Raw genomic sequence first — 113,730 nt, forward strand, 5'->3', positions numbered from 1 at the left:
CGCAGGCCGCCGTGCAGGCGGGCAAGCTCGTCGTGCTGCTGCCGGACTGGCGGCCGGTCGGCGCGTTCGCCGATCAGCTTTTCGTCGTGCGGCCTTATGCGCCGCATGTGCCGCGCGCGGTCGCGCTTTTCATCGGATATTTGCGCGAGACCTTCGCGGGCGGGTTTCCGCTTTAAATCGATACGTTCAAAAACAAAAAAAGCGCACCCGCTTCCGCGCGGGCGCGCTTCGTTGAACGCCGTGTTGCTTAGTGATGCGCGAAGGTCGGGAACACGTCGGCTTGAATTGCATTGACGCGAGCGCCGGATTGCGCCGAACCTTCGGACGCGCCGCCGAAATCGCTTTGCGCCCGGCCGTTTTGCGCTGCCACGCGCGCTTCGGCGGCTTGAATGTCGGCGGGGTATTTCGAGTCGCTGATCACGCCCGGGTTATAACCGGCCTTTTCCAGTTGCACGATTTGCTGACGGACTTCGGCGCGCGTCAACGGCTGATTCGATTGCGCGAACGATGCGACCGGAGCGGCAAAAGCAAGAGCGACCGCTGCAATACCGATGAACTTGTTCATGATGCTTTCCTCCGTACAGAAGTTTTCGAGTTGCCGCTCACGTTGCTGTGTTTGCTCGTTTGCGACCGTTGGAGAGAGTTTAGGTATCGCCCTCTCTAGGGTAAATACTTAAACGGCGAAATCACTTTTGGCGAAAACCTGACTAATCCGTCCGCGCGCGATCTGAACTAACGCCGCATGGATCGCCTATAACCAAGAACGAGAGAGGCCGCTGCGGGCGCCTCATCGCACGAACGATCGTTTATTCAGGGGACTGACCTTGAAACGGATCCTTGTGATCGGCGCGGGCTTCGCCGGTCTGTGGAGCGCGCTGTCGGCGGCGCGCAAGCTGGACGAACTCAATCGCACCGGAGAAGCCGAAGTCGCGATCGTCAATCCGGTGCCCTTTCACAGCGTGCGGGTGCGCAACTACGAGCAACCGCTCGACCCCACGCTCGTGCAACTCGACACCGTGCTCGGGCCTGCGGGCGTGCGCCTCATTCAGGCGAAGGCGACCGGTATCGACAGCGCGAATCGCCACGTGACGATCGAACACGAAGGCGCGTCCGAAACGCTCGATTACGACCGCCTGATTCTCGCGGCGGGCAGCGTGCTCGTGCGCCCGCCGATTCCGGGTCTCGCGCGCTTCTCATTCGATGTCGATACCTACGCGGGCGCGTGCAAACTGCAGGCGCATCTGTTGACCTTGCCCGCGTTGCCCGACACGCCGGGGCGCTATACCGCGGTCGTGGTCGGCGCGGGCTTGACGGGCATCGAGCTCGCGGCGGAACTGCCCGCGCGCTTGCGCGAGATCGTCGCGGAAGGCGACCGGGGCAAGGTGCGGGTCGTGCTGGCGGATCGCTCGCCGAAGATCGCGCAATCGATGGGCGGCGCGCAGCATGTGATCGAAGGCGCATTGCAGACGCTCGAAGTCGAAATGCGGCCGGGCGTATCGCTCGAATCGCTCGACGGCCAGAGCGTCACGCTGAACGACGGTCGCGCGAGCGAGCGCATCGAGGCGGCGACGGTCGTCTGGTGCGGCGGCATGCATGCGAACGCGCTCGCGGCGCAGTTGCCGGTGACGCTCGATCCGCTCGGGCGCGTGCCCGTGGATGCGTTCCTGCGCGCGGAAGGCGTGCCGGGCGTGTTCGCGGCGGGCGATTGCGCGCGCATTCTGATCGACGGCACGCGGCCATCGGTGATGTCCTGCCAGCATGGCCGGCCGATGGGACGTTACGCGGGCAACAACGCCGCCTGCGATCTGTTCGGACTGGAGATGCTGCCGCTATCGATCGACTGGTACACGACCATCTGCGATCTCGGGCCGTGGGGCGCGGTATATACGGAAGGATGGGACAGGAAGCTCGTCTCGGAAGGCGAGACGGCGAAGGCGACGAAGCGCACGATCAACGGCGAACGCATCTATCCGCCGAAAAGCGGCGCGCGCGAGGATATCTTTCGGGCGGCGGCGCCCGTCGTGCAAACGCCGCCGCCTACCGAACGCGCGGACAAGCAATGATCAATCAGGCCTTCTTCACCGAGGCTTCGTAGATCTCGTCGATCGACTGTTCGAGGGTCTTGTCGAACTCGCTGTCGCTCATGTCCTTCTTCAGCTCGTTGATGAGCGCGCGCGAGAAGCTCGCGATCATGCCGTGGTTGAGCGCGAGCTTCTTGCACGCGTCGCTGCGCGTATAGCCGCCCGAGAGCGCGACGACACGCACGACACGCGGATGCTCGATCAGCGGACGATAGAAATCCGCTTCGTCGGGAATGGTCAGCTTGATCATCACCTGGCTCGATTCCGGCAGCGCATCGAGGCCTTTCAGCAATTCGTCGCGCAGAATCTTTTCCGCGCCTTTCTTGTCCGGGCTCTTGATCGAGACTTCGGGTTCGAGAATCGGCACGAGACCGTGCCCGATGATCTGCGCGCCCACTTCGAACTGCTGCTTCGCGACGGCTGCGATGCCCTTCTCGTCGGCCTGATGGATCACCGAGCGCATCTTCGTGCCGAAGATGCCGAGCTTCGCCGCGCGCGCGAGCAGATCGTCGAGGCCGGGATTCGGCTTCATGATCTGGACGCCGTCGGCTTCGGCTTCGAGGCCCTTGTCGACCTTCAGGAACGGCACGACGCCGCGATCTTCCCACAGGAAGGTCGGGACCGGCTTGCCTTCCGCTTCGCCGTCCATCGTGCGCTCGAACAGAATCGCGCCGATGACCTTCTTGCCCGTGAACGAAGGCGCCGTGATGATGCGCACGCGCATCTCATGCATCAGCTTGAACATTTCGGCGTCGCCGTTATAGGCGTCGTCCGGAATTCCGTATTGGCGCAGCGCGCCCGGCGTCGATCCGCCGCTCTGATCCAGAGCAGCGATGAAACCATCCTTCTCAGCCATTTGCGCGAGCATCTTTTCGTTAGCCACGAACATTTCCTCCTCGAAGTTCAAACACCGGACTTGTGCGTGCACAGTCCGGGCTTATGGTTCAGCTTCTGCAAGTGTAATGGTTTTGACGGGCGCTCAAGTCGTGCAAATCCGCCATTTGCGCGCAAATGGGCTTATGTCGTGCGCTGACGCACGGCCCGCTACAGGAAATCTTCAGGAAGCGGCGGAATTGAGATCGCCCGCGCTGCCGGACCGCCAGACTATGGAGATCGCGCGGCGCAACAGGGACGGCGCGCGTTCGAAGTCGCCGGCTTGGGGCATTTGCGCATGATCGTTCGATGTTTCCGCGACGGCTTCGCCGATGGGCGAAACGCCGGTATTGCTTGCTTCAGGCTCGGAAACGGTAAGGCGCTTTTCGCGCGCATCGGCGCAACGCTGATTGAGCACGCGGCGCATGTCGGGGTCGTCGATCAGCGCCTGCGCGGTCGTCATGCCGCGCTCGAATTGCAGCGCATAGGCGATGTCGGTGAAATCTTCGTAGCGGCCGCTATCGGCCAGCTCGAACGCCAGCTCGAGGGTGCGCTGGCGTTTCCATGCAGCGAGATCGTCGTGGCCCGTGCTCACAAATGTCCTCTTCTTCGCGATGAGGTGCTGAAGATGTTAGCCCGCGCCAAACGTTTTTCCGTTGTCGCGTCACAACAAGCAGACGAAAAGCATTCGCGAAATCGAGCAAAAAGCGCTTGCCTAAAGCATCGGATTCGCGATAGCCCTCGCTTGACAAGCCCCGTGTAAGGTATTTAATTCACTCACCCGCTCGCCCCGGCCATGCGGCGGCGGCCGCCGACATCGCCTGTCTGCGCAGTGAAGCTGTCCCGACGTATTGGATGTTCGCTCCATGCGGAGCGCGATGTGCCTTTATCGGAGCCAGTCATGAACCCGCTTTCAGGAAGTCCGGCACGCGTTGCCGCTCTGGCGCTCTCGTGCGCGCTCGCCGCCTCCGTCGCCGCGTGCGGCGGCTCGGATTCCAGCGATACGTCCGTCCCCGACGCCATTACCCAGATCATGAAGAAGCCCATGTATCAGGGCTCGACGTGGGCGTTGCGCGTCGTCGATCTGAATTCGGGCGATCTGATCTACGACATGAATTCGAATGCGCAGGTCTATGTCGCATCGGTGCGCAAGGTGTTTTCGCTCGGCGCAACGCTCGATCAATACGGCGCGCAGCATCAGTTCCAGACGCCGGTCTATCGCATGGGCACGGTGGACGCGGGCGGCACGCTCAACGGCAATCTCGTGCTCGTCGCGAGCGGCGATCTCTCGATGGGCGGCCGCACGAATGCCGACGGCACGCTCGCCTGGACCAACTTCGACCACAACGAGGCGAACAGTCTCGGCAATGCGCAGCTCACCGCGCCCGATCCGCTCGCGGGCTACGATTCGCTCGCGGCGCAAGTGGCGGCATCCGGCATCAAGAAGATCAACGGCGAAGTCGTGATCGACGACCGTCTCTTCGATCCTTTCGACTTCCGCGGCGAATTCACCTTGCGGTCGATCTTCGTGAACGACGATGTCGTCGACACGATCATCGCGCAAGGCAGCACAGGCTCCGCGACGCCGGTGGATTACCGCCCGAAGTCGGCGGCGTTCACCGTGCAGTCCAGTCTGATGACGGCCGCGGCGGGCACGGCGGCGAACATCACGGTGACGCCCGCGGACCCGACCTGCTTCGGCACGCTGCCGTGCATCGGCGCGCTGGGCGGATCGATTCCGGCCGATTACGTGCCGCCGATCGTGCCCAGCTTCCCGGTGATCCGCACGTTTCGCATCACGCAGCCGCAGAACTATGCGCGCACCGTGCTCATCGAGGCGCTCGCGCGCGCGGGCGTGACCGTCACGGCATCGGCGGTCGAGAGCAATCCGGTCCAACTGCTGCCCGCGAAAAACGCCTACTCCGCCGACACGCGCGTCGCGCAGCTCACGTCGCAGACGCTCAGCGAATATTCGAAGTGGATCCTGAAGGTCAGCTACAACATCGGCGCGGACACGAGCCTCATGCTCTTCGGCGTCGCGAACAACGGATCGACCACGCTCGACGCGGCGCTCGCCGCCGAGAACGCGAAGCTCTCGAGCGCGCCCTTCAACGTGCCGATGGGCCAGACGCATTTCATCGACGGCAGCGGCGGCGGCGAAACGACGGCGACGCCGGTCGCGGTCATCGCGATGTTGCGCGCGATGAACGGACGCCCCGCGTTCCCCGCATATCTGGATTCGATGCCCTTCCTCGGCGTCGACGGCTCCCTCGCGAGCACGACCGCCTTCGAAAGCGACCCGACGCTCGCGGGCGCGAAAGGCAAGGTCTACGCGAAAACGGGCACGTACGCGACCGGCACCGAGCTGGCGAACGGCCAAGTGCAGACGACGCTCAAGGGACAGGCGCTCGCGGGCTATATCGACGCGAAGAGCGGGCGCAGGCTCGCGTTCGCGCTGATCGTCAACAACGTGCCGATCACCGACGTGCCCGACATCCTCAACGTCTTCAACGACGAGGGCACGATCGCGGCGAACATCTGGAAGCTGCAGTAAGCCGCTGTCGTCGATTCACCATGCGCCGGCGAACGCCAGCACCGCGCGATTGAACGCGCCGGGACTGGCGACGTTCATGCCGTGCGATGCCCGCGCGATCGTCTGACGCTCGGCGAAGCCGATCCACTCTTCGAGCTTCTCGACGTTGTTGCGGAACATGCGCGGGCTTTTCTCGCCATCGATCAGCAGCGTGCGGCACTTGATGTCGCGCGCCGCTTCGTGCGTGTACGCGGGCAAAGGATCGCGGAACTGCTTGGGCAGCGTGAGCGCGTTGTCGAGCGCCATGCGCCGGAAGCTCTCCGTGCTCTTTTTCCAGAAGCCCGGCATGCTCACCGAATCGACGAACATTTCGAGGCCGCGATCGAATTCGCCCTGCTCGATCAGTTCGGCCACGCGCGCGCGCAGCGCGTTGGTCGCCGGGGGCAGCGTGGCGTGCACGGCCTGCGACGTGGTTTGCAGCGGGCCGCCCGGATCGGCGAGCGTGAGCGTCTTCACGAGCCGCGGATACTCGCGCGCCAGATGAAACGCGACGCAGCCGCCGCGCGAATGCCCGACCAGATGCACCGGCGCGAGATCGAGCGATGCGATGAACTCGGCCATCTCGGCCACGTGCGCTTCCCAGCCGAACTCGCCCTGCACGAAGGCATCGACGGCGGGCCAGTAATGCGAGAGGCTCGGCGCGATCACCCGGAAGTGCTTCGCGAGCGGGAGAATCTGCGCGTCCCAGTAGCGGTAATCGCACAGCGAGCCATGCACGAGAACGAGCGGCTCGCCCTCGCCGCACTCGATATACGGCACGGAAATGCCCGAGGCCGTCGTCGCGAACGACGGTTCCGGCAGGCCCTGCACAGCGGTGAGAACGGAGAGATCGGTTCGCGCGTTCATGAGTAAGCTCCTTGGATGCGACTATGCGCCGCGCCGAAGCAAAAGAAAAACGCATAATTTTGATAGAATCGTTCAGATTTTCTGATAGCAAACGGTCGTTCACCATGAAAGCGCTGGATCTGGACGTTCTCTCGATGATCATCGCCGTCGCGGACACCGGCAACATCAGCCGCGCGGCGGAGCTCGTGCATCGCTCGCAATCGGCGGTCAGCATGCAGATCAAGACGCTGGAAACCGCGCTCGGCAAGGCGCTGTTCGTGCGCAAGCCGCGCAGCGTCGTGCCGACGCAGGACGGCGAGGTGCTGCTCACCTACGCGCGCCGCATGATCGCGCTGCGTGACGAGGCGTGGGCGGCGGTCGTGCGGCCCGACGTGACCGGGCGCGTGGTGATCGGCGTGCCGGACGATTACGCGTCGTCGCTTTTCCCGCCGATCCTCAAGAAGTTCTCGGCGACGTATCCGAAGGTCGAGATTCAGGTGGTCGGCCTGCCGAGTCTCGCGCTCGCGCCGATGGTGAAGGACGGCACGGTCGATCTCGTGTGCGCGACGCGCGTGAAGGGGCTGTCAGGCGAATTCCTGCGCCACGAGCCGATGGTCTGGGCGGCCGCGCCCGGCGACACCGAAATCTGGAAGGAGCGGCCCTTGCCGATCGCCGTGTTCCTGCCGGGCAGCGTGGCGCGCGAGAACGCGATCCGCAGCCTGGAGCGCGCGCGCATCGGCTATCGCACGTCGTATGAGAGCCCGAGCCTGCTCGGACTTTTGACGATGGCCGAAGCCGGCCTCGCCGTGACGCCGCTCGCGAAGTGCGCGGTGCCGTCGCATTTCACGCTGCTCGGTCCGGCACAAGGCCTGCCCGATATCGGCACGCTCGAAGTCGTGCTGGCGCGCAGCGCGGCATCGAAACGGCCGCCATGCGACTTTCTGGCCGAACGCATCATGGCCGAGTTGCGGCGCTGATGCCGGCTTCGATCGCCCGCATGCGGCGTGCGGTCCACGCGCGCAGCAGGCCGTTCGATGCGACCATCGGCAACGATGCCGCCATGATGCGATACACGTCGTTGCGGCGGACCTTCGAGATGTTGTGCGGATCGAGCCACGCGTCGTTGCGTGCGAGCAGCACGAGCGTATCCAGCCCGATCATGATCGGCCACAGACAGGCGAGACGCAGACGGATCGCGCTTGGCGGAATCGCGAGCGTGTAATCGACCGCGTCCTGGAACAGCCCGAGCGAGGTGCGCAGCAATTCGCACAGCACGGGCCGCGCGCGCGCCGACGTTTCGGGCCGCAGCAGATCCCTCGGCGTGAGGCCATCACGCGCGAGCAGCGTGTCGGGCAGATAGCATCGGCCGATGCGCAGATCCTTCGCGCAGTCGCGCAGCACGTTCGTCATTTGCAGCGCCTTGCCGAAGCGCACGCCGAGCGCGAGCATCGTATCCGGCGCGGCCTTCAGCGTGCCGGGCATGTGCGCGTAGGTCATCTTCGTCCAGAATTCGCCGACGCAGCCCGCGACGAGATACGTGTAGCGATCCAGCTCGCTGAACGCCCGCAACGCGACGATCTCGCCCGATGTCTCGTCGGGAAACGTGCGCAGATCGAACTCCATGCCGGTGCTGAGCGTCGTGACGATGTCGCGGACGGCGGCCTGATCCTGCGCGCCCAATTGCGGCAGGATGGCGAGCGCCGCACCCAGCGATTCGAGCAACGAGCGTTCGTCCGGCTGCGCCTGCTGACCCGCGACCTCGCCCGCGATGCGCGCGAGCGCGCCGTCATCGGGCGCGCCATTGACTTGCGCGCGCAGCGCAAGCAGCAGGTCGAGACGACGCTGCGGCGAGATCAGCGACGTATCGGCGATCGTATCGGCGGCGCGCGCGAGCAGATACGCGAGCCCGATGGGATCGCGCATGCCCGTCGGCAAAATGCGCAGCGTGAGATAAAACGACCGCGACACGCTCTTGAGAAGCGGACCCAACAGAAAGGCCCGGGGCGAATTGTTCATGACTTGGATCGGATAGCTTCGGCCGGAAGCGCGATGATCGCGCGCCGCCGCATTGTATCCGTCCGCGTCAGATTACATTCGACAACGGCTCCGCCCGCGCCTTGTCCGCGCCGATCAAGTCCGGCATGAGCGCCCGGACTTCCGCGCGCAGGTATTCCTCGAAGTCCTCGCGCACTTCCGGATGCTGCAGCGCGAACTGCACCGTCGCCTTGAGATAGCCCAGCTTGCTGCCGCAGTCGAAACGCGTGCCGTAATAGCGATAGGCGAGCACCTGTTCGACCGCGAGCAGCGAGCCGATCGCATCGGTCAACTGGATCTCGCCGCCGACGTTCGCCCTTGTATTGCGCAAGTGCTCGAAGATGCTCGGCATCAGCACATAGCGCCCGACGACGCCGAGATTCGAGGGCGCGAGCGCGGGCTGCGGCTTCTCGACGATGCCCGACATCTTGATGACATCCTCCTCCCACTCGCGCCCTTCGATCACGCCATACGATGCGCTCGCCTCACGCGCGATGCGCTCCACGCCGATCACCGAGCTGTGGTAATGATCGAATACTTCGACGAGTTGCTTCATCACCGGTTGCTCGCCGTGCAGCAGGTCGTCGGCGAGAATCACGGCGAACGGCTCGCCATTCACGAGACGTTCCGCGCACAGCACCGCGTGACCGAGCCCGAGCGCTTCGGGCTGACGCACATAAAAGCAATCGACGTTCGCCGGCTTGATGCTGCGCACGGCATCGAGCAGCGCTGCCTTGTTGCGCGCTTCGAGTTCCGCTTCGAGCTCGTACGATTTGTCGAAGTGATCTTCGATCGCGCGCTTGCCGCGGCCCGTGACGAAGATCATCTCCGTCATGCCCGCCGCGATGGCCTCCTCCACCGCATATTGAATGAGCGGCTTGTCGACCACCGGCAGCATTTCCTTCGGGCTCGCCTTGGTCGCCGGTAAAAAGCGTGTGCCGAGACCCGCGACTGGAAACACCGCCTTGGTCACCTTGAGCATGACTGCTTCCTCCAGATCGAAACTGGTAATTGAAATGTCCCCGCAAACCGGTCTTATCGCTTATCGTTATTCCGCCTCTTCCATCTGAGGCGCGGCCATGCGATTCGAACCGCGCCTGCGCAACGGGCTCAACGGGTCGTTGCGCAAGGCATCGCGATATGCCGAGGCGGCCACGAGAACCAGCAGCACGGCCACGCCGGCGATTGCATGCATATCCATGATCGATCTCCATTCGGCGTTTGGATGGGAATCAAACGTATCAGAAAAAAATCGATAAATAATCGGCGATAAGGAAGCGAATTTTTTAGTTAGGCGCATGAAAATGCGTGCTCTAAGATGGCCTCATCCTTTCTTGCGGGCCTGAGCCTCCGATGAGCGATTCTTCCGTTTTCGCGGCATCCGCCGCGCGTGAATCCAGTGCCGTTTCCGATGACAAAGATGTCGCGATCAACGCCTGGCGAGGCATCGCCGCGTTGCTCGTTGCGTACTTTCATTGCCGTCAGGTGACGTGGATCGGCATGCAGCAGTTTCATCGCATGTCGCCTGCAATCGACGCGAATACCGTCATCAGCTATCTGACGTTTCCTGTCGCGTGGGGATCGGCGGGCGTGCCGATATTCTTCATCATCAGCGGCTATTGCATTCACCGTGCGATGGCGCGCAAGCTCGTCGCCGATCCTTGCGCGCCGCTCGATAGCCTGAATTTTCTGTTGCGTCGATTTGCGCGCATCTATCCGGTGCTTCTGGCGGCCTTGCTGTTGACCCTCGCGCTCGACTCGTGGAGCGAGACATTCGTACCCGTCAGCCGCAAGATCAACCCGTTCGATCTGCACGCGTTCATCGTCAATCTGCTTTCACTTCAGGGCGTTGCCGGAAAGACGTTCGGCTCCAATGGCGCGCTCTGGACGCTTTCCATCGAAGTGCAGTTCTATCTCGTGTATCCGCTCTTGATCGCGTTGCGGCGGCGTATCGGAATGCGTGGCGTACTGATCTTCGTGGCGCTCGCGAACATCGCGTCCGCACTGATTTTCGAGCGGCATCAGATCGTCGTGTTCACGTCATACTGGTTCGCCTGGACGTTGGGCGCATGGATCGCCGAAGCGAAAGTGCTCGGCGTTCGCGCGCCCGCGCGCATGGGTCTCGTCGCGGCGGCGGTCGCGCTCGCCGGATGCGCCGCGTTCAGCCTCGCGCAATATGCCGCATTCCAGCTTTGGGCGATCGCGTTCGCGATCTATCTCTTCGCGGCACTCGACAAGCCCATGCACACCAACTTCGCCGTGCGCGGCGTGTCATGGATCGGCGAATTCAGCTTCTCGCTCTATGTCGTGCATCTGCCGATCTTCGTGCTGCTCGGCTCGTTCTTCTTTCGCTCCGTGTTGCAGACGGATATCTGGGTTTCCTTCGCCTTTACCGCGTTCGCCGTCGCGGCCGCCTTCGCTTTCTACTGGCTGGTCGAACGGCCGGCAATGAACTGGTCCACGTCGCTCAAGCGCTCGCGACGCTGAGCGCCCGAGTGTTCATTTGCGTCGGCGTGCCTTCTTCGCCACATCGTTGAGGATCTTCTCCACGCTCTGCACATACTGCTGTGTCCCGAAGCGGCTCGTCGCGTTGACATAGCCCTGCTCGACGAGCCGCTCACGCAGCGGCGCGTTGCTCTTCAGACGCTCCAGAATGCGCGCGAGTTCGGCGGCATCGCCCGGCGCGCAGAGCAATCCGTTCTCGCCGTCGTCGACGATATCCATCACGCCGCCCGCGCGTGTCGCGACGACGGGCCGCCTGGACAGCATGCCTTCGATGATCACGCGGCCGAACGGCTCCGGCATGATCGACGTATGGGTGACGATATCGACGGCCTTCATGCAAGCAGCGATATCGTCCTGAAAGCCGAGGAAATGCACGCGATCCGCAAGCCCGTGCTCCAGCACGCATGCGCGCAACTCGGCTTCGTATTCGTGCTCGCCGAAAAGCGCCGCGCCGACGAATACCGCGTGCATGTCCGGGCACTCGCGCAGCGCTTCGAGCAGCACATGTTGTCCCTTCCAACGCGCGAGCCGGCTGAAGCATCCGACGAGAAACGCGTCCTGGGGCAAGCCGAAGCGCGCGCGCAATTCATGCTGCCCGGCCGATTCCAGCTTCATGAACGGCTCCGCCGAAATGCCGTTGAACACCACATCGAGCCGTTCTTCGCGCAAGCGCGTGAGCGCGGTCACCGCCGCCGCCGATGCCGTCGAATTGGCGATCACATGTTCCAGCATCAGCTTCGTGCACCACTTGATGATCGCAAGCTGCGCGCGGCCGAAATGATCTTCGCTGACGATATCGCGCAAATGCCATACGACGGGCCTGCGCGAAATGAGACCCGCGATGGCGCCGATCACCATCGCGCGTTGCGTGTTCACGTAGATGACATCGGCATCGCGCGATTTTTGCAGCGTGCCGCGCAAGAGCCTCAGCGCGCCGCGTATCATGCCCGCGCCGGGCCGCGCCTTGCCGTCCTTGCGCAGATCGCCGAGCGACTTGCCGTCGAGCACATCGACCTTTACGCCGACCGCTTCGAGCGCGATGCGAAACGGGCCATCGTCGAAGAGCACGGTCTGCACGTCGCCGCGCATGTTCTTCACCACTTCGAGCATCGACAGTTCCGCGCCGCCGAGCGCGCCGCTCTGATCGACCGCCAGCACGCGCAGATCGTCTCGCGATTCGTCGTGGATGATCGCAGGCGCTTGTTCCTCGTTCGACGATGCCGGCAACACGAACTGCGGCGCGATGCGCGCGACATGTTCCAGCAGTTCCTCCCGAAAGCGCACGTTGGAGAAGCGCTCGGCGTTGCTGCGGCAATCGAACGGATCGAATGCGAACGCGCCGCTTTCGAATGCATCGACCGCTTCGATGATCGCTTCGGGCGTTTGCGTCGGAAAGAACATGCCAGTCGGTTGCGGACTCGATACGTCGCGCACCGTTTCCAGCGCGCCGCCCTTTCCGAACGCGATCACGGGCGTGCCGCACGCCTGCGCTTCGACCACCGATATGCCGAAGTCTTCCTCCGCCGCGAACACGAACGCCTTCGCCCGCCGCATTCTGTCATGCAGCACGGAAAATGGCTGATAACCCATGATCTCGACATTCGGCGTCGCGCGCGCGCCGATCTTCTCCATATCCGGACCATCGCCAATGACGACGAGCTTGCGCTCGGGCATGCGCGCGAATGCGTCGACGATCAGATCGATCTTCTTGTACGGCACCATGCGCGACGCGGTCAGATAAAAATCTTCCTTCACCGCGCACAGCGCAAACGATGCAACATCGACCGGCGGACAGATCACCTTCGAGGAACGCCGATAGACCTTGTGAATGCGCCGCGAAATGAACTCCGAATTGGCGATGAAATGATTCACCGAATTCGACGTGCGGATATCCCAGTTGCGCATGTAGTGCAGAATCAGCCGCGCGAAGAGCGACTTCATGCCCGCCGTGAGATTCGATTGCTGAAGATATTGATGCTGCAGGTCCCATGCATAGCGTATCGGCGAATGCACGTAGCTCACGTGAATCTGATCCGGACCGGTGAGCACGCCTTTCGCGACCGCATGGCTGCTGGAGATCACGAGATCGTAGCCGGACAGATCGAGTTGCTCGATCGCGAGCGGCATCAACGGCAGATACGCGCGATAGCGCTTCTTCGCGAATGGCAGCTTCTGAATGAACGATGTCGTTGCGCGCTTGCCATGCAGGAACGAGCGATCTTCCAGGAAATCGACGACGCTGAAGATATCCGCATCCGGAAAGCACGCGATGATTTGCTCCAGCACGCGCTCCGCGCCCGCATAGGTGACGAGCCAATCATGCACGATCGCAACGCGCGGCACACCGCCATGTATCGTGATATCGCGCTCGCGGTTCGATTCGGGCACGCTCGCCGGCGCATCGTCGTGCAGGAAGTGACGGGTTTTGGGGCGTCCGATGAACGCGTCTTCGAATTCCATTTTCATGCGTCACTCCGCGTCTTCAGAGGTGAATGGATGCGTCCGATGAGCTTGCGCATCAAGGCCGAAGCCAGCGCGCGCAAGGCGGGCCGCGTCGACACGGACCATGCCGCGTTGCCGAGCGCGAGCAAGAGCGCCGCACCGAATGCCTGGATCGGATGATTCATGCCGTCGATCGCGTAGCCGAGTGCGAGACCCGCGATCAGAAACGTGAGATGCGCGAGCATGTCGAGCGCGATCGGCCGCGCGCGCACACGAGACATCCACAGCAGCACCGCATAGTCGACGAGCGCGCGCAGCGCGACCACGCCCGCCGCGCCCACGAGCCCGAAGCGCTCGATGCCGACCCACAGCAACGCGACGAAGAACGGCAACTGGAAAAGCCCCGCACGCGCCGCCGTCGCCGGATCGATCTGCGACTGGATCAAAATGCGCGTGACGCTAGCCTGTCCGACGAGCCACACCGCGATCACGAGAATGCGCCCGACGGGCGCGCTCGCAACCGCAAGGTCCGACCCGATCCACACATGCAGGAACGGTTCGAGCACGAGCATCGCGAAGAGCGCGAGCGGCGTGAAGACGCCGTTCAGAAATTCGAGCGAAGTCGCGGCCATGCCGTTCGCATCGCTGCGATCGATAGCGGAGAGACGTGGAAACAGCGTGCGCACCATCGCGTTGGGCAGCATGTTCAAGCGCGTCACGAGGTTCTGCGGCACCGTGTAATACGTGACGAAGCGTGCGCCGAGATGCGCGCCGAGCAGCACGCGATCGAGCGAATCGGTGAGCATCGTCGTGATCGATGAGACGAGCATCCATCCGCCGAAGCGAAACAGCCCGCCCGCTACGTCGCGCTTCGGCCAGTCGATGCGGCGAACGCCGAGCAGCCTGAAGCTCGCTCGCGCGAGCAGCAGCGCCGCGATCAGACGCGCGATGACCGCGGCCGCGATGACCGTTTGCAGATTCGGCGCGATGAGCCATGCCGCGCCCAGCGGCAGCAATTGAAAGAGAAACGTGCCGAAGGTCTGATTCGCGTTGTAGACGCCGAAGCGCTCCATTGCGTTGATCGCCCCGGCGAAGACCCATGAGACGTTCGCGACGGGAATCGCGAGCGCGAGCCACGGCAACGCGCGATAGACCTCACGCTGCAACGCGGGCGCGGAGTCCGCCACATAGGCCGTGTAGAGAATTGCGCCGAAGTAAATGGCAAGTCCACCGATCACGCCGGTCGCGAAGTTGAGCCACACGGCGCTCCAGAACACGCGTATGCGCTGATCGGCGTCGCCCGCCGCGTGTGCTTTCGCGATCCGGTGCTGCGCGGCCATGCTCATGCCGAGATCGAGAATGCTGAAATAGCCGATAAGCGTCCACACGAGACTGATCACGCCGTAACGCTCCACACCCACGAGCCGGATATACGCGGGCACCGTCGCGAGCGATACGAACGTCGGCAGGATCAAACCGGTGAAGTTGATCGCCACGTTCCTGACCATGCTCTTTTCCATCGTCGTTCCTCGCGCGTTCAGCGCTGCGGTGTCCATCGGTACATCATCACCTTGCCGCGCGCATCTTCTTCGACGAACACGAGGTATTCGCCATTGCCGCGCCGATGCGCGCTCACGCCGTTGGGCACGTCCACCCATCCCGACGCGCGGCCCACTTCCGGCCCCGGCCGGATCACACCGACTTCCTTGCCGGAGTCCTTGTCGTACACGTGCACGTCGCCGACGGGTTCGACCGCGAACACGTATTGCCCTTCGACCGTCACGCCGATCACCGTGGAAAGCGGCCTGGCTTGCGTGTCCCACGGAAGCGCGATCGAATAGCGCGCGCGCGGATCGTTCGACCAATGGTCGTAGCGCACCAGTCGACGCCCGACCTCTTTCCAGTAGCGCCGGTCGAAAGGCTCGTCCGGCGTATAGCCCGTCACGTACATCGTGTCCGATGCCGCGTCGTAGATCGCGCGACGCAACTCGGCGAAGGGCGCGGGCATCGCATAGGTCTGCATGTTCGAGAAGTCGTAGACAGGATTGCCCTGCTTGTCGAGGCCGCCGTAGCGCAGGCGATAAATGCCCTTGGCGTCGCTCGTGCGCCAGATGTCGCCCGTCGAATCGACCCACCATCCCCAGCCGCCCGTGATACGCGCCGTGCCCGGATTGCGCCGAAACTCCTTTGCATCGAACCGGCCGTCGCCGTCGAGATCGCGCCAGATCCATTCGCCGCCTTCGGGCCGGTTCGGGACGTTCTGCACCGGACGCGGCCGCCCCGCGATGAAGCCCGATGGAATCGCCAGCTCGCCGTCGCGCTTTTCGTCGAAGCGATAGATCTTCAGGTGATCGGCGTACATGTCCGTCAGATACAGAAACGTGCGGCCTTCGAGCCTGCGCGCGATAGGCAGACCCGGCCATTGATCGACGTGAAAGACCGGGTCGTCCGGATACCTGAAGCGGCCCGACAGAAAGCCCGCATATGTCCATTCCTGTCCCGAAGGCTTCGAAAAATCCAGTTCGAAACGCTTGTTGCCGGTGTAGACGCTATCGGGTCTGCCCGGATCGATCCAGGCGCCATCGACGAAAAGCAGCCCTTGCATTTGCCAGCGCAGCGCGCCGCCGGGTGCATAACTTTCGAGCGTCGCGCCGAGGCCCGCGCCGATCGGTCCGTCACGCACGCCGATGCCGTTGGTCGATACATACACGTTGCCCGCCGCGTCGACGCCGACGCCCGTCAATCCGTTGAAGCGCCCGGGTCCGGGCTTGCCCGCGATGCCGGCGAAGATGCCGCCGCGCTCGCCCAATGCGCCCGACTCGCGATAGGCGCTGCCTTGCTTCGTGAAGAAGAGCACTTGTTGTCGCGGTCCGTTATCCGCGACCAGCAAGCGCCCCTGCCGGTCCAGCGCGATATCGGCGGCGATGCTGTCCGCCTGCAAACGCGGTGCATCGCTCAAGGGCTCTCCAAACGCGCTGAAATGCGCGATGCGCGGATGATCGCCGATGCTATCGACGATCGCCCACAACGAGCCATCCGGCGCGAGCGCGATGCGCCCCGGCCGCGGCGCGCTCCATTGCGCCTTCTTCTCCATCGATCGCGCGTCGTAGCGCTCGATGCGATCCTGCGCGGTGTTGGCGACATATAACGATGCATCGTTCGCGGCCAGTCCGCCGATATCCTGCTTCTCGTCGCCGGCCGTGTCGTTGACGGTTAGAAAGCTGCGCGCGAACGTGGCGCGCGGGTCCTTGTCGCTTGCGAGCACTTTGCTCGCAATGCCGCCGTCGAACGGCATCGGCTGCTTCACATCGCCGATATCACGCCGCGATACCCCGATCCAGTGCCGTCCCGAAGGCGGCCAGATGCCTTCCTTGACGAGCCGCCCTTTCTCGTTGCCCACACCGACCGCGACGAACACATAACGCGAATTCACCGCGACCGCGTTGCCGCCGGATGCGCCCCAGCCATGCGTGCCGCCCGCGAAGCCGAGCATCTTGCCGTCGCGATAGACGCTCGCTTCCGCGCCGCTTTCGTCCCACGGCGAGTTCGTGAACACGCGCCCATCGGGTGCGACGGCGATCGCGGTGATGTTGATCTGCGTCCAGGCGCCATCGCCGAAGCCGGAGGTATTGCCGATCCACGACGACTTCGCATCGAGCACGCGCGCCGGCGTCGCTCGCGCATTCGCCGCGACCAGCGATAGCGCGATGCATAAGCCCGTGCAAGCCGATCTCAAAGACACGATGCGCCGCAAGTATTCCTCCGAAGCCACGTTCCGACGCTATCGAGGTTAGGGGCCAAATAAAGCTAAAAAAACGGAAATTAATGACGGCGTTTCGAGGCGCGTTCCCGCTAAAAACGAGCGTCGTCTGAACATCGCTCGCGCGGATATTTTTCCGTTTTCTTTTCCCTAGAATCGGCTCACGACATCACGGACGAGGTACAGGACATGGCCACGCAGCTCAAAGCGATCATCACAGGCGTATCGGGGCAGGACGGCGCATATCTCGCCAAGCTGCTGCTCGACAAAGGTTATGAAGTGATCGGCACTTATCGGCGCACGAGTTCGGTGAACTTCTGGCGCATCGAAGAACTGGGCATCGATCGTCATCCGAAACTCAGGCTCGTCGAGCACGATCTGACCGATCTCGGCTCCAATCTTCGCCTGCTCGAAACCGCCGAAGCGGGCGAGCTGTATAACCTCGCGGCGCAAAGTTTCGTCGGCGTATCGTTCGATCAGCCTTCGACGACGGCGGGCGTCACCGGTCTGGGCGCGCTCAATCTTCTGGAAGCGATTCGCGTGATCGATCCGACGATCCGCTATTACCAGGCATCGACGTCTGAAATGTTCGGCAAGGTGCAGGCGATTCCGCAAAGCGAGGAAACGCCGTTTTATCCGCGCAGTCCTTATGGCGTCGCCAAGCTCTTCGCGCACTGGACGACGATCAACTACCGCGAGTCGTACAACATCTTCGGATGCAGCGGCATTCTGTTCAATCACGAATCGCCGTTGCGCGGACGCGAGTTCGTCACGCGCAAGATCACCGACACCGTCGCGAAGATCCGCCTCGGCAAGGAAGAACTGCTCGAGCTCGGCAATCTCGATGCGAAGCGTGACTGGGGCTTTGCGGCGGAATATGTCGAAGGCATGTGGCGCATGTTGCAGGCGAGCGAACCGGACACCTACGTGCTCGCGACGAACCGCACCGAGACCGTGCGCGATTTCGTGCGCATGGCGTTCAGTGCGGCGGGCTATCAGCTCGAATGGGCCGGCAAGGGCGAGCGCGAACGCGGCATCGACGTGGCGACGGGGCGCACGCTGGTGCGCGTGAACCCGAAGTTCTATCGGCCGGCGGAGGTCGACCTGCTGATCGGCAGTGCGCAGAAAGCGCGCGAGAAACTCGGCTGGACGCCGACGACCACGCTCGAAGCGCTTTGCCAGATGATGGTCGAAGCCGATCTGAAGCGCAACGAACTGCAGCCGACGTTCTAAGCCCATGGCACGACGCGCACTCATCACCGGCCTTTCGGGCTTCACGGGCCGTCACATGGCGGCGGAACTGACCAACGCGGGCTATGACGTGTGGGGCACGACGACCCCTTCTCCCGACGACGATGTCGCCAACGCCGTCGGCGTTCCGGTCGATCTGCTCGACGCCGATGCGCTCAAATCGTTCGTGACCGATGCGCGTCCGGAGGTCGTCGTGCATCTCGCCGGCGCGGCGCATGTCACCGGCAACGCGCCGGGCAAGACGTATCTCGTGAATATCGTCGGGACGCGAAATCTTCTTTCGGCGCTCGCGGCGCTCGAAAAGAAGCCGCGCGCGGTGCTGCTCGCCAGCACCGCCAACGTATATGGCAATGCGTCGGTCGAGAGCATCGACGAGAGCGTGTCGATTCAGCCTGCGAACGACTATGCGGTGAGCAAGCTCGCGATGGAGCACGCATCGCGCTTATGGCTCGACCGCTTGCCGCTGATTTTCGTGCGGCCGTTCAACTACACCGGCGTCGGTCAAAGCGAGGAGTATGTCTTGCCGAAGATCGTCGGGCATCATGCGCGTCGCGAAGCGCGCATATCGCTCGGCAATCTCAACGTGAGCCGCGATTTCTCGGATGTTCGGGACGTCGTCGCTGTTTATGCCCGATTGCTCGAAGCAGCCCCGGCCGGCGAAACGTTCAACATCTGCTCCGGGCATAGCCATTCGCTCGGGCAGATGTTGCAGATGCTCGCGGAAATCGCGGGCTATGAGATCGATGTATTCGTCGATCCGAAGTTCATGCGGCGCAATGAGATCGCGCGGCTCGTCGGGTCGAATCGCAAGTTGCGGCAGGTTATCGGGACCGTGCCGTACACGCCGATCGTCGAGACGCTGGCGTGGATGTACGAGGACATGAGCGCTCGCGTCGCGGCCTGAAAAACTCACGGTGCGCTCCATCTGCGAACGCACCGTGACATCGACTCAATGCGCCGGCCCGGCCGCGATCGCCTCCTCATAGACCGCAGCCACGCGCCGCGCGATCACCGAACGATCGAAGTTATCCCATGCATAGCGCTTGCAGGCCGCCTCATCGGGCAACGCGAGCGTCCCGTCGAACGTGGCGATCAGACCATCGGCGATTGCATCGGCGCCGGTCGACTCCAGCACCAGATCTTTCGAAAGCCCTCGCACCGCCTCGGGCAATCCCCCCACGGGCGTCACCAGCACCGGCGTTCCGGACGCCAGCGATTCCACCGTGATCAGGCCGAAGCCTTCCAGCGCGACGGTCGGGACGATACTCACATCCGCCGCGCGATAGAGCGACGCAAGCTGCTCGTCCGGCACGAAGCCGAGCAGACGGACATGGCCGTCGAGTCCCGCCGCATCGATACGGGCCTGCAATTCATCGGCGAGACGCCCCTTGCCCGCGATGAGCAGCAACACATCCGGCACCTTCTGCCTGACCACCTCGATTGCATCGATGAGCGATTCCAGCCCCATGCGTCGCACGAGCCGGCGCACCGCGAGCACGATCGGCCTGCCCAGAGGCAATTGCAGCCGCCTGCGCGCATCGGAGCGCGTCATCTTCAAATCGAACTGCGCGACATCGACGCAGCCCGGCACGACGCGAATGCGCTCTTGCGGCACGCCGTAGCGCGCGTTCAGAATCTGCCCGAATGCTTCCGACAGCACGATCAGGCGTGAAGAGCGCGCATAAACGCGCCGCTCGAGCATCAGCTTCGCGCGCTGCCCGAGCGAATCCGTTCCTTCGACATGACTCTCGTCCGCCCAGGGCCCCTGAAAATGCGATACCTGCGCGATGCCGCGCGTGACATCGAGTCCCGGAAACGTGTAGAGCGCGAAATGCGACGACACGACATCGGGCCGCTCGTCGCGCAAGGTGTCGCGCAAAGCGCTGCGCGCATTCATCAATCGACGCGGCAACGATTGCGCCGCGGGCCCGAAGCCGCGTATCGCGCCGCCGGTATCGAGCGCCACGCGCGGCGATCCCGCGACCACCCCGCGCACTTCGACGCCGGCCTCCGGCAGCGCGCCGACGAGCGTGTAATACATGCGATCGAGTCCGCCCGCCCGCTCGGGAAACCAATGCATTCCGATTTGCAGCGATTTGATGGATTGCGTGCTCATAAGCGTAGGCCCTGTTCGATGTTGATCATATAGACGGTCATGCCCGCGATTGCGCCGAGGCCGCGCTCAGCGGCGCGGGCGCGCTGTTGCGCCCGCGTCGCGCGAAATGGCGATAAAGATCGAGATAGCGCCGCGCCATGCGCGCCCAGTTGAAGCCCGCCGCGAGTTCGCGCGCCGCCTCGCCCATGCGCGCGCGCCGCTCGGGCGATGCGGCCAGTTCGCCGATCGCGTGGGCGAGCGCGTTCGCATCGTCGGGATCGTCGAGCACGATGCCGCAGTCGTCGCCGATGATTTCCGCCCCGCCCGCCGTGCGCGCGGTGATCACCGGCAAACCCGCCGCGAGCGCTTCGAGCAAGGAAAGACTCATCGCTTCATAGCGCGACGGGAAGACGAAGCTATCGACGGAATGCATCAGCGTCGGCATATCCTTCACGAGCCCGAGAAAATGCACGCGATCCGCGATGCCCAGTGCGCGCGCCTGATCCGGATAGGGACTGCCCGGCAGATAACCCGCCACGACGAGCTGAACGCGATCAGGAAGCGCCACGAGTGCATGCAGCACTGTCTGAAGATTCTTGCGCGGCGTGCGCAGGTCGCCGACGAAGAGCAAGAGGAATGCATCGTCCTTCAGATTGAACGCGGCGCGATCGACACGGGCCGAGCTGAAGGCTTTCGTATCGACGCCGTTGTACACGACTTCCACGCGATCCCTGTCGATGCCGCCTGCGCGAATCTCTTCCGCGACCTTCTCCGATACCGCCGCGACCACGCGCGAGCGCCGATAGGCCCATCCTTCGAGCCACGCATTCAGCCGGCTATAGATCACCTGATACGCGGACCATGCGCCACCGCTCAATCGAAACGGATAGTAAGGGCTTTTCATCCAGCCGCCGTGCACGAAATGCGCGGTGTTCACATCGGCCCGCGCCCAGGTGATGAAGCCGTTCACATGCAGCACGTCGTATTCGTCGCGATGCGCGCGCAGCCAAAGCGCGCTCTTGATCGCGAACACTTGTTGCTTGACGAGGCGCGTCGGCCATGCGCGGCCCGCGATAACGGGCACCCAGCGCAGGCGCGCGTGCTCCAGCAGTTCCGGCGCGACGTGCGATGCAACGAGCGTCACCTCGTGTCCCTCGGCGAGCGCCGCGCGCGCGATTTCGTAATTGACGCGCCCTTGTCCGTCGTTATGTCGCACGACGTGCGTGACGATCGCGATTCTCATTGGCTGGCCCTCGGGTGTGGAAGAAGAAAGCGTTGCGGCGATGCACGAGCTTCGCGTGATGACGTGCGGCGATGATCGAAAACAGTGACGTGAACAACAGCGATCCGCCCGTGCTCACGAATGTGTTCGCGAAGAGCAGAATGCCGATCATCGAAAAAGAAAGGCTCAGGGCGGCCTGGGCGAACTTGTCGTCGCGCAACGAGAAGGAGGCGCGCAGTGCGCGCACGAGCAATAGCGCGACGCCCGCCGTGTACAGCAATCCGCCGGGCCAGCCGAGCACGAAGGGCACGTTCATCACGCCGCTGTCGAAGCTGCCGTATTTGCCGAGATCGCCGTTCGCGCTCGCGAGCTTCGTCGATGTGCCGGTCGCGCCGAAGCCCTCGCCGGTCACATCGGTGAAGGCGGTCACCATGAAGGTCGTGTAGAACTCGTTGCGCGCGGCGTAGCTACTGTCGTCGCTCAGGTTGGTCATCGTCTGCAGGCGCGTGCCGAGGCGGTCGGCAATCGGGCCGACGGTCATCAGCGGCACCGACAGCGCGACCAGCACGATCGCGCCGAGCAGAATGCGCAGACGCACGCGATTGCTCGCCTTGATGAGCTGCAGCACCATCGAGATGATCCAGCCGCCCCAGGCCGAGCGCACGAGCGACAGCCCGAACGACACGAATCCGAGGCCGCCCGCGATCCATCGCATGCGCTGCGTGCCGGCCATCACGAACGTGAGCGCGGCCATCGCGACGAGCGCGAACGGGCCCGATGAATTCATCGTGCTGAATACGCGCACGCCGAGCGGCACCGGCTCGCCTTGCGAGGCCATCTGCGAGCCGATCATCCACATCGAGTCCCATGGCGGCATGACGAAGAACTGCACGATGCCGTAAGCGCCCATCACGAGCAGGCCGTGGATGAAGGTATCGAGCAGCACCTTGCGATACTTCGGATACTCGTGCGCGTTCACCATGATGTGAAAGCCGATCAGCACCGGATAGAGCCAGTTCGCGAGATCGTAGGTCGCGGCCATCGGTCCGCTCGACGCGACGCCGATCAGGTACGCATACGCGATGCCGAGCAGCATCAGCAGCATCGGCAGTCCGCGCCGCTGCCCGAGCACGCGAAACTGGCGCAGCAAGGTGATGCCGCAGATCATCGTGACGACGAGCGGCGCGATCTGGATCAGGCTCGTCGGCGTGAACGCGCCTTTGCCCCAATCGGCGAGACGCCGCACTTCCGGGCTCAGGAACCAGATCCACCACATGAAGCCGACATAGCGCGCCGGGCTTCTGAAATAAAGCCACAGCGCGGCGAGCGTCGACATCAACGGGAATGCGAGCGTCAGCACCGTGCCCTGGCGCGCGAGCACGAGCAGCGCGGTCAAGCCCCACACGAGAGCCTGCGCCGTCCACTCCGGCGGACCCTTGCGCGTTGCGCGCATCGTGCCGATACGTTGAGCCAGATCGCGCGGCGCACGCGGAAGGGACGATACGTTCATCGCGTCAACTCGTGCGAGGCGAACACCGCCTGAGCCGCCGATGTCGCTTCCTTCGCGCGTTGCGCGTGCTCCAGCGCATCGCGTGTCAGCCGCGCATGTTGAAGCGCGAACTCGCGCGTCGTGTAGTCGCGCGCCTTGAAATGACGCAGCGCCGCCTGCGCCCGCGCGAGCGCGAGCGATGGATTCGCACGCAACTCATCGAGCGTGCGTCTCAGCGCGGCCGGATCGTGCGCGGGCACATACGACACGTGCCCCGTGCCGAAGTAATCGCGCAATCCGCCCACATCGGTGACGATCACGGGCTTGCCGAGCGCCACCGATTCGAGCAGCACGGTCAGTCCCGATGCATGCGTGTTCGCGCGCAAAGGCACGACCATCACGTCGGCCCAGTCATAGAGTTCGCGCGCCGCGTTCAGTCCGATCGCCGGCGCGACATCCACGTTCGGCGCACGCAACGAAGCGGACACACGCCGGCGCGTCGCGATGCGCACTTCATAGCGCTCATCGTTGCGAAACGCGGTGGCGAGGGTCGTCCAGTCGCGATCGCGATCATTGCCGATCGCCCCGATGCGCAGCGGCGCGTGCGGATTCCACGCCTGCGGTTCGTTGAGCGCGAAGTCCCGCGTGTTGAGGCCGTAGAAAACCTGCGTCGCATCGCGGCCGAAATACTCGCGCACGAGCGCGGCATTCACGCTCGAATGCGTTGTGAGGATATCGGCCCGCGCGATCAGCTTGCGATACAGCCAGCGCCGCAGCGCGCCGTATTCGCTCCATTTGTCGAGCAGCCAGATCGACTGCGCGAGCAACAGCGGCTGACCGTCGCGCTTGCCTTTGAACAGAAGCAGCAGCGCCGCCGCCAGATACTCCTGCTCCGTATGCGTCCACACGGCGTCGCAAGACAGAATCGCATCGCGATTGCGCCACGTGTGAATGAAGTCGAAGCCGGCGACCGCTTTCAATGCGCGCCGCATGAAGCGCGCGGGCTTGCTTTCGGCGCTATCGCGCGAATAGGACAGCGCGAACTCCGGCGACTCCGCATGATGATAGCCATACAGACAGCCGATGCCATCGCCCTTGCGATAATGCCGCGGGTCGGCGCCATGAAAGAGATGCACGTGGACATGCGTCGTCATAGCGTCCTCGCGGCGGGAATCGTCGGTGTCGAAGGATCGCTCGTGCGCCGCGCCTGCAACGCGCCCTTGCGCACCGCGCGCCAGCGATCCCATGCGCGCTGCCAGCCGCCGCGCACCGCGATCAGCGTGTGAAGCACGCCCGGATACACGCGCGTGCCGATCAGTGCATACCAGAGCCACGCGATCTCGCGATCGAACGGCTCCAGCGCTTCGTTGAGAATCAGATGGAAGTTATAGGCGGCATCGGTCAATGCGCCGGGCGTTTGCGCGTCGCGCCGGTCGTCGTCGAAACGTTCGGCGGGAAAGTGATCCACCGCGACGAGCGGATCGTAGAGCACGCGCCAGCCCGCGCGCCGCACGCTCATGCTGAACGCCATGTCGTTGTGGACTTGCGCGCCCGCGCCCCGCAAGCGCGTGTCGAAGCGCAATGTCGATATGGCCGCCCGCCGATAGCTCATGTTCGCGCCTTTGAGCATCCGCACGTCGCGCGCGGGACCGACACCGAGATGATGATTGCCGACCACGCGCCCGCTGCGCCGAACCACCCCGACTTCGAGACGCGACCCGTCCAGCACGCGACCCTTCTCGTGGACCCAGTCGCGCCCGCCGATCGCGCCGAGCCGCTCGTCTTCGTCGAATGCGCGCGCAATGCGTTCGATCCAGTCGGGGTGCGGCGCGGCATCGTCATCCGTGATCGCGATAATGTCGCCCTCTGCCGCATCGAGTCCGCGATTGAGCGCCACCACCTGGCCGCCCGCGCCGGTATCGATCACGCGCAACGCGAACCGGTTCGCGCTCTTCAATTCGATGGCCAGCCGGCGCGCGGTCGCGTCGTCCTCGGGGCGCGCGATCACCAGTACTTCGTCGGGCATGCGCGTCTGCGCGCGCAGCGCGGCGAGGCAGCGTTTCAGGTCCGCGGGCCGACGGTAAGTCGGCACCACTACGGAGAGTGTCATCGTCATCGCTCGTTCTCCTGTGATGCGCGTCATGTGCCGGCGTACTCTTCGACCGCCGCGTAATGCGCGCGTCCATAGCCGCGCGCGCGTTGCGGGGTGCCGTTGAGAATCGCGCCCTGCACCGCGATGCCCGCCGTGCGCAAACGGCGCGATGCCTCGCTGATTTCCGCTTCGTTATGCGCGCCCGAGCGCAGCACGAGAAAGTTCGTGCCCGCGAGCTTGCCGACGATCAGCGCGTCGGTGACGGCGAGCACGGGCGGCGTATCGATGAAAATCGCGTCGTAGTTGCGGCCGAGCGCGTCGAGATAGTGCTGAAGCCGCGGCGACATCAGAAGCTCCGACGGATTCTCCGGACGCTTGCCCGCCGCGATGAAATCGAGCGATGGAATGCGCGTCGCGCGGATCGCTTCTTCGAGTCCGATCGAGCCCGCGAGCAATTCCGCGAGACCGGGCGCACGCTCGCCGTCGAACGAGCGTTCGAGCTTGCCGCGCCGCATGTCACCGTCGATGAGCAAGATCTTCTTGCCCGTCGCCGCGAGCAGCACCGCGAGGTTCATCGTGAGAAAGCTCTTGCCCACGCCCGAAGCGGGGCCCGTCACCATGACGATGCGGTTGCGCGCTTCCATCAGCGAGAACTGGATCGACGTGCGCAGGCTGCGCATGATTTCCACGCAGATATCGTTGGGGCGCATCGTCGCGAGAATCGGCGTTTCGTGGTCGCGTTCGCGGCGGCGTTTCGCGTCGGTGTCGAACTTCGTCTGCTCGACGCTTTGCGGAACGAGACCGAAGATCGGCAAGGCGGACACGCGCTCCAGCCGCTCGGGATCGTCGATGCCCTTGAAGATCGCGCGGCGCGCGAACACGAAGCCGGTGCCGAGAATCAGGCCGAGAATCACCGCCGCGGACATGATGAGCACTTTCTTCGGCTTGACCGGGTCGCCCGGACGCAGCGCCGCGTCGACGATATGCACGTTGCCGCCCGTGCCCGCGCGCTGCACCGAGAGCTCCTGCACGCGATTGAGCAACAGCACATAGATGTCTTCGGCCACTTTGGCATCGCGCTGCAACGCGACGGCCTTCACTTCCGATTGCGGCAGGTCACGGAAACGCGATGCATAGCGCTCGCGCTGCGCTTCGAGCTGCGCGAGCTGCTCGCGCGCCGTGGTCAGCGACGGATGCAGATTGCCGTAGCGCTGTTCCAGCGTCGCGATCTGAAGACGCATCGCCGAGATCTGCGCCTCGTAGTTGATGCTGCCTTCGAGATAGACCTTCGCTTCATCGCTTGCATTGATCACGCCCGCCTGCCGCTGATACTCCGTCAGCGCCGCTTCCGCATGCTGCAGATCGGACTTCAGGCGCGGCTCTTCCGTTCTCAGGAATTCGAGCATCTTGCTCGCGTCGGCCTGCTTGCTCTCGACATGCTGACGCAGATAAGACTGCGCGAGCGCGTTCGCGATTTCGGCCGCTTTCTCGGGATTCTGATTTTCGAGCGAGATCTGGATGACGCCCGTCTGCTTGCCTTGCTCCGTCACGGTGATGCCCGACTGAAAGCTCGCGATGGCCGTGAGATCGTTCGCCCGCATCGCCTTGAAGCGCGTGCCGGCGCGCGCGACGAGCTTCGTCACGAGCAAGGACACGCCGTTGCCGTGCGCGCTCTCGCCCGCCCTGCCTTGCAGCAGCACACGCCCCTGGGAATCCGCGAGCGAATAGCGCGCGTCGCCGAGCGCGGTCAGGATGAGTTCCTTGCCTTCCCATTGCGGCTCGACATCGATCGAATCGATCTCGGCGATCTCGCCGCCCCACGCATACGACGACAGCCCGAACCACGGCTTCGCGGGCTGGCCCGGCGTCGCGAAGCGCGCGGCGAGGCTGCCGAGCACCGGCAGCGTCAGCGGTGCAATGGAGAAGTTGAGCCGGCATTGCGCGACCACGGGCGCGACCACGCCGCGGCTCTTGATGATCTCGATCTCCGCATCGGTCGGCAGCGCGCTCGATCCGGAGTTGATCGCCTGGCCCGTTTGCGTCTGGGTGAGCGCCTGAGACGTGTTGTCGTTGGTTTCGACGCGAACGTGCGCATCGGCGGAATACACCGGCTTCGCGATGTAGCAGTACACGGCCGCGGCCAGCACCACGAACGCGAAGACGCCGATGAGCCACCAGATATCGTCGATCACGGCCTGAATCAGGTTGCCGAGAACGACGTCCTCTTCATCCGGCTTCGGCAAATAGGGATGATCCTGCATGTTCACGATTCGATTCCCCTTAGCGCGTCAATTGCTTCATGTAGAAGAGCGTCTGCAAGGTCGGCAGCACCTGATTGATCAGGCGGTTGAACTGCACCGCGCCCGCCGTGCCCACGTAGACCACATCGAGCGGACGAAGCTGAAATTGCGTCGACAGCAACAGCGAATCCGGCTGCGACATGTCGAGGCGATAGATATCGGGGCGCTGCGGATTGCTGCGCACGCCGCGCACGACGTAGATCTGGCGCACGTTCGCGTCGGTGTCGAGCACGCCGCCGGCCTGCGTGAGCGCATCGGCGATCGACGCGCGGCCGCGCACCATGTTCACCGGCATCGGCGTCTTCACTTCGCCCATCACGAAGATGCGGCTGTCGTACCGGTCCGGGACGTTGAGGATGTCGCCCGCCTGCAGCATCACGTTCTGGCCGATCTCGCCGCGATCGAGGATGCCGTTCGCATCGAGCAAGTAGAGCTTGCCGTTGCGCGTGAGGCGCACGCGCTGCAGATCGGCTTCGGCGGTCGTGCCGCCCGAGCGCGTGATCGCATCGACGAGCGTGAGCGGCACGTCGCTCACCGCGAGCGGTCCGGGCTGCTTCACTTCGCCTGTCACCGCGATCTTCTGGCTGCGGTACGCGAGCACGCGCACGTCGAGCTGCGGATTCTTGATGTACGGCGCGAGCGCCGCCGCCATTTCATCGCGGATCTCGCTCGTCGTCTTGCCCGCGACGCGCATCCTGCCGATGAACGGAAAGAAGATCGTGCCGTTCGCGGACACGGTCTGCCCGTATGGATCGGCCTGGCCGGGCAGCGCCTGCGTATACGGCTGAGCAAGCGCGCCCGCGACGGTCTGCGTCGTGTTGCCGCCCGCCGAGAGCGTGCTGCCTTGCGGCGTCGTCAGCTCCGGGTGATCCCACAGCGTGACGCCGAGAATATCCTGCGGCGCGACGCGATAGACGTACTGCGCCTCGTCGGCGAAACGCGCGGGCGGCAACGGCTGCGCGGCCTCGGGCGTCGCCAGTTCCTGCGCGATGACATCGGCGGTGATGAGATGAACGGGGTATGTCGTCGCCGGCGTCGGGTCCTTGTCTTCGAGTCGCGAGGTGTCGAGAAAATTGCCGGGCGCAGTGCTGCACGCGGACAAGAGCGCCGACATAAAGAACGTCAGCAAAAGAACACGGGAAATCAGCATATTTTTTCGAGCCATCCGAGCACTAACCGTTCGATAAGTCCAAAGCTCTCGCGATACGCGGCCTCATGACCGCCATACGGGTCCGCCACTTCCGAGTCTTCCCATTTGCCCAGCAGATGCACCTTGCCGTGCGTCGTCGGCGCGAGGCGCGCGATGGCGTCGATCTGCTTGCGCTCGGGCACGAGGATCAGATCGGCCTCGCGCGCCATGCGCCGGTCGAGCCGCCGCGATCGATGCCCCGACGATTCGAGCCCTTGCTCCGCGAGCAGACGTTGCATCGTCGGGTCGATGTCGTCGCCCTCCTGCGCATAGAGGCCGGCCGAACGGAACTCGATCGGCCTCGCCCCGCGCCGCGCGAGATGCGCGCGAAACAGCAACTCCGCAGCCGGGCTCCGGCAGATGTTCGCGTGACAGACGATCAGAACGCTTCCGAACATGAGCGCCCTACGCGACGACGCCCGGCGCGACGTTCGCTGCGATCCGCCGCACGCCGCGCCCGATCGCGTGATATTCGATGCCCATTTCGTGCATCGTTTCCGGCTCGTAGAGATTGCGGCCATCGAAGATCACGGGCGTCTTCAGGCGACGCCTGATCGTGTCGAAGTCGGGGCTCTTGAAGAGCTTCCATTCGGTGACGATGACAAGCGCATCGGCGCCGTCGAGCGCCTCCTTGTGACTGGCCGCATACGAGAGCCGCGCGCGCGCTTCCGGCTGGCCTTGAAGATCGATGGCGAAGACGCGGCGCGCTTCGTCGACGGCGACCGGGTCATAGGCGACGACCTTCGCGCCGCGAGACAGCAAGGCGGCGGCGAGCACGCGGCTCGGCGCGTCGCGCATGTCGTCCGTGTTCGGCTTGAACGCGAGTCCCCACATCGCGAAGGTGCGGCCGGTGAGGTCGTCGCCGAAACGCTCGACGATCTTGCGCGTGAGCGTGTCCTTCTGCGCTTCGTTCACGTTCGACACGGCTTTGAGGATGCTCATGTCGTGGCCGAACGCCGAAGCGGTCTGGATCAGCGAGCGCACGTCCTTCGGAAAGCACGAGCCGCCATAACCGCAGCCCGCATAGAGAAAGTCATAGCCGATGCGCGGATCGGAACCGATGCCGCGCCGCACTGCTTCGATATCCGCGCCCACGCGATCGGCGAAATTCGCGAGCTCGTTCATGAACGAGATGCGCGTCGCGAGCATTGCGTTCGCGGCGTACTTCGTGAACTCGGCGGATTGCACGTCCATGTACAGCGTGCGCTCGTGATTGCGGTTGAACGGCGCATAGAGACGCTTCATGCGATCGCGCGCGCGCTCGCCGGGCACATCGTCGTCGCAGCCGATCACGATGCGGTCGGGGCGCGTGAAGTCCTCGATCGCCGCGCCTTCCTTCAGGAACTCGGGATTCGACACGACCGAGAACATGTGACTCACGCCGCGCGCGTCCAGCTCGCGCTGGATCGTTTCCTTGACGCGGCGCGCCGTGCCCACCGGCACCGTCGATTTATCGACGATCGTCCTGAAGCCGTTCATATAGCGGCCGATATCGCGCGCGGCGGCGAGCACGTATTGCAGATCGGCCGAGCCGTCTTCGTCCGACGGGGTGCCGACCGCGATGAACAGCATCTCGCCGTGCTCGACCGCGTCCCGCACGTTCGACGTGAACCCGAGCCGGCCGGCGTCGCGATTGCGGTCGATCACATCCTGCAAGCCCGGCTCGTGAATCGGAATGCCGCCGCTATCGAGTATGGCGATCTTGCGTTCGTCGACATCGAGGCACAGCACGTCGTTGCCGATATCCGCGAGGCATGCGCCCGTCACGAGTCCCACATAGCCGCTGCCGATGATCGTCAGTTTCATGATCCCACTCCCGGTGTTGTTTGCCTGTTCGTTTCAGTAAGCGTTCGCGCCGGCGAAGCCTTTCCACAGCGTCATCGCGACGATCTTCATGTCGAGACCGAAGGTCCAGTGCTGCATGTAGTAGAGATCGAGCTTCACGCGGCCGGACATCTTTTCGATGCGATCCGTCTCGCCGCGAAAGCCGTTGACTTGCGCCCAGCCGGTAATGCCCGGCTTGATGCGATAGCGATGCATGTAACCCTTGACGAGATCCTTGTAGATATCGTCGTGTTCGAGCGCATGCGGGCGCGGGCCGACCACCGACATCTCGCCCTTGAGCACGTTGATGAATTGCGGCAGCTCGTCGAGACTCGTGCGCCGCAGGAATGCGCCGACTTTCGTGACGCGCTTGTCGCCGCGGCGCGCCTGCGTGATGTGCCCCGCGACTTCCTGATGCACCTTCATCGAGCGGAATTTGTAGATCTCGAACTCGCGGCCATCGATGCCTTTTCTTTTTTGCCTGAAGAACACCGGCCCCGGCGATGAAAGCTTCACGCTCGCGGCGATCACCGCGAGCACCGGCGACATGCCGATGAGCACGCACGCGGCGAACACGCAATCGAACACGCGCTTGGGCAGCACCTTGATATCCGTGATCGGCGACGCGGCCAGATTGATGGCCGGCACGCCGAGCAGGTCGACTACCGCATGGCCGAAGAACGACAGGCTGCGCACATCGGGGATGAAGCGCACGTTGACGAAGTCGTCGCGAAACGCGTTGACGATGCGGTGAATCGTTTGCTCTTGCGAGATGGGCAACGCGAGCCACAGTTCGCGGATCCTGCGCCCGCGCACCTGCTCCGCGAGCCGGTCGAAGTCGCGTTCGATCGGCACGCCGGCGAGCGAATCGCCGTCCATCGCGCCCCGCTTCGCATCGAGATCGAATACGCACACGGGACTGAAGCCCGCATCGGACCGTCCGCGCATCTGTTCGATGAGAAAGTGCGCATAGGGCGCCGAGCCGATGATCGCAACCGTCTTCTGATTGAAGCCCTCGCGCCGCAGCAGCTTGAGCGTCGTATGAATCAGCGCCTTCGACACGATCAGCAATCCCACCGTGCATGCGGCCCAGTACATGAGCCACAGGCGCGACAGCGACTCCGAGCGGTGAATGCTGAAGGTGAGCAGTACGCCCGCGCTTTCGGCGAGCAGCCACGCGACGGTCACGCGCAGCAGCAGATCGTAGACCGGCTTGCCGCGCCACGATTGATAGATGCCGAACGACGGGAACGTCATGATCATCAGCACGCACGAGAAGGCGAGCATCGTCCCTTCGACATCGTCGAGCCATGCGAACGTATCCGCGTAAAGCGATGCGCCGAGCGATGCGCCCAACACCGCCATGGCTATGTCGATCACTCTCGATATCACGCTCAACATCGCATTCACCCCGTGAAGAAGAAAGCAAGACGATTCCTTTCGCTCACTGCATGGTGGTATGGAACTTGAATAAATATGTCGTTGCAACCGCGAAAATATGTCGCCTCGATCGGCCCGATTTATTTCTTATTTTTTTATCGATGGAGGGCTTTGCAGGCGCCATTGGACGAAGCATTTTTTAGCGCTTATTTCTTTTATCGATGCATTTGCGCCGTGCTAAAAATTGGCGAGTCCGCTTATGCGTTTCTTGCGCCAGGAGGCACTTCATGAATGCGTCAGACATCGCGCTTTCGAGCGCATCCGCAATCGCAGCCGAACCCGGCGTGCGGCTCGCCATTCAACCGGTCATTCTCGCGGGCGGCTCGGGCACCCGTCTTTGGCCGATGTCGCGCGAGCACTTTCCGAAGCAACTGATCGGCTTGATCGGCGAACAATCGTTGCTGCAGGCGACCGTCAACCGGCTCGATGGCTTATCCGCTTCGTCGCAGAGCGATCCGCGCATGCGCGACGCGATCGTCGTATGCAATGAAGAGCATCGCTTCACGACCGCCGAGCAGTTGCGGCAGCATGGACGGCGCGGGCGTCTCGTGCTCGAGCCGGTGCCGCGCAACACCGCGCCCGCGCTGACCGCCGCCGCGATGCATGCGTTGCGCGAAGGCGAGGACTGCGTGCTCGTGGTGATGCCCGCGGATCATGTCGTCACGGACAAGGACGCGTTTCATCGCGCGATTCGCGCCGGCGCACGATGCGCGGAAGAAGGCGCGATCGTCACGTTGAGCGTCGTGCCGTCGCATGCGGAAACGGGCTACGGCTACATCAAAACAGGCGCGCCGATGTTCGGACGCGGGACGTTCGAGCTCGAACGCTTCGTCGAGAAGCCGCATCTCGAACTGGCGCAGCAGTATCTCGGCTCGGGCGAATACGGATGGAACGCGGGCATCTTCATCGTGCGCGCATCGACGTGGATCGCGGCCATCGAACACTATCAGCCGGCGATTCATGCGGCATGTCTCGCGGCGTTCGAGCGCGGCATCGACGACGGCGAGTTCTTCCGTCTCGATCACGAAGCGTTCGCGTCGTCGCCGTCCGATTCGATCGATTATGCGGTGATGGAGCACCTCGCGGGCGAGCGCGCCGACGACCGGTTCGCGGGCGCGGTCGTGCCGCTCGATGCGGGCTGGTCCGATGTCGGCTCCTGGGATGCGATCTGGAACATCATGCCGAAGGACGATGCGTCGAACGTCGCGCGCGGGCGGGTGATGTTCGAGGGCGCATCGTCGACGTATGCGCATTCCGAAGGCCGGCTCATCGCGTGCGTGGGCACGGAGAATCTCATCGTCGTCGAAACGGTGGACGCGATTCTCGTCGCCGACAAATCGCGCGCGCAGGACGTGAAGGCGATCGTCGGGCGCATCAAGTCAGAGCGCGGCAGCGAAGCGGCGGATCATCGCAAGGTGCATCGGCCTTGGGGACACTACGATTCGGTCGATCAGGGCGATCGGTTCCAGGTGAAGCGCATCGTCGTGAAGCCGGGCGCGCGCCTGTCCTTGCAGATGCATCATCATCGCGCGGAGCACTGGATCGTCGTGCGCGGCACCGCGCTCGTCACGCGCGGCTCGGAGACGTTCATCCTCGCCGAGAACGAATCGACCTATATTCCGATCGGCGTGCAGCATCGCCTGGAAAATCCGGGCAAGATGCCGCTCGAGATCATCGAGGTGCAGTCGGGCACGTATCTCGGGGAAGACGATATCGTGAGGTTCGAGGATACCTACGGGCGCAGTTGATGATGCCGCGCTGAGCGCATCGCCTCCGCGGAGGCGATGCGCGTATGTCAGGTTCCCAGTTCCACCGCCACGGACGCTTCCGTGCATGCGTCGATGGCCGTCAAAACGACTTCGCCGCGGGTCGCCTGTGCGGCGATCCAGCGCTTCGCCCATTCGAGCGCATACGTGCGCGCTTCTTCCGCCGCCGCGAAGCGCGGCCCGATGAGTCCCGAGCGCTCGACGCGCTGCCCGTCCTTCACGATCTCCGCCCAGCCGCGAAACATGCTGCCCGACACCGGGCGCGCAATCGGATAGATGCTGTAGCCGCGCGCATCGCTGACGGGCGCGCAGGCGGGCTCGAACGGCAGCGGCGCTTCACAGGCGCGCACGGGACGCGGCAGGCGTACGCGCTCGGGCGCCGATGCACTGGCCTGCGCGACGTCGCGTGCTTCGGGCAGACGGCGCGGCGCGCTCGCGGCGCGATTGAACGGCGACGCATCCGGCGATTGCCACGATTCGGGGTTCTGCCAGAACACGCCCCTGAGCCGGTCGCAATCGTAGACCGGCGGCTGCGGGCGCGGCGGCGCTTCCGCCACGGGCTGACGCGGCACATAGGCGAACGAACGCCCGGCGGCCGCGAGCAGCTTGACCATTTCGATGAGCGTGCCGTTCATTTGCCATTCGACGAAGCGACGGCGGCAGGTCGGCACGGTCGGATAGTGACTCGGCAATCTCGACCATGTATCGCCCGTCGTGAGAATCCATAACACCGCATTGACGATGGTGCGCGGATGGGCTCTCGGACGGCCGCGGCGATGCTCGCGCACCTCGCTCTCGCCGATCAACGCTGAGACCATTACCCACTCTTCATTGCTGAGTTCGCTGAAAAACATTGCTTTGCTCCAGGCAGTCGACTTCGCTGCGGATATTGGACGGCGCGCTAACGAACATCAAACGGCAAGCCCGAACCCAAGGCTTTCTCGCACCCGACCCAGGGATCTCGAGGTACTCGCAAACGTTTGCTCAAACAACAAAATGGTGCATCAGGCTGTTTTGGAATCACCCGTGGTGCAGCAATCGACCCAAATCAGCGCACGATGCGCTGGTCTCGCTCTTGTATGAAGATATGTGCACGAAGCATACCATCACTATGGTTTGCCCGAATATGACAGGAACATAGATTTCGAGCGACACTTAGCAGTTTTCCCGCTAAGCGCCGCCGCTAGCGGGACAGCGCGCTCCGCCCCGCCTCGGCATTGCGCGCGAAGCGACGGTTCTTGAGCCGCAGGATCGGCTCTTCGATGAATCGCCACGATAACTTCGCGAGCGTCAAGGTCAGCAGAAACGATGCAATCACGCTCAATCCATGCGCCCACCATGGAATGCCGGACGCGCCGAACATCGCGATAACTTTTCCGCTTTTGGCGAGGTCCGGAATAAAGCCGTGGTAAAGATAAAAGCCATAACTGATTTTGCCGAGCGCGGCGAGCGGCGGCCATTCCAGCACCCGCATCAGCGGCCGGCTATCGCTGCATGCGATCGAGCACACGAGCGCCGCGATGCATACGCCATAGATCGTGTAGAGAATCGTGAAGCGCATCGGGTCCGCGATGTTCTCCCAGCCGGGCTCCCGGCTGCATAGCATCGCGATGCCTGCGGCAAGCGCGAGCGCGACGGGCAGCGGCTTCATGCAGCGCTTGAACGCTCCGCCCCGACGCAGCAGCGCGCCGCCGATTCCGCCCAGCGCCAGCAGCCAGAAGTTCGTGAGCGGATGCGTGTAAATGGCGATCGCGGACTCGTCCACCGCCTTCATCCACGCGAGCGCGACGATGCCGGTCACGAACAACGCGCCGCAAATACGCATATGCCATTTCGCGTTCACGGCGAGCAAAAGCGGCGCGAACACGAGATAGAACTGCTCTTCGATCGACAGACTCCACAGGTGCGAATAGCGTCCGGGCCAGTAATGCAGGACGTCGGCGATCCAGAAGTTCGACAGATACGCGAAATGAAACGGCATGCCGCCCGCGAGTTCCGGCCCGGCGAAACCGGCCGTCATTATCAGCGCGAGCGTAATCAGCAACAGGTAATAGATCGGGAAAATGCGCAGCGTGCGCCGGTAGAGAAAGCGCTTGAGTTCGGCGGAGAACGTACTTGCATCGGCGTCTATAGCACGCCGTTGTGTCGTCAGTATGTTCGTGATGAGAAAGCCGCTCAGCGCAAAGAATATCCATACGCCGAGATGTCCCAGGCCGCCGCTTTGCGCGAATGCCTTGTGATGGATAAAGACCAGCAGGACGGCGAGCGCGCGCAGGCCGTCGAATCCGCGAATTCTTTCGTTCATGATGCGCGTCGTCGATGCGGTGAGCGCCTTAGCGTAAAGCACAAGAAATTGAAAAAAACGCCGGGCGGATTTCTTTGATCCTTTCGGGCGTGGCTTTAGCGTGTCCGCTTGTGCGCCCGAAATATTTTCTAACAGGCCTGCTCTTTTTTTGCCGAATTTTTTAGCCGATGCTGAATGCCCGCTCTCCATCGAGACGACGTTCATGAAGCATCATGTGCAGGAATTGACCGGCTTGCGGTGCGTCGCCGTGACGATGGTCGTCATCGGGCACGCGCAACACATGATCGACGGCGGCTACACCGGATGGCTCGCGCCCTTGCGATGGATATCGGACGGGCGACTCGGCGTGCTCATTTTCTTCGTGCTGAGCGGCTATCTGATCACGAGCATTCTGAACGCCGAATGGAAAACGAGCGGCGCCATTCGCCTGCTGCCGTTCTATATCAAGCGCGCGCTGAGAATCTGGCCCGCGTTCCATACCTATCTCGCGATCGTCGCGATGTTATCGCTGGCCGGTCTCGTCGATATCGATTTTCGGCAGATCGCAATTGCCGCGCTGCATCTCTGGAACTACTCGGCGGTCGCCGGCATGGCCGCGCTCAACACGACGCATGCGGACGGCGCGTGGTATCTCGGTCATTTCTGGACGCTCGCGCTCGAAGAGCAGTTCTACTGGTTCTGGCCGCCCTTGCTGTTTCATATCGTCAGAACGGGCAGTCAACGCGCGCTCGTCGCGTTGATCGTGCTCGTGCCGCTCGTGAGAATCGCGACGTATTTCGCCGCGCCCAGCCTGCGCGGGCAATTGAGCATGATGCTGCACACCGGTATCGATCCGATTCTCGTCGGCTGCTACGTCGCGTTGAACAAGGATGCGCTCGCGGCCCGCATCGCCGCGCTGCCGTGGGGCGCGTTCATACCGTCGACGATCGTCCTGCTGCTGCTCTTCGCGATGCCGCCGTTGCAAGCCAGACTCGGCGGACTCTGGCTCGCCACCTACGGCACGACGATCGAAGCGGCGATGGTCGGCTTCGTCATCGTGCTGCTGGTGTCGCGAAAGGACTTCTGGTTCTCGCGACTCTTGCGCACCGCGCCGTTCGTATACGTCGGCACGATATCGTTCAGCCTCTATCTCTGGCAGCAGTTGTTCAGCAACGTGCATTCGCCGGTGGCGTTTCGCTTTCCGCTTTGCGTGATGGGCGCGCTGCTGGCCGCGACGGCAAGCTATTGCCTGATCGAAACGCCGTTCCTGCGCATCAAGGATCGCTTCGGCATGCGCCGCCGCCCGGCCATCAACGCGTCGACGGACGCAACGCCGACGCCCTATTCCCGCGGCCCGTAATCCAGCTTCGGATACCAGTCCGTGCCGCGTCCTTCCGGCGTCATGTCGAGCACGGTCCATAGCGGCATGAGATCCGGCGCGCCGCGCGGGTCTTCGCCCGGATCGGCGGTGGCGAAATCCATCTCGCCGCTCCAGAAATGGCGAATCACGCCATCGCGCCGTGTGAACACGTTCAGCGCGGGTTCGTCGCCGCCCTCCTTCGATATCGCGTGATAGTCGCGGCTGAAATCGCCGTTGGTATCGGAGAAGAGTCTGAGGTCGCGCCAGCCGCGCTCTTTCCTGAACGCGACGAGTTTCGCGAGCGGCGAACGCGCGATCACCGCGAGCGCCACACGCTGGTCGATGTCGCGCGCCTCGCCTTCCCATGCGGACAACAGCGACGTGCACATCGGACACGGCCGCTCGCGCTGCGGCCCGAACATGTAGCTATAGGTGACGAGCGTGTCCTTGTCGCCGAAAAGCCCCGCGAAATCGACCGCGCCGCGTTCGCCTTCGAATCGATAGTCGCCTTTCGCTTCTCCGCCCGGCGGCAACGCCCGACGCATTTGCGCGACGCGCTCGATATGCCGGCGCAATTCGATTTCTTCGGCCAGCAACGCGGTGCGGGCCCGACGGTACTCGGCGCTCTCGTTGGGAAACCTCATCGTCGCGCGCCGCGCGAGTTCATCGGCGGGAACGTAGCTCGTGGTCGTGCTCATATCCGATCTCCTTTGGCTGTGGGCATTTCAATCGCGATCCGGCGCGCCGAGCGGAAAGAGCCGCCGATGCGGCCGCGCCTCGTCGACCGCGCGTGCGAACGACGGCCGCGCGAGCAGACGCTTGCGATACGCGATCACGTTCGGATACGCGTCGCCGATGCGATGACACCAGTCGGCGTAAAACAGGAACGGGGCGGCGCCGCAATCGGCGAGGCTGAAGGCGTCGCCCGCCGCCCATCTGCGCGTCGCCATCTTGCGATCGAGAAACGCGTAGGACGTGTCGAGCATCGCGCGGGCATCGGCGACGCCGCGCGCATCGCGCTCCGTCGGATCTCGCATTGCGTCGAAGACGATCTTCTGCTGCGGCGTGGACACGTAGTTGTCGAAGAAACGATCCATCCAGCGCGTTTCAAGCGCGGCACGCGGATCGTCGGGAATCAGGCGCACCGGGCCGGGATGATAGAGCCCCAGATGTTCGATGATCACCGTCGATTCGATCACCGGCCGGCCGTCGTCGACGAGTACGGGAAAGCGCCTCATCGGCCAGATTTCGGTGAGTTCAGCCATCGATTGCGGCGTTTCGGGCGTGAGCGCGCGCCATTCGAAGGGCGTGCCGTTCTCATACAGCGCGATCAGAACCTTCTGACAATAAGAGGAAAACGGGTGTGCGTAGAGTTGCAAGCTCATCTGACAGCCTCCGGGTCGTCCAGCGAATTCGGAACGCGGCGCGATCGTCGTGCGATGTTTGCAGCGCCGCTTATTTGCACGACGATCGAAGAGCCTGCCGATCGACAATCAATCGATAAATTTTGTATTGCGGCGCAGCGTGAAGGCTGCCGATTTGCTACCTTGCGCGCTCGAGGGTGTGCCGCGGGTACGGCCGCCATACACATTGTCCGCCGAGGCCGGCCGAATAGAATGAAGCGCGAAGACCAAATCAGGATGATCGTCGCAGACGATCGCCCCGTCGTTCTGTATGGAGTGCAAGGCTGGTTCGAAGCGCACGAGCGGTTTCGGGTGACGGCGTGTGTCAAAAGCGCCGATCAATTGCTCGCGAGGCTGAAGGCCGCACGCTACGACGTGATCGTACTGGGCGGCAGCATGCAAGGTTCGCGTACCGATGACTTCGCGCTTCTGCGCGAATTGCGCGGGGCGCTTCCGGATACGCCTGTCGTCGTCTTCACCAATGCAACCGATGCCCGCACGTTCGCCGACCTGCAACGCGCGGGCGCGGCGGGCCTCGTGAGCACGCGCGAAGAAGCGCGTACGTTCGAGCGCGTGTGCGAGCGGGTGATCTCCGGCGCGACGCAGATCGTCTCCCCGCGCATCGCGGCTTATTGCGACGCCGCCGCGGCCTCGTTCGACGCCGCCCCGGTGTATTACGGCGTGCACATGAGCGTCAGGCGGTTCACCGCACGGGTTTGACCACGGTGGAATCGACGACCGATCCTTTGGCGAACTCGATATGATTCTTCGTCTTCGGAAATGCGACGTCGCGCCCATCCTCGAATCCCTTCTCGTAGGCGCGCTGATCGAGCGATTTGAAAAGTGGCTCGAGTTCATCGACGTGAGTGCGGATCAGTTCCATGAGCGGCGTTACGACTGCGGCGCTCTCCTCCATGCTCTTTGCACCGCTGACGACCTGCACCATGGCGCGCAGTATTCTTGCGCGCTGCGTGCAGTAGTCGCTCAACGGCATCGAATAGGTGACGACTGCATGACCTTTCTCATTGAATGAAACGTTCATCTTGGATTCCATTGCCTGCCTCCGTCCGAAAGTGTGGGAATCCAACTCTAGGAGCGCCGGCCCGGTGCGGGCCACTAGATAATTCCGATTCAGGTTTCGTTACGCACTTTCATGCTGGCGACATCTGCCTGTGAAATGCTTATCGGTTTATTTCCGGAAATGGCATTTCCCTTGAACCGATGAGCGTCGATTTCGCCTTGCGTCTGTTCGCCGCCTTCGCCTGCGGCGTCGCCATTGGTCTCGAGCGGCAGTTGCGCCAGCGCACGGCGGGTCTGCGCACGATCACGCTCGTCGCGAGCGGCGCGTGCCTCTTCGTCACGCTCGGCATGCTGACGGGCAACGGCGCCGCGGGCGTCACGCAGATCGCCGCGTATGTCGTGTCGGGCGTGGGCTTTCTCGGCGGCGGCGTGATCATGCGCGACAAGGGTTCGATCCAGGGCATCAACACGGCGGCGACGCTATGGTGCTCGGCGGCCGTCGGCGTGCTGTGCGGCACCGGCCATTACGGCCCGGCGATCGCGGGCACGGGTGTCGTGCTCGCGACCAACACGCTCCTGCGCGAGGTAAGCCGACTGATCAACGCGACGCCGGTATCGAGCGCGGACATCGTGCGCGAGTACGTGCTGACCGTGATCGGCAGGCAGGAGGACGAGATTCACATCCGCACGCTGCTTTCAAACGCGATGGACGCGCAGCCGCTGTCGTTCCAGAGCCTAACGAGCGAGGACGTCGACGGCGAACCGCCACGCATCAAGGTGACGGCGACCGTGCGCATGCATCCGAAAGACCAGGCGAAGCTCGAACGCATGGCGAGCCGCATGAGCATGGAGCGCGGCGTGTCGAGCATCAGCTGGGCGGGCAAGGATGTGGAAACGGCGCCGGAGTAAGACTCATGGCGCGGCGCGCTGGCCCATGCGCTCGCGCAGCGCCCCGCAGTGCCCGATCAGATTGCTTCGCGTGGCCACGAAACCCTTCAACGGCGTATCGATGTCATAGAACCAGATGTTCGCGACGAACCCGTACAACGCGGCATCGGTGCTAACAGGCGCGTCGCCGAACATGAACGGGCCGTCGCCTAGCAGGTTCGCGATCGCCTGAAGGCTCGCGATGCCGCGCGCGTAGGCGGCGTCCGGTTCGTATCGGCCGATGCCCTGATAGCGATAGCGCTCGAAGTTGTACTTGCGCGCGCCTTCCAGCGCCTCGGCGCCGATATCCGGATGCTGCGCGAGCAGCGCGTCGCGGAATTGCGGCCAGTACCGGTCGTCGCGCCAGCGCGAGTAGGACATCACCCAGTAGAGATCGTCGAGCGTGCGGCGGATCAGCAGATCGAGATCGCGCTGCGGCGCGCTCAGCGCGTCGTCAAGCGTGAGCGCGTGCCGGGCCTTCAGATGCGCGATGATCGCATCGCTGTCGCCGATGGTTTCATCGCCGTCGACGAGATACGGAAGCTGGCCGCGCGGCGCGGCGCTCGTATCGAGCACATGACGATGCTCGAACGGCAGACCCGAGAGCTTCAGAAACGCGAAGACCTTCAGTCCGAACGGATTGTTGTCTTCGAGGCCGAACAACTGAGGATACGAGTAGAGCGTGATCATCGATGTCTCCGGGCGTCGCCCTGCAAGGACGCGCCAAGTTCGCTACGATTCCCGATTGGCCTTGCATCTTCCCATCACGCGGCGCCCTCGTTCCGGCGCGCGCCGCCACACACGAAAAATACTATGCCCACGCCGCCTCATGCCATCGGTTTCACACTCGATCCGCTCGATCGCGTATCGGAAAAGCGCGACGATGACGGCTTCGTTGCCGGCCTGCGCGACGATCCGTCCACGCGCTTTCTGCTGTTCGTGAACAACGTGCCGCTGTTCAAGCGCGCCAGCGGACACGATCCGCTGTTCGGCGCGCAGGAAGCCGCGGCGCTCGGCGCGCCCTTGCAGGCTGTTTTTCTCGGCCGCGATGCGGACCGGCGCGCGCTCTTCGCCGCCTCGTTCGACGACGGCGCGCAAAGCCTTCCCGAAGTCGAGGCCGTCGAGTTGCGCCCGATCGCGATGCAGGGTCTCGTGACGCCGCCGCTCGTCAGCGCGCTGGGCGAAGCGCGTTCGATGCTCGACTGGCATCGCCGTCATCGCTTCTGCGCGAACTGCGGCCAGCCGACCGATTCCGCGGGCGCGGGCTGGCGGCGCATCTGTCCGAATTGCAAGGCGCAGCATTTTCCGCGCGTGGATCCGGTCGTCATCATGCTCGTCACCGACGGCGAGCGCTGTCTGCTCGGCCGTCAGCCGCAATTCCTGCCGGGCATGTATTCGGCGCTCGCGGGCTTTGTCGAGCCGGGAGAGACGTTCGAGCACGCAGTGTATCGCGAGGTGCTGGAGGAAGCCGGCATCCGCTGCACGGACGTGCGCTATTACGCTTCGCAGCCGTGGCCGTTTCCGTCGTCGCTGATGATCGGCTGCTTCGCGCGCGCGGCTTCTACCGACCTCACCGTCGACGAGAACGAGCTCGAAGACGCGCGGTGGTTCACGCGCAAGGACGTCGGCGCGATGCTCGACGGCACGCACGAACAGGGGCTCTCCGCGCCGAAGCCGTTCGCGATCGCGCATCATCTGCTGAAGGCGTTCGCGACGGGCGAACTGGACTGAACGGCAGTTTCGCGGCGCGGGTCCGGCAATCGGTGGAGAATCCGAAGCTGTACCGCGCTGACGCGCGACTGATGCATTCCTCAGACACGGGGTGAACCACATGAACACGAAAGGCGGCGTCCATATCTGGTTGATCCGTCATGGCGAAACCGAATGGAGCAAGTCCGGCCAGCACACCGGCACGACGGACATTGCGCTCACCGACGAAGGACGCAGGCAAGCGGCGGCGCTCGCGCCGGTACTCGCGTCTCAGTCGTTCGATCTCGTGTTGACGAGTCCCATGGGCCGCGCGATCGAAACGTGCCGGCTGGCGGGTCTGGGCAATCGCGCGGAGGTCGAGCCCGAACTGCATGAGTGGAATTACGGCATTTACGAAGGGCGCAAGACGGCGGATATCCGCGTGGACGTGCCGGACTGGTCGGTGTGGACATCGCCGATTCCGGAAGGCGAGAGTGTCGTCGATGTCGGCAGGCGGGCGCAGAGGCTCATCGACAAGCTGCTTGCCACGAATGCGATGAACATCGCGCTCTTTTCGCATGCGCATTTTTCGCGCGTGTTCGGGGCGCAATGGGCGACGGGGTCGCCGGCGTTCGGTGCGCATCTCGCGATGGATACCGCGGCGATGAGTGTGCTCGGGTTCGAGCGCGATACGCGCGCGATCGTAAAGTGGAATCTATTGCCTTGATCAGGGGGGTTCTATGGGTTGTTTTTCGCCGGATCCCGTATTCGTGTCGGTCTATTGGCACTGCCCCTGTGCGGGGCGGCAGTCACTTTCTTTGCTGCTGCAAAGAAAGTAACCAAAGAAAGCAGCTTCTCCCATCCAAAGTACTTCACACCGGCCCCGGCACAGGCGATTGGCCTAATGGTCCGCCTGTAGCGAGTGCCCCCAAAACCGAACCGGGCTTGGCTCGCGCACGATCCGACAAGCTAGTAATTCGAGGGCACCGGTTCAGCACAAAACTGCACCGGCACAGCGCTACGCGCTGTCGCCGGGTCCACAAGGGAAACCAGCGGGCTGCGCATGCAGTGAGATGGAAGCGTTAGCAAAGAAGCACACGCAGACCCGATGGACCCATCGGCCGCGAAGCGGGCCGGAGCAGTCTTGTGCTGTACCGATTGGTCGTGTGGTGCGATGAGACGGACCGTGCGCGATCCAAGCGGTGTTCTGCTTGTGAGGGCACTTGCTACGGGCGGGCCATTAGGCCAATCGCCTGTGCCGGGGCCGGTGTGAGGTACTTTGGATGGGGATAGCTGCTTTCTTTGGTTACTTTCTTTGCAGCAGCAAAGAAAGTGACTGCCGCCCCGCACAGGGGCAGTGCCAATAAACCGACGCGACCACGGGATCCGGCGAAAAACCAAAAAATCCCCAAAGCCACCGCTCAAGAAGCCCCCAACCGCCCCCGCGCCGCGCGCCACTCAGCATAAGCAGAAAGCGTCGCAGCATCCGGCGGATACGTCCCCCGCAACACCGCTCCTTCTTCCACCCGCTCCGTCAAAAACGCCTCCATAACCTCCTGCTCGGTCGCATCGCGCGCGACCTCCGCCGCCATATAGCGCGGCACGATCACAACGCCATCCACATCGCCGACGACGATATCCCCCGGATAAACCGCCACGCCGCCACACGCGATCGGCACATTCATATCGACCGCATGATGCTTAGCGAGATTGAGCGGCGCGCTCGCACCCGCGCAAAAAAGCGGCAAGCCGATATCCCCGATCGTGCCCGAATCGCGCACGCATCCGTCCGACACCATGCCCGCCACGCCACGCATCTTGAGACGCATCGTGAGAATCGATCCCGTCGATGCGACGCCGCGTTCGCCACGGCAATCCTGCACGAGCACGCTGCCCGGCGGCGCAGTCTCGATGGCCTTGCGCTGCGGATGATCCGGATCCTGAAACACGCCGACGTGATCGATATCCTCACGCGCCGGAATATTGCGCAGCGTGAACGCCGGACCGACCATGTTCGCCCCGCCCCGCGCAGGCTTCACCAGCGGCGCGACGCCTTGCAGAAACACGTTGCGCAGCCCGCGCTTGAAGAGTTGCGTGGTGAGCGTCGCAGTGCTCACGTGGCGCAGCAGCTCGATCGTTTCGTCAGAAATTTCGATGTCCTGGCTCGTCATGTTGATGCGGTTCTCAGTGAATGTCCGGTTCGCCGCCCGTCGCGGCTTTCTCTTCGAGGAAATCGAAGTCGCAGCCCTTGTCCGCCTGCGTCACATGCAATTGATGCATCACGCCGAAGCCCCGCTCGAACGGCCGCTTCGGCGCCTGCCACGCCGCCTTGCGCGCGGCGAGCTCCTCATCGCCGACATCGAGATGCAGGCGGCGTGCAGGCACATCCAGCTCGATGATGTCGCCGTCCCTCACGAGCGCGAGCGGCCCGCCGACGAACGATTCGGGCGCCACATGCAGCACGCACGCGCCGTAGCTCGTCCCGCTCATGCGGGCGTCGGAAATCCGGACCATGTCGCGCACGCCCTGTTTCAGCAGCTTTTGCGGAATCAGCAACTGGCCCCACTCGGGCATGCCCGGCGCGCCGACCGGACCCGCATGCTGCAGCACGATCACCGAGTTCGCGGTGACATCGAGCGCTTCGTCGTCGATGCGCGCGGCCATGTCGGCATAGTCCCTGAACACGACCGCCGGCCCGCGATGCTTCAGCAAGTGCGCTTCCATCGCCGCCGGCTTGATGACGGCTCCGTCCGGCGCGAGATTGCCGGTCAGCACAGCCAGGCCGTCGTTCGGCACCAGGGGATTGTCGCGCCGGCGAATCACATCGTCGTTGAAAATCTCCGCACCCGCGATGTTCTCGCCGAGCGTCGCACCGTTGACGGTTAGTCGCGAGCGGTCGATCAGCTCGCCGAGCTCCGCGAGCAGCGCGCGCAGGCCGCCCGCATAGAAGAAGTCCTCCATCAGGTACTTGCCGGCGGGCCGAATGTTGCCGATCACCGGCGTCACGCGCGCGAGCTCGTCGAAGCGCGCGGTCGTGAGCGCAACGCCAGCCCGGCGCGCGACCGCCACGAGATGCACGATCGCGTTGGTCGAGCCGGACAGCGCGAGCACGGTCGTCACGGCGTTATCGAAGGATTTCGGCGTGAGGATGTCGGACGGCTTCAGGTCCGTCCACACCATCTCGACGATGCGCTGCCCCGTCAGCGACGCGTACTGCGCATGCCGCGAATCCACCGCTGGAATCGACGCGAAGCCCGGCAGCGTCATGCCCAGCGCTTCGGCGGCGCTCGTCATCGTCGATGCGGTGCCCATCGTCATGCAATGGCCCGGCGAGCGCGCGATGCCGCTTTCCACGCCCTTCCATTCGTCCTCGGTGATCTTGCCCGCGCGCAACTCCGCCCAATACTTCCACGTGTCCGAGCCGCTGCCGAGCGTGCGGCCGTTCCAGTCGCCGCGCAGCATCGGGCCGGCGGGAAGATAGATCGCGGGCAGATTCATGCTGATCGCGCCCATCAAAAGCGCCGGCGTGGTCTTGTCGCAGCCGCCCATCAGCACGCAGCCGTCGAACGGATACGAGCGCAGCACTTCCTCGACTTCCATCGCGAGGAAATTGCGGTAGAGCATGGTCGTCGGCTTTTGAAACGGCTCGGCGAGCGTCATCACCGGCATCTCGACGGGAAAGCCGCCCGCCTGCCAGACCCCGCGCTTCACTTCCTCGACCCGCTGCCTGAAATGCGTGTGGCACGAGTTGATCTCGCTCCACGTGTTGATCACGGCGATGACCGGCTTGCCCATGTAATCGGACGGGTGATAGCCCATCTGCGCCGTGCGCGAACGATGGCCGAACGAACGCAGATCGTTCACGCCGTACCAGCGGTGGCTGCGCAGTTCTTCCGGCTTCCTGCGATTCGAAGTCAAGCAGCGTCTCCTTGATGATAGCGTTATCATTCGATCGCGAAAAATGGTAGCGCCGCCATTCGGGAGCGTCGCTCGGGGTTTCTCCGGGGAACGCGCTACTTGATGCTGAGCTGAATCGACGCGATCAGTTCGGACAGGCCCAGCCACAGAATCTGCACGCCAATGCAGAAGATGATGAAGGCGAAGAGGCGCATCGCGACCTGCGTGCCGACCGCCCCGAGAAGGCGCTCCAGATGCCCGGCGAAACGCACGCACAGATAAATGCTCGCGCACAGGATCAGGAGTCCGATGCCCACGCCGGCGAGATGCACCGGCTGCAAGCCGTGACGCGGCGATCCCGTGCCGAGCGCGATGGCGACCGCGATCGCGCCCGGCCCGACCGTGATCGGCAAGGTCAGCGGATAGAACGCCTTCGCGCGCAGCGACGCGCCGCCGCGCGGTTTCGGCGCGGATTCCGCGCCGTCGTCATCGTCGGGGGTCTGGAGCAGGGTCCAGCCCGCCATCGCCACGACGAGACCGCCCGCCACGCGCAGCACCGGAATCGAGATGCCGAAGAACGACAGCACGTAAGCGCCGATCGACAGCGACGCCAGCAGGATCACGAAACTATTGATGCAGATGCGCCGCGCGAGCTCGGCGCGGTCGGCGTCGCCGATATGCGGCAGCATGCTCAGCACGACGAGCGCCGTCGCGGGCGGATTGATGATCGGGAACAATCCGGCGACGATCACGAGAACCGTCTTGGCGAATTCGTTGAGCATGCGCGTCGTTGTCCGTTCGTCGTAGGCGTGCTGCAAGCCCGGACATTGTGCACGCTAAGTGCAGGCGCGTGCGCGCGATTTCACTCAGACGAATGGCGCCGTGAGAATCAGCGCGCATTCGGTGAGAAAAGACCCGAGACCGACGCCGATCAGCACGCGCGCGATGATCGTCCACACACGACGATCGACATTGCCCGAGCAGCGCCAGGCGAGCGCGCACCACAGCAGATACAACGCCGAGCAAAGGGCGAATACGCCCAGCATGCCGGGCCAGAACCAGACGGTGATCAACAGGAATGTTTCGGGAGCGACGCCGCTCGCCCAGAGGTCTAGGTAGACGAACCACCATGCGAAGTGGATCGGCACGCCCAGCAACCACCAGATCTTCCAGAAGCGTTCTTCTCCACGCCAGGCCTTGCGCAACATGCGTCGTCATGCAATGGAAAGAGGCCCGCATTTTACTCCACGCGTGGCCCGGCCTTCGGCCCGCTCAGGCCGACAGGCTGCGGCGCTTCGCCTCCATGCGCGTGATGAGCCGTTGCAGCACGTTCTCCGCCGCACCCGAGAGCCGCACGAAGCGAAAGCCGACGACATAGCGCACGTCGCCGCGCGGCGTGGTCACCGTGCGTGGCGACACGAGTTCGAGATCGACGGGCAACGCCGCACCCGGACCGAGATGGAGCACGACATCCTCGAACAGGGTGCCGAGCGCCGTTTCCGCGAGACGCGGCGTGTCCATGCGCAGCGCGATGCCGCCGAGCGACAGGTCGTGCACCTCGTAGCGGAACGACTCGCCGTCGACGAATGCGCCTTGCGCATGGAAGGGCTCGAGAATCGGCGCCGGCACGCGAAAATATTCGCGGCGCTGAAACTGATAGAGCTTCCCGGGAAAGGAAACTTCGAACGCCTGCCGTCCTTCGTGAGTCACTGCGTGCGCTGCGAGCGTGGTGAATTCGACGCGCACGCCCTCCGGCGCGCCCTTGAAATACAACTGACGCGCCTCGAGCAATGCGCGGTTGTCCGACTCGACGCCGCCCCAGTCGAACACGATGCGCGCCTCGCGCACGTCGACTTCCAGCAATTGCGTGACGATCTGCCCGTGCCCGCTCGTCACCGTCAGCATGTCGCGGCGCTGCACGAGATGGCGCAGAACGATCGCTATTTCAGATGGCGTGTGTCGCGCAAAGCGCTCATGGTCTTCCGCGAATTTTTCGATATCGGCTGCGTGCGGCAATGGTTCGGCGAGCATGGTGGTCCAATCTGGTTCAGTTTGGGACAGCGAGCGACGACTACCCGGTTTCGCTTATGTTGCCCGAAGCGAAACGACTTCAGTACGTCGGTAACGACTAGGTTTTCCCGGCAATTCAGCGTTTTGCAGAGCAGCAAACGCCTTTGTCTTACGTATCACTTTCGAAAAGGGGAAGGCCGGGCGTCCATGCCCGGCCTTCCCGTTGCTTCTTGCGCGGCGACGATTTCGTCAGGCGAGCGCGTCGAGCTCGCTCACGAGCGCTCGGCGGCGCATCGGCGCGAGCGCCGCGCCGATGCGTTCGACCTGCGCCTCGCTGATCAGGCTCGTCAGAATCTCGCCGAAGCGCGGCTCGTCGACGCCCGAGATGATGTACTGCCAACGATACGCATCGACCAGCCCCGCGTGCACACGCGCTTCTTCGTCGCCGGTCAGCGCGCGGTCGAGTTGCGTGGCGAAGTAATGCGCATCGGCGGCGGCCTGCGCCTGCATCATGCCGTCGATGGCCGCGACCAGCTCGATCAGATCGCCGATCGCGGCATCGCGCGCGTCATCGTCGAGTCGCGCATCCTCGCGCATCCATTCCAGTTCGTCGATGATCGCGTGCTGCGACTCCTCTTTCCAGTGAAACAGGAAGATGTCCTTGAACAGCGGCGACAGGCTGGCGTCGCTCTCCATGCTTTGCCGGTAATGCACCTGCGTGACGATCTCGACGCAACACGTCAGCGCCAGAATCGACCAGGTGGACTTGCCGAGCACGAAGGCGGCGACCTCGTCGGCTTGCGCAATGAAGCGATAGCCGGGCGGCAGCGCCTGCGCCGCGAGCGCTTCGACGCGGCGAAACAGCTCCTGATGCTTCAGCTCTTCGTCGGTGAAACGGACGATCGCTTCGAGCGCGGTCTGGTCGCCGAGCGCGTGATCGCGGCCGACCTCCAGCATCTTTGCGCCGACGAATCGCTCGATCATGCCGAACATATTGGCGTAAGTGCGCCCCTGAATCTGCGACATCAGGCGGCGCTCGCGCGCGTCCAGAAATGGCAGGCGGTTCACTTCGGAGAGCCCGTCGGGCATGAACTTGTGCGCGGGATCGAAGTGACGACCGCGCAATACGTCGCGATCGATATCCCAGCGGATGCGGCGCGACACCTCAATGCACTTCGCGTAACGTTGCTGCGGGCTGATCTTCGTGGACCTGGACTCGTGCTGAACGGCATTCATGTGCTGACTCCGGAACGACTCTGCGTCGATGACTGCGATGGGCGGGCGCCGGAAATTCGGCGCGCGGCGTCGAACAGGTCGGCGTAAGGTCATGCGTCGCGTCACCGTTCTGCGAATCATTCTCGGGAGAGCCGCGCCTTCGCACATGAGGCGCATGTCCCGGTCGCGAGCCGGGACGCTGGAATTTGGCGGCCGGAAAGGGGGACTCGTGTCCCGAAGCGCTCAGATGGCGGGCGCGTCGAAGCCCGCGCGGCGCGCAAGCACGATCGCCTGCGCGCGATTTTCCACTTCGAGCTTCGCGAAGATGCTGGTGATGTGGTTGCGCACCGTCTTCTCGCTCAGCGCGAGGCGCGCGGCGATCTGCGCATTGTCGCGTCCGCCCGCGAGCAATTCGACGATATCGCGCTCACGCGGCGTCAGCGCGGAGAACGCCGGATCGGTCACCTGCGCCGATGGCAGGAACGCCCGCACTTCCTCGCGCCAGCGCTGCCACGCGGCGTCGAATTCGAGCGTGAGATGGTTTTCGCTTTCGAGCGGCACGAAGCGCGCGCCGGGAATCTGCCCCGCCAGCAGGCGGCTTTCGTCGAACGGCACGCGTGCATCGCCGCTCGCGTGCAGCACGAGCGTCGGGCATTGCACGCGCGGCAGCAGGTCGACCACGTCGATATCGTTGAACACGCGCATGATGCGCGCGGCGTTGCGCGGCGTCGTCGTCAGGCGTTCGAGCTCGTTGAACCAGTGATGCTGCTCCGGCGTGCCGCCGGGAATGAATTGCGTCGTGAAGAACTGGCGAAACGCCGGATTGTGCTTGCCCCAGCCGAGTTCCGCGAGCTTCACGAGCATTTCGGCTTCCTCGTGCAGCGCCGGATCGCACGAGCGTTTCAAGCGGCCGCGCGCGTAGCCGCCGTGCAGCACGAGATGCGTGACGCGCTCCGGATGCGCGACCGCATACGCGATGGCAATCGACGCGCCCTGCGAAATCCCGAGCAGCGGAAAGCGCTCGAGGCCGCTCGCCGCCACGACGGTTTCGAGATCGCGCAGCCAGGCGTCGAAGGAAATCTCGCTGACGTCGCGGTCGGAGAGCCCGCAGCCGCGCTGATCGTAGCGGATCAGCGTGTGGCGGCTGCACAGCTCGAGCATCAGATGGCTCCAGACCGGACTCGTGAAGTCGAGCTCCAGATGACTCATCCAGTTCGCCGCCTTGATGAGCGGCGGCCCGGCGCCGCACGTCGCGTACGCGATGCGCACGCCGTCGCTCGCGGTGCAAAGGCGGATCTGCTGCCGTGGCGTGGACGGGCGCGGCACCATCGGAGTGAAATGTAAGTATGGACTACGTACAAAGTCGATGCACGCGCAAACGCCCCGCGCGGCTCTCCATGCTCGCGCGTAATGGATTAGAAAGTCAAGGACGGCGCGCGCCGCGCGTCTGGCTCGCCAGGTCGCCGTGATGCATCGCGAGCGCACGCAGCGACGGCCACATATGCAGGTAATGCACCATGAAACTGTCGTGGGACTGAAGCTGATACGGCGTGTTGATCGTTGTGCAGTCGAGGAGATCGCGGTCTTCGGCCAGGCCGTGCCGCTGCAGCACCCTGATGAACACGTCCTGATCGCCGCCGCTCGCATACGTCGACGATTTATCCGCGATTGCGCCGATGCCCTGCTCGATCTCCGTCAGCACGTCGCGATTGCGCTGCGTGTGGCGAAAGCCCATGATGCCCGAGTTGAATTGCCAGCTCACGTCCATCGCGATCACGCGGTCGCGGTTCGTCAATAGCGGTTCGAGCGGCCGGGACTGATCGACGACCAGCACGTCCGCATCGATCCAGAAAGTCCATTCGTGCTCAGGCAGGTGGCGCAGCAACACCCACGGCTTGATCCAGTTGCCGCTCGCGCCCGGTCCCGCTTCCGGCGGCACGTCGCGATAGAGATGCAGCGCATAGCCGTGCCGCTCGCAATAGCGGCGCAGATTGCCTTCGGCGATAGCGCCGTACTCGCGGATATTCGGCGTATAGAGCATCGCGAGCGCGATCGGCGCATGACGGTTCAGCACTTCGTAGCGCGCGTCGCCGGCGGTCGGCGTCGGCACGTCGAGATACGGCAGGCCACGCTGCTGATGATCGTTGATGTGCTCGGCGAGCAGATCGCGCAGATCGGCGAACACCGGCTGGTTTTTCGGCGCGTCGGGCATATCGGCGAGCGCGAGCGCGAACGCAGGCCATTCGGTCCAAATCGGATGCACGTGCAAGGCGGCGAGCACGACAGGCACATATCCTTCGACCATCACATTGAACGGCAGCGGTTCGAGCGCGCCCAGCAACGCTGATTCGTCCGCGAGCGCACGGCCGAACTTCGCCCCGCTGCACAGACGTTCCACGCGCTCCCGCGCGGCCTGCGTGTTGCGCCAGAGCTGAAACGCCGCCATCACGTCGGTGCGTTCGCCGCCGCGGTACGAGACGATCCAGTCGCGGCTCTCGTCTTGCATGAACGTTTCGCACGGCACGTCGCGCAGCAGCAGGCAATCCTGCGTCAGCAGCAAGACGAGATCGCCCTCGGCGCAACCCCGCAGCTTTCGCAACAGCACCTGATACTTCGTCAGCAAGCGCAGATGCGGCCAGCCGAGCCTGCTGGTATCGACATATTCGTGCGCGTAGGCACGACGCGCGCAATAGCGGCGATGATTTTCGAATGACGCGCGAGCGGTATGGTCAGCGAAAAAACTGATGACGTGGGTCGTCATGGCGATGCTCCTGTGGGCCGCGTGTCGGCGATTTTCTATCCGCCGTCGGCGCGCCAGCAAGCGCAAGGACAGTTTGTTTCATCCGGCACGGCGTTGCCCGCGATCGTTTCACGGCACGACGGCCGCGAAACCATTGCGCGCTCAGCGCTTCGCCCGCAGCGGCAGCGTGGCGGTGAACTGGTCGATCGCCGCGAACAGCGTCGCCCGGCGCACGCCGTCCTGCGCCTGAATCGACAATCCCGCGAACAGCGTCATGCACAGCGCGGCGAGCGCCTGAACATCGGTGCGCGCGTCGAGTTCGCCATTTTCGACCGCTTGCGCGAGCCGCGCCGCGACGATCGATGCGACCTTGCGCCGGCGCTTCTGCATTTCGGCGCGCAACCGGGCGTGCCCGTCGCCGACGGACATCGCGCCCAGAAAGATCATGCAGCCGCGCGGATTCGGCGTGCGCGTGAACAACTCGACGCTCGCGCGGAACATCGCGCGCAGGCCGTCACGCACGGATTCATGCGCCTGCAATTGCCTGAGCGCCGCGCCGCCTTCCGCGTCCGTGTAGAGCTCGACCGCCTCGCGGTACAAATCTTCCTTGCTGCCGAACGCGGCGTAGAGGCTCGGCGAATTGATGCCCATCGCTTCGACGAGATCGGCCATCGAGCAGGTGTCGAACCCCTTCGCCCAGAACACTTCCATCGCGCTTCGCAAGGCCGCTTCGCGATCGAATGCGCGCGGCCGCCCGCGCCCCTTTTGCTGCGTCTCCTGCACGTCCGACGACATGTCTCGCTCCTTGCGCGTGCCTGCGCGCTTGTCAACGATTGCTGCGCGCATTGCAATTCTGAATTATGTGTCGATCGTAACAAAATAACTGGATCTTGTCCCTGGTCGATGTTTAAATATGTGTATCGATCGTTACATAAATCTCGGAACCGTCTTAGGAGTGTCATCATGAAATCGACTTTGTCCGCGCTTGCCGCAGCGTTGCTGCTGATGAGCCCGCTGGTGTCGTTCGCGCAAACGGCGTCGACGGCGGCGGCATCGCCCGCGCCGTATTCGGTGTTCGTCGATCAGCCGACCGGCTTCACGTTCGTGAAAATGCCGTCGGGGTGGAAGTTCGTAGGCGCTGTATCCCAGGAAGAGGCGCAGCATGTGCCGGCCAGTGTGCTGACGTCGGTATTGCCCGCGGATTCCGCTCGCAAGATCGACACTGCATCGGTCAAGTAAGGGTCACGCGCACGTGATCGAGACGTGATCGGGTGCGCCCGCGCGCTCCGCGCAGATCACATCGACGATGTATTGCGCATCGCGCGCGACGCCCGAGAAGCGGCCCGATCCCCATGTATGCAGCCACGGCAGGCCGACGAAATAGAGCCCCGGCACCGCCGTCACGCCGCGCGCATGCGACGGATGACCGCGTCCGTTGAACACCGGCGCGTCGAGCCAGCCGAAATCCGGCGTGAATCCGATGCACCACACCACCGACTTGATCCCGCTCGCATCCAGGTCCAGTTCGACGCGCTCGCCGCGCGGTCGCCAGACCGGCTCATAACGCGCCGCGCCCGGCGCATCGATGCCGTGCTTCTCGATGAACCCGTCGATGCTCGCGTTAATGCGGTTATAGGTGTCGTCGGCGTCATCGAGAACGGCAAGCAGATTCGGCGCGAAACGCAACGTGCCGTCGCGGAAATCCTCCAGACGCCCGAAGAGTTCCATGCCTTCCAGCGCGAAGCGGCGCAGGTCGATATCGCGTCCGCCGTCACGGCCCGTCACGTAATGATTGGTGTTGTCGCGCACGCCTTCGCGCAGCGGATGATCGGTCACGGGCATGTCGTAGTAACGCATGTCGGCGAGCCAGTCGACGACATCGCGGCCGCGATAGAACCGCGCGCAACGCGGCGCTTCGCCCACCGCGAGATGCACCTTGCGCCCCGACAGATGCAAATCCTCCGCGATCTGCGCACCCGACTGTCCCGAGCCGACGACGAGCACCGCGCCCGGCGGCAACGCATCCGCATTGCGATAGTCCGAGGACTGGACCTGCGCGACGTGCGCGGGCAGGCGCTCGGCCATGCGCGGCACGATCGGCGTGTGATAGCCCCCGGATGCGACCACGATCTGATCCGCGGTGAACTCGCCGCGCGTGCTCTTCACGAAGTAGCGCCCGTCCGCGCCGCGTTTCACGCGTATGACCGCCGCGCCTTCGAGCACGGGCGCGTTCACCTTCGCGATGAAGCCATCGAGATAGCCGATGATCTCGTCCTTCTTCATGAAGCCGTGCGGGTCCGCGCCGGCATACGGGTGTCCCGGCAGCGCGCACTGCCAGTTGGGCGTCACGAGACAGAACGTGTCCCAGCGCTGCGTGCGCCACGTGTGCGTGACCTCGTGCTTCTCCAGCACGAGATGATCGATGTTCGCCTGCTGCAGAAAGTAACTGACCGACAACCCCGCCTGCCCGCCACCGACGATGATCACGCTGTAGTGCGTTGATTGGACATTCGACATTTGCGCATCCTCTTCGACAGTTGAATCAATCGAGCGCGAGCACGGTGACGCGCGCATCGTTGGCGGCAGCGAAGCGGCTCGCGTCCTCCTCGATCCGCGCGAGCTGATCGAGCGCGGCGGAACACGCGAAGCCGAACTTTTCGCGCACGCGTTCCGAGCCGATGTTGAGCGCCTCGCGCGAGCGAGCCACGAAATCGCCGACGCTGTAGCTTTCGCCTGCCGTGAAGAATTCGCCCACGACCGTCGACGGCGAATAGCAATTCGCTTCGACGCCGTCGGGCCAGCGAACGAGAAAGTGCATGACTGGCATGATCGCGTGTCCTCTATGCGTTGAGCCTGCGGTAAATCTCGAGATGCCGTGCGGCACTCGCCTGCCACGTGAAGCGCCCGAGCAGCGCGGGCACCGCCTGAACGAAGTCGATGCCGCTCGCGCCGTCGAGCGCCTGGACGAGCGCATCGGTAATCGAAGCCGCATCGTGCGGGTCGGCGAAGATGCAAGTCGCGTCGTCGAGATACTCGGTGAACGGGGCGATGCGCGACACGACGACAGACCGCTCGCTCGCCAGCGCCTCCAGCACGACGAGCCCGAAGCCCTCGCGCAGCGAGATCATCGAGACCGCGTCGGCGAGTCGATAGAGCGCGGGCATCGATGCATCGGGCAGCGCGCCGGTCACGATCACCGGCGTGCCTCTGTCGCCCACGTCGAGCCGAAGCTCGGCGGCGCGTGCGAGAAATTGCCGCGTGTACACATCGTGATCGAGCAGGCTCGCGCCGCCCGCGAGCACGAGTTGCGCCGATGGCCGCCGCATGCGCAACACGGCGAACGCTTCGAGCAGCATCGACGTATTCTTGCGCGCCTCGATGCCGCCGACCGCGAGCACGACAGGACCGCCGCCGATGCCGAAGCGTGCGCGCAATGCATCCCGCTCGCCGTCGAACGATGCGCCGTAGCGCGCTCGGTCGATGCCGTTCGTCACGGTCCTCGCCGCGATGCCGCAGGTCGCGCGCATCGTGTGCGTCCACGTATCGCTCACGCAGAGCACGGCGTCCGCGTCGCGCCATGCGCGGCGTTGCCAGTGCGCGAGTTGCGCATCGTCGAAGTGGTCGAGATGATGCACGGTGCGCACGAAACGACGAATCGCGCCCTGCGCCTTCAGTTCCGCCAAGGCATTTCCGCCGATGCTGTCCTGCGCGTGGAGCACGTCGAAGCGGCCCGCGTTCTCTTCGACCGCACGCTTCAACGCAACGATGCGTTCATCGACCATGCCGGCCAGATCCTTTTGCCTGCCTTCGATACGCGCGAGCACGACACGGCAAGGCGATGACCTGAACATGGCTTCGCGCTCGCGCGCCGGCGCGAACACGGTGACGTCGTGTCCGCACTCGTGCAGCGCGCGCCCGAGTTCGAGCGTATGAACGACGCCGCCTCGCGGGTTCACCGAATGCGTGAGGAGCGCGATGCGCATCCGGTTCATCGCGCGCATATGAACGGCTCCTCGCGCAGATTCCACAGCAGCGCGCGCTCGGAACCGCGTTCGACGACGACCTCGCGGGACGCGTCCACTTCGCCGATCACCGCGCACGCAAGCTCGCGTGATGCGAAGCGCGCGAGCACTTCATCGACATGCTCGCGCCGCACCGACAGCACGAAGCCGAAGCTTGGAAACGCCGTGAGCCAGCGTTCGATATCGACTTCGGCGGGACGCGGCAGTGCATCGAGATCGATGCGCGCGCCCGCGTTCGAGCATTCGAGCAGCATCAACGCGGTGCCGAGCGTGCCCGCCATGCTGATGTCCTTGGCTGCATCGCACAGGCCGTCTTCGGCGATTGCGGGCAGCAGTTCGAAATCCGCGCGGGCACGACCCGCGGGCGCGCCCACCGATGCATTCCAGAACGGATACGGCTCCTCGAACGTGCCGCGCAGATCGACGGCCATCACGAGCGCATCGCCGGGACGCGCATCGAAACTCGTCAGAAGCTTGCGCGCCCGCCCGACGATCGCCACCGCGAGTTGCGCGCCATCGCTGCGCACGTTGCTGTGTCCGCCGACGATCGGCACGCCATACGCCGCCGACGCCGACGTCATGCCCGCGAGCACCTCGTCCGCGTCGCGCGCATTGCCGCTCCATAGCGCATCGACGACGGCGATCGGTCGGCCGCCCATCGCGTAGATGTCGCTGACATTGACCATCACGCCGCTATAGCCCGCGAACCGCGGCATCGTATGCACGAAGTCGCTCACGAGACCCTCGATGGCGAACAGCAGATAGCCGTCGCCATCGGGAATGGCCGCGCAATCGTCGCCTGCCGCAATGCCTTGCGCGTTCGCAGGCAAGCGCGACAGCACCCGCGAGATGTCGCCCTTGTGACGAAAGCCGCGGCTCTCGCGCAAGCGTTCGACGATATCGGCGAGCGCGCTCACGACGAGATCCTCCGCGCCAGCGCGACGAAGCCGCTGTGCGGCGTGACGCACGGCGGATAGGCATCGAGTTGCGCGCGCATCAGATGATGCGACCGGCCGAACAGCGTTTCCTCGGCGAGCGACGTCCAGTTCAGACGCTGAAACAGCGGCACGTTCTGCGCCTGGACGTGCGCGAGAAAAGTCTCGCATCCTTGCGCATGGGCGCTCGATACCGCGAGCCGGATCAGCGTCGCGCCGATCTTCGCGTGCGAGCGAAAGGCCGCATGCACCGCGAGCCGCGAGCCGAACCACACGCGCGGTTCGTGCTCGTGGATACGCACCGTGCCGACGACCTGCTCGGGCATGCCCGCGACGCAGCTCAGCGCGACGAGCAGTTGCGCGCGCCCGTCGATCTCGTCGCGATCGTCGCCGACGAACACGCCCTGCTCGACGCAGAACACCGCCCGCCGCAGCCTGTATGCCTCCTCCGCCTCCCACGGCAGCGTCACCCATTTCACGCGATATTCCACCGGCGTGTAGTCGAACGCGAGCGCATCGCCTTCAATGGCATCGACAAGCATGATCACACCTCGTACGAAGAAAGCGACGAGCACGCGCCGCACTTTCCACAGCCCGCCTTGATGTCGGCGGAACGCATGCCCGCTTCGGCGAGCATCGCGCCGATGGGCGCGAGCACCGTCTGCATGAATTCGGGCGACGGCGCCGGATGATCCTCGAGCGGCGTGCCGCTGATCGGCACGAAGGGCACGACGAACGGATACACGCCGAGGGCGATGCATTCGCGCGCGATCTGCACGATCGCCGCTGCGCTGTCGCCCAGACCCGCGAGGATGTAGGTGCTGACCTGAGCGCGCCCGAACACCTTCACGGCGGCTTCGAACGCTTCCATGTAGCGCGAGACGGGCACCGTCGCCTTGCCCGGCATGATGCGCTCCCGCACGGCGGGCGTCACCGCTTCGAGATGCATGCCGAGCGTATCGATGCCGCTCGCCTTCATGCGCTCGAACCAGCGATCGTCGTCGGGCGGCTCGCATTGCGCCTGGATCGGAAGATCGACGGCAGCCTTGATCGCGAACGCGCTGTCGCAGAGAATTTGCGCGCCGCGATCGGGCGTGGGCGGCGTGCCCGTCGTGAGGACCATGTGCTTCACGCCGTCGAGCAACACGGCCGCGCGCGCCACTTCGGCGAGCTGCTCGGGCGTCTTGCGCGCGATCGTGCGCCCCGCCGCGAGCGATTGACCGATCGCGCAGAACTGGCACGCCTTGCGCCGGCTTTCGTAACGGATGCAGGTTTGCAGCACCGTCGTCGCGAGCACGTCGGCGCCGTGCAGCGTGGCGATGTGCGAGTACGGCACGCCGTCGAGCGTCTGCATCGCGTAGAAGCGCGGCGGCTTCGGAAAGCTGATGCTCGCGATCGGAATCGCGTGGCGCGTCAAAGCGCTGTTGCCCTGCGCATCCGGCTCATGCGCGACGAACGGCGAGTCCCACGCCGTGCTCGTGTGCACGGGCACCATGATCGTCACGCCATCGACGGTCACCGCCTTGTGATCGGACGGACCCGCGCCGCCGCGCCGGCTCGATACACCGGCACGCGGATCGACGAGGCGCAGGCCCGTCGACTGAAGCTCAGTCATCAATTGCCGGCTCGCCGCCGGCAGGTTCTCTCTCGCGCTCATCGTCGTGGGTGCCCTTGAAAGAAGTGACGGGCGATGCCGGCCGGTCGTTGATCGCGAGACTCAGCAACTCGGGACGCGCGTAGTGACCGACGGAATCCATCATGCGTTTGCGCTTCGTGATCAGCGACATGTCCAGATCCGCGATCACCATTCCCTCGCCTTCGCGCAACGGCTCGGCGAGATGCTGGCCTTCCGGCGAGACGATCGCCGTGTTGCAGCCGCCGCGCAGCGCGCGCTGTAGATTCGGATCGGGCGTGATGGCTTCGATCTGCGCATCGGTGAGCCAGCCGGTCGCGTTGACGACGAAGCAGCCCGACTCGAGCGCGTGATGACGGATGGTCACTTCGATCTGCTCCGCGAAGATCGGCCCCACGAGCGAGCCGGGAAACTGGCTGCAATGAATCTCTTCGTGCTGCGTCATCAATGCATAGCGCGCGAGCGGGTTGTAGTGCTCCCAGCACGCGAGCGCACCCACGCGGCCCACGCCCGTCTCCACGACCTTCAGGCCCGCCGCATCGCCCTGGCCCCAGATCATGCGTTCATGGAACGTCGGCGTGATCTTGCGGCGTTTGAGCAGGAGCCCGCCGTCCGTATCGAAGATGAGTTGCGTGTTGTAGAGGCTGCCGTGATCGCGCTCGTTCACGCCGAGCACGACGACCATGTTCGCGCGCTTCGCGCGCTGCGCGACGGCGTGGGTGACCGGCCCCGGCACGACGACCGCCTGCTCGTAGAGCTTCATGTGATCCGCGCCCGATGCGACCGGCGCGCGCACGAACGAGAAGTACGGGTAATACGGCACGAAGGTTTCGGGGAACACGATCAGTTGCACGCCTTGCGCGGCCGCTTCGTCGATAGCCGCGCACACGCGCTCGAGCGTGCCGCCCGGACGCTCGAAGTCCGGCGTGATCTGCACGGCCGCCGCGCGGACGATGCGTCTGGTCGAGGGCGTCTCGGCCATGACCGTCACACGGTCCACGTATGAATGATGAGCGCGTTCTCCTTGCGATGAAGCAACTGGAGATCGAGCACGTCGAGCGGATTGATCGGCCGGATGCCTTCGATCAGCGACGCTTCGCCATGGCCGTAGAGCGCCTGCAACGCGAAGCGGCACGCATAGACCTTGCCGCCTTCGGCCATGAACTTCTGCAATTGCTTGTTGAAGTTGAGATGGCCGGGGAACGCCTCGTCACCGAGCGTCGGAAAGCCGCGTTGCAGGCCGAGCGTGACGCCGGGGCCATAGAGCAGCACGGAGGTATCGAAACCCTTGCGTTGCAGACGCGTCGCCTGCAGCAGATTCACGAAACCGATGGAACCTTCGAACGCGACCGTGTGAAACGTGACGAGGGCTTTCTCGCCGGGCTCGGCTTTCACATCCTCGAAGACTTTCTCTTCGTAGTCGACCAGATAATCGCCGTTCTTGTGAAGCGGTTGATTGACTGCGGGCATGGCATTCTCCGTGACTTTTCAGGTGAGGACGAACGCCAAAACGCAACGGATATGCCAATGATTGGCCCGCGAAATGCAATCACCGTGCGATCAAGCAAGGCGAATTTGCGCGAGCGACGCAAAAATTTTTTGGCTCGGGATTATGGGGCGGGCGTTTGCGGTATCGCGCCGGCGCGGCGCATGAACGGAACACGCACGCTTTCAGCGCAGGACCGCGTGCGCATGGTGCGCGACACACCGAAGCCGTGCATCGATGCGATCAATGCAATCAAGTGCGACCGAAGGGGACACCGAACGATGAATCAGCAGGCGCATCACTGGATCAGGAAGCTCGAAGAGAGCAGAAGGCCCGCTTATCTGACGATTCCCGATCTGATCGAGGAAGATCTCGCGAGCGGGCGATTGCGGCCGCGCGATCGCCTGCCGGGTTTGCGCGATCTCGCCGATCTGCTGAGCCTGAACTACACGACGGTCGCGCGCGCCTATGCGGAAGCGCGCAAGCGCGGGCTGCTCGATGCGCGCGCGGGCAGCGGCACCTTCGTGCGCGGCAGAACGCAGACGCTGCCGCTCGCGGGCGGCAGCAGCGTCGAAATGTCGATGAACATGCCGCCGGAGCCGCCCGCGCTCGCGTCGCGCTTGCGCGAATCGGCGGCGAGTCTGATGCGCGGCGCGGACCCCTATCAGTTGTTGCGCTATCAGGATTTCGGCGGCACGGCGGCGGATCGCGCGGCCGGACGCGACTGGCTGCGCGCGCGCGTGCCGGACTGCGATGCCGATACCGTGCTCGTGTGTCCGGGCATTCACGGCGCGCTCGTCGCACTCGTGTCACAGCTTGCGCGGCCCGGCGAAGCGATCTGTCTCGACGCGCTCGCGTACCCCGGCATCAAGGCGATCGCGTCGCAACTCGGCGTGCGTCTGCAGGCGCTGCCTCGCGACGACGAAGGTCCCTTGCCGCATGCGTTCGAGGCGTTGTGCAAGGCGGAGAAGCCCGGCGGATTCTATTGCAATCCGACCTTGCAGAATCCGAGCACGTTGACCCTGACGCGGCAGCGGCGCGAAGCGCTCGCCGACGTGGCATTGCGCTACAACGTGCCGATCATCGAGGACGAGCCCTATGGCATGTTGCCGGCCGATGCGCCGCCCGCGCTGGCCACGCTCGCGCCCGAGCTGACCTATCACGTCACGGGGATGTCGAAGACGCTGGGCGCGGGCTTGCGGATCGGCTATCTGAAAGCGCCGACGCCGAGACAGACGCAGCGCGTCGCCGGGGCGCTGCGCGCGACGACGGTCATGCCGAGTCCGTTCACCGTGCTGCTCGCGACGCAATGGATCAACGACGGCACCGCCGCCGAGATGCTCCGCGCAATTCGCGATGAATCCGCCGCAAGGCAGGCGATCGCTTCGGTCGAGCTAGGCGGCCTCGCTTTCGATGCCGATGCGAACGGCTTCCATCTATGGCTTCCGGTGCCCGCGCTGTGCGACTGGAGCGCGTCCGAGCTCGCGTTGCAGTTGCGCAATCAGGGCATCGGCGCGGTGGCCGGAGCCGCGTTCTCCACCGACGGCAATCCGCCGAACGCGCTGCGCCTGTGTCTCGGCGGACCGCAGGGAAGAGAGGATTGCCGCGAGGCTTTGCGACGCGTCGCGGACATGCTGGCCGATCCGCATCATCTGCATGTGCCGATGCTTTGAAGCGTCCGCCTAGCGCCGTCGATACGCATCGAGCAGACCTTGCACGGTGTCCGCCGGCACATAATGCGGCCCGTCGAAAAGATAGGTCTTGTAACCGCGATAAGCATCGATCTGCGGCTTCAGTTCATCGACGGTCGCCGGGCGGAATCCGCCGCCCACGCGCGGCCGAAATGCCTCCGCGATGATACGCACGCGCCGCCGTCCGAGCTTTGCCGCAAGCTGCTCCGCATACTCGCGCGCGACCTTCGCCTCGCGCGCATACACGCCGCATCCATCCTGCAGCAACACGCCGACGTCGCGCGGCAGCCATTGATCGAGCCATTCCGCGATCGCCGTGCCGCCGACGTTCGCGCGATCATAGACACTGATCCACAGCGGCCGCGGCAGCGCGTCCAGCATCGTGCGCAACGCGCCTGCGTTCTGCCACGTCGGATCGATCTCGACAGGAAAGTAGTAGCCCGTCACATGCACCGGTGGATGAAGGTCCGCGAGTTGCATCGATTCGATAGCCAGTTGCGCCGCGTTCGCACGCGCCGCCGCTTCGTCGAAGCGTCCCGCGAGTCCGACGATCACGTCGCGCGCCCAGGGTTCCTGTCCGATGCGCTCCCAGTCCGGCATCCGCGCCGCCGCGCGCAATCCGGTGCCCGGCACGAACGATATGCCGTCCACCGCCGTCCATTGCACGATGAGCTCGTGCGCGCCGATCCTGTCCCAGTCGCCGCGCGGATCGGCGTGCGCGTCGTCGGGTTGCCAGACGATGCCGTCGACGAGGCGCATGCGCGCGGCATCGGCTTGAGCCGAAAGCGGAGCGAGCGCGAGACAGCACGCGATGACGAGAAAGGAAAATAGCGAACGCATCGTGCGAAGGGGCGGTGTCGTCAATACGAGAATACCGCGCCGAAGAACACGCCTCGCGCCCGATCGTCGCCCGCGACGCGAAAACGATACTGCACCGCGAGATCCACGAACGAGCGCGGCGCGTCGTACGGACCGCCGCGGAACCAGTAACGCGCGGCCACGCCCGCGCCGACGCCCACCGGCACGCTGTGATCGACCGCCGAATCGTAGTCCATGCCGACGACCGCATGCGGAAACACCGTCAGACGCGGACTCAGCGAATCGACGCGATACGTCCGGCCGAGACGCGCGTTCGCGGTCGCGTACGTCGAATCATTTTGGATGTAGTGCCCCGCCTCGCCGTACACCGTGCCCGTCCACCAGCTCGGCACGTCGAGACGGCGCGCGTCGCCGAAGCCGTTGGAATACGCGGCGCGCGCGAGCCAGTCGGAACGCACGTCCGAGCCGATCGGCACGATTCTCTCGATCGCGAAAATGGCATTCGCCGATGCGAACGGCTTCACGCGCGCGCCGATCGCCGCCTGCAACGTCGATACCCCCGACGGGCCGCCGCCCTGCACGCCGAAGTTCTCGTAGCCGCGCGCGTACACCTCGAACATGCGGTCGCCCAGGCTGCCGAACGGACGCCAGTAGGCCTCCGCGCCCGCCTGCCAGTTGTTCGACACGCCCGGCGTCGGGGCGAACGCGAAACCTTGCTGCGCGCCATTGCCGCGATAGTTCACGGTCGCGCTGAAGCCCCAGTTGCGCGTGGCCTCGGCGTGGGCGGCGCGCGCATCGTTCAGCGCCTGCGGCGTGAGCGCTTCGTCGGCGGGCGCGCCCGCGCTGCGATCGATCGCGTGTTCGAGATAACGCGCGCCCTCCTCGTTGCGATGCAGCTTGAGCGCCGCGTAACCGGCGTCGGCTTGCGCCGATGCGCTCAGCGTGCCGTCGCGCTCGGCGCGCGCGTAGTAGTCGAGCGCGAGCGCGCTGTCGCCCGCGCGCTGTGCGATGGACGCGGCCTGCGCAACGCTCATCGATTCGAGCAGATTCGCTTCGATCAGCGCGCGCGCTTCGTCCGATGCCTCGCGCGTTCGGCCGGTCGCCGCGAGCGCATCGATCAGCGCGATGCGTAGCTGCGGATCGTCGGGCGTCTCGGCGATCGCGGTGCGCCAGTAGCCGATGGCCGCGCCGCGATCGCCGCGTCGCTCGGCAAGGCGCGCTTCGCGTGTCGCGGCGAGCGCGGGATCGTGCGCGTAGACATCGCACGATGCGCCGAACCGGTCTTCGCGGCATTCGAATGTCGGGCGCGCGCGCGGGTCGATGGACGCGGCTTGCGTCGCGCCCATGCGCAGCATCGTTTGCGCGCGATGGCGGCGCAAGATGATCGCGGCATCCGTGTCGTCGGGGGTTTGCGCCGTGACGGGCGGCAGCGCATCGAGCGCCGCTTGCGGATTGCCTTGCGCGAGCCGCACGTCCGCGATGATCGCGCGCGCCACGCGGGCATCGCGATATTTGCGTTCGTCGCGGGTATCGATCGATGCGAGCGCGAAATCCTCGTTCTTCCCCTGCGCCGCGCGCGCATAGCCGCGCAACGCCCTTGCGAGCGCATCGTCGGGATCGATCGCGAGCGCCTCGCTCGTCGCGGCTTCCACGCCCGCGAGATCGCCGCGCGCGAACAGTATCTCGATGAGCTGCATGCGAAAGTCCATCCGCGCCGGCGCGAATGCGACCGCCTTGCGCGCGAAACCTTGCGCTGCGTCCAGGTCGCCCCGCTCGCGCGCCGCATACGCCGACTTCGACACCGCCGGCGCGAGCCTGTCGCCGATGAAGCGTCGCCGCTCGCGCAACGCGTCGCCGTCGCCGAAGCGCTGCGATGCATCGACGGCGGCGTCCCATGCGGCGGCATCGTCGCCGGATGCGGCGAGCGAATCGATCAGCAGATAGCGCAGATGCTCGGCCTGCGGCGCGAGGCGCACCGCTTCCCGGCTTTCGGCGACTGCGGCTGCGTAGTCCTTCTTCGCATAGTCGCGATACGCCGCGCGCGCCGCCTTCGAGGCCGGCTCCGACAGGTCGCCCGGCATGCCGCCCGCGCCGCGGGACGCGATCAGAACGTCGATCTGCTTGCGCCGCGCCATGAGCGCAGGCACCGGACCGAGCTGCGCGATGGCATCGGTGAGCGCGCGGCTCGCGTCCTTCAGACGCCCGCGCGCCGCCAGCGCATTCGCGAGCAGGAGACGCAGTTCCGCGACGTCGGGCCGTTGACGAATCGCCTCGCGCGCGCCGGCGATGGCATCGGCGTAACGATGCTCGTCGTAAGCCGCGAAGGCCTGGCGCGCGACACGGTACGCCGCGCCGCTCAACGGCAGCGGCAAGGTCTCGTCGGCGCGAACGGCAAGCGACGCGCACAGGCACAGAAGAGCGACGGACGCATGACGCGGCGTCATCGAATCCCGGCTCGCGCGAGATAGCGGCTGCGCTGCTCCGCGATCGCGACGGTCAGCGCATCGGACGTGATGACCTGCTCCGCCACCATGTAATCGCCGATGCGCCCGTGCCGCTCCGGCCGATAGTCGCGCAACGCGGCTTCGAACGCGCCGCGCGTGACGAGGCCCATCTCGATCATGATGTCGCCGAGCAGGGGCACGCCGCGCGCAGCGGCGGTATCGGGGAGCGCGGGCGCCGCATCGTCTTCGACATCGCCCGGATAGACCGGCATGGAGACCGCGCGCAACATCCGCAAGCCCGCCGCAATCTCGCTTTCGCGCACGATCTGCAGCGCGACGGCGCGGCCCGCCGCCGCGCACAAATCGGCGAGCGATGCATCGTCGAGCAGGCTCGCGCAGACGAACACGGCGTGCCCGTTCGCATCGACGCCTTGCGGCAGCGCGCGCAGCCGCACCAGCGTGTCGGGCGTCGCGATGCCCGACAGCTCCACGCGCGCCGCGTCGAAATGGCCGCGCGGCAAGTCCGCCTGGAACGCGATCGCTTCCGCGAGCGTTTCCTCGTCCAGCCAGCCGCGCGTGACGAGCACGCGGCCGAGCGGCGCCTCGCGCGCGTGATCCGTGCGGCGCGCTTCTTCGAGCCGCTCGGGGTCGATCGCCTGCCATGAAACGAGCAGCTCGCCCAGTTCCTGACGCGTATCGCGCAGGCCCTCGTTGCTGGGGAAATCGTGCATCGTCTTGTCCCATGCGAGCCGCCGCCCCGTCACCACGTGCACGATGAAGAGCCGCCACGCGCGCGCCACCGCCATGAAATTGATCACGTTGCTGATGACCATGCGCGGCACCGCGAGCACGCCGTGCTCCCAGCCGTAGAGCCGCGTCGTGAAGATGATGCGCTGCGTGACGCGCAGCGCGAGCGCGACCGAGTTCGCGGCGAGCAGGAATTGCAGCCACGCCGAATCGATGAACGGCGACGGAAAGAAATCGCTCGCGAGACCGAAATACGAAGCCGTCGCGAAGAGCATGAACTGCACGGCGAGCAAATACGCGAGCATGCCGACGAACGCCGTCACGACGCCCTTGCGGTCGCGCATCAGCAGATAGCGGTTCGCGAGCGAGCCGGTCCAGCCGGTCAGCGCCCAGCCCTGCAAGCCGATGCCGAGCGTCCAGCGCGCGCGCTGCCGATAGGCGGTGCGAAACGTGTCGGGGAAAAATTCCCGCACGCACAGCGGCATCGTCAGCCTGATCTCGCGCTCTCGGCCGAGGCCGAACCAGCCCTTGCGGCGGGTCGTGAATTCGACCGGAAACAGCGGGAAGATCGACTGCATGCCGAGCCGCGTGATGCGCGTGCCGATGTCGTAATCCTCGGTGAGGCTTTCGGTGTTGAACGGCTGATGCTCCGTCTCCTCGACGAGCGCGAGAATCGCGCGGCGCGAAAAGCAGGTGCCCACGCCCGCCGACGGCACCGCGCCCGCGAGACTTTCGCGCACGACGAGATCCTTTGCGTGCCATTCCGCGAACTCGTCCATGTACGTGCCCGCGACGAGCTCGAACCAGTGCCGCTCCAGCGACGCCACCGGCAACTGGATCATGTCCTTGCGCGGCAGGAGATAGTTGAAGAACTTCAGCTCGACGGGATGCAGCACATCCTCGCTGTCGTGCATCACGATGCCCGCGAACTCGATGCCGGCTTCGAACTCGTAATGCAGGATCGCCTGCACGAGCCAGTTGAGACAGTCGGCCTTGCATGTCGGGCCGTCGTGCGGCACTTCCACGCGATGCAGATGCTTGTAGCGATGCCGCATGCGCTCCACTTCGGCGATCGTCGCCGGATCGTTCTGATACGTGCCGACGAACACCGTGTACGCGCGATAGTCGAGCACGCGCACGAGATCCTCGATCATCGCGGCGATGACGTCGTCCTCGTGCCACGCGGGCACCATGATCGCGATGGGCTGCTCGTCGCGCGCATAGAGCTGCTCGACGGTGAGCGGCGCGTAACGGCGCTCGACCGTCACGCGCCGCCAGAGCTTGCGCGTCCAGTACCAGGCGTCGATGAAGAGATCGTCCAGGCTCGAAAGCAGGATGATCGCCGCGACCGTCGCCGCCACGTATTCGAGTCCCTGGTAGTACTCGGCGAGCAGGATCTCGCCGTACCACCTGAGCATCTCCGGCATCACGCGCGATCCTCGTCGTCGTCGCGCCTGTTGCGGTGCCTGCGGCGCGCGTGGCCCGCGAGCGCGATCAATGCGAGCAGCAGCACGACGAGCACCGCCGGAATGCCCCAGCGCGCCCAGTGCCGCGTGACCCAGTCGGCGCTCGACGCGGGCTCGTCGGTCATCTCCTCGGGATTGACCGTGTCGAACTGCTTGAGCACGCCGCTGCCGTCGACGACCGCGATGTTGCCGCGCGAAAGCTGCAGCTTGTCCGTGAGCACCGGCGCCGCGCCCGCCGACCGGTAGACGAGGCCGCTCTCGCCGCCCGCGCTCGCCACGCTCACGACCGCGACGCGCGACAGCCCCGACATGTCGAGCAGCGTATCGCCGGCAGGCGAGGTCAGCGCGAGCCGCTCGGCCGAATACATCGCGGGATTCTTCTCGTCGGCGAGCTTGACGTCGGCGGCGAGGAACGGGCCGTCGGGCTGCGCCGGAGCGTCGCCGGCGCTCACCGCGAACTTCGCCGAGACCGGCGCGATGCCCGCCGCGCCCGTCAGCACCGCGAGGCGCGGCACGCTGTTCAACGCGTCGTCGAGATACGCGCGCGGCACATACACCGTCGCAGACGACGCATAGCGGGCCGCCATGCCCGCGAAGGTGTTGTCCGGCGTCGCCTTCGCGAGCCGCAGATGGCTCGACGGCAACACCGCTACGGGGTAGGTCTGGCGCGCCTGACAGCCCGCGTCGGGCTGGCGGCGGAAGGTCACGCGGAGTTCGTTGGTGCGCGCGAGCGCGTAACGCGGAATCGGCGCGACGAGACGCTGGCGCGCGCCGTCGACGTTGATCAGCTTCGCGCCGATCATCACGTCGTTGAAGTACACGGTGGCCGTCGCGCCGCCGTTGGACAGCGTCGGCGACGCCGCGAGATCGAGCACGACCTGCTCCGGCAGGCGACCGTTGCCCGACGCCGCCGCGAGATCGAAGCGGGCGTCCCACGACGCGGCCGTCTGCACGTCGACGCTGCGCGGATCGCCGCCGAGATCGGACAGCGCGATGGTGTCGCCGCGCGTTTGCTGCGCCACGTCGATGCGATGCACGACCACGCGGTCCGATACGTCGATGGGCCGCCAGCCGTGCGCCAGCGCGCCGATGCCGCGCGCGTCGCCGACGACGATCATCGCGCGCCCCCCCACGTGCGCGACGCGCACTTCGCCCGGCGCGAGCGGAGCGGTCAGTTGCGACGCCGTGCGCTTGCGCCAGGCGTCGAAGGCCGCGAGCGCATCGGCCGATGTGTTCGCGACCTGCGCGCGCAATGCGTCGAGCGCGACGTCGATCGATTTGCGCATCGCCTCGTCGGCGACGACGACGTCCGGGCCGAATGCTCCGCGCGCGCCGAGCGCGATGAGCGCGCCGCGTTGCGCGTCGTCGCCGATCGCATGCTTGCCGCCCGACGACAGCGCGGCGAACGCGTGAATGCCGCGCAAGGCCGCGGGCACGTCGACGCCCGCGAGATCGACGCTGTCGCCCACCGCGGGAAGCGCCTGCATCACCGGCCGCTTGCCGTCGCGCTGCAGAAGCGCGTCGGTGCGCCATGCCGTGTCGAACGCGCCCGTCGACAATGTGCGGCCCGACACCGCGAGCACGGGCGCGAAAGGCAGCGCGCTCCACGCGGTGCGCAGGTCCTGCACGTCGGCGGGGTTGAAGCGGAACGTGAGGTGCGTCGTCGGATCGACGCGCAGCACATTGCCGATGGCCGTCTGGTCCGCGCACTCGCTCTGGCTGATCACCGATGCGAAGCCGAGTCCGAGGCGCACGAAGCCGGCGCTGCGCGGCGCGCCATCGACGCCCAGATTGACCGACACGCCGCCCGCATCCTGCGTGAACGCGCGCGCGAGCACCGGCGAGCCGTCGAGCGACAGCAGCATCGTCACGCGGCCGCCGTCGCCGCGCACGTAGCCGCCGTCGAATTGCAGCGCGGCATCGGTGATCGGCACGCCGGCGGGCACCGGCAGGAAGAATTCGCGGCGCGTGTCGGGCGCGTTGAGCGTCACGCTTTCGAGCAGGCCGAGCTGGCGCAGGGTCACGGTGCGCGTTTCCTGCGTATCCGCGCCGAGCCGCCCGATCGCGCCCGCGATGTCGGTGTCGGTCGTGGCGGCGGCGCAAGCCGCATCTTGCAGACCCGCGAACAGCGATACGCACAGGGCGATTGAAAACAGAACGGCGCGAGAGGCGCGCCGCTTGAGGATGTCGTTGACCAAGTTGTGTGACTCGAAGTTGACGCAGCGTGACGGGATGGCCGCGAAGGCGCGTGCACGTCGCGCGTGATCGCCCCGGCTGCGTGAAGACTGATTGCTACGCGAACGCCCCGCGCATGACACGCGCCGCCTCGCTCATTGCGCGCGGCGTGACAGGCTTGAATTCTTTGAACGGGCGTCCCGCGAGCGCCGCGACGATGCGCGCCGAGGCTCGCCCGTCGCCATACGGATTGACGTTGCGGGCGAAAGCCGCACGCGCGTTCGCGTCGCTATTCGTGCCGACGAGCACGGCGGTTCCGGCGCCGATGGCCTCGGGTCGCTCGGTGACATCGCGCATCACGGGCGCTTGCTTCAGCATCGAGCGATGCTGGCCGGTCACGCCCACGACGGAACGCACATCCGACTGCGCTTCGAGGGCCTTCACGAGCGGCGCCATCTTGATGGCCTCGGGCCGCGTCCCAAAAATGGAAAGTATCGTTTTTCGCTTCGTTGCCATGGGTCCCGACGATGCACAATCTTGAATAATTCCGATTGTATTCAGACGTTTAAGACCCCCCGCCAACTAAAATGTAAAAAAGTCTAACGAGAGCATTCTGCGTGGATTTGGCGAGTTTTTGTCTAGCTTCAAGCGGTGTTTTTTACCTGGATGGTTAGTTTTCCCAAGATGTGAGGCGCGTTTCGCCGCCGGAGCCAGGTCGCTGAACATCTGGCGGTTTCATCTTAGGAAAGCGTATCGATTTCCATGTCGAGGAGCGCGGAACTCATCGACTTGCCGTGCGCGTCGAGCGCGAGCGAACGCGTGACGCCGCCGCCAAGCGCATGACCCAGAACAAAGTTGAAAGCATGCAGCAGCGGCAGTTCGTAGCAAACCACGTCGCCCTTCACGACATCGGCGAGATGCGCCTTCACGCGCTCGGCCGTCAGTTGCTCGCGCAGATGCGCGTAATGCTTCGCGTCGAAGCAGATCACCGAGACGTTCAGGGTGTTGCCTTTATCGCCGGTGCGGCCGTGCGCCAGTTCACGCAGTTTCATCGCTTGCCTCCACGAATTCGAAAACGGGCTTCACATGCTCGCGCGCGAGCAGCACCGATTGCACGGCGATGACTTCGCGCGTCGCCTTCGTCACGCCGCCGCCGCCCGCCGGGCCGTTGGTATAGAGCGTCTCGATCTCGTTGCCGATGCGCGCCGCCTCCTTCGCACTCGATGCGCGGCCCGCCACGCGCACGCGGACTTCGTACGGGTCTTCGCGATCCAAGGCGAGCGTGTCGCCGTAAAGCGCATTCACGCCAATCAGGTCGAAGCGAAGCTCGCTCGTGTCGACGCCCGTGATCGCAAGCCGTTCGCGCGCGATATCGAGCGCGAGCCGCGCCCGCGCCACCGCGCCCGGGCCGCCATAGGAAATCTGTCCTTCGCCGATGTAGCCATCGACATACGCGACCGACGTTTTCAGCGTACCGGTGCGCGCGTGCCCGCGTCCGCCCGTCACGCGCACGCGGTCTTGCGCCTCCTGCGTCACGCGCACCTGCGTGAAATCCGCGACGACATCGGGCTGAAGATAACGGCCCGGATCGTGAATCTCGTAGAGCAGTTGTTCCTTGCACGTCGCCTCGGTCACGCAGCCGCCCGCATGCGGCACCTTCGTCACGACGACCGAGCCGTCCGCGCTCACTTCGCCGATCGGAAAGCCGAGGCGCGCGAGATCGCTCACATTCTTGTAGCCCGGATCGGCGAAATAGCCGCCCGTCACCTGCCCGGCGCATTCGAGCAAATGCCCGACGACGGTCGCCTGCCCGAGCACGTGCCAGTCGTCCATGTTCCAGCCGAATTCGTGGATGAGCGGCGCGGCGAACAGCGACGGGTCCGCGACGCGCCCCGTCAGCACGATATCCGCGCCGGCCGCGAGCGCATCGACGATCGGCGCCGCGCCGAGATACGCATTCGCCGATACGATGCGCTGCGCGTAGTCGCCGACCTCGTCGCCGGATTCCTCGAAGCGCAGATGCGACCGAAGGACGACATCGAGCACGTCGTCGCCGGTGATCGCGGCGATCTTCAAATGGGGCAGGCCGAGTTCGCGCGCGATCTGCGCGGTCTTTCGCGCCGCCGCCCGCGGATTGGCCGCGCCCATGTTCGACACGATACGCACGCCGTTCTTCGCCGCGACGGGCAGCACCGCGCGCATGCGCGCTTCGAGCAGCGGGTCGTAGCCGAGTTCGGGATCGTTGCGCCGCGCCTGCTGCGCGATCGCGATGGTGCGCTCGGCGAGGCACTCGAACACGAGGTAATCGAGCGCGCCGTGCGCCGCCAGCTCGACGGCCGGCTCGATTCGGTCGCCGGAGTAGCCCGCGCCCGCGCCGATTCTGATGAGGTCTTTCATGATGCTTTTCCTTTACAAAGGAAACACGCCCAGCACGACACACGCGATCGTCATGACGACCGACGCGCCGAACAGCAGCGGAATCGTGAACTTCTGATGATCCGCGAGATCGATGCCGCACAGGCCGACGACGAGAAAGGTCGCGGGCGTGAGCGGGCTCACGGGGAAGCCGGTCGTCATCTGACCGAGCAGCGCCGCCTGGCCGACGTGCACGGCCGGGACGCCGAGCTGCGACGCCACTTCGGCGATCACCGGCAGCACGCCGAAATAGAACGAATCGGGATCGAAGAGCATCGAGAGCGGCATCGACAACAGGCCGAGCACGACGGGAATGTGGCCGGCGAAAGCGGGCGGCACGAAGCCGACCGCCGCCTGCGCCATCGCCTTCAACATGCCGCTGCCTTGCATGATGCCGGTGAACACGCCCGCCGCGAGCAGAATGCCGGCCATCATCAGCGCGGCGCGGGCGTGCGCGTCGATGCGCTTACGCTGCATGTCGACGTTCGGGTAGTTCACCATCAGCGCGATGCACAGCCCGACCATGAACATGATCGCGGGCGGAATCTTCTCGCCCATCGCGACCATCGTGCCGAGCACGACGACCGTCAGCACGATGTTGAACCAGAAGTTCTTCGGGCGGCGCAGCGCCTGCTCTTCGGGCGTCAGCTCGCGCTTCGGCGCGGAAAAAGCGCCGTTCGCGCTCGAATAGCCGAGGCGCTTCTCCTCGCGGCGGCCGAGCCACCACGCCATGCCGAACACGAAGACGAGGCCGATTGCCTGCACCGGAATCAGCGGATTGAACAGCGACGATATCGGCAGATGCAGCGACGCCGATGCGCGGATCATCGGCCCGGTCCACGGCAGGAAGTTGATGCCCGCCGCCATCGACACCGCCGCCGCGAGCACGCGCCGGTCCATGTTCAGGCGATCGTAGAGCGGCAGCATCGCCGGGATCGTCACGAGGAAGCACACGGCGCCGGAGCCGTCGAGATGAATCAGCAGCGCGAGCAGCGTCGTGCCCATCACGATGCGCGTCGGCTTCGTGCCGACCGCGCGCAGGATGCGGTCGATGATCGGATCGAGCGTGCCGGCATCCGTGATCGTGCCGAAGTAGAGAATCGCGAACACGAACATGCCGACGACCGGCGCGAGGCTCTTCAGGCCGTCGATGACGAACTTGCTCGTCGAGAGCCCGAAGCCGCCGATCAGCGACGCCGCGATCGGCACGATGATGAGCGCGACGAGCGGCGACATCTTTTTGGACAGAATCGCCGCGAGCAGGACGACGATGGTGGCGAGGCCGAGTAACGGCAGCATGAACGTGTCTCCGAATCTTGTCTTTTGATAAAGCCCAGAGTAAGTTCGGAGCGTGGATAACACAATTGAAATGATTTGATCGCAGCCATCACGAACCATAATGGATCTGAATCTACGTGATATCCGCGCGCTCGTCGCCGTGGCCGAAGCGGGCAGCTTCACGCGCGCGGCGCAACGGCTGAATCTGTCGCAGCCGGCGTTGACGGTGCAGATACGCAGGCTGGAGGAAGCGGTCGGCGCGCGGCTCTTCGATCGCAACAGCCGCAACGTCGCGCTGACGCCGACCGGGCGCGAGTTGCTGCCGCTTCTGCGCAAGTCGCTGCGGGACATGGAGAACGTGCTGCGCGATGCGCGCGCGCTGGGCATCGGCGAAAGCGGCACCATCCGCATCGCGTGCCTGCCGACGTTCGCGGCGAGCGTGTTGCCCGAATTGATCATCGGCATGAAGCGCGAGGTGCCGCGCGTCGGCTTTCAGATTCGCGACGTCGTGGCGAGCACCGTGAATGCGCTCGTGCGCAGCGAGGAAGTCGATATCGGACTGACCGGCGGCGATGTGACGGACGCGCTGATCGAAGTGCTGCACGCGGGCGTGGACCGGCTCGTCGCCGTATGTCCGAAGGCGCATGCGCTCGCGAAGAAGCGCCGCATCGCGCCCGACGATCTCGCGCGCGTGCCGCTCGTGCTCACCGCGCCGGGCACGAGCGTGCGCGCGGTCGTCGATGCGGCGCTCGGCAACACGCACGCAGCGCTCGACATCGCCTGCGAGCCGACTTACATGATGACCGCCGTCGCGATGGTGCGCGCCGGGTTGGGCGTGACGATCCTGCCCGAGACCGCGCGCGAGGTGCGCGCGGAACCCGGGCTCGTCGTGAAGCCGATCGACCACCCCGCGTTCGCGCGACCGATCGCCATCGTGAAGAAGCGCGGCAGGACCTTGCCGGCGGTGACGGAGCGGTTCGTCGAAAGCATGCGCGAGGCGATGCGGGCGCCCCGCTGAAAGACACGCTTACTTCTGCATCGTCGCCATGTCGATCACGAAGCGATATTTCACATCGCTCTTCAACATGCGCTCGTACGCGTGGTTGATCTCGTCCATGCGAATCATCTCAATGTCCGACGTGATGCCGTGCTCGCCGCAGAAATCCAGCATCTCCTGCGTCTCCGCGATCCCGCCGATGAGCGAGCCGGCAAGCGAACGTCGCTTGAAGATCATGTTCATCACCGAGGGCGACGGATGCGGATGCTCCGGCGCGCCGACGAGCGTCATCGTGCCGTCACGCTTGAGCAGCGCCATGAACTGATCGAGATCATGCGACGCGGCCACCGTATTCAGAATGAAGTCGAAACTGTTGGCGTGCGCCGCCATCTGATCCGGATCTTTCGAGATCACCACTTCATGCGCGCCCAGCCGCTTTGCGTCCTCGGTCTTGCCCGGCGATGTCGTGAACAGCACGACATGCGCGCCCATCGCGGCGGCGAGTTTCACGCCCATGTGACCCAGCCCGCCGAGACCCACGATGCCCACCTTGTGCCCCTTTTGCACGTTCCAGTGGCGCAGCGGCGAGTAGGTGGTGATGCCTGCGCACAGCAACGGTGCGACGGCCGCGAGTTCGAGGTTTTCGGGGATGCTCAGCACGAATGCCTCGTCGACGACGATGCTGGTCGAATAGCCGCCCGCCGTGAAGCCGCCCGACTTCCTGTCCGGCGAGTTGTAGGTCTGGATGAAACTGTCGGGGCCGTCGCAGAACTGCTCCAGTCCTTCCTTGCAGGCATCGCATACGCGGCACGAATCGACCATGCAGCCGACGCCCGCGAGTGCGCCGACCTTGAACTTCGACACGTCCGAACCGACCTCGGCGACGCGCCCGACGATCTCGTGTCCCGGCACGACGGGATAGTTCGTGCCGCCCCATTCGTTTCTCGCCATGTGCAGATCGGAGTGACACACGCCGCAAAACAGAATGTCGATGCGCACGTCGTTCGGGCCGACATCGCGGCGCTGAATGTCGAGCGGGCCGAGCGGTTTGTCGGCTGCGGATGCCGCATAGGAATACGCTTTCAGCATGGCTGCTTCCTTCTTTGATTTGTATCAGTGAACGGGATCGGCGCTTGCTCACAGTGGAGAAGCGCGGCTATCGGGACAGACGTGCGAGATGGTCTCTTGTGTGCGGCAGCGAACGTTCGCCATCATGCTCCGCCACGCGTTGCGAGCGACTTGCCGATCGCGCCGGTATTTAGGCGGGAACGCGCAACGTCAGTACTGTATGCCTATCAGAAATTATCTGCCGAAACGACGGGGCACGGCTCGCGTCGTTGGAGAATTTGACAATCGACGCCGTGCGGATCGACCTCCCGGCGCGAGCATTTCGAGAGAGCGGAACGATGAAAGCAAAAGCCATCACGGCGAGCATCGGCATGCCGGGCGGCGCGGTCAGCGCCGAGTTTCACATCGATACGGGGCGTCTCAGGATCTTCGAACGCGGCACGCTGCGCGTCGAATTGTTTCCACCGCAGTCATGGTTCACGGTGGCGTCCGTGGCGGGCAACAGCCGCTGGGGCACGCGGCCGCGCGAAGCGGATATTCGTCTCGTCGTCGAGAACTTCATTCTGCAACGCTTCGGCATGACCGCGTATCAGGGCGAGGCTTCGTGCGCGCAGTCAGTGTCCGATGCCGCCTGAATTTTTCCTTGCAAAGCATTCCGAATCTTTTATCGCTCAGTGCCGGCTTCGCATGGGCGGCCGATAACCGGGAATCTGATGCAGCGCGCGATCGCACGCGACCGAAAGCGCCGCCAGCCGATCGACGTTCGCGCGCATGTCGGCCTGCGTGCGCGAAATCGTCTCGCGCAATACTTCGAGCCGCGGCATGATGCGCTTTGCGATCGCGGCGCTCTCCTCCTCGCTGCCGAGCAACGCTTCGGCGTCTTCACGCGCTTCGCGCAGTTCCATCATCGCGACCTTGTTCTGCGCGACGAGGCGCGCATAGGTTTCCGCGAGTTCGCCGAGGCCCATCGATCGCATGCGCTCGACGAAAGTGCGCGTCGAGATCATCGCGAGTTCGCCCGCGTCGTAGGCCATGAACTGGACGTCGGCAATCGAAAGGGCGATGCGTCCTTCAGGTGTGGCGAATTCGAGCTTGGTCGGCATGATGCTTGATATCCGTTATCGATGAATTGACCGAATTCTAGAAAGCCTCCCGCTCGGAAAAAGTCGGAACGCGACGAAAGCGATATCGCGTGCGTGAAATTCAGCGCTACGCAATGCGCGCCAATCCAATTCGCGTGGTTGTCATTCATTCGAAGACGCGAAACATTGCGCGTCGATTGAATCGAATATCGTCACGATTCGCCTGAGCGCATTTAATCAACCGTTGCACAATCGCCGCCCGGTCCTTAGCGATTTCGAGCTTGAAAAGATGCATTCGATATACCAACAATGGAGTCATCTTTCGCGCTGGCCACCCCACAACGCCAACCGGGATCTGACGCGCCCCATGAATGAAGAAGACGAAATCCGCAAATCCGAAGAGTTGCGCAGCTTTCTGTTTCTGACCGTCGTCATGGTTCCCGTGCTCACGGTCATGATCATCGCCACTTACGGATTCGCCGTCTGGTTTTATCAAATGCTGATCGGCGGCCCGCCACATCATTAACGAGCGTCACGACTAATCAAATAATATGGAGCTCAAGCCCGTCGATAGCAGCAATCGTTTCGAAGATCAGACCGATGGGTCTTGTGAGTTTCACATAGCAGGGGTCGTTGTATACGCCCGTATAGAAACCCTGCAGCAAATCAAAGAGGCGCTCGCGGCTTTGCCCGGCGCTCAGGTTCACGGATCGAGCGCCGACGGCAAAATCGTTCTCACGCTCGAAGGCGATCGCTCCTCTCGTGTCGCCGAACAATTGCAAGCGGTGCAATCCACGCCCGGTGTCATCAGCACCGCGCTCGTCTATCAGCATCACGAACACGCCGATCCGCTCACCGAGGACATCGCCGATGAAACTGACTCGTCGCGCGTTCATTAAGCAGACGGCCGCCAGCACGGCGGCCGCGTCCGCGGGCATCACGCTGCCCGGCATGCAGGCCGTCGCCCAGAGCGACGACATCGCCTGGTCCAAAGCGCCCTGCCGGTTCTGCGGCACGGGCTGCGGCGTGCTCGTCGGCGTAAAAGGCAATCAGGTCGTCGCGACGCAGGCGGACCCGCAGGCGGAAGTCAATCGCGGGCTCAATTGCGTGAAGGGCTATTTCCTCTCGAAGATCATGTACGGTCAGGACCGCCTGACCACGCCGCTCATGCGCATGAGAGACGGCAAGTTCGACAAGAACGGCGAATTCCTGCCGGTGTCCTGGGACACGGCGTTCAACGAGATGGCCGAGCAGTTCAAGCGCGTGCTCAAGGAAAAAGGGCCGACCGCCGTCGGCATGTTTGGCTCGGGCCAATGGACCGTGTGGGAAGGCTACGCCGCCGTCAAGCTGATGAAGGCGGGCTTTCGCAGCAACAACATCGATCCGAATGCGCGGCACTGCATGGCCTCGGCCGTGACGGGCTTCATGCGTACCTTCGGCATGGACGAGCCGATGGGCTGCTACGACGATATCGAGGCCACCGACGCCTTCGTGCTGTGGGGCTCCAACATGGCCGAGATGCATCCCGTGTTGTGGACGCGCGTGACCGCGCGGCGGCTCTCGAACCAGAACGTGCGCGTCGTCGCGCTGTCGACCTTCGAGCATCGCTCCTTCGATCTCGCCGACGAGACCATCGTTTTCACGCCGCAATCCGATCTCGCGATCATGAATTACATCGCGAACTACATCATCAAGAACGGCAAGGTGAACCGCGAGTTCGTCGACAAGCATACGAACTTCAAGAAGGGCAATACGGATATCGGTTATGGGCTGCGGCCCGATCACCCGCTGCAGAAGGCGGCGAAGAACGCGGGCGATCCGAACGGCGCGCAGCCGATCACGTTCGACGAATTCGCGCAGTTCGTCTCGCGCTACGACGCGGCCTATGTGACGAAGATTTCCGGCGTGCCGAAGAACAAGCTCGACCAGCTCGCGCAACTGTACGCGGATCCGAAGACGAAGGTCGTGTCCTTCTGGACCATGGGCTTCAATCAGCACACGCGCGGCACGTGGGCCAACAACATGGTCTACAACCTGCATCTGCTGACGGGCAAGATCTCGACGCCGGGCAACAGCCCGTTCTCGCTGACCGGCCAGCCGTCCGCGTGCGGCACGGCGCGTGAAGTCGGCACGTTCTCGCACCGCCTGCCCGCCGACATGGTCGTGACCAACCCGAAGCATCGCGAGGAAGCGGAGCATATCTGGAAGCTGCCCGCCGGAACCATTCCCGACAAGCCGGGCTTTCACGCCGTCCTGCAGAACCGCATGCTGAACGACGGCAAGATCAACGCCTACTGGGTGATGGTCAACAACAACATGCAGGCCGCCGCGAACATCAACAACGAAGCGTTGCCGGGGTATCGCAAGGATTCGAATTTCGTCGTCGTGTCGGAGGTCTATCCGACCGTCACGGCCGTCGCCGCCGACCTGATCCTGCCGTCCGCGATGTGGGTCGAGAAAGAAGGCGCGTACGGCAACGCGGAGCGGCGCACGCAGTTCTGGCATCAACTGGTGCAGGCGCCCGGCGGGGCGCACTCGGATCTCTGGCAGATCGCGGAATTCTCCAAGCGCTTCAAGGTCGAGGAAGTGTGGCCCGCCGACCTCCTCGCGAAGAAGCCGGAATACAAGGGCAAGACGCTCTACGACATCCTTTTCCGTAACGGCCAGGTCGACAAGTTTCCCGCTTCGCAAGTCGATCCGAAGTATCGCAACAACGAGGCGGCGGCATTCGGCTTCTATATTCAGAAGGGCTTGTTCGAGGAATATGCGAGCTTCGGACGCGGGCACGGCCACGATCTCGCACCGTTCGACATGTATCACCAGGCGCGCGGCATCCGCTGGCCGGTCGTCAACGGCAAGGAGACGCTCTGGCGCTACAAGGAAGGCTCCGATCCTTACGTCAAGGCCGGCGCCGACTGGCAGTTCTACGGGAATCCGGACGGCCGCGCCGTGATCTACGCGCTGCCCTACGAGCCGCCCGCCGAATCGCCCGACAAGGAGTATCCGTTCTGGCTCGCGACCGGGCGCGTGCTCGAGCACTGGCACTCTGGATCGATGACGCGCCGCGTGCCCGAGCTCTATCGCGCGTTCCCGAACGCGGTGTGCTTCATGCATCCCGACGACGCGAAGGCGCTCGGCATCCGGCGCGGCGTGGAAGTGCGCGTGATATCGCGACGCGGCGAGATGCGCACGCGCGTGGAGACGCGCGGCCGCGACAAGCCGCCGCGCGGGCTCGTCTTCGTGCCGTGGTTCGATTCGAGCCAGCTCATCAACAAGGTGACGCTCGACGCCACCGATCCGATCTCGTTCCAGACCGACTACAAGAAGTGCGCGGTCAAGATCGTGCGGGTCTAGGAGCAGACGCCATGCGCACGCTAACCGCCGTCGTCATCGGATCATTTCTCTTGCTGGCCGCGCTCGCGATCGCGCAGCCCACGATTCCCGGCCTGCCGTTCCACGACTCGCTGCGCGGCACGACGCCGCTCGCAGACGAGCCGAAGGCGCCGCTCATCGCACCGACCGAGAACAAGGACGTGATACGCGGCCTCAACTACGCGCAGCAGCCGCCGACGATCCCGCACAAGATCGACAACTATCAGCTCGACAAGAACGCGAACCGCTGTCTCGCGTGTCATGCGCGCAGCCGCGCGGAAGAAAGCGGCGCGGTGCCCGTCGCGGTGTCGCATTACATGGACCGCGACGGCGTGGTGTCCGGGCACCTGTCGCCGCGACGCTACTTCTGCACGCAGTGCCACGTTCCGCAGGCCGATGCGAAACCGCTCGTCGGCAATACGTTCGTCGCCGTCGAAGATATCAGGCAGCAGCCGGCCCGGACCAAGAAGCGATAAACGACAAGCGACCATCATGTGGGCACTGATCAAGCGCTACTGGATCACCATTCGACGACCGAGCCTCTATTACAGCCTCGGCTTTCTGACGCTGGGCGGCTTCGTCGCGGGCGTGATCTTCTGGGGCGCCTTCAACACCGCGATGGAATTGACCAATACCGAAGTCTTCTGCACCGGCTGTCACGAGATGCGCGACAACACCTACGCCGAGCTGAAGAACACGATCCACTTCAGCAACCGCACCGGCGTGCACGCAAAGTGCTCGGACTGCCATGTGCCGCATGAGTGGACCGACAAGATCGCGCGCAAGATGCAGGCGTCGAAGGAAGTGTGGGCGAAGATCTTCGGCGTGGTGAACACGCGCGAGAAATTCCTCGACAAGCGGCTCGAACTGGCCGAGCACGAATGGGCGCGCTTCAAGGCCAACGATTCGCTCGAATGCCGCAACTGCCACTCGTTCCAGTACATGGACTTCACGCGGCAGAGCCCGCGCGCGCAGGAGGCGCATCAGCGCTTTCTCGAAACGGGCGAGAAGACGTGTATCGATTGTCACAAGGGCATCGCGCATGAACTGCCGAACATGGCGAAGGCCCAGGAGATCGAGGACAGAAAGAAGAAGTAGACGACGCGACAACAGGAGACATCGATGCTCAGCGCCCGGCAACTCGACGTGATGCGCGGCAGCCGCACTATCGTGGCCGGCGTGGACTTGTGCATCGATGGCGGCGCGGCGTTGCTGATCCACGGCGCAAACGGCAGCGGCAAGAGTTCGCTGATCGCCGCGCTCGCGGGCCTGTTGCCGCCCGCCCGCGGCGCCGTATGCTGGCGCGGCGCGAACGTGCGCGACGATCCCGCGCGCTTCAGACGCGAGCTCGCCTGGCTCGGCCACGCCGACGGCTTCAACGGCGAGCTGACGGTCGCGGAGAATCTCCGCTTCGCCGCATGGCTCGGCGCGCACGCCACGCACGCAAACGAGCGCGTCGTGCTCGATCGGGCCGGCGTGCTGCCGCTCATGCACACGCGTCTGAACCGTCTGTCGCAAGGGCAGAGACGGCGCGTCGCGCTCGCGCGCCTCGTGCTCGCGGGCAAGCCGCTCTGGCTGCTCGACGAACCCACCGAAGCCATCGACGATACCGGCGCGCTCTGGTTCGCCGCCTGCATCGACGATCATCTGCGCGGAGGCGGCATGCTCGTCGCGACGACGCATCGCCCGCTCGCCGTCGATGCCGCGCGCACACGGCATCTGTATCTCGAACGGTGCGCGTCGTGATCGGGCTGACGCTCCGGGTGGTCCGCCGCGAACTGCTGCTGAACTGGCGCTCGCGCACGGTGACGCTTTCCGTGCTGCTGTTCTTCGTGCTCGCATCGAGTCTGTTTCCGCTCGGCATCGGTCCCGATGCAACGCTTCTTCATGCGATCGCGCCGGGCGTGCTGTGGGTGACGGCATTGTTCGCGGCCTTGCTTTCGGCGGGCCAGCTCTTCAGCAACGACTTCGCGAGCGGCGCGCTCGAACAGATGCTGCTGTCGCCGCAGCCGCTCGCGGGCATCGTGCTCGGCAAGATCGCCGCGCACTGGATCACGACCGGGCTCGCGCTCGTCGTGCTGGCGCCGGTCGTCGCGCTCGAATACGGGCTCGACGCGCGCACGATCCTGATGCTGATGGCATCGCTGCTGATCGGCACGCCGCTGCTTTCGCTGATCGGTTCGATGGGCGCGGCGCTCACGCTCGGCGTGCGCGGCGGCAGCGTCGTGCTCGCGCTGCTGCTTCTGCCGCTCTATGTGCCGGTGCTCGTGTTCGGCGTCGGCGCGGCCGATCCGGCGGCGAGCGCCGCGTGGTCCAACGCGAATTTTTCGCTGCTCGCCGCCGCGCTGTGTGTCGCGCTCTGGCTGTGCCCGTGGGCGAGCGCGGCGGCGCTGCGCATATCGATGGAATAGCGCCTATGACATGGTTCCGCTACGCCTCTCCGCGCAACTTCGAACGCTTCGCCGCGCGCGCGACGCCGTGGTTCGCGCTCGCGTCGGTGGTGTGCATCGTGGCGGGGCTTGCGATCGGCCTCGCCGTCGCGCCCGCCGATGCGCTGCAACGCGATATCTATCGCATCATGTTCGTGCATGTGCCCGCCGCGTGGATGTCGATGTTCATCTACCTCGTGATGGCCGCGTACTGCGCGCTGCATCTGACGATGAACGCCCGCCTCTCCGCAATGATGGCCCGCGCGCTCGCGCCGACGGGCGCGCTCTTCACCGCGATCGCGCTGATCTCCGGCGCGCTGTGGGGCAAGCCGACCTGGGGCGCGTGGTGGGTCTGGGACGCGCGGCTCACGTCCGAGCTGGTCCTGTTCTTTCTGTATGTCGGCTTCATCGCGCTGCATGCGGCCATCGACGGCACGCGCCGCGCCGATCGCGCCTGCTCGGTGCTCGCGCTGATCGGCGTGGTGAATATCCCGATCATCTATTTTTCCGTGCAATGGTGGTACACGCTGCATCAGGGGCCGTCGCTCGGCTTCGGCAGCGGCGTCGCGATGGAGAAATCGATGGCATGGGGCATTGTCGTGATGACCGCGGGTTTCTGGTCGTATGCGATCGCCGTGACGCTGGCGCGCGTGCGCGTCATCATGCGCGCGGAGCAACGCGTGCGCGCGGACGACGAACGTCCGTCGCGAATCGAGGAGCGCGCCGCATGAACACGTTCGCAACCGTCCTGACGATGCTCGCCGCGAATCCGCTTCTGTCCGCGGCGCTCGCGGTCACCTTCGTACTGATGGGCGCGGAAACGTGGATCGTGCGTCGCGCGTTGCGCGAGCCGGAGATGCGCCGATGAAGGCGCGTCATCGCCGCTTTGCGTTCGTCGCGCTCGGCGTCGCGAGCGTCGCGCTGGCGTGTGCGTTCGTGCTCAACGCGTTTCGCGCCAACGTGATGTTCTTCGTGAGCCCGAGCCAGATCGTCGAGCATCAGGAAACGCGCACGCAGCGCTTCCGGCTCGGCGGTCTCGTGGAACGCGGCTCGCTCGCGCGCAGCGCCGACGACCGCACGGTGAGCTTCATCGTCACCGACGAGCGCGCGTCGATTCCCGTCATCTACACGGGCGCGCTGCCCGATCTTTTTCGCGAAGGCAGTGGCGTCGTCGCCCAAGGCACGCTCGCAGCCGACGGGCGCTTTCACGCCGACGAAGTCCTCGCCCGGCACGACGAGAAGTACACGCCGCTGCAACTCGAACGCGCGCTGCGCGAAGTGCGCGCGGCGGCGGACGCGAACGCGGGAACCCGCCGATGATTCCCGAACTCGGCCAGTTCGCGCTGATTCTCGCGATGCTGCTCGCGCTCGTCTCGGGCATCGTGCCGATGCTCGGCGCACGTCTGAACATCGAGCGATGGATGCGCATGGCCGCGCCCGCCGCCTGCGGGCAGTTCGTGTTCGCCGCGATCGCGTTCGGCTGTCTCGCGGCGTCGTTTCTCGGCGACGATTTCTCGGTGATCTACGTCGTCGGGAATTCGAATTCGGCGTTGCCGGCCATCTATCGGTTCACCGCGGTCTGGGGCGGTCACGAAGGTTCGCTGCTGCTGTGGGCGCTGCTGCTCACGCTCTGGATGCTCGCCGTCGCGTGCTTCGGCAAGCGCCTGCCGCTGCCGTTCGCCGCGCGCGTGCTCGGCGTGATGAGCTGGATCGATGCGGGCTTTCTGCTCTTCATGCTGCTGACGTCGAATCCGTTCACGCGCATCCTGCCGCCCGCGATGAACGGCCGCGATCTCAATCCGCTGTTGCAGGATCCCGGCATGGTGATTCATCCGCCGCTGTTGTACATGGGCTATGTCGGCTTCTCGGTCGCGTTCGCGTTCGCCATCGCCGCGCTGCTCGATGGCAAGCTCGACGCCGCCTGGGCGCGCGCATCGCGTGCCTGGACGCTCGCCGCGTGGATCTTCCTCACGCTCGGCATCATGCTCGGCAGCGCGTGGGCGTACTACGAGCTCGGCTGGGGAGGATGGTGGTTCTGGGATCCGGTCGAAAACGCGTCGTTCATGCCGTGGCTCGTCGGCACCGCGCTGATCCATTCGCTCGCCGCGACCGCGAAGCGCGGCGCATTTCGCGCGTGGAGCGCATTGCTCGCGATCTGCGCGTTCTCGCTTTCGCTGCTCGGCACGTTCCTCGTGCGCTCGGGCGTCGTGACCTCGGTGCACGGCTTCGCGTCCGACCCGGCGCGCGGCGTCTTCATCCTCGCGTTGCTGGCGTTGTTTTCGGGCGGCGGGCTCGCACTGTTCGCGTGGCGCGCGCCGCGCGCCGCATCGGCGGTCGGCTTCGAACCGGTCTCGCGCGAGGCCCTGCTGTTGTCGAACAATCTGCTGATGCTCGTCGCCGCCGCGTCGGTGATGCTCGGCACGCTCTATCCGATGGTCCTCGACGCGCTCGATCTCGACAAGATCTCCGTCGGCGCCCCCTATTTCGACAGCGTGTTCGTTCCGCTGATGGCACCCGCGATCTTCCTGATGGGCGTCGGCCCGCTCGCGCGCTGGAAGGCCGCGCGCCTGCCGGAGCTTGCCGTGCGGCTGCGCTGGGCCGCGCTCGTGAGCGTCGCGACGGCGTTTCTGCCCGGCGTGTCGCGCCCGCTCGTGAGCCTCGGCTTCGCGCTCGCCGCGTGGACGTTCACGACGATCGCGACGAGCGTGATCGAGCGCGTCGTGAAAGGGCGGCAACGCGTGCGGCTCGCGACCGCCGGCATGTGGCTCGCGCATGCGGGCGTCGGCGTGTTCATCGTCGGCGTCACGATGGTGAAGGGCTTTTCCATCGAACGCGATGCGCGGCTCGCACCCGGCGACAGCATCGATGCGGGCGGCTATCGCTTCCGTCTCGACGATGCGCGCGCGATCGACGGCCCGAACTATCGCGCGACGCGGGCGACGATCAGCGTGACGCGCGGCGGCGACGCCATTGCGATCCTGCATCCGGAGAAGCGCGAGTTCCTCGCCTCGAACATGCCGACGACCGAAGCCGCCATCGATCACGGCGTGCTGCGCGATCTGTACGTCGCGCTCGATCAGCCGGCGGGCGGCAGCGCGTGGACCGTGCGCGTCCAGATCAAGCCGTTCGTGCGCTGGATCTGGGGCGGCTGCGTGCTGATGGCGCTTGGCGGCCTGCTCGCGGCGGCGGACCGGCGCTACGCGAAGCTGCGGGCGACGCGGCATGCCGCCGCCGTCGCGATCGGCGCAAAGCCGCCACGAACGATCGGCGAGACCGGACGATGAAGCGCTTCCTGATTCCCCTCGTCCTGTTGGGGCTGCTCGTGACCCTGCTCGCGGCCGGACTGCGGCACGATCCACGCCATCTGCCGTCGGCGCTGATCGGCAAGCCCGCGCCCGGGTTCGATCTGCCGCGTCTCGATGTCGCCAATCAGACGATGTCGTCGGACGCGTTGCGGGGTCAGGTGTGGATTCTGAACGTGTGGGCGTCGTGGTGCGCGGCGTGCCGCGACGAGCATCCCGTTCTCATGGATTTCGCGGCGAGCGGCGCGGTGCCGGTCTACGGCCTCAACTACCGCGACGAGCGCGAGCCTGCGCTGCAATGGCTCAAAGCGGCGGGCAATCCGTATGTGACTTCGTTCGTCGATCGCGATGGCCGCACCGGCATCGACTACGGCGTGTATGGCGTGCCGGAGACCTTCGTGATCGATGGCGCGGGCGTCGTGCGCTACCGGCAGGCCGGGCCGCTCACGCGCGCATCGCTCGACGGCGTGATCCTGCCGCTCGTCGGCAAGCTGCAAAAGGAGAACGCGCGTGATTAGGCGCTATGCGTGGATCGTGCTTGCGTGCATCGGGTGCGCGCACGCGCAGGCGTCGCCCGACGACGAACGCGCGCGCCATCTCGCGGAGCACTTTCGCTGCGTCGTCTGCCAGAACCAGAGCCTCGCCGATTCGAACGCGGACCTCGCCGCCGATCTGCGCGCGCGCATTCGCGAGCAAGTCGGGCAAGGCGCGAGCGACCAGCAGATTCAGGCGTACATGGTCCGCCGATACGGCGATTTCGTGCTGTATCGCCCGCCCGTGAAGCCGGTGACATGGGCGCTGTGGTTCGGGCCATTCGCCGTGCTCGCGGCCGGCGCGATCGCGATGGCGCTGCACATCCGGCGCGCCCGCCACGCGCGTCATCGAAGGAGCTCGAGCCGATGATCGCGTTCTGGCTGATCATTGCCGCGATGATGCTCACCGCGCTCGCGTGCGTCGTGCCGCCGCTTCTGTGCGCGCCGCTCGCCCGGCGCGGCACCACGCACGCCGCGCTCGCCGGCTTGCTGATCGCGCTCGTGCCGGCATCCGCGCTCACGCTATACATGCGCATCGGCGATCCGGCGGCGCTCGCGATCCAGACCGCGGCGCGTGCATCGACAGGCGAGCACGCGGACACACCGGCATCGATGGAAGCGGCGGTCAGTCTGCTCGCCGCGCGGCTGCGGCGCAGTCCCGACGACGCCCAGGGCTGGGCGATGCTCGCGCGCTCGTACATGGTGCTCGATCGGCCCGGCGATGCGACGCAAGCCTATCGGCGCGCGGTCGCGCTCAGCCCGCGCGATGCCAATCTGCTCGCCGATTACGCCGATGCCATCGCAAGCGCGAACGGCGGCGAACTCGACGACGCCACGCTCAAGGTCATCGATGCGTCGCTCGCGCTCGACGCGGATCAACCGAAAGCGCTGGCGCTGGCTGCATCGGCAGCGCTCGACCGGCGCGATTACGCGCGCGCCATCGGATTCTGGGAACGCTTGGGCAAAGTGCCGGACCTCGCGCCGCAGATCGCCCAGCAGGCGCAGAAGAATATCGACGCGACGCGGGCGATTATCGCGAGTGGAAACGAGGCTTCGATCGAAGTCCGCGTGCGCCTGAGTCCGGAGCTGGCCAAGCGCGTGCGCCCGACCGATACGGTCTTCGTCTACGCGCTCGCCGACGATGGATCGCGCATGCCGCTCGCAGTGCAGCGCCTGAGCGCGAATCAGTTGCCCGCGACCGTGTATCTGGACGATTCCATGTCGATGACGCCGACCCGCCGTCTCTCGGACTTCGCGCGCATCAGCATCGATGCGCGCGTGTCGGCGTCGGGACAGGCGCGGCCCACGCCCGGCGATCTGACCGGATCCAGCGGACCCGTGTCGACAAAAGGCGCAGGCGTGGTTGAAGTGACGATCGGCGATATCGTGCGCTAGGCGGGCGGCTCAGCGGGATTTGGCGGCGCCGGGTCGAATCGAGCTGACGCCGTCGGCGATATCGAGATCCCAATCGCCCTGCTCATACCAGTCTTCCCCGAGCAATTCGGCCGGATGCTGCGTGCGGCTCGAACCGTTGCCGCAACGCATGGCGTCCGTCGCGCAATAGTGATCGCAGCCCCAGCAATTGCGCTCGGGATGCTTTGGGTTCAGGGGAAAGCGCTTCGACATCGTATGGCACTCCTTTGGCTGCGGCCGTCAGGCTAACGACATCTAGCCTACGACCGCGCCGCTTTCGGGCCAATAGGAAAGCGACGATCGGTCATGGCGCACAGCGAAACGCGCTGTTTCTTCTTTCAGCACGCCGCCGACGGGGCTTTCGTCACGCCTGTCAACAGCAACTCGATCAGATCGCGCACGCTGCGGATCGCCGCGCCGAACGGCAGCTTTTCGCGTCCGCGGAAAAACAGGCCATTGCCGACGTCGCCGCGCAACGCCGCTGCGAGGCGCGTATCGATGCAGAAGTGACCGAATTTCTCGATGCCGTCGCGCAGGCCGCACGCGCTCAGACACTCGAGCCCCGACGGGCACGTCTGCTTGCGCGCGCCGATCTTCGTGCGGATGCGTTCCTCGTTGCGCAGATAGCGCATGAGCCACGGCGTTTTCACGGCGCGCGCGGGCAGGCCCGTCACGCTGATGAATTCGACGATATCGTCCGGCTTCGCTTCGACCAGCACGCGCTTGAACTCGGGATGGGCATCCCCTTCTTGCGTGACGGCGAACGGCGTACCGATCTGCACGCCGTTGGCGCCGGCCGCGAGCCACGTGCGCACGGCTTCGTGACTGTTGATGCCGCCCGCGACGATCACCGGTACGTCTTCGCGCTTCAGCCCGAGCGCCGCGAACGATGCATCGAGTTCGTTCAGCACGCGCTCGAAGCCGAAACGCTCGTCGTGCATGTCCGCGACGTCGCCGACGCCGAGATGGCCGCCCGCATGCGCCGGATGCTCGATCACGATGGCATCGGGCAAGCGGCCTTTCTTCATCCACTTCTTGAGCACGAGCGTGACGCCCCGGCTGTCGGAGAGAATCGGGATCAGCGCGATATCGCAGCCCTGCGTGAGATCGGGCAGGTCGAGCGGCAAACCGGCGCCCATCACGATGGCATCGGCGCCCTCTTCGCATGCCACGCGCACGTAATCGGCATGCGCGCTCACGGCCTTCATCACGTTGATGGCGATCATGCCGCGCCCTTCCGACAACGCGCGTGCCGCCCTTATTTCACGCGCGAGCGCGATCAGGTTCGCGCGTTCGAGCGTCGGCCGCGCGTGATCTTCGCGGCACATCGCGAGCAAGTCCTCATGGTGATGACGCAAGTCGATGCTCGCGATGGTGCCGAGCGCGCCTTCACGCGCGACGCTGCCCGCCAGCCGATGCGCGGAAATGCCGACGCCCATGCCGCCCTGCACGATCGGCAGCAGATTGCGGCCGCGAATGGTCAGCGGCGCGAAGGAATGAGCGTAAGAGGTCATGGGCATCTCGATTCGATATGAATTCATGGTGTACGGCTTATGTGATGCAAGCTCCCGGGCAGCGCGATGAGTCTTCAGGCGGCTTCCGTCGCCTGTGCCGCATCGTGCCCGACCGCGTAGATCGCGACCTGTACGCGGCTCGTCAGGTTGAGCTTGCGCAGGATATTGCGCACGTGAATCTTCACTGTGCTTTCCGCGAGCATCAGCGCGCGCGCGATTTCCTTGTTGCTCGCGCCGCGCGCCAGTTCGCGCATGATGTCGCGCTCGCGTGTCGTGAGCGGATCGACGGCAGCGGATGGCGTCGGGACCGGCGTGGCCTTTGGTGAGCGCATGCTGGCGATGAGCTTCGCCGTCATGCTGTCGGCGATCACGGGCTGGCCCGCTGCCGCCTTGCGGATCGCGTTAGCGAGCGTCTCTGTTTCGATGCTCTTGAGCAGATAGCCGCACGCGCCATCGCGCAATGCAGTCGCGAGTTCGTCGAGATCCTCGGATACGGTCAGCATGAGGACTGCCGTTTGTGGCACGTCCTGCACGAGCAGCTTCAGCGTTTCGAGGCCGGACAGCCCAGGCATGTTGAGATCGAGCAAGATCACGTCCGGAAGAAACTGCTTCGCGCGCTTGAGCCCTTCGAGCCCTTCAGATGCTTCGCCGACGACTTCGAAATCGGATTGCCGTTGCAGAAGCGCGTGAACGCCCGAGCGAAACAGCGCGTGATCGTCGATCAAAAGAATGCGGATGGTCATGACACAACTCGAAGCGGCTCTCGAAACGAACGCGCGGAAGCCTGTTCAGGCAGCCTGACGCGCCACGGCCGGCAAGACGAGTTCGACGCGCGCGCCGTGTCCTGGCGCTCCGGTCAGCCGAAGTGTGGCGCCGAGCCTTTGCGCGCGCTCGCGCATGATGTGAAAGCCGACATGCGTCTCGCCAAGGACGGCCATCTCCTCGGGATCGTAGCCTTGGCCATCATCCTCGACAAGGAGGCTGAAGTCGGGATCATTGACGATAGTCACGATAACGTGCTGCGCCTCCGCGTGTTTGCGAATGTTTGACAGTGCCTCCTGCAGAATGAAAAGCACCTGCAATTGCTGATCCGGCGGCAGCGGCAGACCGCCTTCATCGCGATACTCGAGCGAAGGGGTGATGCCAGTCTGCACGCCGAAGCGTTCGATCGATTCATTCACCGCGCGTCTAAGTTCACCGCTGCCGAGCCTCGTGCGGAAATTCATCAGCAGTTCGCGCACGTCGTCGTAGCTTTCGGCTACGCCGCCCGCGAGCAAGGGTACGATCTCGCGGATCTCGTCCGTGCGCTCCTCACGCGTGGCCGTGTCCAGCAGATGCACCTGCATTTTCAGAAAATTGAGGCTCTGCGCAATGCTGTCGTGCAAGCCCTGAGCGACGAGATTGCGCTCCTCCGATACCGCCAGTTGCCGCGCCAGCGCCGCGAGCCGACGTCCTTTGAGCGCCGTGCCGAAGTGCGCGCCGAGTGTTTCGAGCAGTTGCGCTTCCGACGCCGGAATGGTCCTTTCGCCGCTGAAATGCAGCGAAAATGCGCCGAGCCTTTCGCCTTGCGACACGATGTTGAACGCAGCGACACTCGCGCATTCCGCGCGCCGACAAGGCCGCACGCCACACGCGCAGGCAACGGGGGCGAAGCAGCGCGCATCCTGAAGCAACGGCGCGGGAAGTCCTTCCGAACCGATCAGACACACCTGACCGTCTTCAGTGAAGAGGCGCACCGCCGCACCGTCCGCGTCGAATTGACGCGTGAGGCGTACGAGAAAGCCGCGGCACAACGCGTCGACATCGTTCGGCTGATTCACGAACGCCGCCATTTCATAGAGCGCCGTGAGTTCGCGGTTCTGCGCGGCAAGCTCGGCCGTCTTCGCTTCGACGCGGCCCGCGAGATCGCGATAGAGCGCCTGCAGTTCCGCCGCCATGCGATTGAAGCCCGCGGCAAGATGTCCGAATTCGTCGTGCGTTTCGACCGGCAGACGCGCGTCGAACTCACGCGCTTCGATGCGTGCGAGTCCTTCCTGCAAGCGCTGCACCGGCACGACGATCCACAAATAGAGCAGATAGACGATTGCGGCGGTGCCGATGCACGCCATCGCTGCGAGCGCCATCTGCGATGTGCGCAACCACGCGGTCTTGCTCGCGTTTTCCCGTTCGATCAAACCGACGAGTTCATCCGCACCCGTGACAAAAGTGCGCAATTCAAGCAGATAGCGCGACACTGCCAGTGAATCCGCGGTGGCCATGCCTTCGCGCACATCGGGTTCGAGGCGCGCATGCCAGGCGTTCGCGACATGATCGAACTGGCGGCGCACGTCGACATCATCCGGAAGAAAGAGTGGGCGCGCCGGATCGCCTTTGCGCAGCCGATCGAGCGTCGCGTTCATCTGCTCGATCTGAAGTTGCAGGATCGGCGACGACGTTTGCGCGCCCTTCAATAGTGCGATCGCCACCGCATTCGCCCGCATGCGCAGGCTGCCCGCGTCGTTGATCGCTGCGCCTGCGCCTTGCAATTGCCACGAAAGCCAGAGCGTCCCGCCGATCATCGCGAGCACGAGAATCAGCGACACCATCGACAGCGTGACGATGCGTGTGGTCAGACGTTCGCGAAACGACGGCAGGGACATGCTTCTCGATTGACGGATTCAGCGGCTGCGGACCAGTTGCCAGGCGCGCCCGAGATAAGCGAGCGAAGCGAAGCCGCTCCAGACATGCACGAGACGCGTGAAGGGGAAGATCACGAAAAGGCTCATGCCCATGAACAAATGTACACGGAAGAGCAGCGGCGCATCCGCGACAAATTGCGCGGCATCCGCCTTGAACGTGACGATGTGCTGCGCCCAGGCCATGAGTTGCACCATCATCGAGCCGTCCATATGCCCGGCCGATACACCGATTGTTCCAAGGCCGAGCAGCAGTGTGATCAAGATCCAGAGCAGCAGCACGCGGTCGCCGACCGTCGTCACTGCGAACAGGCGCGTGCTGGTCAGCCGTCGATGCACCAGGATCAGCAAGCCCGCGAGACACATCGTGCCCATCGCCCCGCCGGCGACCATCGCGACGACCTGCTTGACGCTGTGCTGGATGCCGAGCGCGTCCCACACCGTAACCGGCGTGAGCAGACCGACGAGATGCCCGAAGAACAGCCCGAGAATCCCGACGTGGAACAAAATATTGCCGAGTCTGAGATTGCCACGATCGACGAGCTGCGTGCTGTCCGCCTTCCACGTATATTGCTCGCGCTCGAAGCGCATGAGGCTGCCGAACAGAAAAATGCACGCGGCGATATACGGATAGATGCCGAACACGAAGGAGTTGAGCATGTTCATCGTGCGTCCTTTGCGGTAAGTGCGTCCGCGCAAGCGGCCGTCGCGCCGCGCGGATGAAAGCGAATGGTCTGCGTCTCCTGACGCATGTGCGGCGCGAGCAGCGGTTCGACGCCGTCCGGGCCCGGCCCGAAGGTTTCGAGCATCTCGTCCATGTCGCGCACCGGTGGCTGCGTGAGCGGGCGCGGCTCGACCGTCGCGAGTTCGCGCAAGGCCGCAAACACGGCCGCATATGGGCTTTGATCTCGAAGGAGACGACCGCCGATCGCATCGAGCACGTGTATCGCATCGTCGAGCAATGACTGCGCGCGGGCCGGCTCGATCGCGCCCAGCACTTCGAGAAAGAGCGGCACGTAGTCGGGCAACTCGTTTGATTCGATCTCGAAGCCGAGACTGCGATACTCGCCGAGCAGATCAACCATCGCCTGCCCGCGATCCCGGCTTTCACCGTGGATGTGTTCGAACAGATGCAACGAATGCGACGGATTGCGATCGAACGTGGCCACGTACGTCAACTGCGATTCGATCAGCGGACGCTTCAGCGATGCGATCAACGGCGCGAGACGCGCTCGATCGCGCGGCCAGTGTCGCAGTGCGGCTTCGATCTCCGGCAGCGCGTCCAGAAGCGCGGGCTCAGGATAGTCGAGCAGCGCGGAAAGAATGGGATAAAGCGACATCTTATGATCCTCGATCAACCTTCCTGCAGCGCTTTCTTGCGCGACTTCGGCAACGCCGCGTAGCTCACTTCGCCATGCGTGCGCGATCCGAAGAGCGACCCGTCCGACGTGCCCGGTGAGCCGCAATTGCCGAACGAGAAGCCGCAACTGCCCTTTTCGTCGAAACTGTCCTGAGCCATTTCCTTGTGCGACGACGGCACGACGAAGCGGTCTTCATAATTTGCGATCGCCATCAACTGATACATCTCTTCCACTTGCGCGGCCGTGAGGCCGACGTCGTTCAGCACGGCTGCGTCGTGCACGTTGTTCACGTTCTGGGCACGCTTGTAGGCGCGCATCGCGAGCATGCGATCGAGCGCGGCGACGATAGGCGCTTCATCGCCGGCGGTAAGCAGATTCGCGAGATAGCGCATCGGAATGCGCAGGCTCCTGACGTCGGGAATCACACCGGCCATGCCCATGTGGCCCGCATCCGCAGCCGATTGGATCGGCGACAGCGGCGGCACGTACCAGACCATCGGCAGCGTGCGGTATTCGGGATGCAGCGGGAACGCGACCTTCCACTCGCACGCCATGCGATAAACCGGCGAACGCTTCGCCGCATCGAGCCAGCTTTGCGCGATGCCCTGACGCAACGCTTCGGCCTGTATCTGCGGATCGTGCGGGTCGAGGAAGAGATCGAGTTGCGACTGATAGAGGTCCGTTGTTGCTTCGACCGATGCGGCCTCGGCAATCCGGTCGGCGTCGTACAGCATCACGCCGAGATAGCGGATGCGGCCCACGCACGTTTCCGAGCACACGGTCGGTTCCCCCGCTTCAATACGGGGATAGCAGAACACGCATTTCTCGGCCTTGCCCGACTTCCAGTTGAAGTACATCTTCTTGTACGGGCAGCCGGACACGCACATGCGCCAGCCCCGGCACTTGTCCTGATCGACGAGCACGATGCCATCGTCTTCACGCTTGTACACCGAACCCGACGGGCACGACGCGACGCACGCCGGATTCAGACAGTGCTCGCACAAGCGCGGTAGATACATCATGAAGGTGTTCTCGAAGGTCGAGTACATCTCTTTCTGCACATTCTCGAAGAGCGCGTCGCGGCCGCGCGACTCGAACTCGCCGCCGAGATCGTCTTCCCAGTTCGGCCCCCAGTGGATCTTCTCCATCTTCTTGCCGGTGATCGCGGACACGGGTCGCGCCGTGGGCGGCGTCTCCGAGAGCGGCGCATTCTGCAGGCGCTCGTAGTCGTAAGTGAACGGCTCGTAATAGTCGTCGATGGCCGGCAGGTTCGGGTTCGCAAATAGATTCGCGAGCACTTTCAGCTTCGGACCCTGACGCGGCTCGATGCGGCCGTCGGTTTTTCGGATCCAGCCGCCGTTCCATTTCTCCTGGTTCTCCCACTGCTTCGGGTAACCGATGCCCGGCTTCGTCTCGACGTTGTTGAACCACGCATATTCGACGCCATCGCGCGACGTCCACACGTTCTTGCACGTCACCGAACACGTATGGCAGCCGATGCACTTGTCCAGATTCAGGACCATCGCCACCTGGGCGCGGATCTTCATGATGCTGCTCCTTCCTTGAGCGGGCCTTCGAGCCACTCGACGTTCTTCATCTTGCGCACGATGACGTATTCATCGCGGTTACTGCCCACAGTGCCGTAGTAGTTGAATCCGTAGGCCTGTTGCGCATATCCGCCGATCATGTGCGTCGGCTTGAGCACCGTGCGCGTGACCGAGTTATGGATGCCGCCGCGCATGCCGCTCGTCTCCGCGCCCGGAACGTTGATGATCTTTTCCTGAGCGTGGTACATGAGGCACATGCCGCGCGGCACGCGCTGACTCACGACGACGCGTGCCGTCAGCGTGCCGTTCACGTTGAACACTTCGACCCAGTCGTTGTCCTTCAACCCGGCTTCCTTCGCTTCGACCTCCGACACCCACACATGCGGGCCACCGCGCGACAGCGTGAGCATGCGCAGGTTGTCCGTGTAGGTGGAGTGGATGCCCCACTTCTGATGCGGCGTAATCCAGTTCAGCACGAGCTCGCGCTCGCCGTTGGGCTTCGCGCCGAGCATCGGCGCAACGGTCTTCGTATCGATCGCGGGCTTGTAGACACATGAGCCTTCGCCGAAGTCCAGCATCCAGCGATGATCCTGGTAGAACTGCTGCCGCCCCGTGAGCGTGCGCCATGGAATCAGTTCGTGCACGTTCGTGTAGCCGGCGTTGTAGCTGACTTCCTCGGATTCGAGTCCGGACCATGTCGGCGCGGAGATGATCTTGCGCGGCTGCGCCTGAACATCGCGGAAGCGGATCTTGTCGTGTTCGCGGCCGAGGGCGAGATGCGAGTGATCGCGGCCCGTGATCTTCGAAAGCGCTTCCCATGCCTTCACCGCGACGTGACCGTTCGTCTCGGGCGCGAACGTGAGAATCATCTCGGCTGCATCGATGGCGGTCTCTAGCCGCGGACGCCCGTCGCTCTTGCCCGAAAGTTTCGCGAGCTCCTCCACTTCGTGCGCCGTATTCCAGTTGATGCCCTTTCCGCCGTTCCCGAGCTTCTCCAGCAACGGCCCGACCGACGTGAACTTGTCGTAGATCGCCGAGTAGTCGCGTTCGACAAGCGTCATCGAGGGCGCGGTCTTGCCGGGAATCAGATCGCATTCGCCGTGACGCCAGTCCTTCGGCTCGAACGCCTGGCCGAGTTCGCCCGGCGTGTCGTGCATGAGCGGCGTGCAGACGAGATCGGTGCGCGTACCAAGATGCTTGCCGCCGATTTCCGCGAACTTCTTCGCGATCGCCTTATAGATGTCCCAGTCGCTCTTGCTTTCCCACAACGGCTGCACCGCTTCCGACAACGGATGGATGAACGGGTGCATGTCCGACGTGTTGAGGTCGTTCTTCTCGTAGAACGTCGCGCTCGGCAGCACAATGTCGCCGTAGAGACACGTCGTGCTCATGCGGAAATCGAGCACAGTCAGAAGATCGAGCTTGCCTTGCGCCGCGTCGCGCACACTCACTTCGCCGGGCTTGATCGCGTCGGCTTCGTCATCGAACAGCGCATTCTGCGCGCCGAGCAGATACTTCAGGAAGTACTCGTGTCCCTTGCCCGAGCTGCCGAGAATATTCGAGCGCCATACGAACATGTTGCGCGGAAAGTTCGCGGGATTGTCGGGATCGTCGCACGCGAAATCGAGTTTGCCCGACTTCAGTTGCTCGACGGTGTATTCGATTGGATCGTGGCCCGCGCGCCTCGCGGCATCGACGATATCGAGCGGATTCGCACCGAGTTGCGGCGCCGACGGCAGCCAGCCCATGCGTTCGGACTTCGCGTTCATGTCGAGCATCGAGAGGTTCTCGTAGCGCGACTTGTCGGCGGTCGGCCCGAGAATCTCATCTACAGCGACCTTTTCATGACGCCACTGGCTCGTATGGTTATAGAAGAACGACGTGCCGTTCATCTGACGCGGCGGGCGCGACCAGTCGAGCGCGAACGCAAGCGGCGCCCAACCGAACTGCGGACGCAGCTTCTCCTGACCAACGTAATGCGCCCAGCCGCCGCCGCTCTTGCCGATACAGCCGCACATCATCAGCAGATTGATGATGCCGCGATAGATCATGTCGTTGTGATACCAGTGATTCAGCGCCGCACCGACGATCACCATGCTCTTGCCATGCGTGCGGTCCGCGTTGTCCGCGAACTCGCGCGCCACCTGGATCACGAGGTGGCGCGGGACGCTCGTGTGCTTTTCCTGCCACGCGGGCGTGTAGGGCACCTCGTCATCGTAAGAGGTGGCGACGTTCGCGCCGCCGAGACCCTGATCGACGCCATAGTTCGCCATCTGCAGGTCGTACACGGTCGCGATGCGAGCGTTCGTGCCGTCCGCGAGCGTGACGCGTTTCACCGGCACGCGGCGCGCGAGCAGCGCGTCGTGTTCCGCGCCGAAGTACGGGAAGCTCACGTCGACGACTTCGTCGTGCGCGTTGACGAGCGACAGGCGCGGATCGATATCACGGCCCGAGCCGCCGTCCTTCTGTTCGAGATTCCAGCGCCCGACTTTCGCGCCGCCATGGTGGTTCGCCTCACCCCAGCGGAAGCCGATCGTTCCGTTCGGCGCGACGATCCTGTCGCTCGTCTCGTCGATGACGAGCGTCTTCCATTGTGGATTGTTCGCTTCGTCGAGATCGCTCTCGAGTTGCGATGCGCGCAGGAAATGATCGGGCACGAGCGTGCCTTCATGCTCGCGCAGCACGACCAGCATCGGCATGTCGGTATAGCGCTTCACATAGTCGCGGAAGTACGCGGACTTGCCGCTCGCGTGGAATTCCTTCAGCACGACATGACCCATCGCCATGGCGAGCGCGGCGTCGGTGCCTTGCTTCGGCGCGAGCCAGATATCGCCGAACTTCACCATCTCGCCGTAGTCCGACGACACCGCGACCGTCTTCGTGCCCTTGTAGCGCACTTCGGTATAGAAGTGCGCATCGGGCGTGCGCGTTTGCGGCACGTTCGAACCCCATACCATCAGATACGTGGAGTTGTACCAGTCGGCCGATTCGGGCACGTCGGTCTGCTCGCCCCAGATTTGGGGCGATGCGGGTGGCAAATCGCAATACCAGTCATAGAAAGAGAGACACGCGCCGCCGATCAGACTCAGATAGCGCGCACCGGCGGCGTAGGAGACCATCGACATCGCGGGAATCGGCGAGAAACCGATCACGCGGTCAGGGCCGTATTTGCCGATGGTGTACGCATTCGCCGCCGCGATGATTTCAGTCGCCGTGTCCCAGTCCGCGCGCACGAAACCGCCGAGGCCGCGCACGCTCTTGTAGCGCTTCGCCTTCACCGGGTCTTCGCAGATCGACGCCCATGCCGCGACCGGATCGAGTGTTCTGCGCGCCTCGCGCCACATCTCGATGAGACGGCCGCGAACCATCGGATGCTTCACGCGCTGTGCGGCGTATACATACCAGCTATACGATGCGCCGCGCGGACATCCACGCGGCTCGTGATTCGGCAGATCGGGCCGCGTGCGTGGATAGTCCGTCTGCTGCGTTTCCCATGTGATCAGACCGTTCTTGACATAGACCTTCCATGAGCACGAGCCCGTACAGTTCACGCCATGCGTGGAGCGCACGATCTTGTCGTGCTGCCAGCGGCTGCGATAGCCGTTTTCCCATTTGCGGTCTTCGTTCACGACCGCGCCATGTCCGTTCGAAAACGTGGACTTGATACGCGACATGAACTTCAGCCGATCCAGAAAGTGACTCATCCGTTTCTCCGGGCGCGGCGGCCATGCGCCGCCGTGAATACATTGATTCGAGTGTAGGGGCGCGATGCCCGCGCGCCCATTCCTCAAAAGGAGCGATCGATGGGTATCGGACGGACTAGCACTCGCACTCCTTTTGGACTAGTTCAACACGGCATGTCCGCGTTGCGGCGCGCGTAGCAGAACCACGTCACCATCGCGCACAGCGCATAGAACGCGATGAAGCACCAGAGCGCGGCGCCGGGCGAGCCCGTCATGCTCATCGAGGTGCCGAAGCTGCGGGGAATGAAGAACCCGCCATAAGCGCCGATCGCGCCCGCGAAGCCGAGCACAGCAGCCGACTCCTTGCCCGCTTCGTGCAACGCCTGCTTTTTCGCGGCATCGGAATGGCCTGCGGCTTCGCGCTGCTTCTGCGTCAGGAAGATCACCGGAATCATGCGGAAGGTCGAGCCGTTGCCGATACCCGTCAGCGCGAACAATGCTACGAACATCGCGAGGAAGCCCGCGAAGCTGCCGCCCGCGCCGTCGTGAGGCAGACAGGTCATCACGCCGAAAACCGCCGCGATCATCGCGATGAAAGTCCACAGCGTCACGCGCGCCCCGCCAAGGCGATCCGAGATCCAGCCGCCGAGCGGGCGCGTGAGCGCACCGGCGAGCGGCCCGAGGAATGCGTAGGCCGTCGGATTGACCGATGGAAACTCCGCCTTGGTCAGCAGCGCGAGTCCCGCGGAGAAGCCGATGAACGAACCGAACGTGCCGATATACAGAAGACACATGAGCCAGTTGTGCTTGCGCCTGAAGATGACCGCCTGTTCCGAGAACGATGCCTTCGCGTCCGCGATGTCGTTCATCCCGAACCAGGCCGCGAGCGCCGAGATCACGATGAACGGTACCCAGATGAAGCCGGCGTTCTGCAGCCAGATGCCGCGCTCGACGCCGTTCACGTCGTAGGACTGGCCCGCGCCCGCAAGCGCGCCGAACACGCTCGCCGAGATCACGAGCGGCGTGACGAACTGCACGACGGACACGCCGAGATTGCCGATGCCCGCGTTCATGCCGGTCGCGAAGCCTTTCCGTTCTTTCGGAAAGAAGAAGCTGATGTTCGCCATCGAGGAGCTGAAGTTCGCACCGCCGAGGCCGCACAGCAATGCGAGCACGAGCAGCGTCGGATAGCTCGTCGACGGATCGCGCAATGCGAGACCCATGCCGATCGCGGGAATCAGAAGGCTGGCCGTTGAGAACGCGGTGAAGCGCCGTCCGCCGAAGATCGGCACGAGAAACGAATAGAAGATGCGCAGTGTCGCGCCCGAAACCGCAGGCAATGCGGTCAACCAGAACAACTGGTCCTTCGTGAAGTGAAAGCCGCCCTTGTCGAGACTGACGACGACGACGCTCCACAGCGACCATACGGCGAACGCGAGCGCGAGCGCGGGAATCGAGATCCAGAGATTGCGGCGGGCGACGGATTCGCCCGTCGCGCGCCAGAAGGCGGCGTTCTCGGGTTCCCATCGAGTGAGCAGGTAACGTGATGACATGACTAGTGCCTGGGTTGGAACGTGAAGTGCATGCAGATGAGGCTGACTGCCGTCGCGCCGAACATCAGCATGAAACAGGTCGTGCGCACGCCGGTGAGATCGACGAGCGCGCCGAAGAGAATCGGCAACAGAAATCCGGCGAGCCCGCCCGCCAGTCCGACGACGCCCGATACCGCGCCGATGTTCCCGGAGAACTCATCCGACACGAACTTGAACACCGACGCCTTGCCGACCGCCATCGCCACGCCGACGACGAACATCAGCACCGTGTAGGCGACCGGGCCGGTTTCGATGTGGAAGGTGTGCGGGCCGTCATTCGCGTGGACGACGAAATCGGTGACCGGATAGCTCAGCACGAAGAAGCACGCGAGCGCGACCCACATCACGATCCAGGTGGTTCGGGAGGCGCCGAAGCGATCGGACATCCAGCCGCCGAGCGCGCGCAGCACGCCGCCGGGCAGCGAGAAGCAGGCGGCAAGAAACGCGGCCTGTTCCATGCCGAAGCCGTATTGGTTCACGTAGTACTGCGGCATCCACAAGGCGAGGCCGACATAACCGCCGAACACGACCGAGTAATACTGCGCATAACGCAGCACGCGCCGGTCTTTCAGCACGGCCATCTGCGCGGCGAAGCCTTGCGTGCCAGCGCTGCGATGCGCGGGGTTGGAGGCCGACACGAACCAGAAGACGAGCGCGGTGACGAGCATCGCGACGGAATAGACCTTCGGCACGATCGTCCAGGTGCCCGCGGCGAGAACCAGCACCGGCGCGACGAACTTGGTCAGCGCCGCGCCCGAGTTGCCCGCGCCGAAGATGCCCATCGCGAGCCCCTGGCGCGACTTCGGAAACCAGCGCGCGACATACGGCGTGCCGACCGAAAACGATGCGCCCGCGATGCCCACGAACAAGCCGAGCACGAGGAACTGCCACAACTCGGTGGCGTAGCCGATCAGCCAGATCGGCACGATGGTGACCGCCATCGTGCAAAAGAACACGACGCGGCCACCGAAACGGTCGGTCCAGATGCCGAGCGGAACGCGCAGCAGCGAGCCGGACAGCACCGGCGTCGCCGCGATGAGGCCGAACTCGGTATCGGTGAGATGAAGCTGTTTCTTGAGGAGAATGCCGAGGATGGCGAAGACCATCCAGACGGCGAAGCAGATGGTGAATGCGAAGGTGCTGGCGCCGAGCACGCGCCAGGCGCGCGTGTCGGTCGATCCGTGGGTGCTTGCGGGTGTTTCGACGACGCTCATCGTCCTTCCTTGTCGTAAGAGCTTTTTCGACAAGGGTAAGGAACGTCGCGCGAGACGCCTATCCGCCGTGCGGACGTGGTGACGCTGTGTCGCTAGTTAATACGGCGTAGTTCGGATGGGTTAGCGCCAGTCGTTCAGGCTTTTTGAGACACCAGCGCGATACAGCTCGCCGGATCGATCGAGAAATGAATGGTCTCCCCGACGGGCGTCTTGTGCGACGGATGCACGCGCGCGAGCACGATCTGTTCGCCGACCCTGATCTGGAAATCGAGCGTCTCGCCGAGAAACACCTTCGCCGCGACCGTGCCGGTGTAGACGTTGCGCACGCCGATGCCATCGCGCGATTCGTGCACCATCACGTTTTCCGGGCGCACGGAGATCGCGACTTCGTCGCCGGGGCGGCACGACACCGCGTTCGCGACCGCGATCGGGCCGATCGACGACTCGATCAGCACGTTGCCGTCCTCGCCTTCGCAATCGCGCACGCGGCCATCGATGAAATTGGTCGTGCCGACGAAATCCGCGACGAACTTGCAGTTCGGCAAGTCATAGATCACACGCGGCGCGGCCTTCTGCACGATCTGGCCGTCCTTCATCACCGCGATTTCATGCGACAGCGCGAGCGCTTCCTCCTGATCGTGCGTCACGTAGATCGTCGTGATGCGCAACTCGCGCTGCATGCGCTTCAACTCGAAGCGCATCTTGTCGCGCAGTTTCGCATCGAGATTCGAGAGCGGTTCGTCGAGCAAGAGCAGCTTCGGCTCCATCACGAGCGCGCGCGCCAGCGCGAGGCGCTGCTGTTGTCCGCCGGACATGCGCGTCGCCTCGCGAGCGGCGACATGATCGAGCCCGACAGCGGTCAGCACGCGCATGACCTTCTCTTCGATCTCGCGCTTCGAGTACTTCTTCTCGCCGACTTCGAGCGGAAAGCTCGCGTTGCGAAACACCGTCATGTGCGGCCAGATCGCGTACGACTGAAACACCATGCCGAACTTGCGCCGGTTCGGCGGCACGAAGGTCTCCTCGCGCGCGGAGAAAACGGTCACGCCATTGACCGATATCGAACCGGCGACCGGCCGTTCGAGCCCGGCGATGGAACGCAGCGTGGTCGTCTTGCCGCAGCCGCTCGGGCCGAGCAGTGTGAAGAGCTTGCCTTCGGGCACGTCGAACGACACGTCGCGGGCCGCGCGCACGCGCAGGTTGTTGCCGTCGACATATTCGGTGTTCAGGCCTTGTACGTTCAGCACGTTCGTCTCCGATGTAATTCGCTTCAGCCGTGACTGGCTTTCACGCCGAACTTTCCGCCGATCCATTGCAGCAGCAGGACGAGCGCGAGCAACGCGAGCACGAGCATCACCGACAGCGCCGAAAGCTCGACGTACTGCCCGTTCTGCCACAGTTCCCAGATCACGATCGACACCGTCTCCGAGCCGGGGCTATACAGCAGGATCGAGCTCGACAGTTCGCGGATCGATACGATCATCACGTAGATCCAGCCGGCCAGAAGCCCCGGCTTGAGCAGCGGCAAGACGATGCGGAAGAACGTCGCGCTCCAGCTCGCGCAGCTCATCGCGGCGGATTCTTCGAGTTCCTTGTGGATCTGCACCATCGATGTCGTCGTGTAGCGCATGCCGTACGGCATGAAACGCGTGATGTACGCGATCAGCAGAATCCACAGCGTGCCGTAGATGCCGATATCGACCTTGAGCGAAACGATCATGAACGACAGGCCGAGCACGAGCCCCGGAAACACGAGCGGCAGCGACGCGAGGTTGTCGAGGAACCACCGGCCCGGCAGCTTCGTCTTGACGACGATCCAGCAGATCACCGCCGAGAGCAGCATCACCGCGCTCGCGCAGCCGAACGAGAGCAGCAGACTGTTGATCACCGCGTGACGCAGCGTCGAGAGATGCAGGATGTAGCGGTAAGCATCGAACGACAGATGATGCAGCGCGGCAAGCGAAGGCGTGCGGTAGTACTTCTGCAGCGACGACCACAGCAGCACCGCGAACGGCAGCGCGACGATCAGCAGGAAGTAGACGACGAACACGCCGGCGGTCAGATAACGCCACCGGCCGATCTCCACGACGCGCGGACGAAAGCCCTTGCCGCTCATCGTCGAGTATTTGCCGCCGCCGGAGGACACGCGCGATTGCAGATACAGTCCGACCGACGTGATGACGAGCAGCAGCATCGAATACGACGACGCGAGCCCGATCTGACTCGGATACTGCTCGATCGCCTCGTAGATCGACGAGGTGAACACCTGCAACTTCACCGGCAAGCCGATCAGCGCGGGCACCTCGAACGATTCGAGCGCGCGCACGAAGAGAATCAGCATCGTCGAGACGATGGCCGGAAACGCGAGCCGCAGCGTGATGCGCCACATCGTGCGCGCGATGCCCGCGCCGCTCATCAGCGACGATTCCTCCAGCGACGGGTCCATGCCGCGAAACGCCGCGGACATGAGCAGGAAGGCCATCGTCGAATAATGCAGGCCGTCGACCCAGATCATCCCGCTCATGCTGTAGATGTTGAAGATCGGTTTCGTCACGCCGAAGAGCGAACCCAGCGCCACGTTCAGCACGCCGATTTTCGGGCTGGCAAGAAAGATCCAGGCGATCGTGAAGAGAATGCTAGGGACGATCAGCGGGACGATGGTGATCGCATAGAAGAACTTGCGCAACGGCGTGTTCGTGCGCTCGATGATCCACGCGAGCACGGTGCCGATCGAGAACGACACGCACGCCGCGCCGAATGCGAACTCGAGCGAATTGAGGAGCGTGCGAAGCGTTTCGGGGCTGCCGTAGGCGAGCTTGTAGTTGCCGAAGGTGAAGACGGCAGGATTGTCGGCGACTTGCGGCGTGAAGAAGCTCTGCCAGAAGAGGAACACGAGCGGAATCAGCGCGAGCACGCCCGCGACGGCGACCGCGCCGCCAATCACGAGCCATTTTGCATCGAGCCGCGTGGAACGCGATATGGCGGCTTTCATCGCATCGAATGTCAGTTCCAAGCGCGGTTCCTCCTCGACGTGATCGATTGAGTCTCATCGGATGAGGGGCATCATAAGCTTAGGTATCTAAGCAAATAAACCTGCGGAAAATACTAGGGCGGGCTGGCACGGCGGGCGTTCTATTCAACGAAACAAAATCACGCGCGAGGCTATACTCCCAGCCTTTTTCCGCCGCGAGGCATCGAGCAATACGTATGAACGCACTTCCTCCCTGTCCGCAATGCGCTTCGGCATTCGTTTATGAAGATGCCGGCACGTTGATCTGCCCCGAATGCGCGCACGAATGGTCCGCGCGGACGGACATCGAATCGGAAGCCGTTGGCAGGGTCTACCGGGATTCCGTCGGCAATGCCCTTCACGATGGCGACACGGTCACTGTCATCAAGGATCTGAAGCTCAAGGGCGGCGGCGGAGTTGTCAAAATGGGCACCAAAGTGAAAAACATCCGCCTCGTCGACGCCGATCACGACATCGACTGCAAGATCGATGGCTTCGGGCCCATGAGCCTGAAAAGCGAATTTGTCAAAAAGACCTGACGGATTTCACCGCCGCGCAAGCAGCGGCGATCCATTCTGCAGAAGCGTCCTCCACATCCCGCCGCGCATGCCGGAGCCGGGCGTGCCGTCCGGCCGCCCACGCATCTCGAAATAGTTAGTAATGTCAAAGAATGTCAAATGACGACGAGAGAGTCAACGTAGCGAATCAGCCCGCCGTTAGCCGCGATGACGCAACGTCGCGTCGTCCGGTTCAACTTGAAGAGACAAGACCATGAAAGTCCAGTTCGCTGCCTTCGCCGCCCTTGCGCTGACCCTCTCCGGCGTCGCATCCGCAAAAAATTACGACGAGCACTACAAGCATTCGCATCACGACGCGCGTCAGTATCAGACGAAGCATTACGAATATCGCGACACGCACGGCCACGACATGCAGGCCGCAAGGAATGGCGAGCAGCATCGTGACGGTAGCGAGTTCTCGAGAAGCAACGAAAATCGCTAAGCCGCCTTCGAGCAACTGAGTAGTCGTCCCGCTCCGAATGACTCCGCTCGTCTTCGTGTCGTCTCCCTCTGGTTTTCGCGCCGCGTAGTCGCGCTGTCCAGATCGATCGCCGGAGCGGAGTCCGAAACCTCCTAGTCTTTCCAAGGGCCGGCTGTTGCAGGCCCTCAGCGCGATCGTCGGTGCCGATGCGTCGGGCATCCGCCATGCCGACACGCGACTTTCAAGAAGTCCTCATGATCGAATCCTTCCACTCGCGCAACCTGTTGTGCGCAGCGTATCTGGCCGTCTTCTCTGCTTTCGTGCTCGGAGGATGCGCTAGTGAAACGCCCAGGCAGAGCGCTCCTGATCTCATTGCGCAAAAAAATCCGATCGATGCCCCTGCACCGCCGGCCGGTTTCTACCGCGTTGTGAGCGGAGACACCCTGGCTTCGATCGCGGCCGCCTATGGCCGCGACACGACAGCCATCGCCGACTGGAACGGACTTGCCGCCAACGCCTCGCTGACGCGCGGTCAACTGCTGCGCGTCGGTCCGCCACCGGCATCGCCTGTATCCGTCGCCAATACCGCGAGGCAAAGCCTGAAGACAGCATCCTGCGGCCCCGATGCGTGGTCGTGGCCGATCAAGGGTCCAATCCTGAAGCCCTTCGGCTCTGACGGGGTCAAGGCTGTCGCCATTGGCGGCGCAGCGGGAGACACGGTGCGCGCCGCGCAAAGCGGACGCGTCGTCTATACGGGTGACCGGATCTCCGGCTACGGCAAGCTCGTGATTCTGAAACACAACGCGCACTACATCACGGCTTATGGTCGCAACCGAAGCATTCTCGTCAAGGAAGGCAACGATGTGACCAAGGGGCAGGCCATCGCGACGTTGGGTGATCAATCGAGCAGCCAGCCTTCACTGCTCTTCGAAGTGAGAAGGGATCGTCAGCCTGTCGATCCGGTGTCCTTTCTGTCCGATTGCGCTTCCTGATTCGGCGAGCACCGACTCAGGCCTCTCTCGCCCGATCAACACGATTTCCTTCCAGGTGGAACATGCTCGAACTACGCACCCTGAGTGCCCTCGCCTGCGCGCTCCTGATCGCCGGATGTGCAGCCACTCCGCCGCCCCAAAGCACCGAGCGCGTGCGGACAAATGAATCGACGAGCGCATCGCGGGATCAGGATCAACCCGCGAACGACGAAGCGATTTCGGCCGAAAACGTTTCGCCCGACAAGCCGGCCGAGACGCACGCGGCGACTGCCTTTCATCAAGCCGGGCTTGCATCCTGGTACGGTCGAGGGTTCAACGGTCGTCGCACCGCCAGCGGAGAGCGCTTCGACATGCACGCGATGACGGCGGCCCATCGCACGCTGCCGCTCGGATCTTGGGTCCGCGTCACGCTTTTGGGACAGAACCGGTCGGTCGTCGTTCGAATCAACGACCGCGGCCCGGTTGCGCGCAGCAGAGTCATCGATCTGTCGTACGGCGCGGCTATGGCACTCGGCATCGTTCGGCATGGAACCGCCAAGGTCGAGCTATCGACCGTTTCCGATATGCACATCCGGTCATGAGCCATGCCGCTCTGCATGTCCCGATTCCCGCACACGCGAATCGTGATCCGCAGCCTTCGATATCCGGTCTTTAGACGTCACCCCGGCACGCGCCGCACTTCGACCGCATGCGGCGCGCCCGACAAACGCCCCATCAGGAACACTGCAAATCCCGCGACGAGCACCGGCAACGCAGCGACACGAAACACTTCGGCCGGTGTCCAATGCGCCGAATACATCACGCCGACGATCAACGGCCCCGCGATCCCGCCGAGACGCCCGATGCCGAGCGCCCAGCCGACGCCCGTCGAGCGCAGATTCGACGGATAGTAGATCGCCGCGAGCGCGATCACGCTCTTTTGTCCGCCGCTGATGCAGAAGCCCGCGCAGAACACCGCGATCATCAACAGCCACACAGGCGCAGCGAACGCCGAAGCCACGATCAACATGAACACGCAACCGGCGACGTACATCACCGTCAGCGTGACATACGGCCCGACGCGGTCCATCGCCAGGCCGAGCGGCACGGCGGAGATCACGCCCGCGATAGTCGGCAGGGCGGTCACCCACACGACGGTCGCGGCGGGATAACCGAGGCCGGTGAGCATCGTCGGCAGCCAGCTTTGCAGGAAATAGAACTCCGCGAGATTCAGAAAGAACACGCCCCACAGCAGCAACGTGCCGATCGACGTTCGTCCGCGAAACAACGCCGCTACGCTGGCGCGCGCTTGCGCTTCGTCTTCGAGGATGAAGCGGCTGCCTTCCGGAACCGTCGCGGCGGGAAATATCTTCAGCACGAGATTGCGGATGCGCGCATCGGCTTGCGGACGTTGCTTCAGGAACGCGAGCGACTCGGGCAGCATGAATGCGAGCGGCAAGGCGAGCGCGAGCGGCGCGACCGCGCCGGCGAGCATCGGCGATTGCCATCCGTACGCCGGCAACAGCAGACCCGACGTGAAGCCCGCCACCACGAAGCCTAGCGAGAAGCCGCAGTACACGAGCAGCACGAAGGTCGAGCGCACGCGCTTCGGCGCGAACTCGCATGTCAGCGCGACCGCGCTCGGCGCCGCCGCCCCGAGGCCGATGCCCGTCAGAAAGCGCAAACCGATCAGCTCGGTGACGTTCGTCGCGAACACCGTGAGCAGCGTGAAGATCGCGAAGAACACGGTGCTGAACACCATCATGCGTTTGTGGCCGAAGCGGCCCGACAACGGCGAGATCGCGAGATAGCCGACCATCAGGCCGACGAGCGCCGCCGAGAAGATCGAGCCGAGAATCTCGCGCGGCAAATGCCATGTCTTCGCGAGCACGGGCACGATGTAACTGACGGCTTGCGTGTCGAAGCCATCGAGGAACATCAAAAGCGCGCACAGCAGCACGATCAGATATTGCCGGCCGTTGATGCGTTGACGCTCGATGATGTCTGCAACGTCGATATTGGGGGAACCCACTTTTTCGTCTCCGTTCGCTTGTTATTGGAATGTCAGGGTCACGCCACCGCTTCGGGCGCGTCGGTCTGCACGAAGGCATCGCAGAAGAACTCGTTTTCCGGCAGGCCCGCGCGGGTGAACTCGTCGCGCGCGGCGCTGGTCATCGCCGGATTTCCGCATGCGTAGACCTGATGCCCGGCGAGCGATGGATGATCGGCCAGCACCGCGCGATGCACGAGACCCGTGCGGCCGGTCCAGTCATCGTCGGGATCGGATAGCGTCGGGATGAATGCGACGTGTCCGTCGTCGTGCCACTTCCGCGCAAGATCGGCGAGATACAGGTCTTCCTTGCGGCGCGCGCCCCAGTACAGCTTCATCGGCCGCGCGAGCTTGCGTTTGATCGCATCCTCGACGATCGACTTCACCGGCGCGAAGCCCGTTCCCGTCGCGACGAGAATCACCGGCTTCTCCGATTCGTCGCGAAAGAAGAACTCGCCATAAGGCAGTTCGATACGCAACTTCTTGCCGACCGCGAGTTCCTTTAAAACGCCTTCGGAGAAGCGCCCGCCCGGAACGTGGCGCACATGGAGATGCACGCTGTCGCTCTGATGCGGCGGGTTCGCCATCGAATAATTGCGCACGGTCTCATCGTCGAGATGGATCTGCAGATACTGACCGGCACGAAACTTCGCGCGAACACCGATCGGCAGGCGCAGTTGCAGCACGGTGACATCGGGTGCGGGCTGCGTGATGCGAAACACGGATGCGTCGAGCTTCTTGCGCACGATGCGCTCGCGCTTCTCGATCTTGCGCGGCGCGATCGTCATGTTCGCGCCGGGGCGCACGCAGCACATCAACGCTTTTTCCGTGACGCCTTGCGTGTTCACGATGCCGCCCTGACACTCCGAGCACACGCCCTTGCGGCACGAATACGGCAGCGCGAAACCCGCGCGTTCGGCGGCATCGAGGACCGATTCGCCGTCGTTGCAATCGAAACCGATGTCGCTCGAGGCGACGCTGATACGGTAAGTCACTCAAGCTCCTTTCGAGCGGGCGATTCGCCGCGTGTCACGAGTGCGATCGCGCCGAGCAAGGGCGCGGGGTCCGCCACGATCTGGCCCGCGATGTCGAAGCCGCTGCCATGTCCGACGCTCGAAAACACCACATCGCCGCCGATCGACATCGCAGCCGAGTGGCGGCCGGCGCGCAGCTTCACGGGAATGTGACCCTGGTCGTGATACATCGCGACGAACACGTCGATGTCCTCGCGCGTGAGCAGCAAGTCCGCGCCTTGCGGTCCGATCGCGTCGATGCCTTCACCGCGCAACGTGGCGACGGCGGGCTCGGTCACGTCGATATCCTCGCGGCCGAACAGCCCGCCTTCTCCCGCATGCGGATTGATGCCCATCACGCCGATGCGCGGCTTTGCGACGCCCATCGCGGCCATCGCGCGCACCGCGGCGCGCGCCGCGCCTTCCACATGCTTCGACGTAAGACGCGCGAGCGCGCCCGCGAGCCCTTCGTGCAAGGTCGCGTGCACGATGCGCAAGCCGCCGCCGACGAGCAGCAGGTACACGTCATCCGGCGCAAGGCCGAGATGCTTCGCGACGTACCCGGGATAGCCCGCGAAGGCCGTGCCCGATGCGTTGATCGCCGTCTCCGAATGCGGGCATGCGATCACGGCATCGGCCTGTCCGGCGCGCGCGAGATCGAGCGCCGCGCGAACGTACGCGAGCGTCGCCGCGCCTGCTGCCGCGCTCACTTCGCCAGGCTTGAATGAATCGACGGGAAGCGCATCGACGTTCAGCACGTCGAGGGCATCGAACGGCAGCGCGCAACGCTGCGCGTACGAGCGGATCACGTGCGCATCGCCGACGAGAACGGCGCGCGGGCCTTCATCGGCCGCGAGTCGCGCTGCCGCTTTCACGGCGATCTCCGGTCCGATGCCGTTCGGATCGCCGATGCAAAGCGCGATGACGGAAGCGGCGCGCGTCATAGCGGCAACGCGAGCAGCGTGTCGATGCGCGAACTGTCGCACACCGCGATGCGCTCGCGTAATTTCACGCTGTCTTCGTGCCGCACGTAGACGTCGAGATAGCGTCCGGTGACGAAGAGGCTCGTCGTGCCGTCGCGCATGATGCGCGCGACCATGAACGAGGTCTCGCTGCGCACTTCCTCGCCGCTTTCCGACACGATATACGGCTGCCCCAGCAAATGCCGATACGCATGACGCTCGTAGATGTTCGCATCGCGCAGCGAAGCGATTCGGTCGATCAGCATGCCGCGCGACGCCGCATAGATCAGTCCCGCTTCGAGACCGCGCTTGTGATTTTCAGCGGTGGTCACCTTGTAAGCGCATTCGCCGACAAAGAAGTCCGGCCATTGCGTCAGGTCTCCGTCGTCGATGCAGCGCGCGTACTCCGCCTGCGCCCGCGCGATCAGCTGGAAAGTGTCTTGCATGATGCTGTCCCCGTCGTGCTCAATAGTTCATTGCGTGGCGATACGCCTTCCAGAAGCCGCGAATCGAGGCTTCCGTCACGCGGCTCTCGCTGCTCTCGGCGGTGTCGCCGCCCATTTCGATGACCGAGCACGCATGCTCCGCGCCTTCGATGCCACGTTGCACGAAGCCGCCGACGCACCCGTCCTCCATCGACACATAGCCCGCGGGGCCGACGAGATTCGCCTGACGCAGACGCATTTCGCGCAGTTCCGGCGTGTCGTCCTCGAAGCCGAGATAGATCCAGTTGAGTTCGGTTTGCTCGGTGCCGCGCGGCAGGATCTGGCGCACGGCGATCGCGTTCTGGATCTGCTGCAGCACGAAACCGGGAAACACGGAAAGGATCTGCAATGTGACGCCGTCGCCGAATTCGTCGACGCCTTCGAGCACGGACATGTCCTCCAGGCGATGGCCGCTTTCCGAGCGGATGTTCTGCTGCGAGTAATCTGTGCTGGCCGCTTCCTTCGCATGATCGACGGCCGAATAGCTCACGTGATGCGCGCCGCTCGGATCGACGATGATGCCGCCGCGCTGAGAAAGCCGGTTCAGTTGAAACGTCGTGAAGAACAGATGCAGGATGCTCGCGTGATACGAGTCCTTCACGTTCTCGACATAGAGTTTCCAGTTGTTCGGCAACATCTGCGTGAAGCGGCCGAGCACGACGGGCTTTCGGCCTTCGAGCACGCGCGCGATGCGCGACACGATTTCGTCGCCGAGATATTCCTCGAGCGGCGCGACGTCATCGGAATAACTGCCGAACACGAGTCCGTGCAGCGTCGCGACGCGCAGCTTGCGCAAGCCGTGGTCTTCCATGCAGAAGTCGGGCTTCATCCCGCCCCTGCCGTTGATGCCGTCCTTGAACGCGACGCCCAGCAAATCGCCCTGCAGGTTGTACGTCCAGGCGTGATAGACGCAACTGAAGTCCTTCGCGCTGCCCTGATCTTCGAGACACACCAGCGCGCCACGATGCGCGCAGCGATTTTCGAACGCATACAACTCGCCGTCTTCATCGCGTGTGACGACGACGGGCGTATCGCCGACGAAGGTCGCGCGAAAGTCGCCCGGATTCGGAAGCTCGACTTCGAGGCACAGGAAATTCCAGTTCGCGCCGCGAAAGACGTTGTCCTGTTCGTCGGCATAGACGTCCTCGCTCCGAAAGACGGTGTACGGCACGCGCGTCAGCCCTTCCGCGGGCCATGTCACCGTGGCGCGCGGCGCCGGTTTGATGGGGATGTAGTTCAAGTCGTTCTCCTTTGCGCTCCCGGCGCTTGACACTGTCTCGCCAGCATGTTCGAATAGCGTACGTTGTTCGAATATAGAACCATCATGACATCCGTCAAATTGCCTGTCAACGGCGATGACGGCGCGCCCGCGTCCGTCACCGAACCCGAGGTCGTCGCCGAAGAAGCGTCCGAGCCGCGCGCGCGCGAAGGAATGGGGGGTCTCGCGAAGGGGCTCGCGATCATCGAAGCGTTCAGCACGACAACCGTGCGGATGACCGTCGCGGAAGCCGCGCGCCTCGCGGACGTCACGCGCCCCGCGGCGCGCCGTTGCCTGCTGACGCTCGTCGATCTCGGTTATCTGTCGCACGACGGCAAGTTCTTCACGCCGTTGCCGCGCATGTTGCGGCTGGGCGGCGCCTATCTGAGCACGTCGTCGCTCGCGCAGATCGCGCAGCCGCTGCTGGCCGCCGCGCGCGACGAGTTGCAGGAATCCGTGTCGCTTGCCGTGCTCGACGAAGGGCATTCGGTGTTCGTCGGGCGCGCAGAGGCTATCCGCATCGTGTCGACGGGCGCGAAGCTCGGCGGCCGCCTGCCGGCGTATTGCTCGGCGACGGGCCGCGTGTTGCTGTCGCAAAAATCGAAGGGCGAGATCCTGCGGCACATTTCGGCGCTGCCGCTGAAGAAGCTCACGCCGCGCACGATCAGCGCGCCCGACGAAGTCATCGCGGCAATCCATCGCGTGCAGATCGACGGCTACGCGATGAGCGACGAGGAACTCGAACTCGGCATGCGCGCGATGGCCGTGCCGGTGAAGAACCGCACGGGCAGCATCGAGGCGGCGTTGAGCGTGAGCGTGTCGTCGGCGCGCGTGAGCGTCGACGCCATGAAGCGCGACTTTCTGCCCGTCTTGCAGCAAGTCGCCGCGCGGCTCGAGCGCGCGCTCTGAGCCACGCTTTATGACACCCGATATCTCATTCCTTCGTTGTAGACTCTCGGGTCCTTTTCGGAGCACGCCGGAAGGACCCGATTCCGCGCGACACCCTGTCGCATCAGCTTGATCTGAAACAAAATTTCAACCATTCGCGCCATCGCGAAAAATCGCGCATGGCATGATCTTGACGCGGCGCAAGGCCGTGCGGCGGCGTTCTCCCCCGGGACGCTTCGATCATAGAAACCAGCGAATGCAATGAATGAAAATACCCAACGTTTAGCAGTGCCATTGTTATCGGGGTTGATAGCCAGTCTCTGTCTTTCGGGATGCAAGCTGGAGGTGTTGGACTCGAAAGGCGTGATTGGCACAGCGGAATCCTCGCTGATCGCCACCGCGACTTACGCCATGCTTCTGGTCGTGATCCCGGTGATCCTGCTCACCCTGTTCATCGCATGGCGCTATCGCGCGTCCAACACGAAGGCCACATATGCGCCGAAGTGGGCGCATTCCACGGCCATCGAAGTCGTGATCTGGGCGATCCCCGCGGCCATCATCCTGTACCTCGGCATCCTGACGTGGAAAACCACGCACGAGCTCGACCCGTACAAGCCGCTGCAATCGGAAGTCAAGCCGATCAACGTCGAAGTCGTGGCGCTCGACTGGAAGTGGCTGTTCATCTATCCGGATCTGGGCGTCGCTTCGGTGAACCAGCTCGCGTTCCCGGTCGGCACGCCGGTGAACTTCCGCATCACGTCGGATTCGGTGATGAACTCGTTCTTCATCCCGCAACTCGGCAGCCAGATCTATGCGATGGCCGGCATGCAGACGCGTCTGCACCTCCTGACCGATCACGCGGGCGACTACGCTGGCATCTCGGCCAACTACAGCGG

General features: G+C 64.3%; 106 protein-coding genes and 1 pseudogene (2 of these 107 running past the window's edge). 37 read left to right on the forward strand and 70 right to left on the reverse strand.

Annotated features, from left to right (window positions below):
• Nucleotides 1-176: the 3' portion of a LysR family transcriptional regulator gene (locus U4Y90_RS14380; RefSeq protein ID WP_321795333.1), read on the forward strand. Its footprint begins 766 nt before the window's first position; 176 of the gene's 942 nt are visible here — the last part of the coding sequence; its start codon lies off the left edge, out of view; the stop codon is at nt 174-176.
• A 71-nt stretch (nt 177-247) separates the two neighbouring features.
• Here the strand turns inward: U4Y90_RS14380 and U4Y90_RS14385 are convergent, their stop codons facing one another.
• On the reverse strand, nt 248-565 hold the full coding sequence (locus U4Y90_RS14385; RefSeq protein ID WP_321795334.1) for a DUF4148 domain-containing protein: 318 nt from the start codon (nt 563-565) through the stop codon (nt 248-250).
• Nucleotides 566-824: 259 nt separating this feature from the next.
• Here U4Y90_RS14385 and U4Y90_RS14390 point away from each other — a divergent pair, with 259 nt between their 5' ends.
• A complete protein-coding gene (locus U4Y90_RS14390; protein ID WP_321795336.1) occupies nt 825-2,063 on the forward strand; it encodes an NAD(P)/FAD-dependent oxidoreductase in 1,239 nt (412 codons plus the stop codon).
• Nucleotides 2,064-2,067: 4 nt separating this feature from the next.
• Here U4Y90_RS14390 and U4Y90_RS14395 read toward each other — a convergent pair whose 3' ends face one another.
• Together U4Y90_RS14395 and U4Y90_RS14400 are read right to left on the reverse strand one after the other, a co-directional pair.
• Nucleotides 2,068-2,970, reverse strand: a complete 903-nt coding sequence (locus tag U4Y90_RS14395; RefSeq protein ID WP_415749346.1) for a fructose bisphosphate aldolase — start codon at nt 2,968-2,970, stop codon at nt 2,068-2,070.
• Between the two features lie 168 nt (nt 2,971-3,138).
• Entirely contained in the window at nt 3,139-3,549 is a 411-nt protein-coding gene (locus U4Y90_RS14400; RefSeq protein ID WP_321795339.1) for a hypothetical protein, read from the reverse strand.
• Nucleotides 3,550-3,855: 306 nt separating this feature from the next.
• Here U4Y90_RS14400 and U4Y90_RS14405 point away from each other — a divergent pair, with 306 nt between their 5' ends.
• Nucleotides 3,856-5,508: a D-alanyl-D-alanine carboxypeptidase/D-alanyl-D-alanine-endopeptidase gene (locus U4Y90_RS14405; RefSeq protein ID WP_321795341.1), complete on the forward strand. Its 1,653-nt coding sequence runs from the start codon at nt 3,856-3,858 to the stop codon at nt 5,506-5,508.
• A 15-nt stretch (nt 5,509-5,523) separates the two neighbouring features.
• Here the strand turns inward: U4Y90_RS14405 and U4Y90_RS14410 are convergent, their stop codons facing one another.
• Nucleotides 5,524-6,393: an alpha/beta hydrolase gene (locus U4Y90_RS14410; RefSeq protein ID WP_321795343.1), complete on the reverse strand. Its 870-nt coding sequence runs from the start codon at nt 6,391-6,393 to the stop codon at nt 5,524-5,526.
• A gap of 104 nt (nt 6,394-6,497) precedes the next feature.
• Here U4Y90_RS14410 and U4Y90_RS14415 point away from each other — a divergent pair, with 104 nt between their 5' ends.
• Nucleotides 6,498-7,349, forward strand: coding sequence for a LysR substrate-binding domain-containing protein (locus U4Y90_RS14415; RefSeq protein ID WP_321795345.1), 852 nt, complete (start codon nt 6,498-6,500; stop codon nt 7,347-7,349).
• Here U4Y90_RS14415 and U4Y90_RS14420 read toward each other — a convergent pair.
• From U4Y90_RS14420 to U4Y90_RS14430, 3 genes are all read right to left on the reverse strand, one after another.
• Nucleotides 7,327-8,388 (reverse strand): phytoene/squalene synthase family protein, encoded by a 1,062-nt coding sequence (locus U4Y90_RS14420; protein WP_321795347.1) that lies wholly within the window; start codon nt 8,386-8,388, stop codon nt 7,327-7,329. The genes U4Y90_RS14415 and U4Y90_RS14420 overlap by 23 nt on opposite strands.
• Nucleotides 8,389-8,455: 67 nt before the next feature.
• Nucleotides 8,456-9,388: a UTP--glucose-1-phosphate uridylyltransferase GalU gene (gene galU / locus U4Y90_RS14425; protein ID WP_321795349.1), complete on the reverse strand. Its 933-nt coding sequence runs from the start codon at nt 9,386-9,388 to the stop codon at nt 8,456-8,458.
• Nucleotides 9,389-9,454: 66 nt separating this feature from the next.
• On the reverse strand, nt 9,455-9,607 hold the full coding sequence (locus U4Y90_RS14430; protein WP_321795350.1) for a hypothetical protein: 153 nt from the start codon (nt 9,605-9,607) through the stop codon (nt 9,455-9,457).
• Between the two features lie 152 nt (nt 9,608-9,759).
• Between U4Y90_RS14430 and U4Y90_RS14435 the strand changes: the two genes are divergently transcribed.
• Nucleotides 9,760-10,893: an acyltransferase gene (locus U4Y90_RS14435; RefSeq protein ID WP_321795351.1), complete on the forward strand. Its 1,134-nt coding sequence runs from the start codon at nt 9,760-9,762 to the stop codon at nt 10,891-10,893.
• Between the two features lie 12 nt (nt 10,894-10,905).
• On the opposite strand, the gene U4Y90_RS14440 is transcribed toward U4Y90_RS14435, so the two are convergent.
• From U4Y90_RS14440 to U4Y90_RS14450, 3 genes are read right to left on the reverse strand one after another with little or no spacing between them, the layout of a single operon-like run.
• Complete coding sequence (locus U4Y90_RS14440; protein ID WP_321795353.1) at nt 10,906-13,377, reverse strand: glycosyltransferase family 4 protein; 2,472 nt, start codon at nt 13,375-13,377, stop codon at nt 10,906-10,908.
• Nucleotides 13,374-14,873 carry an oligosaccharide flippase family protein gene (locus U4Y90_RS14445; RefSeq protein WP_321795534.1) on the reverse strand — a complete coding sequence of 500 codons (1,500 nt, stop codon included), beginning with the start codon at nt 14,871-14,873 and terminating at the stop codon, nt 13,374-13,376. The genes U4Y90_RS14440 and U4Y90_RS14445 overlap by 4 nt, the downstream gene beginning before the upstream one ends.
• A 17-nt stretch (nt 14,874-14,890) precedes the next feature.
• The gene (locus U4Y90_RS14450; protein WP_321795536.1) at nt 14,891-17,062 is read right to left on the reverse strand and encodes a hypothetical protein; all 2,172 of its coding nucleotides are present in this window, start codon (nt 17,060-17,062) and stop codon (nt 14,891-14,893) included.
• Between the two features lie 240 nt (nt 17,063-17,302).
• Here U4Y90_RS14450 and gmd point away from each other — a divergent pair, with 240 nt between their 5' ends.
• Both gmd and U4Y90_RS14460 read left to right on the forward strand, forming a co-directional pair.
• Nucleotides 17,303-18,346, forward strand: coding sequence for a GDP-mannose 4,6-dehydratase (gmd, locus tag U4Y90_RS14455; protein WP_321795355.1), 1,044 nt, complete (start codon nt 17,303-17,305; stop codon nt 18,344-18,346).
• Between the two features lie 4 nt (nt 18,347-18,350).
• Nucleotides 18,351-19,268 carry a GDP-mannose 4,6-dehydratase gene (locus tag U4Y90_RS14460; RefSeq protein WP_321795357.1) on the forward strand — a complete coding sequence of 306 codons (918 nt, stop codon included), beginning with the start codon at nt 18,351-18,353 and terminating at the stop codon, nt 19,266-19,268.
• Between the two features lie 45 nt (nt 19,269-19,313).
• Here U4Y90_RS14460 and U4Y90_RS14465 read toward each other — a convergent pair whose 3' ends face one another.
• The 10 genes from U4Y90_RS14465 to U4Y90_RS14510 are packed head-to-tail and all read right to left on the reverse strand — an operon-like array spanning nt 19,314 to nt 31,976.
• The gene (locus U4Y90_RS14465) at nt 19,314-20,480 is read right to left on the reverse strand and encodes a glycosyltransferase family 4 protein (RefSeq protein WP_321795359.1); all 1,167 of its coding nucleotides are present in this window, start codon (nt 20,478-20,480) and stop codon (nt 19,314-19,316) included.
• A 37-nt stretch (nt 20,481-20,517) separates the two neighbouring features.
• Nucleotides 20,518-21,702, reverse strand: coding sequence for a glycosyltransferase family 4 protein (locus U4Y90_RS14470; RefSeq protein WP_321795361.1), 1,185 nt, complete (start codon nt 21,700-21,702; stop codon nt 20,518-20,520).
• The gene (locus U4Y90_RS14475; RefSeq protein WP_415749347.1) at nt 21,665-23,191 is read right to left on the reverse strand and encodes a glucose-6-phosphate isomerase; all 1,527 of its coding nucleotides are present in this window, start codon (nt 23,189-23,191) and stop codon (nt 21,665-21,667) included. The genes U4Y90_RS14470 and U4Y90_RS14475 overlap by 38 nt, the downstream gene beginning before the upstream one ends.
• Nucleotides 23,188-24,324, reverse strand: coding sequence for a glycosyltransferase (locus U4Y90_RS14480; RefSeq protein WP_321795363.1), 1,137 nt, complete (start codon nt 24,322-24,324; stop codon nt 23,188-23,190). The genes U4Y90_RS14475 and U4Y90_RS14480 overlap by 4 nt, the downstream gene beginning before the upstream one ends.
• Entirely contained in the window at nt 24,321-25,280 is a 960-nt protein-coding gene (locus U4Y90_RS14485; RefSeq protein ID WP_321795540.1) for a glycosyltransferase family A protein, read from the reverse strand. Before U4Y90_RS14485 ends, U4Y90_RS14480 begins: the two co-directional genes overlap by 4 nt.
• Before the next feature lie 29 nt (nt 25,281-25,309).
• Complete coding sequence (locus U4Y90_RS14490; RefSeq protein ID WP_415749355.1) at nt 25,310-27,532, reverse strand: polysaccharide biosynthesis tyrosine autokinase; 2,223 nt, start codon at nt 27,530-27,532, stop codon at nt 25,310-25,312.
• A gap of 10 nt (nt 27,533-27,542) precedes the next feature.
• Nucleotides 27,543-28,727, reverse strand: a complete 1,185-nt coding sequence (locus U4Y90_RS14495; protein WP_321795366.1) for a polysaccharide biosynthesis/export family protein — start codon at nt 28,725-28,727, stop codon at nt 27,543-27,545.
• Nucleotides 28,706-29,149 (reverse strand): low molecular weight protein-tyrosine-phosphatase, encoded by a 444-nt coding sequence (locus tag U4Y90_RS14500; protein WP_321795368.1) that lies wholly within the window; start codon nt 29,147-29,149, stop codon nt 28,706-28,708. Before U4Y90_RS14500 ends, U4Y90_RS14495 begins: the two co-directional genes overlap by 22 nt.
• A 7-nt stretch (nt 29,150-29,156) precedes the next feature.
• Nucleotides 29,157-30,557 (reverse strand): UDP-glucose/GDP-mannose dehydrogenase family protein, encoded by a 1,401-nt coding sequence (locus tag U4Y90_RS14505; protein WP_321795370.1) that lies wholly within the window; start codon nt 30,555-30,557, stop codon nt 29,157-29,159.
• Between the two features lie 33 nt (nt 30,558-30,590).
• Nucleotides 30,591-31,976 (reverse strand): undecaprenyl-phosphate glucose phosphotransferase, encoded by a 1,386-nt coding sequence (locus U4Y90_RS14510; RefSeq protein ID WP_321795372.1) that lies wholly within the window; start codon nt 31,974-31,976, stop codon nt 30,591-30,593.
• Nucleotides 31,977-32,242: 266 nt separating this feature from the next.
• On the opposite strand from U4Y90_RS14510, the gene U4Y90_RS14515 reads away from it, so the two are divergent.
• On the forward strand, nt 32,243-33,763 hold the full coding sequence (locus U4Y90_RS14515) for a mannose-1-phosphate guanylyltransferase/mannose-6-phosphate isomerase (protein ID WP_321795374.1): 1,521 nt from the start codon (nt 32,243-32,245) through the stop codon (nt 33,761-33,763).
• A gap of 47 nt (nt 33,764-33,810) precedes the next feature.
• Here U4Y90_RS14515 and U4Y90_RS14520 read toward each other — a convergent pair whose 3' ends face one another.
• Complete coding sequence (locus U4Y90_RS14520; RefSeq protein WP_321795376.1) at nt 33,811-34,635, reverse strand: transposase; 825 nt, start codon at nt 34,633-34,635, stop codon at nt 33,811-33,813.
• 329 nt (nt 34,636-34,964) lie between these two features.
• Complete coding sequence (locus tag U4Y90_RS14525; protein WP_321795378.1) at nt 34,965-36,086, reverse strand: acyltransferase; 1,122 nt, start codon at nt 36,084-36,086, stop codon at nt 34,965-34,967.
• Nucleotides 36,087-36,288: 202 nt separating this feature from the next.
• Here U4Y90_RS14525 and U4Y90_RS14530 point away from each other — a divergent pair, with 202 nt between their 5' ends.
• On the forward strand, nt 36,289-37,425 hold the full coding sequence (locus tag U4Y90_RS14530; RefSeq protein ID WP_321795380.1) for an acyltransferase: 1,137 nt from the start codon (nt 36,289-36,291) through the stop codon (nt 37,423-37,425).
• Here U4Y90_RS14530 and U4Y90_RS14535 read toward each other — a convergent pair.
• Nucleotides 37,407-38,123 carry a DUF899 family protein gene (locus tag U4Y90_RS14535; protein ID WP_321795381.1) on the reverse strand — a complete coding sequence of 239 codons (717 nt, stop codon included), beginning with the start codon at nt 38,121-38,123 and terminating at the stop codon, nt 37,407-37,409. The two genes, U4Y90_RS14530 and U4Y90_RS14535, sit on opposite strands and share 19 nt — an antisense overlap.
• Before the next feature lie 27 nt (nt 38,124-38,150).
• Nucleotides 38,151-38,810: a glutathione S-transferase family protein gene (locus U4Y90_RS14540; protein WP_321795382.1), complete on the reverse strand. Its 660-nt coding sequence runs from the start codon at nt 38,808-38,810 to the stop codon at nt 38,151-38,153.
• A gap of 54 nt (nt 38,811-38,864) precedes the next feature.
• On the opposite strand from U4Y90_RS14540, the gene U4Y90_RS14545 reads away from it, so the two are divergent.
• Complete coding sequence (locus U4Y90_RS14545) at nt 38,865-39,548, forward strand: response regulator (RefSeq protein WP_321795384.1); 684 nt, start codon at nt 38,865-38,867, stop codon at nt 39,546-39,548.
• Here U4Y90_RS14545 and U4Y90_RS14550 read toward each other — a convergent pair.
• The gene (locus tag U4Y90_RS14550) at nt 39,532-39,882 is read right to left on the reverse strand and encodes a hypothetical protein (RefSeq protein WP_321795386.1); all 351 of its coding nucleotides are present in this window, start codon (nt 39,880-39,882) and stop codon (nt 39,532-39,534) included. The two genes, U4Y90_RS14545 and U4Y90_RS14550, sit on opposite strands and share 17 nt — an antisense overlap.
• 167 nt (nt 39,883-40,049) lie before the next feature.
• On the opposite strand from U4Y90_RS14550, the gene U4Y90_RS14555 reads away from it, so the two are divergent.
• The gene (locus tag U4Y90_RS14555) at nt 40,050-40,757 is read left to right on the forward strand and encodes an MgtC/SapB family protein (protein ID WP_321795388.1); all 708 of its coding nucleotides are present in this window, start codon (nt 40,050-40,052) and stop codon (nt 40,755-40,757) included.
• Nucleotides 40,758-40,760: 3 nt separating this feature from the next.
• On the opposite strand, the gene U4Y90_RS14560 is transcribed toward U4Y90_RS14555, so the two are convergent.
• A complete protein-coding gene (locus U4Y90_RS14560) occupies nt 40,761-41,465 on the reverse strand; it encodes a glutathione S-transferase family protein (RefSeq protein ID WP_321795390.1) in 705 nt (234 codons plus the stop codon).
• Between the two features lie 123 nt (nt 41,466-41,588).
• On the opposite strand from U4Y90_RS14560, the gene nudC reads away from it, so the two are divergent.
• Nucleotides 41,589-42,506, forward strand: a complete 918-nt coding sequence (gene nudC, locus U4Y90_RS14565) for an NAD(+) diphosphatase (RefSeq protein WP_321795392.1) — start codon at nt 41,589-41,591, stop codon at nt 42,504-42,506.
• Between the two features lie 100 nt (nt 42,507-42,606).
• The gene (locus tag U4Y90_RS14570) at nt 42,607-43,191 is read left to right on the forward strand and encodes a histidine phosphatase family protein (RefSeq protein ID WP_321795394.1); all 585 of its coding nucleotides are present in this window, start codon (nt 42,607-42,609) and stop codon (nt 43,189-43,191) included.
• A gap of 694 nt (nt 43,192-43,885) precedes the next feature.
• Here U4Y90_RS14570 and U4Y90_RS14575 read toward each other — a convergent pair.
• From U4Y90_RS14575 to U4Y90_RS14615, 9 genes are all read right to left on the reverse strand, one after another.
• Complete coding sequence (locus U4Y90_RS14575) at nt 43,886-44,635, reverse strand: ribonuclease activity regulator RraA (protein ID WP_321795396.1); 750 nt, start codon at nt 44,633-44,635, stop codon at nt 43,886-43,888.
• A gap of 13 nt (nt 44,636-44,648) precedes the next feature.
• Nucleotides 44,649-46,382 carry an L-arabinonate dehydratase gene (gene araD, locus U4Y90_RS14580; RefSeq protein ID WP_415749348.1) on the reverse strand — a complete coding sequence of 578 codons (1,734 nt, stop codon included), beginning with the start codon at nt 46,380-46,382 and terminating at the stop codon, nt 44,649-44,651.
• A 95-nt stretch (nt 46,383-46,477) separates the two neighbouring features.
• Nucleotides 46,478-47,143, reverse strand: coding sequence for a MarC family protein (locus U4Y90_RS14585; protein ID WP_321795399.1), 666 nt, complete (start codon nt 47,141-47,143; stop codon nt 46,478-46,480).
• Between the two features lie 84 nt (nt 47,144-47,227).
• Complete coding sequence (locus U4Y90_RS14590; protein WP_321795401.1) at nt 47,228-47,569, reverse strand: hypothetical protein; 342 nt, start codon at nt 47,567-47,569, stop codon at nt 47,228-47,230.
• 64 nt (nt 47,570-47,633) lie between these two features.
• Complete coding sequence (locus U4Y90_RS14595; RefSeq protein WP_321795403.1) at nt 47,634-48,392, reverse strand: flagellar brake protein; 759 nt, start codon at nt 48,390-48,392, stop codon at nt 47,634-47,636.
• A 228-nt stretch (nt 48,393-48,620) separates the two neighbouring features.
• Nucleotides 48,621-49,607, reverse strand: coding sequence for a hypothetical protein (locus U4Y90_RS14600; protein WP_321795404.1), 987 nt, complete (start codon nt 49,605-49,607; stop codon nt 48,621-48,623).
• 222 nt (nt 49,608-49,829) lie between these two features.
• Nucleotides 49,830-50,915 carry an alpha/beta fold hydrolase gene (locus U4Y90_RS14605; protein WP_321795406.1) on the reverse strand — a complete coding sequence of 362 codons (1,086 nt, stop codon included), beginning with the start codon at nt 50,913-50,915 and terminating at the stop codon, nt 49,830-49,832.
• 94 nt (nt 50,916-51,009) lie between these two features.
• Nucleotides 51,010-52,347, reverse strand: a complete 1,338-nt coding sequence (locus tag U4Y90_RS14610; RefSeq protein WP_321795408.1) for a hypothetical protein — start codon at nt 52,345-52,347, stop codon at nt 51,010-51,012.
• Nucleotides 52,348-52,488: 141 nt separating this feature from the next.
• The gene (locus tag U4Y90_RS14615) at nt 52,489-53,121 is read right to left on the reverse strand and encodes a TetR/AcrR family transcriptional regulator (protein WP_321795409.1); all 633 of its coding nucleotides are present in this window, start codon (nt 53,119-53,121) and stop codon (nt 52,489-52,491) included.
• Nucleotides 53,122-53,289: 168 nt separating this feature from the next.
• Between U4Y90_RS14615 and U4Y90_RS14620 the strand changes: the two genes are divergently transcribed.
• Nucleotides 53,290-53,565, forward strand: coding sequence for a hypothetical protein (locus U4Y90_RS14620; protein ID WP_321795410.1), 276 nt, complete (start codon nt 53,290-53,292; stop codon nt 53,563-53,565).
• A 3-nt stretch (nt 53,566-53,568) separates the two neighbouring features.
• On the opposite strand, the gene U4Y90_RS14625 is transcribed toward U4Y90_RS14620, so the two are convergent.
• Genes U4Y90_RS14625 through U4Y90_RS14660 form a run of 8 tightly spaced genes read right to left on the reverse strand, consistent with a single transcriptional unit; the run spans nt 53,569 to nt 60,386 of the window.
• Complete coding sequence (locus U4Y90_RS14625; protein WP_321795411.1) at nt 53,569-54,843, reverse strand: MSMEG_0569 family flavin-dependent oxidoreductase; 1,275 nt, start codon at nt 54,841-54,843, stop codon at nt 53,569-53,571.
• A gap of 25 nt (nt 54,844-54,868) precedes the next feature.
• Nucleotides 54,869-55,153, reverse strand: coding sequence for an MSMEG_0570 family nitrogen starvation response protein (locus U4Y90_RS14630; RefSeq protein WP_321795413.1), 285 nt, complete (start codon nt 55,151-55,153; stop codon nt 54,869-54,871).
• Between the two features lie 13 nt (nt 55,154-55,166).
• A complete protein-coding gene (locus U4Y90_RS14635) occupies nt 55,167-56,327 on the reverse strand; it encodes an MSMEG_0565 family glycosyltransferase (protein WP_415749349.1) in 1,161 nt (386 codons plus the stop codon).
• Nucleotides 56,315-57,265 (reverse strand): sll0787 family AIR synthase-like protein, encoded by a 951-nt coding sequence (locus U4Y90_RS14640; protein WP_321795414.1) that lies wholly within the window; start codon nt 57,263-57,265, stop codon nt 56,315-56,317. The genes U4Y90_RS14635 and U4Y90_RS14640 overlap by 13 nt, the downstream gene beginning before the upstream one ends.
• Nucleotides 57,262-57,825 carry an MSMEG_0567/Sll0786 family nitrogen starvation N-acetyltransferase gene (locus U4Y90_RS14645; RefSeq protein ID WP_321795416.1) on the reverse strand — a complete coding sequence of 188 codons (564 nt, stop codon included), beginning with the start codon at nt 57,823-57,825 and terminating at the stop codon, nt 57,262-57,264. Before U4Y90_RS14645 ends, U4Y90_RS14640 begins: the two co-directional genes overlap by 4 nt.
• A 2-nt stretch (nt 57,826-57,827) precedes the next feature.
• Entirely contained in the window at nt 57,828-58,898 is a 1,071-nt protein-coding gene (locus U4Y90_RS14650) for an MSMEG_0568 family radical SAM protein (protein WP_321795417.1), read from the reverse strand.
• Entirely contained in the window at nt 58,891-59,898 is a 1,008-nt protein-coding gene (locus U4Y90_RS14655; protein ID WP_321795419.1) for a Nit6803 family nitrilase, read from the reverse strand. Before U4Y90_RS14655 ends, U4Y90_RS14650 begins: the two co-directional genes overlap by 8 nt.
• A 5-nt stretch (nt 59,899-59,903) precedes the next feature.
• Nucleotides 59,904-60,386, reverse strand: a complete 483-nt coding sequence (locus tag U4Y90_RS14660) for an MSMEG_0572/Sll0783 family nitrogen starvation response protein (protein WP_321795421.1) — start codon at nt 60,384-60,386, stop codon at nt 59,904-59,906.
• A 297-nt stretch (nt 60,387-60,683) separates the two neighbouring features.
• Here U4Y90_RS14660 and U4Y90_RS14665 point away from each other — a divergent pair, with 297 nt between their 5' ends.
• Nucleotides 60,684-62,075, forward strand: a complete 1,392-nt coding sequence (locus U4Y90_RS14665) for a PLP-dependent aminotransferase family protein (protein WP_321795544.1) — start codon at nt 60,684-60,686, stop codon at nt 62,073-62,075.
• A gap of 9 nt (nt 62,076-62,084) precedes the next feature.
• Here the strand turns inward: U4Y90_RS14665 and U4Y90_RS14670 are convergent, their stop codons facing one another.
• The 8 genes and pseudogenes from U4Y90_RS14670 to U4Y90_RS14705 all read right to left on the reverse strand — a co-directional run bounded on the left by U4Y90_RS14670 (nt 62,085) and on the right by U4Y90_RS14705 (nt 73,458).
• Nucleotides 62,085-62,933 carry a hypothetical protein gene (locus U4Y90_RS14670; RefSeq protein WP_415749350.1) on the reverse strand — a complete coding sequence of 283 codons (849 nt, stop codon included), beginning with the start codon at nt 62,931-62,933 and terminating at the stop codon, nt 62,085-62,087.
• 20 nt (nt 62,934-62,953) lie between these two features.
• Nucleotides 62,954-65,356 (reverse strand): NfrA family protein, encoded by a 2,403-nt coding sequence (locus U4Y90_RS14675; protein ID WP_321795423.1) that lies wholly within the window; start codon nt 65,354-65,356, stop codon nt 62,954-62,956.
• Nucleotides 65,353-67,530, reverse strand: coding sequence for a glycosyl transferase family protein (locus tag U4Y90_RS14680; RefSeq protein ID WP_415749351.1), 2,178 nt, complete (start codon nt 67,528-67,530; stop codon nt 65,353-65,355). Before U4Y90_RS14680 ends, U4Y90_RS14675 begins: the two co-directional genes overlap by 4 nt.
• Nucleotides 67,530-69,767, reverse strand: coding sequence for a cellulose biosynthesis cyclic di-GMP-binding regulatory protein BcsB (locus U4Y90_RS14685; protein ID WP_321795425.1), 2,238 nt, complete (start codon nt 69,765-69,767; stop codon nt 67,530-67,532). Before U4Y90_RS14685 ends, U4Y90_RS14680 begins: the two co-directional genes overlap by 1 nt.
• A 322-nt stretch (nt 69,768-70,089) precedes the next feature.
• Nucleotides 70,090-70,260 (reverse strand): annotated as a pseudogene (locus U4Y90_RS36150) (UDP-N-acetylglucosamine 2-epimerase (non-hydrolyzing)); the annotation flags it as partial.
• A 224-nt stretch (nt 70,261-70,484) separates the two neighbouring features.
• On the reverse strand, nt 70,485-70,796 hold the full coding sequence (locus U4Y90_RS14695; protein WP_321795427.1) for a hypothetical protein: 312 nt from the start codon (nt 70,794-70,796) through the stop codon (nt 70,485-70,487).
• Entirely contained in the window at nt 70,783-72,141 is a 1,359-nt protein-coding gene (locus U4Y90_RS14700) for an acyclic terpene utilization AtuA family protein (RefSeq protein ID WP_321795429.1), read from the reverse strand. Before U4Y90_RS14700 ends, U4Y90_RS14695 begins: the two co-directional genes overlap by 14 nt.
• A gap of 12 nt (nt 72,142-72,153) precedes the next feature.
• Nucleotides 72,154-73,458 carry a citrate:proton symporter gene (locus tag U4Y90_RS14705; RefSeq protein WP_321795431.1) on the reverse strand — a complete coding sequence of 435 codons (1,305 nt, stop codon included), beginning with the start codon at nt 73,456-73,458 and terminating at the stop codon, nt 72,154-72,156.
• Between the two features lie 100 nt (nt 73,459-73,558).
• On the opposite strand from U4Y90_RS14705, the gene U4Y90_RS14710 reads away from it, so the two are divergent.
• Nucleotides 73,559-74,455, forward strand: a complete 897-nt coding sequence (locus tag U4Y90_RS14710; protein WP_321795432.1) for a LysR family transcriptional regulator — start codon at nt 73,559-73,561, stop codon at nt 74,453-74,455.
• 9 nt (nt 74,456-74,464) lie between these two features.
• Here U4Y90_RS14710 and U4Y90_RS14715 read toward each other — a convergent pair whose 3' ends face one another.
• Entirely contained in the window at nt 74,465-75,523 is a 1,059-nt protein-coding gene (locus U4Y90_RS14715; protein ID WP_321795434.1) for an NAD(P)-dependent alcohol dehydrogenase, read from the reverse strand.
• 317 nt (nt 75,524-75,840) lie between these two features.
• Here U4Y90_RS14715 and U4Y90_RS14720 point away from each other — a divergent pair, with 317 nt between their 5' ends.
• Nucleotides 75,841-76,137 (forward strand): hypothetical protein, encoded by a 297-nt coding sequence (locus U4Y90_RS14720; RefSeq protein WP_321795435.1) that lies wholly within the window; start codon nt 75,841-75,843, stop codon nt 76,135-76,137.
• A 36-nt stretch (nt 76,138-76,173) separates the two neighbouring features.
• Here the strand turns inward: U4Y90_RS14720 and U4Y90_RS14725 are convergent, their stop codons facing one another.
• Nucleotides 76,174-76,605 (reverse strand): hypothetical protein, encoded by a 432-nt coding sequence (locus U4Y90_RS14725; protein WP_321795437.1) that lies wholly within the window; start codon nt 76,603-76,605, stop codon nt 76,174-76,176.
• A gap of 346 nt (nt 76,606-76,951) precedes the next feature.
• Between U4Y90_RS14725 and napE the strand changes: the two genes are divergently transcribed.
• The 14 genes from napE to U4Y90_RS14795 are packed head-to-tail and all read left to right on the forward strand — an operon-like array spanning nt 76,952 to nt 87,615.
• Nucleotides 76,952-77,110 carry a periplasmic nitrate reductase, NapE protein gene (gene napE / locus U4Y90_RS14730; RefSeq protein ID WP_321795548.1) on the forward strand — a complete coding sequence of 53 codons (159 nt, stop codon included), beginning with the start codon at nt 76,952-76,954 and terminating at the stop codon, nt 77,108-77,110.
• Nucleotides 77,111-77,135: 25 nt separating this feature from the next.
• Nucleotides 77,136-77,483: a chaperone NapD gene (locus U4Y90_RS14735; RefSeq protein WP_321795438.1), complete on the forward strand. Its 348-nt coding sequence runs from the start codon at nt 77,136-77,138 to the stop codon at nt 77,481-77,483.
• The gene (gene napA / locus U4Y90_RS14740) at nt 77,455-79,938 is read left to right on the forward strand and encodes a periplasmic nitrate reductase subunit alpha (protein WP_321795439.1); all 2,484 of its coding nucleotides are present in this window, start codon (nt 77,455-77,457) and stop codon (nt 79,936-79,938) included. The genes U4Y90_RS14735 and napA overlap by 29 nt, the downstream gene beginning before the upstream one ends.
• An 11-nt stretch (nt 79,939-79,949) precedes the next feature.
• On the forward strand, nt 79,950-80,432 hold the full coding sequence (locus U4Y90_RS14745) for a nitrate reductase cytochrome c-type subunit (protein ID WP_321795440.1): 483 nt from the start codon (nt 79,950-79,952) through the stop codon (nt 80,430-80,432).
• 16 nt (nt 80,433-80,448) lie between these two features.
• Nucleotides 80,449-81,054, forward strand: coding sequence for a NapC/NirT family cytochrome c (locus U4Y90_RS14750; RefSeq protein ID WP_321795441.1), 606 nt, complete (start codon nt 80,449-80,451; stop codon nt 81,052-81,054).
• A 24-nt stretch (nt 81,055-81,078) separates the two neighbouring features.
• Nucleotides 81,079-81,702 carry a cytochrome c biogenesis heme-transporting ATPase CcmA gene (gene ccmA / locus U4Y90_RS14755; RefSeq protein WP_321795443.1) on the forward strand — a complete coding sequence of 208 codons (624 nt, stop codon included), beginning with the start codon at nt 81,079-81,081 and terminating at the stop codon, nt 81,700-81,702.
• Nucleotides 81,699-82,367 (forward strand): heme exporter protein CcmB, encoded by a 669-nt coding sequence (ccmB, locus tag U4Y90_RS14760; protein ID WP_321795445.1) that lies wholly within the window; start codon nt 81,699-81,701, stop codon nt 82,365-82,367. Before ccmA ends, ccmB begins: the two co-directional genes overlap by 4 nt.
• Nucleotides 82,368-82,372: 5 nt before the next feature.
• Nucleotides 82,373-83,116, forward strand: a complete 744-nt coding sequence (ccmC, locus tag U4Y90_RS14765; protein WP_321795447.1) for a heme ABC transporter permease CcmC — start codon at nt 82,373-82,375, stop codon at nt 83,114-83,116.
• On the forward strand, nt 83,113-83,253 hold the full coding sequence (locus U4Y90_RS14770; protein ID WP_321795449.1) for a hypothetical protein: 141 nt from the start codon (nt 83,113-83,115) through the stop codon (nt 83,251-83,253). Before ccmC ends, U4Y90_RS14770 begins: the two co-directional genes overlap by 4 nt.
• Nucleotides 83,250-83,705, forward strand: coding sequence for a cytochrome c maturation protein CcmE (gene ccmE / locus U4Y90_RS14775; RefSeq protein ID WP_321795451.1), 456 nt, complete (start codon nt 83,250-83,252; stop codon nt 83,703-83,705). Before U4Y90_RS14770 ends, ccmE begins: the two co-directional genes overlap by 4 nt.
• On the forward strand, nt 83,702-85,669 hold the full coding sequence (locus U4Y90_RS14780) for a heme lyase CcmF/NrfE family subunit (RefSeq protein WP_321795452.1): 1,968 nt from the start codon (nt 83,702-83,704) through the stop codon (nt 85,667-85,669). The genes ccmE and U4Y90_RS14780 overlap by 4 nt, the downstream gene beginning before the upstream one ends.
• Complete coding sequence (locus U4Y90_RS14785) at nt 85,666-86,205, forward strand: DsbE family thiol:disulfide interchange protein (RefSeq protein ID WP_321795453.1); 540 nt, start codon at nt 85,666-85,668, stop codon at nt 86,203-86,205. The genes U4Y90_RS14780 and U4Y90_RS14785 overlap by 4 nt, the downstream gene beginning before the upstream one ends.
• A complete protein-coding gene (locus tag U4Y90_RS14790) occupies nt 86,198-86,590 on the forward strand; it encodes a cytochrome c-type biogenesis protein (RefSeq protein WP_321795454.1) in 393 nt (130 codons plus the stop codon). The genes U4Y90_RS14785 and U4Y90_RS14790 overlap by 8 nt, the downstream gene beginning before the upstream one ends.
• Nucleotides 86,587-87,615 (forward strand): hypothetical protein, encoded by a 1,029-nt coding sequence (locus tag U4Y90_RS14795; RefSeq protein WP_321795455.1) that lies wholly within the window; start codon nt 86,587-86,589, stop codon nt 87,613-87,615. The genes U4Y90_RS14790 and U4Y90_RS14795 overlap by 4 nt, the downstream gene beginning before the upstream one ends.
• Before the next feature lie 9 nt (nt 87,616-87,624).
• On the opposite strand, the gene U4Y90_RS14800 is transcribed toward U4Y90_RS14795, so the two are convergent.
• From U4Y90_RS14800 to U4Y90_RS14855, 12 genes are all read right to left on the reverse strand, one after another.
• Nucleotides 87,625-87,846 carry a DUF3079 domain-containing protein gene (locus tag U4Y90_RS14800; RefSeq protein WP_321795457.1) on the reverse strand — a complete coding sequence of 74 codons (222 nt, stop codon included), beginning with the start codon at nt 87,844-87,846 and terminating at the stop codon, nt 87,625-87,627.
• A gap of 125 nt (nt 87,847-87,971) precedes the next feature.
• Nucleotides 87,972-89,153: an NAD(P)H-dependent flavin oxidoreductase gene (locus U4Y90_RS14805; protein WP_415749352.1), complete on the reverse strand. Its 1,182-nt coding sequence runs from the start codon at nt 89,151-89,153 to the stop codon at nt 87,972-87,974.
• Between the two features lie 68 nt (nt 89,154-89,221).
• The gene (locus U4Y90_RS14810; protein ID WP_321795461.1) at nt 89,222-89,890 is read right to left on the reverse strand and encodes a response regulator transcription factor; all 669 of its coding nucleotides are present in this window, start codon (nt 89,888-89,890) and stop codon (nt 89,222-89,224) included.
• Between the two features lie 45 nt (nt 89,891-89,935).
• The gene (locus U4Y90_RS14815; RefSeq protein WP_321795463.1) at nt 89,936-91,786 is read right to left on the reverse strand and encodes a type IV pili methyl-accepting chemotaxis transducer N-terminal domain-containing protein; all 1,851 of its coding nucleotides are present in this window, start codon (nt 91,784-91,786) and stop codon (nt 89,936-89,938) included.
• Between the two features lie 18 nt (nt 91,787-91,804).
• A complete protein-coding gene (gene narI / locus U4Y90_RS14820; protein WP_321795465.1) occupies nt 91,805-92,488 on the reverse strand; it encodes a respiratory nitrate reductase subunit gamma in 684 nt (227 codons plus the stop codon).
• A complete protein-coding gene (gene narJ, locus U4Y90_RS14825; RefSeq protein WP_321795467.1) occupies nt 92,485-93,162 on the reverse strand; it encodes a nitrate reductase molybdenum cofactor assembly chaperone in 678 nt (225 codons plus the stop codon). Before narJ ends, narI begins: the two co-directional genes overlap by 4 nt.
• 14 nt (nt 93,163-93,176) lie before the next feature.
• Nucleotides 93,177-94,730 (reverse strand): nitrate reductase subunit beta, encoded by a 1,554-nt coding sequence (gene narH / locus U4Y90_RS14830; protein WP_321795468.1) that lies wholly within the window; start codon nt 94,728-94,730, stop codon nt 93,177-93,179.
• Nucleotides 94,727-98,434, reverse strand: coding sequence for a nitrate reductase subunit alpha (locus U4Y90_RS14835; protein ID WP_321795469.1), 3,708 nt, complete (start codon nt 98,432-98,434; stop codon nt 94,727-94,729). The genes narH and U4Y90_RS14835 overlap by 4 nt, the downstream gene beginning before the upstream one ends.
• 143 nt (nt 98,435-98,577) lie before the next feature.
• Nucleotides 98,578-99,966, reverse strand: coding sequence for a NarK family nitrate/nitrite MFS transporter (locus U4Y90_RS14840; RefSeq protein ID WP_321795471.1), 1,389 nt, complete (start codon nt 99,964-99,966; stop codon nt 98,578-98,580).
• A gap of 2 nt (nt 99,967-99,968) precedes the next feature.
• Entirely contained in the window at nt 99,969-101,219 is a 1,251-nt protein-coding gene (locus tag U4Y90_RS14845) for a nitrate/nitrite transporter (protein WP_321795473.1), read from the reverse strand.
• 134 nt (nt 101,220-101,353) lie between these two features.
• Nucleotides 101,354-102,466 (reverse strand): ABC transporter ATP-binding protein, encoded by a 1,113-nt coding sequence (locus U4Y90_RS14850; RefSeq protein ID WP_321795474.1) that lies wholly within the window; start codon nt 102,464-102,466, stop codon nt 101,354-101,356.
• A gap of 23 nt (nt 102,467-102,489) precedes the next feature.
• Nucleotides 102,490-104,232 (reverse strand): iron ABC transporter permease, encoded by a 1,743-nt coding sequence (locus tag U4Y90_RS14855; protein ID WP_321795475.1) that lies wholly within the window; start codon nt 104,230-104,232, stop codon nt 102,490-102,492.
• 194 nt (nt 104,233-104,426) lie between these two features.
• On the opposite strand from U4Y90_RS14855, the gene U4Y90_RS14860 reads away from it, so the two are divergent.
• From U4Y90_RS14860 to U4Y90_RS14875, 4 genes are all read left to right on the forward strand, one after another.
• Nucleotides 104,427-104,768, forward strand: a complete 342-nt coding sequence (locus U4Y90_RS14860; protein WP_321795476.1) for a zinc ribbon domain-containing protein YjdM — start codon at nt 104,427-104,429, stop codon at nt 104,766-104,768.
• 232 nt (nt 104,769-105,000) lie between these two features.
• Entirely contained in the window at nt 105,001-105,228 is a 228-nt protein-coding gene (locus U4Y90_RS14865) for a hypothetical protein (protein ID WP_321795477.1), read from the forward strand.
• A gap of 233 nt (nt 105,229-105,461) precedes the next feature.
• Nucleotides 105,462-106,199, forward strand: a complete 738-nt coding sequence (locus tag U4Y90_RS14870; protein WP_321795479.1) for a murein hydrolase activator EnvC family protein — start codon at nt 105,462-105,464, stop codon at nt 106,197-106,199.
• Between the two features lie 62 nt (nt 106,200-106,261).
• Complete coding sequence (locus U4Y90_RS14875) at nt 106,262-106,780, forward strand: septal ring lytic transglycosylase RlpA family protein (protein WP_321795480.1); 519 nt, start codon at nt 106,262-106,264, stop codon at nt 106,778-106,780.
• A 77-nt stretch (nt 106,781-106,857) separates the two neighbouring features.
• On the opposite strand, the gene U4Y90_RS14880 is transcribed toward U4Y90_RS14875, so the two are convergent.
• From U4Y90_RS14880 to U4Y90_RS14900, 5 genes are read right to left on the reverse strand one after another with little or no spacing between them, the layout of a single operon-like run.
• Nucleotides 106,858-108,210: an MFS transporter gene (locus U4Y90_RS14880; RefSeq protein WP_321795481.1), complete on the reverse strand. Its 1,353-nt coding sequence runs from the start codon at nt 108,208-108,210 to the stop codon at nt 106,858-106,860.
• Nucleotides 108,211-108,248: 38 nt separating this feature from the next.
• Nucleotides 108,249-109,223 carry an FAD-binding oxidoreductase gene (locus U4Y90_RS14885; RefSeq protein ID WP_321795482.1) on the reverse strand — a complete coding sequence of 325 codons (975 nt, stop codon included), beginning with the start codon at nt 109,221-109,223 and terminating at the stop codon, nt 108,249-108,251.
• Nucleotides 109,220-110,185, reverse strand: coding sequence for a PdxA family protein (locus U4Y90_RS14890; RefSeq protein ID WP_321795483.1), 966 nt, complete (start codon nt 110,183-110,185; stop codon nt 109,220-109,222). The genes U4Y90_RS14885 and U4Y90_RS14890 overlap by 4 nt, the downstream gene beginning before the upstream one ends.
• Nucleotides 110,182-110,649 (reverse strand): aromatic-ring-hydroxylating dioxygenase subunit beta, encoded by a 468-nt coding sequence (locus U4Y90_RS14895; RefSeq protein ID WP_415749353.1) that lies wholly within the window; start codon nt 110,647-110,649, stop codon nt 110,182-110,184. The genes U4Y90_RS14890 and U4Y90_RS14895 overlap by 4 nt, the downstream gene beginning before the upstream one ends.
• 19 nt (nt 110,650-110,668) lie before the next feature.
• Nucleotides 110,669-111,928, reverse strand: a complete 1,260-nt coding sequence (locus tag U4Y90_RS14900) for an aromatic ring-hydroxylating dioxygenase subunit alpha (protein ID WP_415749354.1) — start codon at nt 111,926-111,928, stop codon at nt 110,669-110,671.
• Nucleotides 111,929-112,012: 84 nt separating this feature from the next.
• Here U4Y90_RS14900 and U4Y90_RS14905 point away from each other — a divergent pair, with 84 nt between their 5' ends.
• Both U4Y90_RS14905 and cyoA read left to right on the forward strand, forming a co-directional pair.
• Complete coding sequence (locus U4Y90_RS14905) at nt 112,013-112,855, forward strand: IclR family transcriptional regulator domain-containing protein (protein ID WP_321795484.1); 843 nt, start codon at nt 112,013-112,015, stop codon at nt 112,853-112,855.
• A 240-nt stretch (nt 112,856-113,095) separates the two neighbouring features.
• Nucleotides 113,096-113,730, forward strand: partial view of a ubiquinol oxidase subunit II gene (cyoA, locus tag U4Y90_RS14910; protein WP_321795486.1) — the 5' portion only. It continues 253 nt past the right edge of the window; 635 of the gene's 888 nt are visible here — the first part of the coding sequence; it begins with the start codon at nt 113,096-113,098; the stop codon falls past the right edge of the window.

The sequence above is a fragment of the Caballeronia sp. J97 genome (assembly GCF_905220305.1).
GTDB lineage: Bacteria > Pseudomonadota > Gammaproteobacteria > Burkholderiales > Burkholderiaceae > Caballeronia.

Excerpts from the sequence above, each read along its gene's own strand:
- U4Y90_RS14385 (WP_321795334.1), bottom strand. The coding sequence starts at position 565 with ATGAACAAGTTCATCGGTATTGCAGCGGTCGCTCTTGCTTTTGCCGCT.
- U4Y90_RS14395 (WP_415749346.1), bottom strand. The coding sequence starts at position 2,970 with ATGTTCGTGGCTAACGAAAAGATGCTCGCGCAAATGGCTGAGAAGGAT.
- U4Y90_RS14405 (WP_321795341.1), top strand. The coding sequence starts at position 3,856 with ATGAACCCGCTTTCAGGAAGTCCGGCACGCGTTGCCGCTCTGGCGCTC.
- U4Y90_RS14410 (WP_321795343.1), bottom strand. The coding sequence starts at position 6,393 with ATGAACGCGCGAACCGATCTCTCCGTTCTCACCGCTGTGCAGGGCCTG.
- U4Y90_RS14415 (WP_321795345.1), top strand. The coding sequence starts at position 6,498 with ATGAAAGCGCTGGATCTGGACGTTCTCTCGATGATCATCGCCGTCGCG.
- U4Y90_RS14420 (WP_321795347.1), bottom strand. The coding sequence starts at position 8,388 with ATGAACAATTCGCCCCGGGCCTTTCTGTTGGGTCCGCTTCTCAAGAGC.
- galU (WP_321795349.1), bottom strand. The coding sequence starts at position 9,388 with ATGCTCAAGGTGACCAAGGCGGTGTTTCCAGTCGCGGGTCTCGGCACA.
- U4Y90_RS14430 (WP_321795350.1), bottom strand. The coding sequence starts at position 9,607 with ATGGATATGCATGCAATCGCCGGCGTGGCCGTGCTGCTGGTTCTCGTG.
- U4Y90_RS14435 (WP_321795351.1), top strand. The coding sequence starts at position 9,760 with ATGAGCGATTCTTCCGTTTTCGCGGCATCCGCCGCGCGTGAATCCAGT.
- U4Y90_RS14440 (WP_321795353.1), bottom strand. The coding sequence starts at position 13,377 with ATGAAAATGGAATTCGAAGACGCGTTCATCGGACGCCCCAAAACCCGT.
- U4Y90_RS14445 (WP_321795534.1), bottom strand. The coding sequence starts at position 14,873 with ATGGAAAAGAGCATGGTCAGGAACGTGGCGATCAACTTCACCGGTTTG.
- gmd (WP_321795355.1), top strand. The coding sequence starts at position 17,303 with ATGGCCACGCAGCTCAAAGCGATCATCACAGGCGTATCGGGGCAGGAC.
- U4Y90_RS14460 (WP_321795357.1), top strand. The coding sequence starts at position 18,351 with ATGGCACGACGCGCACTCATCACCGGCCTTTCGGGCTTCACGGGCCGT.
- U4Y90_RS14465 (WP_321795359.1), bottom strand. The coding sequence starts at position 20,480 with ATGAGCACGCAATCCATCAAATCGCTGCAAATCGGAATGCATTGGTTT.
- U4Y90_RS14470 (WP_321795361.1), bottom strand. The coding sequence starts at position 21,702 with ATGAGAATCGCGATCGTCACGCACGTCGTGCGACATAACGACGGACAA.
- U4Y90_RS14475 (WP_415749347.1), bottom strand. The coding sequence starts at position 23,191 with ATGAACGTATCGTCCCTTCCGCGTGCGCCGCGCGATCTGGCTCAACGT.
- U4Y90_RS14480 (WP_321795363.1), bottom strand. The coding sequence starts at position 24,324 with ATGACGACGCATGTCCACGTGCATCTCTTTCATGGCGCCGACCCGCGG.
- U4Y90_RS14485 (WP_321795540.1), bottom strand. The coding sequence starts at position 25,280 with ATGACACTCTCCGTAGTGGTGCCGACTTACCGTCGGCCCGCGGACCTG.
- U4Y90_RS14495 (WP_321795366.1), bottom strand. The coding sequence starts at position 28,727 with ATGGCTCGAAAAAATATGCTGATTTCCCGTGTTCTTTTGCTGACGTTC.
- U4Y90_RS14500 (WP_321795368.1), bottom strand. The coding sequence starts at position 29,149 with ATGTTCGGAAGCGTTCTGATCGTCTGTCACGCGAACATCTGCCGGAGC.
- U4Y90_RS14505 (WP_321795370.1), bottom strand. The coding sequence starts at position 30,557 with ATGAAACTGACGATCATCGGCAGCGGCTATGTGGGACTCGTGACGGGC.
- U4Y90_RS14510 (WP_321795372.1), bottom strand. The coding sequence starts at position 31,976 with ATGTTGAGCGTGATATCGAGAGTGATCGACATAGCCATGGCGGTGTTG.
- U4Y90_RS14515 (WP_321795374.1), top strand. The coding sequence starts at position 32,243 with ATGAATGCGTCAGACATCGCGCTTTCGAGCGCATCCGCAATCGCAGCC.
- U4Y90_RS14520 (WP_321795376.1), bottom strand. The coding sequence starts at position 34,635 with ATGTTTTTCAGCGAACTCAGCAATGAAGAGTGGGTAATGGTCTCAGCG.
- U4Y90_RS14525 (WP_321795378.1), bottom strand. The coding sequence starts at position 36,086 with ATGAACGAAAGAATTCGCGGATTCGACGGCCTGCGCGCGCTCGCCGTC.
- U4Y90_RS14530 (WP_321795380.1), top strand. The coding sequence starts at position 36,289 with ATGAAGCATCATGTGCAGGAATTGACCGGCTTGCGGTGCGTCGCCGTG.
- U4Y90_RS14535 (WP_321795381.1), bottom strand. The coding sequence starts at position 38,123 with ATGAGCACGACCACGAGCTACGTTCCCGCCGATGAACTCGCGCGGCGC.
- U4Y90_RS14540 (WP_321795382.1), bottom strand. The coding sequence starts at position 38,810 with ATGAGCTTGCAACTCTACGCACACCCGTTTTCCTCTTATTGTCAGAAG.
- U4Y90_RS14545 (WP_321795384.1), top strand. The coding sequence starts at position 38,865 with ATGTTTGCAGCGCCGCTTATTTGCACGACGATCGAAGAGCCTGCCGAT.
- U4Y90_RS14550 (WP_321795386.1), bottom strand. The coding sequence starts at position 39,882 with ATGGAATCCAAGATGAACGTTTCATTCAATGAGAAAGGTCATGCAGTC.
- U4Y90_RS14555 (WP_321795388.1), top strand. The coding sequence starts at position 40,050 with ATGAGCGTCGATTTCGCCTTGCGTCTGTTCGCCGCCTTCGCCTGCGGC.
- U4Y90_RS14560 (WP_321795390.1), bottom strand. The coding sequence starts at position 41,465 with ATGATCACGCTCTACTCGTATCCTCAGTTGTTCGGCCTCGAAGACAAC.
- nudC (WP_321795392.1), top strand. The coding sequence starts at position 41,589 with ATGCCCACGCCGCCTCATGCCATCGGTTTCACACTCGATCCGCTCGAT.
- U4Y90_RS14570 (WP_321795394.1), top strand. The coding sequence starts at position 42,607 with ATGAACACGAAAGGCGGCGTCCATATCTGGTTGATCCGTCATGGCGAA.
- U4Y90_RS14575 (WP_321795396.1), bottom strand. The coding sequence starts at position 44,635 with ATGACGAGCCAGGACATCGAAATTTCTGACGAAACGATCGAGCTGCTG.
- U4Y90_RS14585 (WP_321795399.1), bottom strand. The coding sequence starts at position 47,143 with ATGCTCAACGAATTCGCCAAGACGGTTCTCGTGATCGTCGCCGGATTG.
- U4Y90_RS14590 (WP_321795401.1), bottom strand. The coding sequence starts at position 47,569 with ATGTTGCGCAAGGCCTGGCGTGGAGAAGAACGCTTCTGGAAGATCTGG.
- U4Y90_RS14595 (WP_321795403.1), bottom strand. The coding sequence starts at position 48,392 with ATGCTCGCCGAACCATTGCCGCACGCAGCCGATATCGAAAAATTCGCG.
- U4Y90_RS14600 (WP_321795404.1), bottom strand. The coding sequence starts at position 49,607 with ATGAATGCCGTTCAGCACGAGTCCAGGTCCACGAAGATCAGCCCGCAG.
- U4Y90_RS14605 (WP_321795406.1), bottom strand. The coding sequence starts at position 50,915 with ATGGTGCCGCGCCCGTCCACGCCACGGCAGCAGATCCGCCTTTGCACC.
- U4Y90_RS14610 (WP_321795408.1), bottom strand. The coding sequence starts at position 52,347 with ATGACGACCCACGTCATCAGTTTTTTCGCTGACCATACCGCTCGCGCG.
- U4Y90_RS14615 (WP_321795409.1), bottom strand. The coding sequence starts at position 53,121 with ATGTCGTCGGACGTGCAGGAGACGCAGCAAAAGGGGCGCGGGCGGCCG.
- U4Y90_RS14620 (WP_321795410.1), top strand. The coding sequence starts at position 53,290 with ATGAAATCGACTTTGTCCGCGCTTGCCGCAGCGTTGCTGCTGATGAGC.
- U4Y90_RS14625 (WP_321795411.1), bottom strand. The coding sequence starts at position 54,843 with ATGTCGAATGTCCAATCAACGCACTACAGCGTGATCATCGTCGGTGGC.
- U4Y90_RS14630 (WP_321795413.1), bottom strand. The coding sequence starts at position 55,153 with ATGCCAGTCATGCACTTTCTCGTTCGCTGGCCCGACGGCGTCGAAGCG.
- U4Y90_RS14635 (WP_415749349.1), bottom strand. The coding sequence starts at position 56,327 with ATGCGCGCGATGAACCGGATGCGCATCGCGCTCCTCACGCATTCGGTG.
- U4Y90_RS14645 (WP_321795416.1), bottom strand. The coding sequence starts at position 57,825 with ATGCTTGTCGATGCCATTGAAGGCGATGCGCTCGCGTTCGACTACACG.
- U4Y90_RS14650 (WP_321795417.1), bottom strand. The coding sequence starts at position 58,898 with ATGACTGAGCTTCAGTCGACGGGCCTGCGCCTCGTCGATCCGCGTGCC.
- U4Y90_RS14655 (WP_321795419.1), bottom strand. The coding sequence starts at position 59,898 with ATGGCCGAGACGCCCTCGACCAGACGCATCGTCCGCGCGGCGGCCGTG.
- U4Y90_RS14660 (WP_321795421.1), bottom strand. The coding sequence starts at position 60,386 with ATGCCCGCAGTCAATCAACCGCTTCACAAGAACGGCGATTATCTGGTC.
- U4Y90_RS14665 (WP_321795544.1), top strand. The coding sequence starts at position 60,684 with ATGAATCAGCAGGCGCATCACTGGATCAGGAAGCTCGAAGAGAGCAGA.
- U4Y90_RS14670 (WP_415749350.1), bottom strand. The coding sequence starts at position 62,933 with ATGCGTTCGCTATTTTCCTTTCTCGTCATCGCGTGCTGTCTCGCGCTC.
- U4Y90_RS14675 (WP_321795423.1), bottom strand. The coding sequence starts at position 65,356 with ATGACGCCGCGTCATGCGTCCGTCGCTCTTCTGTGCCTGTGCGCGTCG.
- U4Y90_RS14680 (WP_415749351.1), bottom strand. The coding sequence starts at position 67,530 with ATGCCGGAGATGCTCAGGTGGTACGGCGAGATCCTGCTCGCCGAGTAC.
- U4Y90_RS14695 (WP_321795427.1), bottom strand. The coding sequence starts at position 70,796 with ATGAAACTGCGTGAACTGGCGCACGGCCGCACCGGCGATAAAGGCAAC.
- U4Y90_RS14700 (WP_321795429.1), bottom strand. The coding sequence starts at position 72,141 with ATGAAAGACCTCATCAGAATCGGCGCGGGCGCGGGCTACTCCGGCGAC.
- U4Y90_RS14705 (WP_321795431.1), bottom strand. The coding sequence starts at position 73,458 with ATGCTGCCGTTACTCGGCCTCGCCACCATCGTCGTCCTGCTCGCGGCG.
- U4Y90_RS14710 (WP_321795432.1), top strand. The coding sequence starts at position 73,559 with ATGGATCTGAATCTACGTGATATCCGCGCGCTCGTCGCCGTGGCCGAA.
- U4Y90_RS14715 (WP_321795434.1), bottom strand. The coding sequence starts at position 75,523 with ATGCTGAAAGCGTATTCCTATGCGGCATCCGCAGCCGACAAACCGCTC.
- U4Y90_RS14720 (WP_321795435.1), top strand. The coding sequence starts at position 75,841 with ATGAAAGCAAAAGCCATCACGGCGAGCATCGGCATGCCGGGCGGCGCG.
- U4Y90_RS14725 (WP_321795437.1), bottom strand. The coding sequence starts at position 76,605 with ATGCCGACCAAGCTCGAATTCGCCACACCTGAAGGACGCATCGCCCTT.
- napE (WP_321795548.1), top strand. The coding sequence starts at position 76,952 with ATGAATGAAGAAGACGAAATCCGCAAATCCGAAGAGTTGCGCAGCTTT.
- U4Y90_RS14735 (WP_321795438.1), top strand. The coding sequence starts at position 77,136 with ATGGAGCTCAAGCCCGTCGATAGCAGCAATCGTTTCGAAGATCAGACC.
- napA (WP_321795439.1), top strand. The coding sequence starts at position 77,455 with ATGAAACTGACTCGTCGCGCGTTCATTAAGCAGACGGCCGCCAGCACG.
- U4Y90_RS14745 (WP_321795440.1), top strand. The coding sequence starts at position 79,950 with ATGCGCACGCTAACCGCCGTCGTCATCGGATCATTTCTCTTGCTGGCC.
- U4Y90_RS14750 (WP_321795441.1), top strand. The coding sequence starts at position 80,449 with ATGTGGGCACTGATCAAGCGCTACTGGATCACCATTCGACGACCGAGC.
- ccmA (WP_321795443.1), top strand. The coding sequence starts at position 81,079 with ATGCTCAGCGCCCGGCAACTCGACGTGATGCGCGGCAGCCGCACTATC.
- ccmC (WP_321795447.1), top strand. The coding sequence starts at position 82,373 with ATGACATGGTTCCGCTACGCCTCTCCGCGCAACTTCGAACGCTTCGCC.
- U4Y90_RS14770 (WP_321795449.1), top strand. The coding sequence starts at position 83,113 with ATGAACACGTTCGCAACCGTCCTGACGATGCTCGCCGCGAATCCGCTT.
- ccmE (WP_321795451.1), top strand. The coding sequence starts at position 83,250 with ATGAAGGCGCGTCATCGCCGCTTTGCGTTCGTCGCGCTCGGCGTCGCG.
- U4Y90_RS14780 (WP_321795452.1), top strand. The coding sequence starts at position 83,702 with ATGATTCCCGAACTCGGCCAGTTCGCGCTGATTCTCGCGATGCTGCTC.
- U4Y90_RS14785 (WP_321795453.1), top strand. The coding sequence starts at position 85,666 with ATGAAGCGCTTCCTGATTCCCCTCGTCCTGTTGGGGCTGCTCGTGACC.
- U4Y90_RS14795 (WP_321795455.1), top strand. The coding sequence starts at position 86,587 with ATGATCGCGTTCTGGCTGATCATTGCCGCGATGATGCTCACCGCGCTC.
- U4Y90_RS14800 (WP_321795457.1), bottom strand. The coding sequence starts at position 87,846 with ATGTCGAAGCGCTTTCCCCTGAACCCAAAGCATCCCGAGCGCAATTGC.
- U4Y90_RS14805 (WP_415749352.1), bottom strand. The coding sequence starts at position 89,153 with ATGCCCATGACCTCTTACGCTCATTCCTTCGCGCCGCTGACCATTCGC.
- U4Y90_RS14810 (WP_321795461.1), bottom strand. The coding sequence starts at position 89,890 with ATGACCATCCGCATTCTTTTGATCGACGATCACGCGCTGTTTCGCTCG.
- U4Y90_RS14815 (WP_321795463.1), bottom strand. The coding sequence starts at position 91,786 with ATGTCCCTGCCGTCGTTTCGCGAACGTCTGACCACACGCATCGTCACG.
- narI (WP_321795465.1), bottom strand. The coding sequence starts at position 92,488 with ATGAACATGCTCAACTCCTTCGTGTTCGGCATCTATCCGTATATCGCC.
- narJ (WP_321795467.1), bottom strand. The coding sequence starts at position 93,162 with ATGTCGCTTTATCCCATTCTTTCCGCGCTGCTCGACTATCCTGAGCCC.
- narH (WP_321795468.1), bottom strand. The coding sequence starts at position 94,730 with ATGAAGATCCGCGCCCAGGTGGCGATGGTCCTGAATCTGGACAAGTGC.
- U4Y90_RS14835 (WP_321795469.1), bottom strand. The coding sequence starts at position 98,434 with ATGAGTCACTTTCTGGATCGGCTGAAGTTCATGTCGCGTATCAAGTCC.
- U4Y90_RS14840 (WP_321795471.1), bottom strand. The coding sequence starts at position 99,966 with ATGTCATCACGTTACCTGCTCACTCGATGGGAACCCGAGAACGCCGCC.
- U4Y90_RS14845 (WP_321795473.1), bottom strand. The coding sequence starts at position 101,219 with ATGAGCGTCGTCGAAACACCCGCAAGCACCCACGGATCGACCGACACG.
- U4Y90_RS14860 (WP_321795476.1), top strand. The coding sequence starts at position 104,427 with ATGAACGCACTTCCTCCCTGTCCGCAATGCGCTTCGGCATTCGTTTAT.
- U4Y90_RS14865 (WP_321795477.1), top strand. The coding sequence starts at position 105,001 with ATGAAAGTCCAGTTCGCTGCCTTCGCCGCCCTTGCGCTGACCCTCTCC.
- U4Y90_RS14870 (WP_321795479.1), top strand. The coding sequence starts at position 105,462 with ATGATCGAATCCTTCCACTCGCGCAACCTGTTGTGCGCAGCGTATCTG.
- U4Y90_RS14875 (WP_321795480.1), top strand. The coding sequence starts at position 106,262 with ATGCTCGAACTACGCACCCTGAGTGCCCTCGCCTGCGCGCTCCTGATC.
- U4Y90_RS14890 (WP_321795483.1), bottom strand. The coding sequence starts at position 110,185 with ATGACGCGCGCCGCTTCCGTCATCGCGCTTTGCATCGGCGATCCGAAC.
- U4Y90_RS14895 (WP_415749353.1), bottom strand. The coding sequence starts at position 110,649 with ATGCAAGACACTTTCCAGCTGATCGCGCGGGCGCAGGCGGAGTACGCG.
- U4Y90_RS14905 (WP_321795484.1), top strand. The coding sequence starts at position 112,013 with ATGACATCCGTCAAATTGCCTGTCAACGGCGATGACGGCGCGCCCGCG.